Origin of the sequence: Streptomyces sp. NPDC001822 (assembly GCF_042892135.1) — a bacterium.
Classification (GTDB): Bacteria; Actinomycetota; Actinomycetes; order Streptomycetales; family Streptomycetaceae; genus Streptomyces.
In genome coordinates, this window is record NZ_JBIATW010000003.1 from 1 (window position 1) to 115,343 (window position 115,343).

The following is a 115,343-nucleotide window of genomic DNA, read 5'->3' on the forward strand; positions in this document are numbered from 1 at the left end:
AGCATCGCCGCGAAGATCTCATCCCCGTTGCGGAGCGGGACGACCTCGTTCCCTTCCGTCGCCGCGATCCCGATCAGGCGTTCCAGCCGGCGCCGCAGGCGCACGGTGCGCTCGGAGTGGAGCGCGTCGCCGTATCTGGAGGGGGTGGACGTCTCTTCTGTGTGGCTGGTCATCTCTCACCTCGTCGACGGGGGGCGGGCAGGGCGGTCGTGCTCCCGGGCCTTCCGTGCCCGGGAGCCGATCGCAGGGCCCGTTTCCGGTATCCGCTGGTCCGAGGACCGCCTGTCCGAGACCCTGCCGACGTCGGCACGGCTCGGTGACGGTCCACTCCAGCCACTGTCCCGAGCGCGGCCGGCCATGCGCGGTTCCGGGCGTGTACCGCGTCACTCCGGGCGGTGGTCGTGGGGCGGCACGCCCCGCGTGCGGCTGTCGCGGCCCCCGGTGCGTCGGGGCCGGCGGCCCGTGCTCCGGGCGCACCGGACGGTTCCTGAGCGCAGCCCGCGCTCCCGGACCGCTTCCGCAGCGGTCATCCGTGACTCAGCACATTGACCACACGGCCGTTGGGATCCCGTACGAAGAACCGGCGCACCCCCCAGGCCTCGTCCCGCAGCGGGTGGACGATCTCCGCACCCGCGGTCAGCACGGCCGCGTGGACAGCGTCGACGTCGTCCACCTCGACACTCATGTCGGGGACGACCGACGCGGTGGCGTCGCGTTCCATGAAGGTGACCTGTGCGGTGGGGTCGGTGGGCGAGGCGAGCGTCATTACCCAGCCGAGGTTCATGACCTCCTCGAACCCGAGGCGGCCGTAGAACTCCCGGTTCTCCTCCATCGTGGCCTCCGACGTGATGTCGGGTACGACCCTGCGGACGGACAAGGTGTCTCCTGCCGGTGGGGCGGGTCGGTCAGGCCGTCCAGTCCGCCCTGCGGCCCAGGTGGTCGAGCAGTGAGCTCGCCGCGTCGGCGCCGGGAGCCGGCTCGATCGCCGGGCCGAAGGCGAAACCCCGCAACGGCTCCGCCAGGGCGTCGGCCACCGGCCGCAGTGCCCGCGCGAGAGAGGGGGTCTTCAGGTGCCGGCCGTCCGCGGGAACTCCCGCGACGACGGCTCGGATCGCGTCGTCGGCCTCTTTGAGGATGTGCCCCTCGGTTCTGGTCATATCGGGACGTTATCCAAGGACGGGACGCCGGCCGCGTACTCCAGGGGCGTGGCGGCCGGAAAGGGCCCTTCGCGCCGTCGGCGGGGTCGGGGCGGCCCGGTGCGACCGAAGGCCTCGGCTCGCGCCGAAGGCCCCCGTCGCCGGGGGCCTTCGGCCGGTTCGCGGGGTCAGACCGCCGGAGCCGGGTAGGTCGGGTACTCCACACCGGAGACGTGCTGGACGACCCGGATGACCTGGGAGGAATAGCCGAACTCGTTGTCGTACCAGAGGTAGAGGATCGCGTTGTCGCCCTCCACCTTCGTCGCGCCCGCGTCGACGATCGAGGCGTGGCGCGAGCCGATGAAGTCGCTGGAGACCGCGTCGGGAGCGGTGATGAAGTCGATCTGCCGCCGGAGCGGCGAGGTCAGCGACACGTTGCGGAGGTAGTCGAGGACCTCCTGGCGGTCGGTGGCGCGGGCGAGCTGCAGGTTGAGGATCGCGATGGAGACGTCGGGCACCGGCACGCGGATCGAACTGCCCGTGATCCTGGCGTCGAGGTCGGGCAGCGCCTTGGTGACGGCCGATGCGGCACCCGTCTCGGTGATGACCATGTTCAGGGGCGCCGAGCGGCCACGGCGGTCGGAGTCGTGGTAATTGTCCAGCAGGTTCTGGTCGTTGGTGAACGAGTGGACGGTCTCCACGTGACCGCGCAGTACGCCGTACTTGTCCGCCATCGCCTTCAGCGGCGGGACGATCGCGTTGGTGGTGCACGAGGCGCAGGAGATGATCTGCTCGTCCGGCTTGATCGTCTCGTGGTTGACGCCGTGGACGATGTTGGGGACGTCCCCCTTGCCCGGCGCGGTCAGCACGACCTTCGCGATGCCGGGGACCAGGTGCTTGGACAGTCCCTCGCGGTCGCGCCAGCGGCCCGTGTTGTCGATGAGGATGGCGTCCTTGATCCCGTGCGCCGTGTAGTCCACGGTCGTCGGGTCGTCGGAGTAGATCACCTGGATCTCGTTGCCGTTGGCGATGATCCGGTCGTTCGCCTCGTCGACGGTGATGGTGCCCTGGAACTGCCCGTGGATCGAGTCGCGGCGCAGCAGGGAGGCGCGCTTGACGATGTCCTGCCCGGCCCCCCGGCGTACGACGATGGCGCGCAGTCGCAGGCCGTTGCCCGAGCCGGTCTTCTCGATGAGCAGGCGGGCCAGCAGGCGGCCGATGCGGCCGAAGCCGTACAGGACGACGTCACGCGACTCGCGGCGCTCGGTCTTGTTGGCGCCGGTGGCACCGGCCACGGCTTCTGCGGTGAAGTCCTCGACCGACAGACCGTGGTCGTCGCTCCGGTAGGTCGCGGCGAGCATTCCGAGGTCGATCTGGGACGGGCCGAGGTCGAGGGCGCTCAGTGCGCGCAGGAAGGGCAGCGTCTCGGTGACCGAGAGCTCCTCGCCGGCTATCTGCCGGGCGAAGCGGTGGGTCTTGAGAATGCTGACCACCGACTTGTTCACCAGGGAGCGGCTGTGGAGCAGGACTGTGACGTCCCGCTCCCGGTGCAGCTTCCCGATGATCGGGATCATCGACTCCGCGATCTCCTCACGGGTCTTCCAATTGGTGAACGAGTCCTCGGTGGCAGTCACAAGTCCATCTTTCGAGCTAGGCGGTGCTCATATGTTAACCACACACGAGAACGCTCGTTCACTCGGTTCCGTTCGCCGGGGCGCACCCCCTGGGGGCCTCTCATTCGCGGCCGGGAAGTGATCCCGACCCGCCGGGGGTGACGTCGGGGGCGGTGCCCGCCCTGTCCCGTTCGATGTGCGCGTGCACGCGGCGGAGCAGCAGGGAGAAGCGCTCGCGTTCGTCCGGGGTCAGCGGGGCCAGCAGCTCCGACTCGGCCGCCGAGATGTCGGCGTTGAGTGCGGTCAGGGCGCACCTGCCCGCCGGTGTCAGGGTGACCTCGATCCGGCGGCGGTCGGAGGGGTCGCGGGCGCACTCGACGTAACCGGCCCTGTCGAGGTCGGTGACCGTTCTGGTGAGGTCGCTCTGGTTCATGTCCAGCCGGGAGGCGAGGTCCCCCTTGGACACCCGGCCGGTCTCCTCCAGCATGGCCAGGATGGTGAGATGCCACAGGCGCAGCCCGTGGGCCGACAGCCGTTCGGCGAGTCTGCGGCGCGCGGCCTTGCCCGCGGCGTACATGAGGTAGGCGTTCAGGCCGAGCACGCTCGGGGGTGCCGTCGGGCCGGGCCTCCCCGGGCCCTGGGGGCTCGGTGTCTCGCGTTCCGTCCCGGGGGAGGCCGGCAGGTGCATGGTTCTTCCTCCTCGGATACCGCGATGCGGTTCGAATGCTTAGTTAAGCAAGCCTAACCTTAGTGTGTAATGCGGTTGCTGCCGAACGGAGTTGATGCCGCGTCATGGAGGAGAGCAGAACGCCCCCGGCCCCGCCGACAGGGTCGGCGGGGCCGGGGGCGGGGTGCGCGCGGGCGAGGAGGGTTCAGCCCGCCGCCCGCCGGCGGCCCTTCGCCGCCGCGACGAGTTCTGGAGTCGTCGCCAGTTTCAGCCTGGGGCGTCCGTCCCGGTCTCCCCGTGCCCGTTCGGCTCGCTCGATCCGCGCCAGGCCGCGGGCGTCCACGATCTCGCGGTTACGGCGCCGGGCGAGCCGCTGGAATGCCCTGGCCCCGTGATCCGGTGACGGCAGTGCGCCCCTGACGGCGTCCTCCAGCAGGGCGCCGACCGTCTCGGCGGCGCACGTCCTGTTGGCGCCGATGCCGCCCGACGGGCCCCGCTTGATCCACCCCACGACGTACGTCCCCGGCCGGCCCGCCACCCTTCCCGCCGCATGCGGAACGGTGCCGGTCGCCTCGTCGAACGGCAGTCCCTCGACCGCGACACCGCGCTGGCCGACGGCGCTCAGCAGCATGCCGGCCGGGATCTCGCGGGCTTCCGCGCCGCTCCCCGCCTCCGTGACCCGCACACCGGTGACGGCGCCGTCGCCGAGTGCCTCAAGCGGCGAGGAGTGGAAGCGGAACACGATGCGGCGCCCTGCGGACGGCGGGAGCGACCAGTCCACCCGCTCGCGCACGGTACCCGCCAGCAGCGCGGCCCGTTCGCCGGGGAGCGCGGCGTCGATCGCCGCGCCCACCCTCGGGTCGTGGTCGTCCACGACCAGGTCCACGCCCGGCAGATGCTTCAGCGCGAGCAGCTCCGACCTCGTGTACGCCGCGTCTCCGGGACCGCGGCGCCCGAGCACCACCACCTCGCGCACGGCGCGGGCCCGAAGGGCGTGGAGCGCGTGGCCCGCGATGTCACCGGCCGCCAGGTCGCCGGGTTCCGAGAGCAGGATCCTCGCCACGTCCAGGGCGACGTTTCCGTTGCCGGCCACCACGACCCGCTCCGCGGACAGGTCGACCGCGTCCGCGGCGACGTCCGGGTGGGCGTTGTACCAGGAGACGAAGGTCGATGCGCGGATGCTGCCGGGCAGGTCCTCACCCGGTATCCCGAGGCGGCGGCCCGCCGGGGCGCCGACCGCGTAGATCACCGCGTCGTGGTGCGACGCCAGTTCCCCGGGGGTGACGTGCCGGCCGACCTCCAGACCGAGGTGCATGCGCACCCTGGGGTGCGTGTGGAACCTCGCGAAGGTGTCGCCGGCCTTCCGGGTCGACATGTGGTCGGGCGCCACGCCGTAGCGGATCAGGCCGCCCGCGACGGGCAGCCGGTCGATCAGGGTCACCTCGGCGCCGGTGTGCAGCAGCAGGTCCTCGGCGGCGTACATGCCCGCAGGTCCCGTGCCGACCACGGCGACCCGGAGCGGACCGAAGTCCGACGGCAGGGTCCGCTCGAAGGACGGCCCGCCCCACACGTGGAAGTTCGGCCCGTCGGGCTCCGACGCCGGCTCCCGGTCCGCGAAGTAGGCCGCGTTGAGAGGGCCGTACTCACGCTGTGCGGCGGGCAGGCCGTCCAGCGGGAAGACCGCGTCCACCGGGCAGGCGTCGGCGCACGCGCCGCAGTCGATACAGGACTTCGGGTCGATGTACAGCATCTCCGTCCGGCCGAAGTCGGCCTCCTCGGGCGTCGGATGGATGCAGTTCACGGGGCACACCGAGACACAGGTGGCGTCGCTGCAGCACGTCTGGGTGATGGCGTAGGTCATGTCGTCCGCTCAGATCAGGTGGGCGCGCTTGTAGAACACCAGGGCGGGCTTGGTGAGCAGGCGGGCGGAGGCCAGGAAGTCCATGAGGCCCGAACAGCTGGAGCGCATCATCGACTTGTGGTGCTCGTTGGCCTTCGCCTCGCCGATGGCGCGCTCCGGGTCGAGCCCCGCGTTGGCGTAGACGCCCTTGTTGACCATGCTCGTGACGATGACGTACGAGGCTATGGCGATGACCAGCGCGTTGACGCGACGCCGGACCGGCCCGGCCCCGCCGAGGTGCCTGCGGGTCTCCGCGCGGGCGAACTTCATGTGCCGGGACTCCTCGACGACATGGATGTTGTTGATCGTGCGGACGAAGGGCACGACCCGCTCGTCCCGCATCCAGTCGCGCTGCATGACGTCGAGGACCTCCTCGGCGACGAGGATCGCCGCGTACGCCGCCTCGCCGAACGCGAGTGTCTTGAAGGCCCTGCCCAGCTCCACCGCGAGGCGGTGCGGGCGGTAGGCGGGGGCGCCCAGCTTCTGCGCCCCGCGGGCGAACATGATCGAGTGCCGGCACTCCTCGGCTATCTCGGTCAGGGCCCACTGGACGTCCGCGCTCGTCGGGTCCTTCGCGTAGACGTCACGGAGGATCATCTGCTGCAGGATCATCTCGAACCAGATGCCGGTGCTGGCGACCGACGCCGCCTCCTGGCGCGTGAGCTCCGTGCGCTGCTCCTCCGTCAGCTCCGCCCAGTAGGCGGTGCCGTACAGGGTGCTCCACTCCGGACTCGCTCCGTGGTACGCCTTGTCCAGCGGGGTGTCCCAGTCGACCTCGGTGGCGGGGTCGTAGGCGAGTGTCGCCGCGGATTCCAGCAGGCGGCGGGTGAGGTCGTCCTCGGGGGGCCGGTCCTGCGCGTCCGGCCGGACGGTGCTGCTTGCCATGGTGCGGCTCCTCGGTTCGTCGTGAAGTTCCTCGGCGCTGTCACAGCTGCTCAGGGGACGGGCCGTCATATGCCGTACCCGGCTGAAGGCATGGCGGCGGTATCGCGCGAGCGGCTGGGCGCGTGCCTCGCGCGGCCGCCTTCCGTCCCGCTTGTTAGACGCAAGGTATAGCAAGGACTCCTGGCGGGCCTACCCCCCAGTAGGAAATGTGAGCGCATCCTCGAAAGGTGCGCGCATCACCGCCGCATCCGGCGGCGCGGCGCACGCGGGCCGCTCACGCGAGCCCCGCACCCCGCGTCACGAGCAGCGCGACGTCCGCCGAGGCCACGGCGACGGTCCCGGCCAGCGCGGCCTTGCGCCAGGTCCCGTCGCGGCGGGGTCGGGCCCCCGTGGCGGTCACCACCGCCCCGCAGAGGGCGACGCTGGCCAGTGCGACCACGCCGGGCCCGCCGGGCCCGCCAGGAGGGCCGAACACCAGCACCGCGGTGGCCGCGACGAGCGGCAGGGGCAGCAGGAGCCTCGTGCGGGCCGGCCCCCAGCGCTGGGGCAGGCCGCGGACACCCGCCCTCAGGTCGTCCTCGATGTCGGGCAGCACGTCGCCCAGATGGGCCGCCACCCCCAGCAGGGCGCCCGCCGACACCACCCACCAGGCGGGCCCGGCGCCGCCGGGCAGGCTCAGGGCGACCAAGCACGGCAGGGCCGCGAAACCGATCGCGTAGGGGAGCCAGGACAGCGCCGTCGCCTTCAGTCTCAGGTTGTAGGCCCACGCCGCGCCAACCCCCGTCAGGTGCGCCGCACCCGCCGCCGCGCCGCACGCCAGCGACAGCGCCACGCACAGCAGGAGAGCGGCGGACGCCGCGCACCACACCGTTCCCCGGCTCACCGTGCCCCGGGCGACGGGCTTCCCCGGGCGGTGTGCGTCGGCGTCGCGCCGGGCGTCGAACGCGTCGTTGCTCCAGCCCACGGAGAGCTGCCCGGCGAGCACCGCCGAGGCGACGAGCGCGCAACGGGGGCCCTGCATACCGGAACTGACGGCCAGTACGGCGATCAGCGCGGTCACCGCACAGGACGGCCCCGGGTGGCAGGACAGTACGAGCCCCCGCAGCGCGTCCGGCAGTCGCACGGCGGACGCGGACGCCGATGACCCGCCTGTGGTGTCCACGCGGCGATCCTAGGCAGTCCGGAGCGCCGCGAACACGGCTGCCACGAACAGCATGTGCGCTGTTTTGCCCCGGTATGCAGTCAGGATATGGGCATGACCTTTCCGAAGAAGTGGCCAGGATGACCCGGATCGCGGCCGTTCACGGGGTCCTGCCGCCGTACCGCCACACCCAGCGGGCGGTCACCGACATGACGGCGCGCGCCTGTCTTCCCCCCGGGGCGGACAGGCGCCTGCTCGACCGTGTCCACGCGAACGCGGGAGTGCGCACCCGGCACACCGTGCTGCCCCTGGAGCGCTACGCCGCGCTGGACGGCTTCGGGGCGGCGAACGACGTGTTCATCGGCGCCGCCGTGGAACTGGGGGCAGAGGCCGTGCGGGGCGCGCTGCGCAAGGCGGGGCTGCGGCCCGCCGACGTGGACCTGCTCATGTTCACCTCGGTCACGGGAATCGCGGCACCCTCCGTCGACGCACGCCTCGTCGGGCGCCTCGGCCTGCGGCCCGACGTGAAGCGGCTCCCCGTCTTCGGGCTCGGCTGTGTCGCGGGGGCCGCGGGGATCGCCCGGCTGCACGACTACCTGCTCGGCCGGCCGGGGCAGGTGGCCGTGCTCCTCTCGGTCGAGCTCTGCTCCCTCACCTTCCAGCGGAACGACCCCACACCCGCCAACCTGGTCGCCACGGGACTGTTCGGGGACGGAGCGGCGGCCACTGTCCTCGTCGGCGGCGACCACCCGGCTCCCGCCGACGGCCCCGAGGTGCTCGACACCCGCAGCCGTCTCTACCCGGACACCGGGCACGTCATGGGATGGGACATCCGCGGCTCCGGCTTCACCGTGGTGCTCGACCCCGCGGTGCCCGACGTCGTACGCCGCTATCTCGCCGACGACGTCGGGGGCTTCCTGGAGCCGCACGGGCTGAAGCCGAAGGACATCGCCCGCTGGGTCTGCCACCCCGGCGGCCCCAAGGTCCTGGAAGCGGTCACCGAGGCGCTGACCCTGCCCGAGGATGCCCTGGACGTCACCCGGCGCGCGCTGGCGGAGACCGGCAACCTCTCGTCGTCATCGGTCCTGCACGTCCTGCGCGACACCATGGAACAGCGCAGGCCCGAACCCGGGTCGCCCGGGCTGCTGATGGCCATGGGCCCCGGCTTCTGCTGCGAACTGGTGCTGCTGCGCTGGTAGTCCGGAGGGACGCATGATCTGGTACACGGTCCTGGTGGCGGCCGTCGCGGCCGAACGCCTCGCCGAGCTGGGGCTCGCGCTGCGCAACGCCCGCTGGAGCCTCGCACGGGGCGGCACGGAGGCCGGCCGCGGCCACTACCCGGCGATGGTCGCCCTGCACACCGGGCTGCTCGCCGCCTGCCTCGCCGAGACCTGGCGGGCGGAGCGCGTCTTCGTCCCGTGGCTCGGCTGGACCATGGTGGCGGTGGTGGCCGCCGCGCAGGGACTGCGCTGGTGGTGCGTCCGCACGCTGGGCCGGCGCTGGAACACACGAGTCATCGTCGTCCCCGGCCTCCCCCTGGTGACCGGCGGGCCCTACCGCCTGCTCCGCCACCCCAACTACGCGGCGGTCGCGGCCGAAGGGGCGGCACTGCCGCTGGTGCACGGCGCCTGGGTGACCGCCGTCCTGTTCACCGTGCTCAACGCGGCCCTCATGGCCGTACGCATCCGGTGCGAGGACGGCGCCCTCGCCCGCCTCGGGGAAGCCGGGGGGCACGCGTGATCGACATCCTGGTCGCGGGCGGCGGGCCGGCCGGTCTCGCGGCCGCCGTCTGGGCGGCCTCGGCAGGCCTGGAAGCCGTCGTGGTGGAGCCCCGCGCCGCACCCGTGGACAAGGCGTGCGGCGAGGGCATCATGCCCAGCGGGGTGGCGGCCCTGAAAGCGCTGGGAGTCGCCCCGGCCGGCCGGGAGCTCCAGGGCATCCGGTACGTACAGGGTGCCCGCCGTGCCGAGGCGCGCTTCCGCGGCAGCCCCGGGCTCGGCGTACGGCGGACCGAGCTGTCCGCCGCGCTGCACCGGCGCGCGGCGGATCTCGGGGTGCGCTTCGTCGCCGGCCGGGTGGACGGGGTGCGCCAGGAGGAGGACCGGGTCACGGCGGCGGGGCTGACGGCCCGCTGGCTGATCGCCGCCGACGGTCTGCACTCGCCCACACGCCGCGCGCTCGGACTCGAACGCGCCGCCGCCCCGCCACGCCGGTACGGACTGCGCCGCCACTACCGGGTCCCACCCTGGACCGACTTCGTCGAGGTGCACTGGTCCCCGTACGGCGAGGCGTACGTGACCCCGGTCGGGGACGGACTGGTCGGGGTCGCCGTGCTCAGCGGTCACCGGCGCTCCCACGGGGAGCACCTGGACGCCTTCCCCGCCCTGGCCCGTGCGCTGCGCGGACGGGAGGACGGTGCCGTGCGCGGCGCCGGCCCCCTGCGGCGGACCGTCAGCACCCCGGGAGCGGGCCGCGTCCTGCTCGTCGGTGACGCGGCCGGTTACGTCGACGCGCTCACCGGTGAGGGCGTCGCCCTCGCGGCGGCGACCGCCACGGCGGCGGTCGACTGCCTCGTCGCGGGCAGGCCCGGCGCGTATCCCGCGCGCTGGGCGCGGCTGACCCGCCGTCATCGCCTGCTCACCCGGGCGCTGGTGGGGCTGGCGGGCCGCCCGGTCACCGCCCGGATGATCGTGCCGGCCGCCCAGTGCCTGCCCCCGCTCTTCGGCGCCGCCGTGCGCGTGCTGCAGTGAGGTGATCGCGGGGCGCGCCCTCCGGGACGTCGCCGCGGCGGCCGCGCGCACCGCGACGGCGCGTCCGCCCGTTCTGCCATGGTGGACGTGTGCCGCCCACCTTCCGTACCCCGCAGGCCGTCACCCCCGATCCGCCCGACCCGGCGATGAGACCTCTCATGACGCAGTCCTGGCTGGACCTCGCGTTCCTCCACTGGGCCGCGGACCCGGCCGACGTGGCGCCGCTGCTCCCCGCCGGGACCGAACCCGACACCCTGGACGGAGCCACCTACGTCGGACTGGTCGCCTTCCGCATGTACCGAGTCGGATGGCTGCGCCTGCCCGGTATCCCCTACCTCGGCACCTTCCCCGAGACCAACGTCCGGCTCTACTCGCGGGACGCGCACGGACGGCGCGGGGTGGTCTTCCGCTCGCTCGACGCCTCACGCCTGATCCCCGTGGGTGTCGCCCGCGCCGCGTTCCGGCTCCCGTACGTCTGGTCCCGCATGGCGATCCGGCGCGAGGGCGGCACACTCACCTACACCAGCAGGCGCCTGGCCCCCGGTCCCCGGGGCGCCCACAGCCGGATCGTCCTGCGCCCCGGCGAGCGCATCCGCACCCCCAGCGCGCTCGAACACTTCGTGACGGCCCGCTGGGGCATGCACAGCACCTTCCGCGGACGCACGATGTACCTCCCGAACGCCCATCCCCGCTGGCCCCTGCACCGTGCGCACCTCGTCGAGTGCGACGAGGACCTCGTCACGGCCGCCGGACTCCCCGCTCCCGCCGGGCCGCCCCAGAGCGTGCTGTACTCGCCCGGCGTCCCAGTGCGCTTCGGGCGGCCGGCCCGTCCCTGAGGGCTGTCCCCAGCGGCCGCCGATGGTCCGACCGTGGCCCGCGGGCTCCGTCCACGGCATGTCGCCGCTCCGCCCGCCCGGGCCCCTCCTACTCTCGCCGCCACGGCACCGGACGAAGGGGCGGGAACGGCATGCGGGAAGTGGCCCGGCTGTTGTGCGGACGCCGCACCAAGTGGCTCGTCGTGCTGTTCTGGATCATCGTCCTCGTCCTGGCGGCGCCGCTCGCCGGGAAGCTCACGGGAGCCCAGAACAACGACGCCGCGTCCTGGCTGCCCAGCAGCGCCGAGTCCACCCGGGTCTGGGAGGAGTCCAAGGAGTTCCAGCCCGAGGTCATCACGGCCGTCGTCGTGTACGCGCGTGAAGACGGCCTGACCGGCGCCGACCGGGCGAGGATCGCCGAGGACGCGCGGCAGCTCACGACCCTGCGCGCCCACGGTGTGCGGGGCGGTGAGGTCCGCGGGCCGCTCTACGACCGGAGGACCGCGCCCGCCGCCGCGCAGATCTTCGTACCGATCACGATGGACGAGAAGGGCTGGGAACGGATCGGCCCCGCCGTCGACTCCGTGCGGGATGTCGTGGGGAGCGGCGGGGAAGGGCTCGCCGTGCACATCTCCGGGCCCGGGGGAGTCGCCGCCGACTCGGCCGACGCGTTCTCCGGCATCGACTCGACCCTGCTCCTCGCCGCGCTCGGCGTCGTGATCGTCATGCTGCTGATCACCTACCGGAGCCCGTCGCTGCTCGTGCTGCCCGTGGTCTCGGTGGTCGCGGCCCTCCTCACCGCGCAGGCCCTGATCTACCTCCTCGCGGCGCACGCGGGTCTCACCGTCAACGGGCAGAGCGCCGGCATCCTGACCGTCCTCGTCTTCGGCGCGGGCACCGACTACGCCCTGCTCCTCGTCGCCCGTTACCGCGAGGAGCTGCGGCGCCACGAGGACCGGCACGAGGCCATGGCCCGCGCGCTGCACCGCGCGGGGCCCGCCGTGCTGGCGAGCAGCGGCACCGTGGTGCTGAGCATGCTCGTCCTGCTGGCCGCCGAGATGAACTCGACCCGCGGCCTCGGACCCGTGGCCGCCATCGGCGTGGCCGTCGCCCTCGTCGCCATGCTCTCGCTGCTGCCGGCCCTGCTGGTGATCTTCGGCCGGTGGGTCTTCTGGCCGGCCGTCCCGCACCAGGGCACGCCCGAACCCACCGAGCGCGGGTTCTGGGCGCGGACCGGCCGGCGGCTCGCCGCGCACCCGCGCAGGTTCTGGGCGGCCACGGCCGTGGTGCTCGCGGCGCTCTCCCTCGGTCTCCTGCAGTTGCGCGCGGCGGGGCTCAGCAACGCCGACTCCTTTCCCGGCAAGCCGGACTCGGTGTCCGGGCAGGAGGTCCAGAACCGGTACTTCCCGGCCGGGAGCGGCAGCCCGCTCGTCGTGATCGCGGCGGCGGACCGGAGCCGCGAGGTGCGGGCAGCCGTCCAGGGCTCCCGGGGCGTCGTGCCCGGGTCGCTCGTCGTCCCGCCCGGCGCCCGCCCGGTGCAGGACGGCCGCGCCATCTTCGAGGCCACCCTCACCGACGCCGCGGACAGCGACCGGGCCGAGCGGACCGTCGAACGGGTCAGGGCCGCCGTACACGGGATTCCGGGCGCGGACGCGCTGGTGGGCGGTGACACGGCGGCCGCGCTCGACATGGACGCCGCCACCCGCCACGACAACCTGCTGATCATCCCGCTGGTGCTGCTGGTCGTCCTGCTCATCCTGGCGCTGGTGCTCCGCGCCCTGCTGGCGCCCCTCCTCCTGGTCGCGACGGTGGTCCTCTCCTTCGCCGCCGCGCTCGGCATCAGCGCGCTCGCCTTCCGGTACGTCTTCGACTACGCGGGGGAGACGACGGACTTCCCGCTCTTCGTGTTCGTCTTCCTGGTGGCGCTCGGCATCGACTACAACATCTTCCTGACCACGCGGATCCGCGAGGAGGCACTGCACCGGGGCACCCGGGCCGGCGTCGTGACCGGGCTCGCCGCGACCGGTGCGGTGATCACCTCCGCCGGCCTCGTCCTGGCCGGCACGTTCGCCGCGCTCGGCACCCTTCCCGTGGTCGCCTTCGCGGAGATCGGCTTCACGGTGGCCCTGGGCGTACTCCTGGACACGTTCGTCGTACGGTCGGTCCTGGTCACCGCTCTCTTCCTGGACATCGGCCCACGCGTCTGGTGGCCGCACCGGATGGCCCGGGAGGAAGACGGGGCGGGGCGGGAGACGGCTCGCACGCCATGACGGCTTCCGGCCGCCGGGCCCGCCCGGCCCGTCGTGCACCGCTCGCCCGGCTTATGGCCAGGGTGTAGAAAGGGGGGCATGGCCGGACGCGACGGCCGCCCGCGTTCGTTTCTCGGCATGAGAAGCCTCGCCGGTCAGGTCTTTCTCCTCCAAGTGGCGATCGTGGTGTTGCTCGTCGCAGCCGCCGTGGCCGCACTCGTGCTGCAGTCCCGCGCGGACAGCGAGCGGGAGGCTCGCAACCGCTCGGTCGCCGTGGCCGAGACCTTCGCGAACTCCCCGGGCATGGAAGCCGCCCTGAAGAGCCCCGACCCCACCGCCGTGCTCCAGCCGAAGGCCGAAGCCGCGCGCAAGGCCTCCGGGGTCGACTTCATCGTCGTCCTGAACCGGGACGCCATCCGCTTCACCCACCCGCTGCCCGACCGGATCGGCAAGAAGTTCGTCGGCGAGGTGGGACCCGCACTCGACGGACGCGTCGTCACCGAGAGGCTCACGGGGACCATCGGACCGCTGATCCAGGCCGTCGTCCCCGTGACCGGAGCCGACGGCAGGGTGATCGGCCTGGTGTCCGCGGGGATCACCATCAAGAGCGTCAGCGGGGTGGCCGACAACCAGTTCCCCCTCCTGTTCGGTTCGGCCGCCGGGATCCTGCTGCTCACCATGGGGGGTACGGCGCTCGTCACCCGGCGCCTCCGCCGTCAGACCCACGGCCTCGGCCCGACCGAGATGACCCGGATGTACGAGCACCACGACGCCGTTCTGCACTCCGTGCGCGAGGGCGTGGTCATCGTCAGCGGCGACGGGCGCCTGCTGCTGGCGAACGACGAGGCACGGAGGCTTCTGGCGCTGCCCCCGGACGTCGACGGCACGCCCGTCACCGACCTCGGTCTCGACCAGGTCACCACCGGGCTGCTGGCCTCCGGGCGCAGCGCGACCGACGAGGTGCACTCCGTCGGCGACAGGCTCCTCGCCGTCAGCCAGCGTCCCACCGACAGGGACGGAGGCCCGCCGGGCAGCGTGACGACCCTGCGCGACACCACGGAACTGCAGGCGCTGACCGGCAAGGCCGCCATGGCCCGCGGCCGGCTCAAGCTGCTCTACGACGCGGGCACGGAGATCGGCACCGCGCTGGACGTCATCCGGACGTGCGAGGAACTGGCCGACTTCGCCACCGCCAGATTCGCCGACTACGCCACCGTCGACCTCGCCGAGGCCGTGCTGCGCGGCGAGGAGCCCACGTCGGCCGGCGCCACCTCCAGCGGGCTGAGGCGGTCCGCCTTCAGCGGACTGCGCGACGACACCGGACTCCACCCGCTGGGCTCGGTGGTCCACTTCCTGCCGGAGACGGAACTCGGCGCGGGTCTCCTCAGGGGCGAGGCGGTCCTCGTACCCGATCTGGCGCAGCACTCCGGCTGGCAGGAACCGGACCCGGAGCGCGGCGCGCGGATCGTCGAATGCGGCCTCCACTCACTGATCGCCGTCCCCATGCGGGCCAGGGGCGTGATCCTCGGAGTGGCGCTGTTCTGGCGGGCCGAGCGGCCCGAACCGTTCGAGGACGAGGACCTGTCGGTCGCGGAGGAACTGGTGGCCCGCGCCGCGGTGAGCATCGACAACGCGCGCCGCTACTCGCGCGAGCACAACGTCGCCGTCACCCTGCAGCGCAGCCTGCTGCCGCGCGGACTTCCCGACCAGACCGCCATCGAGGCGGCCTACCGCTACCTGCCCGCGCAGGCCGGGCTGGGCGGGCTCGGCGGTGTCGGCGGCGACTGGTTCGACATCATCCCGCTGCCCGGCGCCCGGGTCGCGCTCGTGGTCGGCGACGTCGTGGGGCACGGCCTGCACGCGGCCGCCACGATGGGGCGCCTGCGTACGGCGGTCCACAACTTCTCCACCCTGGACCTGCCGCCGGACGAGCTGCTGTGGCACCTGGACGAACTGGTCGCCCGGATCGACCAGGACGAGTCGGCCGACGGCTCCGAGGGCGGCGGTGTCACCGGCGCCACCTGCCTCTACGCGATCTACGACCCGGTGTCCGGGCGCTGCAGCATGGCGCGGGCGGGCCACCTCCAGCCCGTGGTCGTCAGCCCCGAGGGCGACGCGCGGTTCGCCGACGTGCCCGGCGGGCCCCCGCTGGGGCTGGGCGGCCTGCCCTTCGAGACCCTGGACGTGCAGCTCGCCGAGAACAGCCGGCTGGTGCTCTACACGGACGGGCTCGTCGAGGACCGGCACCGTGACATCGACGAGGGGCTGGAGATCCTGCGCTCCACGCTGGCCGGGCACCCCGAGCGGACCCCCGAGGAGACCTGCGAGGTCGTCCTGCGCACGCTCGTGCCGGCCCGCGCCCGCGACGACGTCGCGCTGCTCGTCGGCAGCACCCGCCGGATGGACCCCGAGAACGTTGCGGAGTGGGACGTACCCTCCGACCCCGCGGCGGTCGCCCAGGTACGCGCCGAGGTGTCCCGCAAGCTCGCCGAGTGGAATCTGGCCGAGGAGGCCTTCACGACCGAGCTGATCCTCAGCGAACTGGTCACGAACTCCATCCGCTACGCCACCGGCCCCATCGGCGTACGGCTCCTCCGCGACCGCACGCTGATCTGTGAGGTGTCCGACCGCAGCAGTACCTCCCCCCATCTGCGCCAGGCGGCCAGCACGGACGAAGGGGGCCGGGGGCTCTTCCTCGTCGCGCAGCTGGCGGAGCGCTGGGGCACCCGCTACACGGACGACGGGGGCAAGGTCATCTGGACGGAGCAGCTCCTGCAGCCGTAGGGGGCTCGTACCGGCCGTGCGATGGCTTGTACCGGCAGCGCGATGCCCGGCAGGTCGTCACACCGGCTCCCGCACGCAGTGGAGATGTCGTCACACCGGCTCCCGCACGCAGTCGAGATAGAGGTGCGGCTCGGGCACGGCTCCGGGATGGGCGGGCGTGAACACCGCGTCGTGCTCCTGCGTGACGGTGAGCCCGGCACCGGTCACCAGCGCCCGGCATCCGTCCGGGCCGAAGCTGGTCACGCGGACCTCCTGGCCCATGAAGACGGCGTCCACCCCCTCGACGTCCAGCGGGACCGTGGCCAGCACCAGCCGGCCGCCGGGCCGGAGCGCCCCGGCGAGCCGCCGGACCAGGGAACGCTGGTCGTCCCGTGACATCTGCAGGAGCGAGAAGTAGACGCACACCGCGTCGAATCCGGCCTCTTCCAGCGGTACCTCGCGGATGTCGGCGTGGCGGAACGTGGCGTCCGGGACCCGGCGCGACGCCAGGTCCACCATGACCGCGGACACGTCGACGCCCAGCACCTCGTGCCCGGCCGCGGCCAGTGTCCGGGCGGTCGGCCGGCCCGTGCCGCTGCCGACGTCCAGGATCCGGCTGTGCGGAGCCAGCTGCCCCAGCAGCCGCTCCAGGGAGGCGTGGTGGGCCCGCGAGCCGGCGAAGGCCGTCTCGTAGTCGGCGCCGATGGCGTCGAACGCCTCTGCTGCGGGATGGTGCCGGCCTTCGGTCATGGGACGTTCCTTCCGGACGGTTACGGGATACGGGCCACCGCGACGTACACGCCGCTCATCTCGGGGTCGGGGGCCGGCGTTCCGCGGAACCACTCGGGGGCCGTCACCAGCCCCGGCTCGACGACGTCCAGCCCCTCGAAGAACCGCTCGAACTCCTCGCGGGTGCGCAGGGCGAGCCGGATGCCGCCCTTGCCGTACTCCGCCCTGCCCTGCTCGCCCCGCTCGGGGTTCACGTCCGACGCACCCTGGGACAGGACCACGAAGCTGCCCGGGCTCAGCGACGCCGTCAGGGTGCGCACGATCCCCACGGGGTCGAGGTCGTCGGGCAGGAAGTGGAGAAGTCCCAGCAGCGAGAGGGCGATGGGCCGGTCGAAGTCGAGGACCTTCCGGGCCGCCTCGATGATGGTCGCTGGTTCGAGCACGTCCGCGTGGACGTAGTCCGTCGCACCCTCCGGGCTGCTGACCAGGAGGGCCTCCGCGTGCCGCAGCACGATCGGGTCGTTGTCGCAGTAGACGACCCGGGCGTCGGGCCTGATCTCCTGGGCGATCTGGTGCAGGTTCGGCGCGGTCGGGATGCCCGTGCCGATGTCGAGGAACTGGTCGACGCCCTCAGCGGCCAGCCAGGCCGTCGCGCGGTTCATGAAGGCACGGTTCTGGAACGCTCCGGCCTTCGCCTCGGGCGGCAGCTGTTCGGCCACCGCCTGGTCCACCGGGTAGTTGTCTTTGCCGCCCAGCAGTGAGTCGTAGACACGCGCCGAGTGGGGCCTGCTGGTGTCGATGGGGGGCTGAGGTATCCCGGTCGTCATGACGCGCTCCGTTGCAGATGGGTGAACCGCTCCACCTGCGAAGTCTGCCACAGCAACTCCGCTGCCAGCGGCACACATTGGCGCGGGACGGCAGGCCCCGGGGAGCGTTCCCGGAGCCTGCCGTCGGACGGTCAGTTGCCCCCGACCAGGCCGTGCGCGGGCACGGTCACCGTGCGCGCCCCGGGCCTGCCGCCCAGGACCACCTTGCGCAGTGCGCTGTTGTTGGCCAGGTTCGTCTCCTTGAGCCGCTTCTCGGGATTCGCCAGTACCTGGATGTAGTACGTGCCGTTCGCCAGGCCGGTGATGTCGAAGGACTGGCCGGGCAGGTCCTGGGTGTAGGTGTCACCGGACCCGATGTCGAGCACCTCCCGGACGGAGATGGAGTTCTCCTGGCCGCACGCGGTGGAGAGATCGGTGTTGCCCGGATGCCAGTTGGCGTTCTTCACCGTGTAGTCGACGGCGTCCGTGTTGGCCAGGCAGAAGGCCTCCTTGCCGCTGCGCACGGTCTCCTTCCTGTCCGCCTTCAGGAGCCGGTAGCTCGCGAAGTCGGTGAAGTGCCAGTGCATGTGGCCGGGCCGGGGGTCCCACTCCATGGTGCCGGTCGGCGCGTACCCGACCTGCTTGCCCTTGGCGTCGTAGAAGTACTGGTAGGCGTCCATCAGCTCCTTGCCCGGCTTGCGGAAGCCGTCGACCACGAGCTGGGCCGGGCCGGCGTTCCAGACGTTCGCGCTGAACGCCAGGTAGTCCCGGCCCGGGGCCGCGGGGTCACCTCCGCCGATGGTGATGCCGTAGGCGGGCAGCGAGCGGAGGTCGGGCTTGGGCACGTTCGGGACCGTCGCCCTGCCGGTCGGACGCGCGGCCTCGGGCCGTGCCGCGGGTGCCCGGCGGGAGCCGTCCGTGTGGCCCGGGCCGTCGCCGGCGGCGGCCCTGAGGCCCTGGCGCTTCACGGCCCAGGGCACGGCGGGGGGAGCGGGCGGGAAGGGGCCGTGGCCCACGTTGTACGAGGGGCCCGCCCCGGTGGTCGGGGCCACCGGGGCGGGTGTGCGTGCCGGGGCCGGGCCGGAGTGGCCGGTGTGGTCCATGTGCGCGGCGCCGTGTGCTCCGGCGGCGGGGGCGGTCGGGTTCTCCTCCTCGAAGCTGCGCTCACGGACGGTGAGACGTACCTTCTGCGGCTTGTCGGCGATCTTGAACAGATCGCGGTAGCGCTTGGTCACGGCCACCTCGGCGGTGTACGTCCCGGCCGGGATCAGGACGGGCTTCCCGTAGTAGCCGGCGTAGGTGTTGGCGGCCCAGCCGTCCTCGACGCCCCACACCGAGCCGAGCGTGAACGGGTTCGTGGGACAGCTCTCGGGGTACTTCGACCGCGCGGGCGCGTCCGGACGGATGCGGCCCGACGCGTTGTTCGGGCAGAACGACTCCGTGCGGGTCACGACGGTCTTGCCGGTGGCGTCCCGGACCGTGATCCGGATGAAGTCCGTGAGCCCGGTGAAGTCCTTCACCACACCCTTGGGCAGGACCTTCGTCCGGGTCTTGTTCCCCTCGTGGACGACTTGTGCGGCGACGACCGGATCGTTGTAGCCCTTGCGGGTGACCCGCAGTTCGAACGGGCCGCCCGCCGCGGTGAGATAGGTGCCGAGGTCCAGGTAGACGCCTGGCTCCTCCTTCCACGAGTCGAGCGTCACCGACGTCGAGGCGGCGACCAGGCCGAGCCGCGGCGCCGGACCGGCCTTCCTGCCGTCGGGGGCCGCGGCGACGACGCCGGCGGTCACCGTGATCGCGGCGGCGGCGGCGACCGCCGGACGCCACAGGCGGGTGCGGGGGGTTCTGATGCTCATCGTTCTCCGATGTCCGGGTGCCCCGTGGGGCCGATGGAATCGCTTTGCCGGTGAGAGACGGCATCCGCCGCCCCGGTTGTCCGAAGCCCCACAAAACGCGCATCATTGGCCGGAATCACACACTGAAGCCTGTAATGAGACATTTTCACGTCGTTCTGCCTGTGATCTCGTGATGCTGTGCTAACGACCGCGTCCCTCCCATGACCGTCGCCGGGCGCGAAACGGGCGGCGTTCCCGCCGAAGCGGACGTCCCCCGCCGACCCGGCGAGGGCCGTATACCGGGCCACCAGGGCCTGTCGGCCGCGCGGAACGGGCACGAACGGGCACAGCTCTCTTCGCGAAGAAGCTGGTCGAACAGCCGTTCCTGCTTGTACAAACAATGCGTGGGCCCGAACGGACTCCGGGCACACGCAGTTTCCGCACCGAGCGCAAGGATGGTGGCGTGGGCACCGAGGAACGCCGACGAGCAATTCTCGAGACGGCCCGGGAGGAGGGTGCGGTCGAGGTGAACCTGCTCGCCGAGCGGTTCCAGGTGGCCAGGGAGACCGTCAGGCGCGACCTGCACACCCTCGAGGAGCACGGCCTCGTACGCCGCACGCACGGCGGTGCCTACCCGGTGGAGAGCGCCGGTTTCGAGACCACGCTGGCCATGCGCACCACGCATCACGTGCCGCAGAAGTCCAGGATCGCGACGGCCGCCGCCGAACTGCTGGGCGACGCGGAGACGGTCTTCGTGGACGAGGGCTTCACTCCTCAGCTGATCGCCGAAGCCCTGCCGAAGGACCGGCAGTTGACCGTCATCACCGCCTCACTCGCCGTCGCGACGGTCCTCGCTGACACCGAGAAGACCGCCGTACTCCTCCTCGGCGGACGCGTGCGGGGCGGCACCATGGCGACCGTCGACCACTGGGCCACACGCATGCTCGCCGACTTCGTCATCGACCTCGCCTACGTCGGTGCGAACGGCATCTCCCGCCAGTACGGACTGACCACCCCGGACCCGGCCGTCAGCGAGGTCAAGGCGCAGGCCATGCGCAGTGCCCGCCGTCGCGTCTTCGCCGGGGTCCACACGAAGTTCGGGGCGGTCAGCTTCTGCCGCTTCGCGGGCGTCGGCGACTTCGAGGCCGTCATCACCGACACCGGCCTGCCGTCCGCCGAGGCCCAGCGCTACTCCCTCCTCGGCCCGAACGTCATCCGCGTCTGACAGCCGGCGGGGCGCGGCCCCGCCACCCGCACCGCACGATCGTCCCCGCCTTCGCCGGAAGGCCGGAGGGCTGTCCCGCCGTGCCCGGAACCGCCCGGGGCGACCGGGCGGCCACAGCCATCGATGTACGAGCCGCTACGACCGATCAGGAGAACTCATGCCCCATCAGCAACGGCGCCGTGGGGCCCGCGCGCGTGCGTTCGCGGGCACGGCAGCCATGGCACTCCTCGCCGCGGGGTGCGCCGGAGCGGGCGGCACCGCCTTCGGAGGGGGTGACGCACTGAACGTACTCATGGTGAACAACCCGCAGATGGTCCAGCTGCAGAAACTCACCGCGGAGCACTTCACCGAGGAGACCGGCATCAAGGTCCACTTCACCGTGCTCCCCGAGAACGACGTCCGCGACAAGATCAGCCAGGACTTCTCCAACCAGGCCGGCCAGTACGACGTGGGAACCATCAGCAACTTCGAGGTGCCCTTCTTCGCGAAGAACGACTGGCTGCACCCGCTCGACACCTACGCCGAGCGGGACACCGCCTTCGACCAGGACGACATCCTCGAACCGCTGCGGGACTCGCTCACCGCCGAGGGCAGGCTCTACGCCCAGCCCTTCTACGGAGAGTCGTCCTTCCTCATGTACCGCAAGGACGTCTTCGAGGCGAAGGGCCTGACGATGCCCCCCGACCCCACCTGGGAGCAGGTGGCCGGACTCGCCGCGCGGGCGGACGGCGCCGAGCGCGGGATGAAGGGCATCTGCCTGCGCGGGCTGCCCGGCTGGGGCGAGCTCGTCGCGCCGCTGACCACCGTCGTCAACACCATGGGCGGGACCTGGTTCACCGAGGACTGGGAACCACGGCTCACCTCACCGGAGTTCAAGAAGGCGACCCGCTTCTACGTGGACCTCGTGCGCAAGCACGGCGAGCGCGGCGCCTCCCAGTCCGGGTACGCCGAGTGCCTCAACAACATGACCCAGGGCAAGACCGCCATGTGGTACGACGCCACCGCGGGCGCCGGCTCGCTGGAGGCGGCGGACTCCCCGGTCAAGGGGAAGATCGGCTACGTGCCGGCGCCGGTCGAGCGCACCAGGAGCTCGGGATGGCTCTACACGTGGGCCTGGGGCATCCAGAAGGCGTCCAAGAAGTCGGACGACGCCTGGAAGTTCGTCTCCTGGGCCTCCGGCAAGGAGTACGAGGAGCTCGTCGGCGAGACCAGCGGATGGGCCGACGTACCCGCCGGCAAGCGGGCCTCCACCTACGAGAACCCCGCCTACCGCGAGGCCGCGGGCGCCTTCGCGGACGTCACGGAGCAGGCCATCTCCCGCGCCGATCCGAAGAACCCCGGCACTCAGCCACGGCCCGTTCCCGGCATCCAGTTCGTCGGCATCCCCGAGTTCACCGACCTCGGCACCCGGGTGGCACAGGAGATCAGCGCCGCCATCGCAGGCCGCCAGTCCGTCGACACGGCTCTGGCCACCTCCCAGAAGCTGGCCGAACAGGTCGCCAAGGAGTACCGATGACCACAGCAGTCGGCACCACACCGCAGTCACCACCCCGGCCACCCGTCCCCGCCCGCACCGGGCGGACCGGCGCGCGGGCCTGGGCCACCAGGGCCCCGCTGCTGCCCGCCCTGGTGTTCCTGATCGCCGTCACGCAACTGCCCTTCGTGGCGACCCTCGTGATCTCCCTCTTCGACTGGAACTCCCTCAGCCCCGACAAACGCGCCTTCAACGGGCTCGACAACTACGCGTCCGTCTTCACCGACGCCGCACTCCGCGAGTCCGTCCTCAACACCGTCCTGCTCACCGCGGGCGTCGTCATCGCCACCGTGGCGCTCGGGCTGGCGCTCGCCCTCCTGCTGGACCGCGCGTTCCTCGGCCGCGGCATCGTCAGGACCCTGCTCATCACACCGTTCCTGATCGTCCCGGTCTCCGCGGCGCTGCTGTGGAAGCACGCGCTGTACAACCCGGAGTACGGCCTCCTCAACGGCACCCTGAGCGGGATCGGCGAGCTCTTCGGCGACACCGACCCGGCCCGGCCGGACTGGATCGCCGACATGCCGATGCTCGCGGTCGTCGCCGCGCTCGTCTGGCAGTGGACGCCGTTCATGATGCTGATCCTCCTCGCCGGGCTGCAGAGCCGGCCCGCCGAGGTCGTCGAGGCCGCGCGCCTCGACGGGGCGGGCGCCTGGCAGACGTTCCGCTACCTGACGCTGCCCCACCTGCGCAGGTACCTCGAACTCGGCGTCCTGCTCGGCGCCGTGTACATCGTGCAGAACTTCGACGCGGTGTTCACGATCACCGCGGGCGGGCTCGGCACGGCCAACCTCCCGTACACGATCTACCAGACCTTCTACCAGGCCCACGAATACGGACTGGCGTCCGCGGCCGGAGTCGTCGTGGTGATCGGCACGATCATCATCGCCACCTTCGCGCTGCGGACCGTCTCGTCCCTCTTCAGTGAGGAGGCGAACCGCGCATGACCACTGCCACCCCTCCCGCCGTCCCGCCCGCACCACGCGCCGCGCGCCGGGCACGACGCCGCTCCACCGCGCTCGGTGTGCTCGCCTGGGCGGCGGGGCTCGCCTTCTGCCTGCCGGCGCTGTGGATGCTGCTCACCTCACTGCACGCCGAGCCCGATGCGGCGACCAACCCGCCGTCCCTCTTCGCACCGCTCACCCTCGACGGCTACCGGACCTTCTTCGGCGCCGACACCGGCGTCACCCCCTGGCCGCCCCTGCTCAACTCGCTCGGAGCCTCCTTCTTCTCCACGGTCCTGGTGCTCCTGCTGGCGCTCCCGGCGGCGTACGCGCTCTCCATCCGGCGCGTACGCAAGTGGACGGACGTGATGTTCTTCTTCCTCTCCACGAAGATGCTGCCCGTCGTCGCGGGGCTGCTCCCCGTCTACCTGTTCGCCAAGAACGCCGGGATGCTGGACAACATCTGGCTCCTCGTCCTGCTGTACACCTCGATGAACCTGCCGATCGCGGTCTGGATGATGCAGTCCTTCCTGGCGGACGTCCCCGTGTCGGTCATCGAGGCGGCGCAGGTGGACGGCGCGCGGCTGCCGACCGTGCTGGCCCGGGTGGTCGCCCCCATGGCCGCGCCCGGCATCGCGGCGACCGCTCTGATCTGTTTCATCTTCAGCTGGAACGAACTGCTCTTCGCGCGGGTGCTGACCGGTGTCGTCGCCCAGACCGCGCCCGTCTTCCTCACCGGATTCGTCACCAGCCAGGGCCTCTTCCTCGCCCAGCTGTGTGCCGCCTCCGTCGTCGTGTCCCTGCCGGTACTCGCCGCCGGCTACGCCGCCCAGGACAAACTCGTCCAGGGCCTGTCCCTCGGAGCAGTGAAATAATGCGGGCAGCGATCGTCGAAGCCCCCGGCAAGGTCACCGTCACCACCGTCCCGGACCCGGCGCCCGGACCGCGCGACGTCGTCGTGTCCGTCGCCTCGTGCGGTCTGTGCGGCACCGATCTCCACATCCTGCAGGGCGAGTTCGCGCCCACCCTGCCCATCGTCCCGGGCCACGAGTTCGCCGGGGAGGTCGTCGGTGTCGGACGCGACGTCACGGAACTCACCGTCGGGGACCGGGTCGCCGTCGACCCCTCCCTGCACTGCCACGAGTGCCGGTACTGCCGCAACGGACGCGGCAACCTCTGCGAACGCTGGGCGGCCATCGGCGTCACCGTGCCGGGGGGCGCCGCCGAGTACGCCGTGGCCCCCGTCGCCAACTGCGTCAGGCTGCCCGAGCACATCGACGTCAAGGACGCGGCCCTGATCGAACCGCTGTCCTGCGCCGTGCGCGGGTACGACGTGCTGAGCAGCACGCTCGGGGCCGAGGTGCTGATCTACGGCTCCGGGACCATGGGCCTGATGATGCTGGAGCTCGCCAAGCGCACCGGAGCGGCCGGGGTGGACGTCCTCGACGTCAACCCCGAGCGCCTCGCCACGGCCGGGCTCCTCGGCTGCAGCCGGTCGGCGGCCCGGGCCGACGAGCTGGACCGGCCCGCCGGCTGGGACGTCGTCATCGACGCCACCGGCAACGCCGCGGCCATCCAGGACGGCCTGGGCCGGGTGGCGAAGGGCGGGACCTTCCTCCAGTTCGGAGTCGCCGACTACGCGACCACGGCGGTCATCGAGCCGTACCGGATCTACAACCAGGAGATCACCATCACCGGGTCGATGGCAGTCCTGCACAGTTACGAACGCGCCGCCGCGCTCTTCGCCTCCGGTGTCCTGGACCCGTCGGTCTTCATCAGCGACCGCCTGCCGCTCGACCGCTACCCGCAGGCCCTCGACCGCTTCAAGGCGGGCATCGGCCGCAAGATCGTGGTCGAGCCGTGACGGGCGGACCCGACGCCGTCCTGGTGCTGGGGGAGGCGCTCATCGACCTCGTGCCCGTGGACGGCGACGGCGCGACGCGGGCCGCCCGCTTCGGCGGCGCCCCGGCGAACGTCGCCGTCGGGCTCGCCCGGCTGGGGACCCCGGCCGTCTTCGCGGGCGGCCTGGGCGGCGACGGCTTCGCCCGCACGATCGAGGCACGGCTGCGGGAAGCGGGAGCCGACGTCACGCTGTGCGCGCGCTCCGGGCTGCCCACGGCCCTGGCCGTGGCCGAGCCGGGGGCCGACGGCACGGGTTACCACTTCCACCTCCAGGACACGGCGACGTTCCGGCTGCCGGACCTGTCCGCGCGGGCCGGCTGCTTCGGCGCCGTCTACGCGGGCGGGCTCGCCGCGGTAGTGGAGCCCGCGGCGACAGCCGTACGCGCGACAGCGGCCGCCGCCGCCCTGCACTCCCTCCTGGTCGTGGACCCCAACGTCCGCCGGGACCGCACCCTGGGCACGGACGACGGCGCCGAGTCCCTGCGCGAGCTGTGCGCCCTCGCGCACGTGGTGAAGGCCAGCGACGAGGACCTGGAGCGGCTCTGGCCCGGCGTCGACCCGGCCGAGACCTGCCGCGGGCTGGCGGCCGGCGGCCGGCTGGTGGTCCTGACCAGGGGCGCCCGAGGAAGCACGGCCTACACCGCGACGGGGCCGCCCGTCTCGGTGGCGGCGACGCCCGTGGACGTCGTCGACACCATCGGGGCGGGCGACGCCTTCACGGCGGGCCTCCTCAGCAGGATGGGCGCCCACGGCCCCTTCACGGCGGACCCGGGACCGGAGCGGCTGCGGGACATGCTGTCCTACGCCTCGCTGGCAGCCGCGTCGGTGTGCGGGTCGGCGGGTACCGCGCCCACCGTGCCCGCGGCGGGCTGACCGGTACGCGCGGGCGTTGACATGCGCGCCCGCGCACGGATGCGCATGCTGGCTGTGTGACCTGGAGTCCCGATGACGGCGGAACGCCCGACGGCCTGCCGCTGGTGCTCGCCCGGGCCGTGGTGAGCGCCGTCGACGCGGTCGGGGGGTACGCGGGCGGCGTCTACCTGCGCTCCAGGACTCCCGGCCTCCTCCTGATGGCCGTCCTCGGAGGGCTGCCGGGCCCGCTGCTGCGGCCCTGGTGGCGCATGCACATCAACCGGCCCTTCCCGGTGGCGGAGGCCTACCGGACGGGCCGGCCCGTGTACATCGGTGACGCCGACGAGGCCATGCGCCGGTTCCCGCAGCTGATGGCGGGACTGCCCTTCCCCTTCGGATCGCTCTACGCTCCGTTCTCGATCGGCAGCACACCGGTGGGCGTTCTCGTCGTCCTGCGCTATGCCACCAGGGGCGTTCCCGTCGGCGGGGACGACCGCCGGCGTATGGAAAGCCTCGCGGCCGGGCTCGGCGCCGACCTCGCCGCGCTCGACGAGCCCGCCCGGTGGGACAGGCCGCCCCTGCTCGTACGACTTCCCGCGGGCAAGGCCCGGCCGCTGCGGGTCGGGCACTTCGACTGGGACTTCGGCAGCGGAGAGGTCACCGCGGACGCCGCAGCGCGAGAGCTGCTCGGCCACGCCCCGGCCGATCCGCCCGCCCGCACCATGGAGGCGCTGACGGCCCGGCTGCTGCCGGAGGACGTGCACGGGCTGTGGACGCTCGGCGCCGGGGCGGCGGAGCCGGCGGGGCCGCACGTGCGCCGGATGCGGCTCTGGTGCCCGGACGGACGGCCGCTGCTCGTCGAACTGTCCGGGCACGGGGCGGGCGACGGCCCGTCCGGCCGCCTCACCGGAGTCGTGCTCGACCCCGGTGCCTGCCATGTCGTCCCCGACGCGGCGGACCGCATCCCGCGCGGCATGCTCTGCCACGACCGGCTGGGGCGGATCACCTACGTCAACGCCCCCGCGGAGAGGATCCTCGGTCACGACCGGGCCGAGCTGGTCGGCCGGGATCTGCTCGCCGTGCTTCCCTGGCTGGCGGACCCCGCGTACGAGGACCACCACCGGGCCGCCCTCTTCTCCGACGACCCCGTCCACTTCCTCGCCCGGCGGACCCCGAGGCAGTGGCTGTCCGTGGCGATGTTCCCCGACCACGACGGGGTCACCGTCACCTTCGGTCCCTCGGGGAGCCCCGACCGAGTGCCCGAGCCGGCGGCCGGCCCGGCCCGGGACACGGAGCTCGGGTCGGCGGTGGACCACTCCGCCGTGCTCTACCGGCCGGTCGCGCTGGCCATCGCCCTCACCGAGGCCGTGACCGCCCGGCAGGTCTCGGCCGTGGTCACCGAGGAACTGCTGCCCGCCTTCGGCGGCAGGCAGCTCGCGATCTACCTCCAGCACGAAGGACGCCTCCACCTCGCCTCGGAGACGGGATTTCCCCAGGGCTTCCTCGACGAGTTCGACGGAGTCGGTCTCGACGCCCACCTCCCGGGCGTGGAGACACTCACCGGCGGCCGGCCCATGTTCTTCGAGTCCATGGAGCAGCTGGCCGAGGCCTATCCGGGCATACCCATGGACGCCGGCGTCGGGGCACGCGTCTTCCTGCCGCTCATCGCCTCCGGCCGCCCCGTCGGCTCGTGCATCCTCGGCTTCGACCAGCCCCGCGGTTTCAATCCGGAGGAGCGCACCGTCCTGACGGCGCTGGCCGGGCTCATCGCCCAGGCACTCCAGCGTGCGCAGCGCTACGACACGGAGGCCGCCCTCGCTCGCGGGCTCCAGGACGCGCTGCTGCCGCACCGCCTCCCGGTCGTCGACGGCGTGGACACGGTCGGGCGGTACCTCTCGGGCACCCAGGACATCGAGGTCGGCGGTGACTGGTACGACGTCATCGAGACCCGCGACGGGCTCGCCCTGGTCATCGGTGACGTCCAGGGCCACGGTGTCGCGGCGGCCGCGACCATGGGACAACTGCGCAGCGCCGTCAGGGCCTTCGCCCTCACCGGGCACGACCCGCAGGAGACGATGAGCGCCACCAACCACCTCCTCATCGGCCTCGACCCGGGCCAGTTCGCCAGCTGCTGCTACGTGCTGCTCGACCCCGCGAACGGTCTGGTGCGCGCCGTACGCGCCGGGCACCCCCAGCCGGTGGTGCGGCACGCCGACGGCAGGACCGAGGTCCTCGACCTCGCCGGCGGCGTGGTCCTCGGGGTCGACCCGGAGGCGTCGTACCCGGTCACGGAACTGACGCTCGGCGACGGTGCCGTCGTCGCGCTGTTCACGGACGGTCTCGTGGAGAGGGCGGGGGCGGACATCGACGAGGGCATCGGGCGGCTGCGCGGCACCCTGGCCGAAGCGGGTCACCTGCCGCTCACCGAAGCCGCGGACCTCGTCATCGCGCAGGCCCGGCAGGACGACGACCGCCCCGACGACATCGCGCTGCTCATGGCGGCGCGGCGCGCTTCTTCCCGCTGACGCCGGGCGGCGGACCGTCCGCCGTGACGCCCGTCATGCGGAACCCGCCCGGTGCCGAGTGCGCCCGCGGGGTACGGGTGAGGCATCCTCTGCTGGTCGGGCAGAACGGGTCCGCGGCGGAGCGTGTGCGCGCGTCGCGGTCTGTGACGGAGAAGGATGCGGAAGCAAGATGGCAGAGAACTCGGACCTGTTGGTCTTCGTGCGGGCGCGCCTCGCGGATGAGGAACGCATCGCGCGGGAAGCGGGCGGCGACGGCTGGCGTACACCGGCCGAGGCACCGGGCGAGGTGCACGACCGCACCAGCGGTATCGCGTTCGTCGTGCGGTCGCGCGGGTACGACCGTCACATCGCCTATCAGGACCCCGCGCACACCCTGCGCCGCATCGAGACGACCAGGGTCCTCCTGGACGAGTACGAGGAGATCGCGGCGATGGACACCGACCGTCCGGCCCAGGACTTCACCTCGGGCCGGGCCGTCGGTCTCGGTTTCGTCGTCCGGCAGATGGCCGCGGAGCACGCGGGGCACCCCGACTACCGGGTGAAGTGGCTGCCCCGGTTCTCCCACTGGGGTCCGTCCGCCGACCCGGAGTAGCCGGAGCGTCCGCGGGGAGTCGGAGCATCCGCGGGTAGCCGGAGCGCCCGCGGGTAGCCGGCCGGACCGCGCACCGCATCCGGCCGGCCGGCTGAGTAGCGGGGACGGGTGCGTCTGAGTACGTCACCCGATCCCGGCCGTTGCTCCCGCTGGTCGAATGGGGGCATGGCCCCCGCAGCGCCGACGCGCCCCCGCATCCGGACCCTCACCACAGCCGGCACGGCACTGGCCGTGACCCTGCTCCCGCTGGCCGCCGGCGTGCTCCTGGCCAGGTCCATGGCCCTGGATCCCCTGGCGCCCGTGAGCGCGCTGGTCGTCAACGGCGGACAGCGCGCCCGCCTCGCCCCGTCCCGCTGGGTTCTGAGGGCTCGAACGCGCGAACTCCTTTCCAGGCGGTAATGGAACCTTTGTCCAGGAAAGCGCTGTCGCTTTTGTTACACGCGACGGCCCTGAGCAGGCAAGGGCGCCCGGGGGAGCGGGCCGGGTGCGAACGGGGCGCCATGACCAGGTGATCGGCGTCCGGAACGGGTCGGTGCAGCGATCAACGGTTGACAGGTCTACGACCGGTGGAATCCGTGCCGAGTGCAGTCGTGTGTGACAGAAATGTCCGCACTTTGTCACACGAACCAGGGCACCTTTCGGCCACCGCGAAAGCCGGACAAAGTTTGCGTTCCCGGCACCGACGCCGGGGTCGGAAAACGCCCGGCACCTTCGTACCGGGCCTGCATGATGAGGGGTTTCCATGTCCCGTTCCGCACGACGGATCACCGCCACCGTTCTCGCCTCCGGTGCCCTGCTCGCCGCAGCGGCCCTGCCGGCCTCGGCCGATGGCCGGGACCACGGCCACCACCGGCCGGGGCAGCGCTCGGCGGTCGTCCTCGGAGCGATCCAGTACGACAGCCCCGGCCGCGACAACGGCTCCAACCGCAGCCTGAACGCCGAGTGGGTCACCGTCACGAACACCGGACGCCACTCCGTCAACCTCCGCGGCTGGACGCTGAGCGACGAGAGCAACCGCACGTACCGGTTCGACCTGCGGCTCCCGGGCCGTTCCTCCGTCCGGGTCCACACCGGAGTGGGGCGCGACACCGCTCGAGACGTCTACCAGGACCGTCGCAACTACGTGTGGGACAGCCGGGACACCGCGACGCTCCGCGACAACCGCGGCCGCAAGATCGACTCCGAGTCCTGGGGTCGTCACCACGGCGGCCACAACAACGGCCACGGCGGCAGCAACGGTCACCACGGCGGTAACAACAACGGCCACCAGGGCGGCCACAACAACGGCCACAACGGGGGCAACAACCACGGCGGCGGCCCCCGCGGCAACCGCTGACCGACACCCGTAGGGGGATGCGGCGTCTCCCCTGAATGACACCGATGCGGCGCACCACGGATCGAGCCCGTGGTGCGCCGCACTCGTGCGGGCCGCCCGCGCGCCCCGAGCCGCGTCGGGCGGGGTCTGTGCAACGGAGGGCCGCCGGTGATGTCAGGATGGACTCATGACCATCAAGGCGTATTTCGACATCACCATCAACGACGAGCCCGCCGGGCGGATCGTGTTCAACCTGTTCGACGACGTTGCACCCAAGACCGCGGAGAACTTCCGCGCGCTGGCCACCGGTGAGCACGGCTACGGCTACGCCGGTTCGCCCTTCCACCGTGTCATCCCGGACTTCATGCTCCAGGGCGGCGACTTCACCCGCGGCAACGGCACGGGTGGCAAGAGCATCTACGGCGAGAAGTTCGCCGACGAGAACTTCACCCTGAAGCACAACAAGCCGGGTCTGCTCTCGATGGCCAACGCCGGCCCGAACACCAACGGCTCGCAGTTCTTCATCACGACCGTCCTCACCCCGTGGCTGGACGGCAAGCACGTGGTGTTCGGCGAGGTCGCCGACGAGACCAGCATGGAGCTCGTCCGCAAGATCGAGTCCTACGGCACCCCGAACGGCACCACGAAGGCCGCGATCGCCGTCTCCGCGTCCGGCGTTCTCTGACGTACGCGACGGGGCCCCGGCCGGTTTCCCTCCGGCCGGGGCCCCGCGCGTCGGGCCCTCCCGGTGCGCCGTTCCGGCCTGCCGGGCGGGGCCGCCGGGACGCGGCGCGGCGCGGCGCCCACGCCGTGTCCTGCCGAACGTCCCCGTCCCGGAGTGCCAGGGTGGACACGACGTGGCCACCGCGGACACGGGACGAAGGGATCGCACCATGCGTATCGCTCTTGACGGCAGGACGGCGGTCGTGACCGGCTCCTCCCAGGGCATCGGGCTCGCCATCGCCACCGGGCTCGCCGCCGCCGGAGCGCGGGTCGTCCTGACCGGCCGCAGCGGGGAGCGGCTGGAGGCGGCAGCCGGGGTCCTGCGGAGCGGTGAGCCGGACGCCGATGTCCTCACGGTCGCCTGCGACCTCGCCTCCGAGCGCGGAGCGGCGGAACTCCTCGACGCGGTGCCCGCCACGGACGTCCTCGTCAACAACCTCGGCATCTTCGGCTCCCGGCCGCCGCTGGAGATCACCGACGAGGAATGGCGCACCTACTTCGACACGAACGTCCTGAGCGCCGTACGCCTGATCCGCCACTACCTGCCGGGCATGACCGGACGGGGGTGGGGCCGGGTGCAGAACATCGCGAGCGACTCCGCGATCGTCATTCCCGCCGAGATGATCCACTACGGGGTGTCGAAGACCGCGCTGCTCGCCGTCTCCCGCGGCTTCGCCAAGGAGGCCGCGGGCACGGGAGTGACCGTGAACTCGGTGATCGCCGGGCCCACGCACACCGGCGGGGTCGAGGACTTCGTCCACGAACTCGTGGGCGGGGATCTCCCGTGGGACGAGGCCCAGCGCGAGTTCATGCGCCTGTACCGCCCCCAGTCCCTGCTGCGGCGCCTCATCGAACCCGAGGAGATCGCGAACCTCGTCGTCTACCTCAGCTCGCCCCAGGCCTCGGCCACCACGGGCGCGGCGGTGCGGGTGGACGGCGGATACGTCGACTCGATCGTGCCCTGAGCCGCCGGGCTGGCATGATCAAGGGCATGGACGAGCGCATCATCGCCGCGTGTGACGGGGCATCGAAGGGCAATCCGGGACCTGCCGCCTGGGCATGGGTCGTGGCCGATGCCCAGGGCACCCCTCAGCGGTGGGAAGCGGGGCCGCTGGGCACCGCCACCAACAACGTCGCCGAGCTCACCGCCCTGCTGGAGCTGCTGAGATCGACCGATCCGGCGGTGCCCGTCGAGGTGCGCATGGACTCGCAGTACGCGATGAACGCGGTGACCAAGTGGTTGCCGGGGTGGAAGCGCAACGGCTGGAAGACGTCCGCCGGCAAGCCCGTGGCGAACCGCGAGCTGGTCGTCGGCATCGACGAACTGCTCGGCGGGCGCAGTGTGAGTTTCCGCTACGTCCCGGCGCACCAGGTGGACGGCGACCCGCTCAACGCGGTCGCCGACCAGGCCGCGAGCGAGGCCGCGGTGTCGCAGCAGGCAGCGGGAACGGCGTACGGCGCGGCCGGCCCTCCGGTGCCCGCTCCGGCCCGTTCGACGAAGGTCAGGGGTGGCGGGACGGCGTCCGCAGGCGGGGCCGCGGGCCGGTCACGCTCCGGCGGGTCGACGATCAGGGCCAGGTTCGCGGGCCGGTGCCACTGCGGAAAGCCGTACGCGGCCAAGGACATGATCGCGAAGAACCCCGGTGGCTGGGGTCACCCGGAGTGCCGGGTCGCGCCCGCCTGAACCGCCCGCGTGACAGGACGGCCGTGCGGCTGGGGTCCGGCGTCGTCCGGGGGCCGGCTCCACGTGGAGGTGTGCGTCAGAGGTCGGCCCAGACCAGCCGGCCGGAGAGACTGCTGCGGGTTCCCCAGCGTGTGGCCAGTGCGTCCACGAGCATGAGCCCCCGGCCGTCCTCCGCCACCGACGCGAGCTCGAAACCCCCGTCGGGCCCGCCGGTGCCGTCCGGGCCGGTGAAGGCCACCGGGCCCGGCCCCTCGACGGGGCCGACCACCGGACGGGGCCGGTCGCCCGCCACGCGGTGGGGCTCCGGGCGGCGCGGGACCGGGGCACGGGTCGCGTGGGAGATCCTGGCGGGGTTCCTGGGGTGCGGCAGGGCCGCGATGTGCCGCCGCCTCCGGTTCCACACGCAGATGCGGACTCCGCCGGGCGAGCGCAGCAGGCGGCATCGGACACGCCGCCCCGCGGTGTGCTGCACCGCGTTCGTGACCAGCTCGGTCACCACCAAGGCCGCCGTCTCGATGCGATCATCGGGTTCTCCCCAGTTCCGCATGGTCTTCTGCACGCGGTGCCTGGCCTCCGGGACGCCCCGGGGGAGACGGGGAATCCACCAGGTGTGTGCGCCACGTCTGCTCGTGTCCTCCGGAGTCAGCCGTGCGCACGTGACTATTTCCGACATGTTTGTACTCTCCGTGCAAAGTGCATGCTTTGCAAGCGACGGAATGTCTAAATAGTACGTAATCGGCGAAGAGTCTGTAGGGGGTCGGCCACGTCGCCGCGGCGGCGGTACCTGCCGCTGCGGCGCGAGCGCTGACCCCCGGTCGAGACCGCGTCGTGCCCGCGCGGCTCCGGGCCCGGGGCGTACGTCCTCGACGGCCCGGCCGGTGTCCCGGAGTGCCGCATCCGTCCGGACGGTGCCTGTGCTGCGGCCCCGTACCCAGGGGTTCCCCCGCCCGACGCACCCGGGGACGGCCTCGAACGCCTGAACCCCGCGGTTTTCCGGGTTTCGATCGCCTGAAGCCGGTCACGCGCACAGTACGGAACCACAGGAGCGACTCGGAAGTCGCCTCGAAGAGGAGTGGGAGAGATGGACAACTGGCGCATGCACGCGGCGTGCCGCGACGAGGACCCCGACCTTTTCTTCCCGATCGGCAGCAGTGGTCCCGCGCTCGTCCAGGCCGAGGAGGCCAAGGCGGTCTGCGGTACCTGCCCGGTGCGCGAACAGTGCCTGGACTGGGCCCTGGAATTCGCGCAGGACGCGGGCGTATGGGGAGGCATGGACGAGAACGAGCGGCGTGCGCTGAAGCGCCGTCGTGCCCGTCGCCACGCCAGGAGTGCCGGATGAGGCCTGCGGGCTCCGGCCCGCTCCGTGGGAGACGATGAGCCATGGACACCTCGGTCTGGTTCGTCGTCGGCGCGCTCGTCCTGCTCCTCGTGGCAGGGGTCGCCGCTGTGCTCCTGGTGCGTGTGATCAGGGCCAGGAGGCTGCTCATCGACGCGGGAATCCCCTTGCGCAACAAGGCTCTCGTCTGGGCCGCGGTGATCTACACCGTGTCGCCCGTCGATCTCCTGCCGGACCCCGTCTACCTCGACGACATCGGTTTCCTCCTGCTCGCCCTGCGCTCCCTCCACGCCGCGGCGCACGCGGTGGGTGCGGGGCGCGGGCGGACGGCGACGGAACCCGCGAAGCAGGGCGGCAGCCTCTGGGCCCCAGGCGGTAACTGAGGGAGAGTCAGTCATGGGCCGGAATTCCCCTCTTGTGGAACCTCCGGCCTGCTGAGGCGAGTTCAGCGTCCGCCGCGCCCGCCGCGTCCATGTGACCGCCCGGCGCCCGCGGCGAAGAAGTGCGGCCCGGGGTGCGATGGCCCCGGCGCCCCGGCGGCGGATACGACACATCCGTACATCGACGCGGTGAGAGGGTGCGGTCGTCCGGGCGGGAGGTCCTGGGCGGAGGCCCGGCCGGTCACCCGGAGAGGGCTGCGCGCCCTGCGGCCCGCGGTCCTTTCGAGCGCCGAGGGGGCGCCATGACCTGAGGATCCGCCCCGGTGGCACGGTGACGGACCTTGACCCGGACCCCGGTGAGCAGTCGTACGCCGCTCGGCTCGTGCCGCCACCCTGTGGTGGCCCGTGAGGGGGGAGTGATTTTTATATCGTTGAAAATTGTGTGTGCACGACCGTTGTCAGGTGTTTGAGGCTGTGGCTCAATGTTCGACTATGTGCAGTGCTTCGCGGTTCGGAGCACTCGGCTTCTTCGACGAGGACGACGCCTTGATACGACAACTAGCCCGCCCCCGCACGCTGTTCAGAACGCTCGCCTGTACGGCCGCCCTGCTCCTTCCCGCCGGGGCCGTCCTGGTACCCGCCGCAGCGACCGCCGCCCCCGCCGCCGGTCCGGCCGAAGGGGCGGCCACGGCCTCGGCGTTCGTGAAGGACGACCCGTCCACGGAGCCGCACGGACTCAAGGGCGAGTACTTCGCCATGTCCGCGCCCGGTGCCCGTGACTTCGCCGTACTCGGCGCGACCTCGCTCGACCCGGAGATCAACTTCCCCGGCCTGACCGGGGCGTTCGAGTCGGCCACCGGGAAGACCGAGCACACCACCGCCCGCTGGACGGGGCAGATCGCGGCTCCCGAGACCGGCGACTACACCTTCTCCGCCATCGGCGACAACGGCTTCCGGCTCTTCATCGACGACAAGCCCGTCATCGACCACTGGGTCGGGGACTGGGACAAGGAGCAGACGAGCGCGCCGGTCGCTCTCAAGGCCGGTGAGCAGCACACCTTCCGGCTGGAGATGTTCCAGGACGTCGGCGGGGCCAACATGTTCCTGCGCTGGTCGAGCGCGACGCTCGCCAAGCAGATCGTGCCCGAGTCCGCGTTCACCCCGCCGGCCGACTTCGAGGTGTACCCGGTCGCCCTGAGCGTCGCGGAGAACGGCCTCAAGGTGCAGGCGACCTTCGACCACGAGGTCAGCGGCATCAAGGACGTGAAGGACCACCTGACCGTCGAGGCGGACACGACGCCGATGCCCGTGAAGTCGGTCGCCAGGGCCTCCGGCAACCGCAACGCGCTGGTCGTCACGCTGGGCGCGGCCGTCCAGAAGGGCCAGCAGACCCGTATCGCGTACGACGGCGAGGGCGGCCTGAAGAACGGCGACGAGACCGTCCCGGAGATCAGCCGCAGGGCCAAGAACCTCTCCACGCACCGCCTCACCACCCCGTGGGGTGACAAGGTCGACCGCAAGAACCCGCTGCCCGAGTACCCCCGGCCCCAGCAGGTGCGCGACGACTGGAAGAACCTCAACGGCCAGTGGGAGTTCGCCGGAGCCACCGCCGGTGAGATGCCGGCCTTCGGCAAGTCGCTCGACGAGCGCATCACGGTGCCCTACCCCGTCGAGTCCCAGCTCTCCGGCCTCGAGCGTCACGAAGACCACATGTTCTACCGCAAGCTCGTCACCGTGCCCAAGAACTGGGCCGTCGGCAAGCACGGCGGCGACGAGCGACTGAAGCTCAACTTCGGTGCCGTCGACTACCAGGCGCGGGTCTGGGTCAACGGCAAGCAGGTGGCCGAGCACACCGGCGGCTACACCGCCTTCAGCGCGGACATCACCGACGCCCTCAAGGGCAGCGGCCCGCAGGAGATCGTGGTCGCGGTCACCGACACCACCGGGGCCGACCAGCCCACCGGCAAGCAGTCCGCGAACCCGAGCGGCATCTTCTACACCGCCTCCTCCGGCATCTGGCAGACCGTCTGGATGGAGCCCGTGGCCTCCGCGGCCGTCGACTCCCTGAAGACCACCCCCGACATCGACAAGGGCCGGCTCGCCCTCACGGTCAACTCCGCGAAGGCGTCGAAGTCCGCCCAGGTCACGGCCGTCGCCCGGGACAGGAAGGGCAAGGTCGTCGGCACCGTCACCGGCCCGGCCAACGGCGAGCTGAGCCTCCCGGTGGCCAAGCAGCACCTGTGGACGCCGGACGACCCGTACCTGTACGACCTGGAGGTCACCCTCAAGGACGGCCGATCCAAGGACACCGTCGACAGCTACTTCGGTATGCGCTCCTTCGGTGTCGCCGAGGTCGGCGGCTACCAGAAGCTGGTCCTGAACGGGAAGCCGTTCTTCTCCCTGGCCCAGCTCGACCAGGGCTTCTACCCCGACGGTCTGAACACCGCACCCAGCGACAAGGCCCTGGTCTTCGACCTGAAGGCGCAGAAGGACCTGGGCTTCAACTCCGTGCGCAAGCACATCAAGGTCGAGCCCGCCCGCTGGTACTACCACGCCGACCAGCTCGGTCTCCTGGTGTGGCAGGACTTCGTCTCCGGCAACATCACCGGCGAGAAGGGCCAGAAGGCCTTCCTCGACCAGGGTGCCGAGATGATGGAGCAGCTGCACAACTACCCCTCGATCGGCGCCTGGATCGTCTTCAACGAGGGCTGGGGCGAGTGGGACCGCACCGAGACCGGCAAGATCACCGAGAAGGTGCAGGCCGCCGACCCGTCGCGCGTCGTCAACGCCCACAGCGGAGTCAACTGCTGCAACTCCAAGGGTGACTCCGGCAAGGGCGACATCATCGACCACCACGACTACAACAACACCGATCCCGCGTTCCCGGACGAGAAGCGCGCCGCGATGGACGGCGAGCACGGCGGGTTCACCCTGAGGATGCCGGGCAACATGTGGCCGGGCGCCCCCACCGCGATCTACAGCGGCGTGGCCGACAAGGACGCCCTGACCGCCAAGTACGTCGACAACACCCGCACGTACTACCTGGACGCGGCCCGCGCGGAGCTCTCCGGTTCGATCTACACCCAGGTGACCGACCTGGAGAACGAGCTGAACGGGCTCTGGACGTACGACCGCCGCGAGATCAAGGTCGATGCCGCCAAGGTGCGGAAGATCAACGAGGAGGTCATCGCGGCCGGCGCCGCCGCGGGTGAGCGCGACGAGATCAAGGGCGGCGGCTCCTGGTCCCTCGACGAGAACACGGGCACGAAGGCCGCCGACAGCGGTCCGAACCACAAGGACCTCACCCTCTCCGAGGGCGCGTCCTGGACGCCGGGAGTGCACGGCTCGGCGCTGAAGTTCGACGGCAAGGGCCAGTACGCGCAGACGGCCGGCCCGGTCGTCGACACCACCGGCGACTACACGGTCTCCGCGTGGGCGTCGCTCGACGCGCTCCCCGGCAACTACGCCACCGTCGTCAGCCAGGACGGCCGGCGTCAGGAGAACCCGTTCTACCTGCAGTACGGACAGGGCGCGTTCGCCTTCTCCACGCCCGGCGCCCACCGCGCCCGGCTGGAGATCACGCCCGAACTCGGCCACTGGTACCACCTCGTCGGCGTCCGCAGCGGTGACGAGATCAAGCTCTACGTCGACGGCAGGCTCGCCTCCACGGCGGCAGCCGGAACCGCCGACGTGAGCACCGGGTCCCTGTCCGTGGGCCGCGCCAAGTGGTCGGGCGGCAACGTCGACTTCTGGAACGGTTCGGTCGACCAGGTGAAGGTGTACGACAAGGCGCTCACCGACCAGGAGGTGACCGCACTCCACGACGGCGAGCAGCCGTAGGGCCCACCGCCCCGCAGAGCCGCTCCCGGCAGTGTGCAGCGCACGCCGCACTGCCGGGAGCTCCGCGTGTGCGCGCCCTTCCGCCGGGAAGGGCGCGCACACGTCACACGGGGGTGGCGGCGCCGCCGGTGCTCTCCCTGACCAGCAGGCGGTGCGGGACCACGATCCGGCGGGCGGGCAGCGCGTCCAGCCGGCCGAGGACGCGCTCGCTCAGACACTGCACGGCGCGCTCGGCGATCTGCTCCGTGTCCGGGGAGACCGTGGTGAGGGAGGGAGCGGCGAACCTGCCGTCCTCGATGTCGTCGAACCCCATAAGGGCCAGGTCGTCGGGCACCCGTACCCCTTCCTCCGCCGCCACGCGCAGGGCGCCGAGGGCGAGTTCGTCACTGAAGCAGAAGACGGCGTCGGGGCGTTCGGGCAGCCGCAGCAGTTCACGCAGGGCCCGGGCCCCCTCCGCGCGGTGCAGGTCGGCGACCTCCACCTCGGCCACCGGCCGGAGACCGCCCGCCTCGCGCAGTCCCCGGCGGAAGCCCTCGGCGCGCAGTTCGGCCGTCCCGTGCCCCAGCCGCGACTGGAGGCCGATCGCGGCGACACGCCGGCGCCCGGTGGCGACCAGATGATGGGCGGCTTCGCGTGCGGCGGCCACGTTGTCCAGCGCCACGTGGTCGATGGACCCCTCCGGCTCCAGTTCTCCCAGGACCACCAGCGGCAGGCCGCCGGAGAGCGCGGCCAGCTCGGCCGGAGGCGTCGACCACGGGCTGATGATCATCCCGTCGACCTGGTGGCCCTCCGACCCGTCCAGCAGCCGCCGCTCCAGCGCCGCCTGTCCACCCGTCCGCTCCAGGAGCACGGTCCAGCCGCGCCGCTGGGCCGCGTCGATGAGCAGGCCGGTCAGCCTGCCGAAATACGGCGAGTGGATCTCCGGCACGGCGACTCCGACGAGGCCCGTGCGCCCCTGACGGAGATTGCGCGCGGCGAGGTTGGGGCGGTACCCCAGCTCCTCCACCGCGGCCATGACGCGGCTGCGGGTCGCCGGGGCGACGGCCGCGGCGTTGCTCACGACATTGGAGACGGTCCGCACGGACACGCCGGCCAGTGCCGCGACGTCCTTGAGTCTCGCTGCCACAGCCGGTGCGCTCCCGTCCTCGCGCGCGGGGTGGTCGGCCGACCGCTCCCTCCGCGCTGTGCACCGTAACAGCCGCGTGGCAGCCCGGTGCGCCGATACCCTTGCCACGTTGATTGCAACGTTGCAAAATGGGCTCAGGCAGGCAGGCCGGCGGGCGAGGGACTCCCCTCGTCGCGTGGCCTGTCGTCACCCCAGCCGACACGACGAAGGGACCGTCGCCATGCCCGGAAGCGCACCCACCGGAGCCCTCGCCCCGTATCTGGAGGCCGCCGTCCATGACCTGTACGGGGACGGCATCACGGCCCGCAGGGAGGCCTTCACCCCGCAGTGGGCCGACCTGATGCGTGAGGACGTGGAGGCCGCGTTCGCGGAAGCGCGCGGCCGTGAGGGCGGTGCGGTCGGCCGGGGCCCCCACAGGTACTACGTCGAGATCCACCCGGAGCAGCTGCGGGGCTTCGTCGAGCTGGTCGACCACCCGTGGGTCCGAGGAGTGTGCGAGGCCGTGCTCGGCCCCGACTACCGCATCGTGGAGCTGGGCTTCGACATACCGTTCGCGGGGGCCGTGAACCAGCCCTGGCACCGGGACTTCCCCATGCCGGACGCCACCCGCGGCGAACGCCGTCTGACCTCGCTCGCCTTCAACCTCACCGCCGTCGACACGCGTGAGGACATGGGCCCGTTCGAGATCGCACCGGGCACCCAGTGGGACGACGACCCCCGCTTCGGCCACGGGATGTTCCCGCCCCGCGACACCTACCCGCGCTACGAGGGGCTCGCCGAGCGCAAGTACCCGCAGCGGGGGGACATCTCGGCCCGGTCGGCCCTGACGATCCACCGGGGGACCGCCAACCGCTCGGCCGACGCCCGGCCGGTGCTGGTGCTGGGGGTCGACGCCCCGGGCGCCGGCAACGACGCACACCACGACATGGCGGTGACCGCCGCGTTCAGGGCCTCCCTGCCAGAACGCGTCCGGGCGCATCTGCACTGCCCGGTCGTGGACGAGCTGACCCCCATCGTCCAGAAGCACACCATCGAGGGCCTGGTGATGGGGGAGGCCTGACACTCCGGAGCCCGGCCCCGGCCCGAGAGGGGACCGGGGCCGGGCTCCGGACTCACCTCACGGCGCCCAGGGGGCGTCCACCGACCAGGTCGTGTCCTCGGTGAACGTGGCCGCGTTGTCCCAGGCGTGACCGCCGCCAGGGGTGGCCAGCCAGACCTCGGAGCCGATGTGGCGCAGATAGCTGCCCGGGAGGTTGACGCTGGAGAACCTCACGCCGCCCGTGCCCGAGAGCGCGCACCACGTGGCGTCGGCCTTGAAGAGGGCCGAGCCGTCGCTCGCGTCACGCCGCACCCGGAAGTCCCGGTGGCGCAGGTACTCGCCCGGGTAGTTGCGTGACTCGAAGGAGTAGCAGTTGCTGTTCGCCAGACCCGTGACGATCTTCCAGGTGGCGTCGCTCTTGAGCACGGCCGCGCTGCCGCCGTCCACCACCTCGGTGAAGGCCAGCGCGTCGTAGTGACGCAGGTACTTGTTCGTGTGCCCCGGAGTGGTGACCCGGAGCGACTTGTACTGCCCGGTGGGCAGGGTGACCGGCGGGGCGGGCGTCCTCGACGCCTGGATGAGGGCCTGGTTGGCGGCCTTCACCCGGGCGGTGTCGACCTTGACCACCTGGCGGTCGTAGGTGAGCAGCCCGTTCGCCTCGTTCTCGACGTCGGTGATCTCCGTGTAGACGGAGGCCGAGAGCCCGGCCGGGAGCTGCCCCACACGGATGCTGTCGAGAAGTCCCACGAAGCGGTTGTTCAGGGCGGCGACGCTCGCCTGGTCCTCGTAGCTGAAGCCGCCGCCCGGGTACCACTCGTGGCCCGGGACCTTCCAGCCCAGCCCGCCGAACTCGCCGAGGACGGCGGCCCGGGTCGCGGTGGGCGCCGTGTTGCCGGGGCCGACGTAGATGTGGTTGTCGACGACGTCGCCGTTGCCGCCGTCCACGGAGCCGCAGCAGTTGACCCCGCTCATGTTGTTGACCAGGCGGGACGGGTCGTACGCCTTGACCTCGTTCGCGATCCGCGCCTGGTCGTACTGGCCCCAGCCCTCGTTCTGGTTGACCCACATGACCAGGGACGGCGAGCTGCGGTGCTGGTCGATGACCGCGTGGTACTCCGCCTCCCACTGGGTGCGGGCCGCGCCGTCGGGGGTCTTGCCGGTGTCCATCGCGGGCATGTCCTGCCAGACGAGCAGGCCCAGCTTGTCCGCCCAGTAGAACCAGCGCTGCGGTTCGACCTTGATGTGCTTGCGGACCATGTTGAAGCCGAGGTCCTTGTGCGCCTGCAGATCGGACTTCAGCGCGGCGTCCGTGGGAGCGGTGTAGATCCCGTCCGGCCAGTAACCCTGGTCGAGCGTGCCGGTCTGGAAGACGAACTTCCCGTTGAGGACGGGGCGCAGGATGTTGTCGACCTTCGCGACGGCAATGGACCGCATGCCCGCGTAGCTGCCCACCGTGTCCACCACGGACGCGCCGTCGAGGAGTTCGGCGCGCACGTCGTAGAGGAACGGGTCGTCCGGGCTCCACAGCCGCGGGTTCGGCACGGAGACGGAGATCTCGGCGCCGGGTGCGCCGGTCGCCGTCCCCACGACGCTGCCACCGCTCGACACGGTGACGCGTGCGGTCCGGCCGCTCGCCGAGGCCGCCTGGACCTTGACCCTGAGGGTGCTGTTGGCGAGGTTCGGCGTCATGTCGAGGCGAGTGACGTGCGACGCGGCGACGGGCTCCAGCCACACGGTCTGCCAGATCCCGGAGGCGGCGGTGTAGAAGATGCCGCCGCCCGCGTGCGGGTTCACGTCGTTGATGCGCTGTTTGCCGACGGCCTGGCCGCCGGTCTGCGTCGGGTCGTAGACGGAGACGACGATCGTGTTCGAGCCGCCGTTCAGTTGGGGCGTGATGTCGTACGAGAACGAGTCGAACCCGCCCTTGTGCGCTCCGACCTGGGTGCCGTTGACCCATACCGTGCTCTGCCAGTCGGACGCGCCGAAGTTGAGCACGACACGGCGGCCGTTCCAGCTGGACGGAACGGTGAACGCGCGCTTGTACCAGAGTTTGTCGTTCTCGGTGATCTTGCGCTTGATGCCCGAGAGCGAGGACTCCGCGACGAACGGCACCCTGATCTGCTCGGAGAACGACGCCGGCTGTCCGGCGTCGCGGCCGGTCACCGCGAAGTCCCAGATGCCGTTGAGATTGGCCCAGTCGGGGCGCGTGAGCTGGGGGCGCGGGTATTCCGGGAGGGGATTGTCGACGGAGACCTGGTTGGTCCAGGGCGTCGTCATGGGCGCCGGCTTCGGCGTCCAGGCCGCCGGTGCGGCGGTGGCCGGGGAGGTTCCGGCTCCCACGAGCGCGGTGGCGAGCAGTGCCAGCAGGCCGGAGCCGGCGGTCAGCCGTCTCCATAAGGTGCGACGGCGTGGTGCGGGTGCGGACTTCATCCCAGGGGCTCCTCGGTAGGTGGGGACGATGGGCCGGGAACTCCCCGCGCCGGTCCGGCGCGGGGAGCGGTGCGGGTGCCCCGGACGGCTGCCCGTGGGGACGGCGGAGCGGGGCGGTCAGGGGGTTGTCAGATGAGCCGCCAGAGGTGGTCCGCGGTGCCGTTGTCGTCGAACTGGACGACGTGGGCGCTGTTGGCCGTGGACATGCCGTCCACGCCGAGCACCTTGTCCGAGTTGCGGTTGCGGATGCGGTACCAGCCGTCGCCGTCGGCCACGAGCTGCCAGAGGTGGTCGGCGGTGTCGTTGTCGTCGAACTGCACGACGTGGGCGCTGTTGGCCGTGGACATGAGGTCGACGCCCAGCACCTTGCCCGAGTGCTGGTTGCGGATGCGGTACCAGCCGTCGCCGTTGGCCACGAGCCGCCAGAGGTGGTCGGCCGTGCCGTTGTCGTCGAACTGCACGACGTGGGCGCTGTTGGCCGTGGACATGAGGTCGACGCCCAGCACCTTGCCGGAGTTCCGGTTGCCGATCCTGTACCAGCGGTCGGCGAGCCAGGGGGCCGCGTCCGGGCTCACGGTCGGGAACGACGTGATCCGCAGCCGTGCCGCGCCCATCGGGACGAGGGTGACGTCCTCGACCGGCTGGGTGCTGCCCGCGGGGCTCTCCTGGAGCGGCGCCACCACGTGCTCGCCGTCGGCGCCCCACTCCGGGATGCGGCGGGCGCGCGCCGTCATCGTGAGCGGCGTCCCGCCGAGGGTGAAGGGGTTCCCGTCGGCGGCGCGGCCGGTGGAGCGACGGCGCAGCGAGTAGGCGGGCAGCGTCCCGTCCAGGACGAGGCCGTAGTTCCACGGGGTCGTGGCGTGGACCGCGTACTCCGGGAACTGGTCGCTGCCGCCGATGCGCTCGTACGACTCCCCGATGCGCAGCGAGTAGGTCAGCGGCCCGTGGTCGACGCTGACGGAGCCGCGGTTGTCCGCCCAGGTGCGCACGGTGGTCCGCTGCGGGAACCGCAGGGTGACCTTGTCGCCGCCGGACCAGGTGCGCTCGATGCGGGTGAAGGCGGGGCCCGCCGGGGCGGTGACCCGGGTGCCGTTCACGCGGATGTCCGGCTCGGTGCACCAGGCGGGCACGCGCAGCACCAGGGGGAAGCGCAGGGGTTTCGGGGACCTGAGGGAGAGCGTGACGGTGTCCGTGAAGGGGTAGTCCGTCTCCTCGGTGAAGGTGACCTCCGTGCCGTCCGCGACCTTGGCGGTGACCTCGCTGGCCGCGTACATCGCGGCTGCCAGCCCGCCGTCCGGGGTGGTGAGCCAGAGCTCCTCGACGAAGTAGGGCCAGCCCATACCGTAGTTGTGCGGGCAGCAGCGGTACTGGTCGACGCCCGGCAGGTACGCCTGCATGGCGAAGCCGTTCTGGAACTGCCGGTCCCGCTTGGGCGCGTTGTCCAGGTCGACACTGTTGGCGCTGGTGACGTAGTGGACCGCCCTGCCCGACGGGTCGAGCGAGGCGGGCAGCGAGTTGAAGGCCAGCTCCTCGCAGCGGTCGGCCCAGAGCGGGTCGCCGGTGATCCGGGTCAGGAGCTGGTGGCTCGCCATGAACTCGACGATCCCGCAGGTCTCGAAGCCCTGGCGGGGGTCCCCGTGCCCCGGCCGGGCGTTCTCGTCCCCGGCGAAGCCGCCACCGGGGAACTGGCCGTACTCGTCCATGGCCTTGGCGTACGTCCCGTAGGTGTCCAGGGTGTCCTGCCGGGATCCGCTGCGCAGGGCGTACTGGGCGGGCTCGCGGAAGCCCTGGGCGATGTTGACGTTGTGCGGGTTGACCAGGTTGTCGCCCCAGTCGGCACCGTAGCGGTGGATCTTGTCGGCGAGGTCGAGCAGGAAGGTGTCACCTGTACGGTTGAACAGCCAGTAGACGCTGTCCAGCCCGTCGCCCCAGCGCAGCGCGATCCAGCTGGTGTTGAAGGCCCCGGGGCCCTGGGCGTTCATGTACCGGAAGAACCTGCTGAGGAAGGGGATGACCCGGTTGTCGCCGTTGTACTCCTGCCAGGAGCGCAGCGCCTGGACCAGGGGGAGGAAGGGCCAGAAGTCCGGGCCGCCGTTGAGTGAGGTCCGCAGGGCCTTCGGCCCGAAGAAGCCGTCGGACTGCTGGGTGGCGAGGATCGCGTCGATCCAGCGGCGGGCGCCGGCGAGCGCCGTCGCGTCCCCGGTGACGATGGCCAGGTCCGTGTACCCGCGCAGCCAGTAGGGGACCTCCTCCCAGCCGCCCCGGTCGGGCTTGACCCAGCCGGAGGTGCCGAAGTTGAGGAAGTGCGAGAACTTCTCGTACTGACCGCAGAGGCCGTCCAGTTGCATACGGAGCTGGCCGGCCAGCCAGCCCCGTGCGGTGACCCGGCCGGGGGGCAGCTTGAGGAACGCCGTCGGCCGCAGGGGAGCCGCGTTCGGAGAGTAGTGGCCCCCGCGCGCGGCCGCCGCCAGGCCCTCGGCGGCCGTCGCGGTCGTCGCCCAGCGGCCGGCCGAAGTGACGGCGGCAGCGGTGACCAGTGCGCCGGTCATGAGTTGTCTGCGGTTCAGGGGCATCGTGGGGACTCCACTTCCGCTGCGAAGAGGGCGGGTGACCGGCCCGGTCGGGGCCGGTGCATGGCTGGGGGAGCCGTCGCGTCCTGACCTGGCGGTGCGACAACTCGCTTGCAACGTTGGAAAATTGATGTCGGCGATATGACAGCACGCGGTCAAGTCGGTGTCCAGAGGGGGCGCAGTGCCCGTGCCGAACGGGCCCTCGCGTGAGCGGGGTGGCGGCCGTGCGCCGGGGCGACACATTTTGGAAACGCATCGACAACTCTCTTGCCGCCCGCGCCGCCTCGCCTATATAACGTTGTAAACCCGAGCCGCCGAGAGGCCGCACAGGCCCTCACGACCATCGTTCCCGCAGCTCGCAGCGGGGGTCGTGGGGAATGCAGCGCCATGTGCCACCGAGCGGCCGAAGCACCGTCCAGCCATGCCCGACCGCACGCCGAACGGTGTGCCGTCACCTCGCCAAGGAGCGTCCCGCGCATGATGATCCAGCGTCGATCCCGTACCCTCGCCGCGGCCTGCCTGCTCGCCGCCACCGCCACGCTGGCCGTGTCCGGCTGCTCGAAGTCGGAGACCTCGGACAACGCGGGCGGTGACAGCAGCCAGGGAGCCCAGGCGGCCAAGTCCCCCGAGGCCGCGTCCGGCCCCGGCTGCTCGCTGCAGACCTACGGCGCACCCAAGCTCGACCTCAAGGACGCGGTGGTCGGCTTCTCCCAGTCGGAGAAGGAGGCCAACCCCTTCCGCATCGCGGAGACCCAGTCCATCAAGGACGAGGCGGCCAAGGTCGGCGTCAAGAAGCTCCTCACCACGAACGCGCAGTCGCAGCTGTCCAAGCAGATCAGCGACATCCAGGACATGCTGTCGCAGGGCGCCCAGTTCCTCATCATCGCACCGCTGAACTCCGACGGTCTGGAGCCGGCGCTCAAGGCGGCGGCGGCGAAGAAGGTGCCCGTCCTCACCATCGACCGCAAGGTCAACTCCACGGCCTGCAAGGACTACGTGGCCTTCCTCGGCTCCGACTTCGTCGAGCAGGGCAAGCGCGCCGCGGACGCGATGATCAAGGCCACCGGCGGCAAGGGCAAGGTCGCCATCCTCCTCGGCGCCTCCGGCAACAACGTGACCACCGACCGGACCAAGGGATTCGTCGACCAGATCAAGGCCGAGGCCCCGGGTATCGAGATCGTCGCGCAGCAGACCGGTGAGTTCGCCCGGGACAAGGGCCAGCAGGTCATGGAGCAGCTCATCCAGTCCAAGCCCGACATCACCGCGGTCTACGCCGAGAACGACGAGATGGGCCTCGGTGCCGTCACCGCGCTGAAGGCCGCCGGCAAGAAGCCCGGCAAGGACGTCAAGGTCGTCTCGATCGACGGCACGCGCAACGCGGTGCAGGCCCTCGCCAACGGCGAGTACAACGCCGTCATCGAGTCCAACCCGCGCTTCGGACCGCTCGCCTTCGCGACCGCGAGCAAGTTCTACGGCGGCGAGGAGATCCCCGAGAACGTCATCATCACCGACCGCGCCTACGACGAGACCAACGCCAAGGAATCCCTCGGCGGGGCGTACTGATCCGCTCCTGAACCCAACGGCCCCGGCCGCCGTGGAACCCGCACCGGGCCACGGCGGCCGCCGGGCCCTCATCCTTGGACAGCGGAAGGCCAAGAAGACCCATGGCACCACCCGAAGCAGTACCTCAGGCACCGGAGGCGGACGTGTCCACGGCCTCCGTGGTGCTCGAAGCCCGCTCGGTGAGCAAGCGGTTCCCCGGCGTCGTCGCCCTCGACGACGTCACCTTCTCCCTGCGCGCGGGGGAGACGCACGCGCTCGTCGGGGAGAACGGCGCCGGCAAGTCCACCCTCATCAAGGTGCTGACCGGCGTCTACCGGCCCGACGGCGGCGACCTGCGCATGGCCGGCGAACCCGTCAGGTTCGCCCGGCCCTTCGACGCCCAGCAGGCCGGCATCTCCACGATCTACCAGGAGGTCAACCTCGTCCCGCTGATGAGCGTGGCGCGCAACATCTTCCTGGGCCGTGAGCCCAGGAACCGCTTCGGCCTCATCGACTTCGCCCGCATGCACCGCGAGACGGGCGAACTGCTCGACGGCTTCGGCGTCCGCGTCGACCCCCGGCGCCCGCTGCACACGCTCGGCATCGGTACGCAGCAGATGGTCGCCCTGGCCCGGGCCGTGTCCGTCAACGCCCAGGTCGTCATCATGGACGAGCCCACCTCCTCGCTCGAACCGCGCGAGGTGGAGACCCTCTTCCGGGTCATCGAACGCCTGCGCTCCCAGGGCATCGCCGTCCTCTACGTCAGCCACCGGATGGACGAGCTCTACCGGATCTGCGACCGCGTCACCGTCCTCCGCGACGGCCGGCACATCCACACCGGCGACCTCGCGGCGCTCGACCGGATGCAGCTCGTGTCCATGATGCTCGGCCGCGACCTCTCGGAGGTACGCCGCTCCGGCGTCACCAGCTTCGCCGCCGAGGGGCACGACGTGGCCCGCACCCCCGTGCTCACCGCGACCGGCCTCTCCAGCCGCCTCCAGCTCCACGACATATCCGTGTCCCTGTACGCGGGCGAGGTGCTCGGCCTCGGCGGCCTCCTCGGCTCCGGCCGCAGCGAGACCGCGAAGGCCCTGTCCGGCGCCCTGCCCCTGGACGCCGGTGAGATCACCGTCGACGGCACCTCCCTGAAACGACTCACCCCGGCCGCCGCGATCCGGGCCGGCATCAGCCTGCTGCCCGAGGACCGCAAGGCCGAGGGCATCGTCCCCGGCCTCTCGGTCCGGGAGAACATCGTGCTCGCCGCCATGCCGCGGCTCTCCCGGGCAGGCGTCGTCTCACGGGCCAAGCAGGACCGGATCGTCGACATCTTCATGAAGCGCCTGCGCATCAAGGCGTCGAGCCCCGAGCAGAAGGTCGGCGAACTCTCCGGAGGGAACCAGCAGAAGGTCCTGCTCGCCCGCTGGCTCTGCCTGGAACCCAAGGTGCTGCTCCTCGACGAACCCACCCGCGGCATCGACGTCGGTGCCAAGGCCGAGGTCCAGAGCCTCATCGACGACCTCGCCGGCGAAGGCCTGGCCGTCCTGCTCGTCTCCTCCGACATCGAGGAGCTCATCGAGGGCGCCGACCGCATCGTCGTGCTCCGCGGCGGCGCGGTCGCCGGTGAACTGCGGGGCGACGACGTGGCCGAGAGCCGGCTGCTCGAAGTGCTCGCCGACCACGCACCGCAGCCGGCGGACACGGCCCCGGCCGCTCAGGAGGACCCCCGATGACCCAGACCGCCGTCGTCCCGCCCGTGCAGGGCGACACGCCGCAGAAGTCCGTGAGCCCCCTGGCCCGGCTCCGGGATCCCGCCTGGTACCAGCGCTACGGCGTCTACGTGGCCGTCGGGGTGGTGCTGCTCTTCAACGCCCTGTTCACCGACCACTTCATGACCGCGGACAACTTCCGCACCCAGTTCGTCCAGGTCGCCCCCATCGTCATCGTCGCCCTGGGCATGGCCCTGGTCATCGGGACCGAGGGCGTCGACCTCTCCGTCGGCTCGACCATGGCACTCGCGGCCGCCTTCCTGCCCCTCTACCTCGGCTACGGGCTCGTGCCCGCGCTCGTCGTCGCCCTCCTGGCCGGCGCCGTCGTCGGGGCGGTCAACGGCACCCTGGTCTCCCTCATCGGGCTGCAGCCCATCGTGGCGACCCTGGCCCTGTTCGTCGGAGGCCGCGGACTCGCCCTCGTCATGGCCGACGGTCAGCTCAAGCAGATCGTCAACCCCGACCTGCTGTCCCTGGGCACCGGCTCCTTCCTCGGAATCCCGCTGGTCGTCCTGATCGCCGGAGTGCTGGCCGTCGCCGTCGCCTTCCTGGTGCAGCGCACCACCTTCGGCCGGCAGATCGTGGCCATCGGAGGCAACCGCTCCGCCGCCGCGCTCGCGGGACTGCCCGTCAAGCGGGTCCTCATCGGTGTGTACGTCCTCTGCGGCGTGCTCGCCGCCCTCGCCGGCGTCCTCGCGACGGCCAGGCTCACCGCGAGCGACCCCTCCTCGCTCGGCACCCTCATGGAACTCTCCGCCATCACGGCGGTCGTGGTCGGCGGCACCCCGCTGAACGGCGGCTCCGTCCGTGTGCTCGGCACCGTGGCCGGGGCGCTGCTGATGCAGCTCCTGCGCGCCACGCTCGTCAAACACGACCTGCCCGACTCCACCGCACAGATCGCCCAGGCGGCCATCATCGTCGCCGCCGTCTACGTCGCCCGGGAGCGTCGGTCCCGATGAACGAAACCACATCCGCCCCCGCCGCCCCGGCCCCGATGCCGCAGAAGAAGACGAAGCCCGCGCGCCCCGCCGCCGGGCCCGAGCGGTCGGGCAGAGCCCGCGCCGCCGAACTCCTCCAGCGTCAGGGCGTGCTCGCGGTCCTGCTCATGGTCGTGCTGGTCTCCTCCTTCATCTATCCGACGTTCGCCTCCCTGGACAACGCCCGCGGGGTGACCATCCAGGCGTCCTTCCTCGCCGTGGTCGCCCTCGGCATGACCATGGTCATCATCACCGGCGGCATCGACCTGTCCGTCGGATCCGTCTTCGCCCTCGGCGGGGTCCTCGCCGCCTGGGCCTCGCAGTACGGCTTCCTCGCCGCACTCCTCGTACCCCTCGTGGTCTGCGGCGGGATCGGGCTGCTCAACGGGCTCCTGATCGCCCGCGGCAACATGGCGCCGTTCATCATCACCCTCGCCACCCTGCTCGGAGCGCGCGGACTGCTGCTCGCCATCACCGACGAGGGCGCCACCACCTACCTGGTCCCCAAGGACTCGGCCTTCGGCGAGCTCGGCCAGGGCAGTGTCTGGGGCTTCGGCTACCCGATCCTGATCGCCGCGGTGCTCTTCGGCGCCGGCGGAATCGTCCTGCAGCGGACCTCGTTCGGGCAGACCCTCTTCGCCGTGGGCGGCAGCAGCGACGCGGCGACCCTGATGGGCCTCCCCGTAGCCCGTACGAAGATCCTCGTCTACACCCTCAGCGGCCTGCTGGCCGGACTCGCCGGGGCGCTCAACGCGGCCAGGCTGTCCTCCGGCGTCACCATCGTCGGCGTCGGCATGGAACTCGACGCGATCTCCGCCGTCGTCATCGGCGGCACCCTCCTCGTCGGCGGTGCCGGCTCGATCAGCGGAACCCTCTGGGGGGTCCTGCTCCTGGCGGTCATCCAGAACCTGATCAACCAGATCGGCTCGCTCAACTCCTCGTACCAGTCGGTGGTCAGCGGCGGTTTCCTTATCGTTGTCGTGGTGGCGCAGCGTTATCTCGCGCGCAGCCGCAGAAGCACCTGACGACAGTCCGCTTGCAGACAAGATCCATCGAGTCCAGCCGAACCAAGGAGTGCCGTGGGCGTCAGCCTCAAGGACGTTGCACAACGGGCGGGCGTGTCCATCAAGACCGTGTCGAACGTGGTGAACAACTATCAGCACGTCACACCCGCCATGCGCGCCAAGGTGCAACAGGCGATCGACGAGCTCGGCTACCGGCCGAACCTCACCGCCCGTCACCTGCGCAAGGGCCGCACCGGCATCATCGCGCTCGCCGTCCCCGAATTCGGCAACCCGTACTTCGCGGAACTCGCAGGTGCGGTGATCGACGCGGCCGCCCGGCACGACTACACCGTCCTGGTCGACCACACCGCCGGTCTGCGTGAGAAGGAACTTCTGGTCAGCCAGGGGTTCCGGTCCCACGTGATCGACGGTCTCATCCTCAGCCCCATCCATCTGGAGACCGAGGACCTGATGGCGCGCACGGAGACGGCGCCGCTGGTCCTGCTCGGCGAACGCGAGTACGAAGCCCCGTACGACCACATCGCCATCGACAACGTGGCGGCCGCCCGCGCCGCCGTCCGCCACCTCGTCGACCGGGGCCACCGGCGCATCGCCTTCCTCGGGTCACGCACCGGCCGGGAACGCCAGCCGGCGCACCTGCGGCTGCGGGGCTGGCGCGAGGAACTCGTCGCCTCCGGCATCACCCCGGACGAATCCCTCGTCGTCGTCACCGACGGCTACGGGCGCGAGGACGGCGCCGCGGGCATGACGGCCCTCCTGGACCGGGGCGACCGTCCCGACGCCGTGTTCGCCTACAACGACCTCATCGCCATCGGCGCGATGCGGGCCGTCACCGAACGCGGACTGCGGATCCCCGAGGACGTCGCCGTCGTCGGCTTCGACGACATCGAGGAGAGCCGCTACACCACCACCACTCTCACCACCATCGCGCCCGACAAGGAAGCCATCGCCCGCCTCGCCGTCGACAGCCTCGTCGAACGGCTCGCGGGGGAGCCGTTCACCGAACCCCGGCGACCGCGCCCCGGCTACCGCCTCGTCGTCCGCGAATCCACCACGCCCGGGTCCGACTCCGGCCACACCGAGGATCTCTGATGCCGCGCCCCACCGTGCACAGCACCCCGTTCGGCTCCGTCCACGGGACGCCGACCCATCTGTGGACCCTCGACAGCGGTACGGGAGTCCGGGCCGAGGTACTCACCTACGGAGCCTCCCTGCACCGCCTCATGGTGCCCGACACCGCGGGGACTCCCGCCTCCGTCGTCCGGTCGCTCCCGGCCCTCGACGACTACGCGGCGAAGCACCCGTACTTCGGCGCCGTCGTCGGCCGCTACGCCAACCGCATCGCCCACGGCCGCTTCACCCTCGACGGGGCCGAGCACCACGTCCCCGCCAACGACCGCGGCCACGCCCTGCACGGCGGACCCGACGGCTTCCACACCAAGGTGTGGGACGCGGCCCCGGACCACGGCGACGGCATCGCGTCCGTCCGGCTCTCCCTGCACAGCCCGGACGGCGACATGGGCTTTCCGGGGGCCCTGGACAGCACCGTCACCTACACCATCGACACGGAGGGAACCCTCGCCGTCGACTACACGTCGGTCACCGACCGGCCCACCGTCGTCAACCTGACCAACCACGCCTACTTCGACCTCGCCGGCGGCCCGGACGTCCTCGGCCACCTCCTGGAGGTCGACGCCGACACCTATCTCCCGGTGGACGACGACGGCATCCCGCTGGGGCGGCAGGCTCCGGTCGGCGGCACTCCGTTCGACCTCACCGAACCGCGCCTGATCGGGGAGCGCCTCGGCGCCGACGACGCTCAACTGCGGGCTGCGGGCGGCTTCGACCACTGCTGGGTGCTGAGAGAGGCCGGAGCGGGTCTGCGCCGCGCCGCCCGCCTCACCGCCCCCGGCTCCGTCCGCGTCCTGGAGGTCTGGACGACCGAGCCCGGCATCCAGGTGTACACCGCCAACCAGCTCGACGGCTCCTACACCGACGGCGCCGGCCGCCGCCACGAACGGCACGGCTCGGTGTGCCTGGAGACCCAGCACCTGCCCGATTCACCCAACAGGCCCGAATGGCCCAGCACCGTGCTCCGGCCGGGCGGCACCGGCCACAGCCGTACCGAGCTGCGGTTCCCGCACCTGCGCGGCTGAGCCCCGCCGGGCGGCCCCCATAATCCGTTGCCCCCGCCCCGGCGGGCTGCTTCAATTCCCGGCACCAGCCCACCGACCGGGGAGAAGATTCCATGCGCCGAGCTTCTGTGTCCACCCAGACAGGAATTCACACCTATCTCGAGGACCTGAAGCTCAGTGCACACATTGAACCTGGGAATCCTGGCGCACGTCGACGCCGGTAAGACGAGCCTGACCGAGCGGCTGCTCCACAACGCCGGGGTCATCGACACGGTCGGCAGCGTCGACGAGGGCAGTACCCTCACCGACTCGCTGGCACTGGAACGCCGCCGCGGCATCACCATCAAGTCCGCCGTGGTCTCCTTCCCCGTGGACGGGGTCACGGTCAACCTCATCGACACCCCGGGCCACCCCGACTTCATCGCCGAGGTGGAACGGGTGCTCGGCGTACTCGACGGCGCCGTGCTCGTCGTGTCCGCCGTGGAGGGCGTACAGGCGCAGACCCGGATCCTGATGCGGGCGCTGCGCCGCCTCGGGATCCCCACCCTGATGTTCGTGAACAAGACCGACCGCCGCGGCGCCCGCTGCGAGGGCGTCCTGAGCGAGATCTCCGGACGGCTGTCCCCCTCCGTCGTCGCGATGGGCCACGTCGACGGCGCGGGGACCCGCGAGGCCCGCACCCGGCAGTTCGCCGGTACGGACCGGGGCCACGCCACCGCGCTCACCGATCTCCTCACCCTGCACGACGACGACCTGCTCGCGGCATGTCTGGACGAGGCCGGAGGCGCTCCGTACGAACGGCTGCGCTCCGCGCTGGTGGCCGGTACCCGGCGGGCACAGGTGCACCCGGTGTTCTTCGGGTCGGCGGCCACCGGCGCGGGAGTCGCCGAACTGACCGCGGGCATCACCGAGTTCCTTCCGGCCCATGCCCAGGACACCGACGGCCAGGACACCGACGGACCTGCGACGGGCACGGTGTTCAAGGTCGAACGCGGTCCCGCCGGGGAGAAGATCGCGTACGCGCGCATGTTCTCCGGCAGGCTGCGCACCCGGGAGCGGATCCGGCTGCACGGTGACGGCGGGACGGACGTGAGGGCCGGCACGATCTCGGCCATCACCGTCTTCGAGAGTGGCACGGACGTCCGCCGCCCCACGCTCGCCGCCGGACGGATCGGCAGGCTGCGCGGACTCCACGCCGTCCGGATCGGGGACACGATCGGCGATCCCGCGCCGGCACCCGCGGTGACCCACTTCGCCCCGCCCACCCTGGAGACCGTCGTCACCCCGTGCCGCCGGGAGGACGGGGGAGCGCTGCACGTGGCCCTCGGTCACCTGTCCGAGCAGGACCCGCTCATCGGCCTGCGCCGTGACGACGTGCGCGGCGAGATCTCGCTCTCCCTCTACGGCGAGGTGCAGAAGGAGGTCATCCAGGCGACCCTCGCCGACGAGTACGGCATCGAGGTGGGCTTCCGGGAGACGACGACCATCTGCCTGGAGCGGCCCACGGGCACGGGCGCCGCGTTCGAGCTCATCGACACCGGACCCAACCCCTTCCTCGCCACGGTCGGACTGCGTGTGGAGCCCGCCGCGTTCGGGACCGGGGTGGAATTCCGCCGCGAGGTCGAGCTGGGTTCGATGCCGTACTCCCTGATGCGCGCGGTGGAGGACACGGTGCGGGAGACGCTCGCCCAGGGAATCCACGGATGGCGGGTCACCGACATCACGGTGACCATGACCCACTCCGGCTACTGGCCGCGGCAGAGTCACGCACACGCGGTCTTCGACAAGAGCATGTCGAGCACGGCGGGCGACTTCCGGGGCCTCACCCCGCTGGTGCTGATGGACGCGCTGAGGCAGGCCGGCACCGCGGTCTACGAGCCCATGCACCGCTTCCGCGCGGAGCTGCCGGCGGACGCCTACGGTCCGTTCGTCTCCGCACTCGCACGCCTGGGCGCGGTGCCGGGGCCACCCGTCACGCACGCAGGCGTCTGCACGGTGGAGGGCGTCGTGCCGGCCGCCCGTGTCCACGGACTGCAGACGCTGCTGCCGGAGATGACACGGGGCGAGGGAGTGCTGGAGTCCTTCTTCGAGGACTACAGACCGGTCACGGGGGCGGTTCCGAGCAGGCCGCGGACGGACCACGATCCGCTCCACCGCAAGGAGTACCTGCTGCGCACGCTGCGCAGGACCGGCGGGGGAGCGCACGAGCGGACGTGACGGACGCGCGGCGCACGCGTCCGTCACGCCGCGGGGTCACTTCAGGTAGGGTCCCGCCGCCCCGATCTTCCCCGGGGCGGCGTTCGCGCCCCCGAGGTCGAGGACGTACACCCGCAGGTTGCCCTTGCCCGGCGCCGGTACGGCGAGGGTGCCGCCCGTGACGACCTTGGTGTCACCGGTGACGGCGTAAGGGGGTGCGTGCCAGGGGAGTTGAGCCGCTGGGAGCACGACGTGCGTGCGGTGGCCGTCCGAGTCGCGATGATCGCCGGAATGGCGGGCCGGACGAGGGCGTTCGAGTGTTCATGACCTATTTCGTCGACGTCACGGTGCGCGGCTACGAGCTCGACACGCAGGGCCACCTCAACCAGGCCGTCTATCTCCAGTACGCGGAGCACGCCCGCTGGGAGCTGCTGAGAGCGGCGGGGCTGCCCCAGGAGAAGCTGCTCGCGAGCGGAGTCGGGCCGGTGCAGCTCGAAGTGACGGTCAAGTACCTCCGTGAACTGCGGGGCGGGGACCGCGTGCGGGTGAGCTGCGAGTTCACCTACGGGGCGCGGAAGACCTTCGAGGTGCGGCAGCAGATCCTCACGGAGGACGGCACGGTCGCGGCGGAGATCAGCGGCGTGGCCGGCCTGCTCGACCTTTCCGCCCGACGGCTGGTCGAGGACCCGGCCGGGCGCCTCGCCTCGCTGGCGGAGCAGCCCGGACTCCTGGGGATCAAGAGCTCCTGACGCCTTCGGGCGGGGTCACGCGCGGGGCGGCGGGGCCGTGCTGGCCCGGACGACCAGGCGCGTCGGGACCAGGGTGGTCCCGCGTTCCGTCGTCTCGCTGCGGATCTGCCGCAGGACGCCGTCCACGCAGAGCCGGCCGATTTCCGCGAAGTCCTGGTGCACGGTGGTCAGCGGCGGGAGGAACGACGCGGAGTCGGCGATGTCGTCGAACCCCACCACGCTCACGTCCTCGGGTACCCGCCTGCCCTGCTCCTGCAGGGCCCGGAGAACGCCGAGGGCCATCTGGTCGTTGGCCGCGAAGACCGCGGTGCAGGAGGGGTCGGCCGCCAGGGCGAGCCCGGCCTCGTACCCCGAGGCCGCGGACCAGTCGCCGTCCACCGGAACCGGGACCGGACGGCCGGACTCCTCCAGGGTCTGCCGCCAGGCGAGTGCGCGCCGCTGGGCCGCGAAGGACTCGGGCGGCCCGGCCACGTGCACCACGGTGCGGTGCCCCAGGTCGAGGAGGTGCCGTACGGCCGCCCTCGCGCCGCCGGACTGGTCGGTGTCCACCACGCTGTAGCGGTCTCCCGCGTCGGAGTCGGCCACCACCACGTGGGTGTGCGGCGGCAGCGAGATGGCGGCGTCCAGGAGCCGCACCTCCATGATCACGATGATGCCGTCCACGACCTGCTCGCCGAGCACGCTGACGGCGCCCCTGAGTCCCTGGCTCGTGGGCGTCGCCACGGGCAGCAGGGTGATGGCGTAGCCCTCGTCCGCGGCGGAGGCCGAAATGGCCTCCAGCGTGCGGACGTTGCCCGTGGTCGCCAGGGTGAACAGGATGACCCCGAGGGTGCGGAACCTTCCGCTCTTCAGGGCGCGGGCGGCGCTGTTGGGGCGGTAGTTCAGCTGCTTCATGGCGCTCATGACGCGCTCGCGGGTCTCCTCCGACACCACGGAGTGGCCGTTGGACACACGCGAGACGGTCTGCGAGGACACACCGGCGAGCCGTGCGACGTCCGCCATGGACGCCTCCTTGTGTGGAGGACGGTCCGTGGCTCGTTCCTGTCCCTGCACTGCGTCTGCCTCCGTCGTGTTCCTCCGTGAGCCTTTCGCCGTCGGGAGGCGTCGTCCGGTTACCGGCCGTCTTTCACCGTATGCCGTGCCGAGGGGGTGCCGATCAGTACGTGTCGCCGCCGCCGCGCGTCCGGCCCGTGCCGTGTGCGGGCGCAGGGATCCGGCCACCGGCATTTTTACCACTTCCGCACCGGTGCTGCCGACATGCGTTCCCCCGGGCACCAGCGCGCCGCCGCGCCGGACCGGGCGGAGCCGGACCGGGTTTCCGGAACGTGACGCTCCTCCACGGGAGTTCAGGTCTTGACCGTGGGTCGGAGGACGTGTAGACATCACCTCACCGAGAAATGTTTACGTAAACATCTCAGCTTGGTGTTTACGTGAACACCGACCCCCTCAAGCACAGCGCCTCCACGATGTCCGGTGTCTCCATCCGGCCGGGGCCATGCAACAACGCCGGACCAGTAGGAGTACCCATGACGGCCGTCACGCCGCTCACGACCGGACGCCGCCCACCAGCCCGGGGATCGCGCGGCCGGCGTGGTCAGACCGGCTGGATGTTCGTAGGGCCCTTCATGGCCGTCTTCGCGCTGGTGTTCCTCGCGCCCATCGCCTACTCGCTGTATCTGAGCTTCTTCCGGGACCAGTTGATCGGCGGGACGTCGTTCGTCGGCCTGGACAACTTCCGGCAGGCCTTCGGGGACGACCGGTTCTGGGCCGCCGTGGGCCGGGTCACCCTGTTCCTCGTCGTGCAGGTCCCCGTCATGCTCGGCCTCGCCCTGCTGGTTGCCCTCGCGCTGGACAGCGGCAGGCTCTACGGCAAGAGCTTCTTCCGGATAGTCGTCTTCCTGCCGTACGCGGTACCCGCCGTCGTCGCCGCCCTGATGTGGGGCTTCATCTACGGCAACCGGTTCGGCCTGGTCGCGAACATCAACGACGCGTTCGGCGTCACGCTCCCCGACCCGCTCTCCCCGTCCCTGGTGCTGGCGAGCATCGGCAACATCGTCACGTGGGAGTTCATCGGCTACAACATGCTGATCTTCTACTCGGCCCTGCGCGTCGTCCCCAAGTCCCTCTACGAGGCGGCCGAGATCGACGGTGCGGGCCCGTGGCGGATCGTCACCTCCGTCAAGATCCCGGCGATCCGGGGCGCCCTGGTGATCGCGACGATCTTCTCGGTGATCGGCAGCTTCCAGCTCTTCAACGAGCCCAGCATCCTGCAGAAGCTGGCGCCCAACGCGATCACGACCTACTTCACGCCCAACCTCTACACCTTCACGCTGTCCTTCTCCGGCCGGCAGCAGAACTACGCCGCCACGGTCTCGCTCGTCATGGGCGTCGTCACGATGATCATCGCCTACGCGGTCCAGCTGCGCGGCATGCGAAAGGAGGCGTGAGCATGAGCGCACCGTCCCACACCGCCCCGCGGACGCCCGGGCGAACCACCCACCGCGCCCAGGCACCCCGGCGTGCCGCGCGCCCGCACCGTCCCGCCGGCCGGCCCCGCCGCAGCGTCCTCCTCACGGCGCTCATGGGCCTCACGGCCCTCTACGCGCTCATGCCCCTGGCCTGGCTCGTCATCAACGCGACCAAGACGCAGAGGAGCCTCCTCGACTCCTTCGGCCTCTGGTTCAGCGGCGACTTCGTCCTCTGGGACAACATCACCCGGACACTCACCTACGACGACGGCATCTTCGTCCGCTGGCTCCTCAACACCCTGCTGTACGTGGTGGTGGGCGCCGGGGGCGCCACCTTCCTCGCGGTGCTCGGCGGCTACGGTCTGGCCAAGTTCGACTTCACCGGCAAGCGTGCCGTCTTCGCCACGGTCATCGGGGCGGTGGCCGTGCCGGCCACGGCACTGGCCGTCCCCACCTTCCTGATGTTCAGCAAGCTGGGTCTCACGGACACCCCCTGGGCGGTGATCATCCCGTCCCTGATCTCTCCGTTCGGGCTCTACCTCATGTGGGTCTTCGCGGCAGAGGCGATCCCCACCGAACTGCTCGAAGCGGCCAGGATGGACGGCGCCGGCGAACTGCGCACCTTCTTCCGCGTCGCGCTCCCGCTGCTGGGTCCGGGCATCGTGACCGTCCTGCTCTTCACCATGGTGCAGACCTGGAACAACTACTTCCTGCCCCTGGTCATGATCAAGAACCCGGACTGGTACCCGCTGACACTGGGCCTCGACGCCTGGAACGCCCAGGCGTCGACCGCCGGCGGCACCCCGGTCTTCGACCTGGTCATCACGGGGTCGCTGATGACCATCGTGCCCCTGATCATCGCCTTCCTGCTCCTGCAGCGGTACTGGCAGTCCGGACTGGCCGCAGGAAGCGTCAAGGGCTGAGCCGCCTCCGCACCGGCCACCCGCCCACACCCGCGCCCCGGGGCCGGCTCCCCCAGGCCCCCGTCCGCGCGGCGCACCACCCTCCCCGACTCCCGCACCACGGCGTGCGGGTCGCTCGACGGCTCGTGATCCACCCTCACCACAACGGAGTGAAGCGATATGAGAACCATGACCAGACGCGCCATGCGCGGTGTCGGCCTGCTGTGTGCGGCGGCGCTGAGCCTCACGGCGTGCGGGTCCTCCGACGACGCCGGTTCGGACACGACCGTCACGGGTGGTGATCTCAGGGCGGCCCTCAAGAAGGGAGGCTCGATCACGGTGTGGGCCTGGGAGCCGACACTGAAGCAGGTCGTCGCCGACTTCGAGAAGAAGTACCCCAAGGTCAAGGTGAAGCTGGTCAACGCCGGCACCGGCAACGACCAGTACACCGCCCTGCAGAACGCGGTACAGGCGGGCAAGGGCGTACCGGACGTCGCGCAGGTCGAGTACTACGCGCTCGGCCAGTTCGCCCTCGGCAAGTCCCTGGAGGACCTCAGCCGCTACGGCGCGGACGCCTACGAGAACGACTACTCGCCCGGACCGTGGAGCTCGGTCGCGGTCGACAAGGCCGTGTACGCCCTGCCCATGGACTCCGGCCCGATGGCGCTCTTCATCAACAAGAAGGTGCTCGACAAGCACCAGATAGCCACCCCCAAGACCTGGGACGAGTACCTCGACGCCGCGCGGAAGCTGCACTCCGCGGACCCCAAGGCCTACATCACCAACGACACCGGTGACGCCGGCTTCACGACCAGCATGATCTGGCAGGCCGGCGGCACCCCGTTCAAGTCCCGTGGCACCGACGTGACCGTCGACCTCACCGCGGACAAGGGCGTCACCGCCTTCACCAAGGTCTGGCAGAAGCTCATCGACGAGAAGCTCCTCGCCCCGATCAGCTCCTGGAGCGACGAGTGGTACAAGGGTCTGGCGGACGGCACCATCGCCACCCTCGCCACCGGTGCCTGGATGCCCGCCAACTTCGCCTCGGGCGTCGAGTCCGCCGCGGGTGACTGGCGCGCGGCGGCGCTCCCGCAGTGGGAGAAGGGGGCCGAGTCCAGCTCGGAGAACGGCGGCAGCTCCCTCGCCGTCATGAAGGCGGGCAAGAGCAAGGACCTGGCGTACGCCTTCAACGAGTACGCCAACCACTCGGACGGCGTCCAGGCCCGGATCAAGGCCGGCGCCTTCCCGGCGACCACCGCCGACCTGGCCTCCCCGTCGTTCCTGGACACCCCCTTCCCGTACTTCGGCGGCCAGAAGGCGAACGAGATCTTCGCCCGCTCCGCCAACGCGGTGCCCGAGAACTGGTCCTACCTCCCCTACCAGGTTTACGCGAACTCCATCTTCAACGACTCCGTCGGCAAGGCGTACGTCTCCGGCACCACGCTGGCCGAAGGCCTGAAGCAGTGGCAGAAGTCCGCCGTCGACTACGGCAAGGACCAGGGCTTCAGCGTCAACAAGTGACGTTCTCCGCCTGACTCCGGAACAGGGGCGGCCGCCCCGCGCACGGGCGGCCGCCCCGCGCCGTACCCGCACCTCCGCATCGAGAAGGATCATCATGACCCCCACCTCCGGGCGCCGTTGGCTGCGCCCGACCGCCGACGGCAGCCCCGCGCGACTCGCCTACGGGGCCGACTACAACCCGGAGCAGTGGCCGCGCGAGGTGTGGAAGGAGGACGTCCGGCTGATGCGCGAGGCCGGGGTGACCGTCGTCTCCGTCGCCATCTTCTCCTGGGCCCGGCTGCAGCCGGCCGAGGACCGCTGGGACTTCGACTGGCTGGACGAGGTGCTCGACCTGCTCCACGCGGGCGGGATCGCCGTCGACCTCGCCACGGCCACCGCCTCGCCGCCGCCCTGGCTCACCACGCTGCACCCGGAGATCCTGCCGGTGACCCGCACCGGTGAGATCCTGTCCCAGGGCGCGCGGCAGCACTGGCGGCCCACATCGCCGGTGTTCCGTGCGTACGCCCTCCGACTGGTGGAGGCCATGGCCGCCCGCTACGCCGACCACCCGGCACTGGTCGCCTGGCACATCTCCAACGAGCTCGGCTGCCACAACATCTACGACTACTCCGAGGACGCCGCCCGCGCCTTCCGCGACTGGCTGCGCACCCGCTACGGCACGCTCGACGGGCTCAACCACGCCTGGGCCACCTCCTTCTGGTCGCAGCAGTACGGCGACTGGGAGCAGATCCAGCCTCCGCGACTGGCCGCGAGCCACGCCAACCCCACCCAGCAGCTCGACTTCAAGCGCTTCTCGTCGGACGCGCTGAAGGACTACCTCCGCGCCGAGCGGGACGTCCTGCGCCGGATCACCCCCGACATCCCGGTCACCACCAACTTCATGGTGATGGGCGGGACCAAGGGCATGAACTACCCCGACTGGGCCGGCGAGATCGACTTCGTCTCCAACGACCACTACGCCCACCCGGGGCCGCAGCGGCTGGACGAGCTCTCCTTCTCCGCGGCGCTCACCCACTCCATCGCCGGGGGCAAGCCGTGGTTCCTGATGGAGCACTCGACCAGCGCCGTCAACTGGCAGCACGTGAACGTCGCCAAGAAGGACGGCGAGCTCGCGCGTGACTCCCTGGTCCACGTCGCCCACGGAGCCGACGCGGTCTGCTTCTTCCAGTGGCGCCAGTCCGCCGCCGGGGCCGAGAAGTACCACTCCGCGATGGTGCCCCACGCGGGCCCGGACAGCGAGGTGTTCCGCGGGGTGACCGCGCTCGGCCGCACGCTGGAGGAGCTCACCCCGATTCTCGGCTCGGAACGCGAGCCCGCCCGCGCGGCGATCGTGTTCGACTGGGAGTCCTGGTGGGCCGTCGAGCGCGACTCCCTGCCGACCTCCCTGCTGGACTACCGGCAGGAAGCGCTCGACTGGTACTCGGCGTTCCTCTCCCTGGGTGTCCGCGCCGATGTCGTCACCACCGCGGCCGACCTCACCGGCTACGAGTTCGTCGTCGCACCCGTCCTGCACATCGTGCCGGAGGACCTCGTGGGCCGGCTCGAGGCCTATGTGAACGGCGGAGGCCATCTGGCCACCACCTACTTCTCGGGCGTCGTGGACGAGAACGACCATGTCCACCTCGGCGGGTATCCGGGCGCGCTCCGTGAACTGCTGGGCATCCGCGTCGAGGAGTTCGGCCCGCTGGAGGAGGGTGCGGAGGTGCGGCTCGACAACGGTCTCACCGGCACCGTCTGGACAGACCGTATCGACGTGACCGACCCCGATGTCACGGTCCTCGCGCACTACGGGAGCGGCGACCAGGCCGGACGCCCCGCCATCACGAGGCGCACCCCGGCCGACGGGGGGTCCGCGGCCTACGTCTCCACCCGGCTGGGCGTCGACGGGCTGGCCGAGGTGCTGCGGCCGTTGCTGTCCGGCGCCGGCGTCGTCAGCGAACTGCCCGCCGGTGCGCGCGGGGCGGTGGAGCTCACCGTACGGACCGACGGCACCGACGCGTTCTGGTTCCTCGTCAACCGCACGGACGGTCCCGTCGAGTTCGACGAGGCGGCCGGGGAGATCCTGGCGGGCGAGGAGCGGGACGCCCGCGGTGTACTGGTCCTCGCCCCGCGCGGGGTCGCGGTGCTGCGGGTGGCGGCCGGGACGTCGCCGTTCGGCAGCTCCTCCTGAGCACCGGCGCGGTCCGGCGGTAGCGGGCGAGCCCGCACCACCGGCGCGGTGAGGGCCCCGGGGACGTACACGCGTCCCCGGGGCCCCGGCCCCGTATCCGTCAGGCGGATGCCGTGAACTGGTGCGTCCCCGAACCGACGGAGAAGACCGCGCACCCGTCGTCCAGCCGCAGGAAGGCCGCGGGCCCGCTGCCCGCGCTGCGCCGGTCACCACCCGGCACCCAGACCTCCGCGGTCGTGTTGGGCGGCAGCACCACCCTCAGGGCGAAGCCCTTGGCGTCCTTCTTCCAGCGGGTCGTCACGGGGCCGTACCGCGAGTCGAACCGGCCCTCGGCCTGATTCACCCCGCCGCCCGGACGCGGCCGTACGAGGATCTTCCGGAAGCCGGGTGCGCCGGGGGCGATGCCCGCGATGTTCGCGTACATCCACTCCCCGACCGAGCCGTAGGCATAGTGGTTGAAGGAGTTCATGCCCGCGTCCTGGAAGCTCCCGTCCGGCCGGATGGAGTCCCAGCGCTCCCACATCGTGGTGGCGCCCCGGTCGATCTGGTAGCCCCAGCTCGGGAAGGTCCGCTGCAGCAGCAGCCTGTACGCGACGTCCGTGTGGCCGGTGTCCGTGAGCACCGGCAGCAGCCTCGGGGTGCCGAGGAAGCCGGTCGACAGGTGCCAGTCCTTCGCCTCGATGAGGGCGACCAGGCGGTCGGCCGCCGGTGCGCGGTCTCCGGCCGCCAGCAGGTCCATGGACAGGGCCAGGACGTACGCCGTCTGGGTGTCGCCCTTCACCCGCCCGCCGGCGGACACGTACGCCGCGCGGAACGCGTCGCGCACCCGGCCGAACAGCGTCCTGTAAGGGGCCGGGTCCTTGCCGAGCACCTCGGCGATCCGTGACACCAGGTCGGCGCTGTGGGCGAAGTAGGCCGTGGCGATGACGTCCTTGGGCGTCTCGTCCTCGATGTTGAGCCAGTCCCCGAACCCGTCGGCCGGACGCAGCAGATTCGTGCTGTGCGCCTCCAGGTACTCCAGCCACCTGACCATCGAGGCCCAGGACTGTTCCAGCACCCGTACGTCCCCGTACGCCTGGTAGAGGGCCCAGGGGACGGTCACCCCCGCGTCGCCCCAGCCCGCGGCGCCGTCGCCGACGTTCGGCAGGTCGGGTGCGACGTGTGTGAAGGAGCCGTCGGCGGTCTGGGCGTCCCGCAGGTCGTACAGCCACTTGGTGAGGAAGCGCGCCGACTCCATCGTGTACGCGGCGGTGGGCGCGAACACGTTGATGTCACCGGTCCATCCGAGGCGTTCGTCGCGCGCCGGGGTGTCCGTCGGTATGGAGAGGAAGTTGCCGCGCTGCCCCCAGGTGATGTTGCTGTGCAACTGGTTCAGCATGGGCACGTCGGTCGTGAAGTCCATGGTGAACGGCGCCGAGGTGTGGATGACACGGCCCACGATCGCGTCCCGCCCGGGCGTGCCCGGATAGCCCGTCACCTCGACGTAGCGGAAGCCGTGGAAGGTGAAGCGGGGTTCGTAGGTCTCGCGGCCGCGCCCCTTGAGCGTGTACGTGTCCGTGGCGCGCGCCGTGCGCAGATTCGTCGTGTAGATGGTGCCGTCCGGGTTCAGCACCTCGGCGTGCCGCAGCCGCACGGTCGTTCCCGCCGGACCCGACACGGAGAGGCGGGCGGTGCCCACCATGTTCTGGCCGAGGTCGAACACGAACACCCCGGGCTTCGGCTCGGTGACCTCCCGGACCGTCAGCTCGCGCTCCACCCGGCAGGCGCCGTCCACCTCGGCGACGAGCGCCGCGGTGACCCCGCCGACCCGGCCGGCCGCGAGCCAGCCCGACGCGTCGAAGCCGGCGCGGTTCCAGCCGTCGGTCTCCAGCCGGGCGTCGTAGTCCTCGCCCGCCATGAGGTCCGCCGCCGTGACCGGGCCGGCCGCGGCCCGCCACGCGGAGTCCGTGACCACGCGCTCGGTCGTCCCGTCGGTGAAGGTCACCTCCAACTGGGCCAGCGCGGCAGGCTGTTCGCCGTACTGGTGCGGTCCGAACCAGGCGATGTTCCCGGCGTACCAGCCGGCCGCGAGTGTGATCCCCAGCGCGTTTCCGCCCGGTTCGAGCAGCCCCGTGACGTCGTACGTCTGGTACTGCACCCGCTTGTCGTAGTCGGTCCAGCCAGGAGCCAGCCGGTCCTCGCCCACGGTCCGGCCGTTGAGGGACACCTCGTACAGACCGAGGGCCGTCGAGTACAGCCGTGCCCGTGCGACCTTCTTGCGGCCCATCCGGAACTCGCGGCGCAGCTGGGTCGCGGGGGAGTGGGCGACCGACACCCTGCCCCAGGGGCCCGAACCCCAACGGGCGAGGACCTTGGCTTCGGGCCAGGCGGTGTCGTCGTAGGCGGCCGAGTGCCAGTCGCCCGAGGGCTCCTTGTCGGTGGCCCGCCAGCCGGCACCGGTGACGGCCGTGACGACACCGTCCGCGGTGGTCAGCTCCAGGGCCCCGAACATCCCGGCGGGCCCGGTTGTGGCGTTCGTCGCGTCGACCGCGATCACCTGGACGCCCGGGGTGAGGTGCTTCGTCACGTCGACGAGGACCGGGCGCTTCCAGTTCTCGGCGGGTCCGTCGGCCTCGGTGTGCGCGACCTGCACGCCGTTCACCCGCGCGGTGAACCCGTCGTCCGCGCTCATGACCAGCCGGGCGCGGGTGACCCCCTGGGGCACCTCGACCCGGCCGCGGAACCAGCGGGTGGCGGCGGGCGCCTCGACCGCGGGGTCGCCCTCGGGGAACCAGATCCACGACGCGTCGTCCAGGGCGGGCGTGGCCGTGAGCGCGGCCGGGGCTCCGATCCACCCCGCCGACCAGTCCGACTCCTCCAGGAGGCCGGTCTCCCACCAGGACGGCTCGCTCCAGCCGGAGGCCCGGCCGTCGGAGTCCCAGACGCGGACGGACCAGTGGTAGCGCGTGCGCGAGACGAGCGCCGGGCCGGTGTACGGCACGAGCACCGACGCGGAGGACACGACCTTGCCGCTGTCCCAGACGTCCGGCGTCCCGAGGCGGTCGGGGGAGGTCGCGACGCGCACCTGGTAGGCGCTCTGGCGCCGGTCGGTGCCGTCCGAGGCGACGGGCCAGCTCAGCCGCGGGCTCCGGGTGCCGAGGCCGAGCGGCTGGTGGACGTATTCGACGGTCGGGCGGGTGACGCGAGCCCGTCCGGCGGCCCGGGCCGCGCCTTCCGAGGCACCCGCGGTGGGGGCCGACACCGCGGCGAGCGCGGCCGCGGCGGCGGTGGTGCTGAGCAGTCGTCTTCTGCTGATCACGAGAGGGCTCTCCGTAACGACGCGACAATGAATCGTTTCAGGCATAGGAAGCTAGAGTCCTGGCCGGACCCTGTCAATAGATCTGTCGCGATGAGGGTCTTTCCGGGGCCTTGTTGGCAAGGATGCTGTGTGCGGCATTGACGGCCCCGCCGGGGCCGGTCTATCTTCGGTCGCGGCGCGAGGTTGAAACCTTTCATGAGCTGGGCCGAATGGGCCCACCCCGTACCGATCGTTGCGCTGTCCGGCTGACGTGGCTCAAGACCCGCCCGGGATGTGGACGAAAGGTCAGGTGTTCGCACGTCGCGGGCCCGACGCGGTCCGTGATCCGCCTCCACGTCAAAGGGAGACCGCATGCGCCTGCGCGCCCGCTGGGCACCTGCCGCCCTACTGCTGATCGCCCCCCTGATCGGCACCACCACGGCCACGGCCGACACCGGCGAGGCTCTGGTGCCGGTGCAGAAGTCGCCCCGGGCCGTGCCCGGGCAGTACATCGTCACCCTGTCCGCCGAACAGGCGCCGCAGGCCATGGCGGAGCAGCTCGGGGTCAGCACCCTCTTCACCTACAGCAAGGTGCTGCACGGGTTCGCGGCCTCGCTCACGCCCGCGCAGCTGGAGCAGGTGCGCGGCACGGCGGGTGTCTCGGCCGTCGAGGAGAACAGCGAGGCCTCGGTCTCGCCGCCCGACGCGGCGTCGTCGGCCGCCGGCCTGGTCGCGGCTTCCAGCTGGGGACAGGACCGCATCGACCAGCGGAAGCTGCCGCTTGACGGCACGTACACCGCGGCGGGCCGGGGTGAGGGTGTGACCGCCTACATCCTCGACACCGGAATCGAGTCCGGGAACACCGAGTTCGGTGCCCGGGTGGGCTCCGGGTACGACGCGGTGGGTGACGGCCGCAACGGTGAGGACTGCAACGGCCACGGCACGCATGTGGCCGGGACGGTGGCCGGTGCGACCTACGGCGTCGCCCCGGACGCCTCCCTCGTGCCCGTCCGGGTGCTCAACTGCGAGGGTTCGGGCTCCTGGGCCGGGATCATCGCGGGTCTCGACTGGATCGCGCAGAACGCCGAGCAGCCGGCCGTGGTCAACGCCTCCCTCGGGGGCCCGGCGTCGTCGGCGGTCGACGACGCGTTCGACGCACTGGCGGCCGAGGGCACCCTGCCCGTCGTCGCGGCGGGCAACGAGAACCAGGACGCCTGCGACGTCTCCCCGGCGCGCGCCGACGGTGTGCTCGCCGTGGGTGCCAGCGACAAGCAGGACCGGCAGGCGACGTTCAGCAACTGGGGCACCTGTGTGCAGACCTACGCCCCCGGGGTGAGCATCGTGTCCGCGAAGCTCGGCGGAGGGTCCACCACGCTGAGCGGCACGTCCATGGCGAGCCCCCATGTCGCCGGAGTCGCCGCCCTCTACAAGGAGCAGAACCCGGACGCCACCCCGCAGGCGGTGACCGACTGGCTCGCCGCCGAGGCCACCCCGGACGTCCTGACCGGCCTGGGCTCCGGCTCGCCCGACCGGCTGCTGTACACCGGCGGGCTCTGACCCCGTCGGACACCCTCACCGGAGCGGGGCCCGCGGCAGGCGGGCCCCGCTCTTCGTCGTGCCGTGGAACAGCGGCTTTCCGGCGCCTTGCAGGTCCATGCAAACGGCTTACGTAGCTTGCGAACCCTTTTCATGCCTCCCGGTCCGTCGATGCGGCCCGCAAGTAGGCTGGCTTTCACAGGGTTTGCTGCCGCATAGTCCCAGGCTTCTGTGTTCCGTTTTCTGTCCCAACGGTGGACGCTCTCGCAGTTCTCTGCAACTCTCTGACCGCTCTACGCAAAACAGAGCTGAGTAGATGCAGAAACAAGCGTCAATGAACCGCACAGACAGAGCCGCGCTCTCGGCGTGTCCCGCGCCGAGGCCGAAGATCGGGGACTTATGAGAGCCCAACGCTGGAGACTGCGGGCCCTTTCCGCCGTGGTCACGACCAGTCTTCTGATGATCGGATGGCCGGCGCTCACCGCGTCGGCCGCCGACGGACCCAACATCGCCTCGGGCCGCCCAGCGGCGGCGAGCAGCGCCGGGGAGTACGTCGCCCGGAACGTGACGGACGGCAACCAGGCGACGTACTGGGAGGGCACGGGCGGCGCGCTCCCGCAGTGGGTGCAGACCGACCTCGGCTCCACCGCCAGGGTCGACGAGGTGAGGCTGAAGCTCCCCGCGGGCTGGGAGAGCAGGCAGCAGACCCTGTCGCTGCAGGGAAGCGCCGACGGCACCAGCTTCTCGACGCTCAAGACGTCCGCCGCGTACACCTTCAGCCCCGGCGCCTCCAACGAGGTGCGGATCTCCTTCCCGGCCACGCAGACCCGGTTCGTGCGGGTGAACATCACGGCCAACACGGGCTGGCAGAACGCCCAGCTCTCCGAGCTCGAGGTCCGTGCCGCCGGGGAGTCGTCGGCCAACCTCGCCGCGGGCCGGACGCTCACCGCCAGCAGCTACACCGAGGTCTACGTCGCCTCCAACGGCAACGACGGCAACCGTGCCAGCTACTGGGAGAGCAGGAACAACGCGCTCCCGCAGTGGATCCAGGCGGACCTGGGCTCCTCGGTCCGGGTCGACCGCGTGGTGCTCCGGCTCCCCGACGGCTGGGGTGAGCGGACGCAGACGCTGAAGCTCCAGGGCAGCGCCAACGGCTCGGACTTCACCGACCTGACGGCGTCCAGGGCCTACGCCTTCAACGCGGCGGGCGGCCAGGCGGCGACCATCTCCTTCGACGCGACCACCACCCGGTATGTGCGGGTCCTCGTCACCGCCAACTCCGTCCAGCCCGCAGCGCAGCTCTCGGAACTGGAGATCTACGGCCCGGCGACCGGTGACACGCAGGCGCCCAGCGCCCCCGGGGGTCTGGCGTACACCGAGCCGGCCACCGGGCAGATCAGGCTGACCTGGCAGGCGTCCTCGGACGACACCGGGGTCACCGGTTACGACATCTACGCGGGCGGTGCCCTGCTGACCTCGGTGGCCGGCGGCGTCACCACCTACACCGACACCCGTCCCGCCGGCGAGAGCGTCTCGTACTACGTGCGGGCCCGGGACGCGGCGGGCAACGTGTCGGGCAACAGCAACACCGTGACCCGCACGGGCGACTCCGGTGACACGCAAGCGCCCACCGCACCGTCGGGCCTGGCCTTCACCGAGCCGGCCAGTGGCGAGATCAGGCTCACCTGGCAGGCGTCCACGGACAACAAGGCCGTCACCGGATACGACATCTACGCCAACAACGTGCTGCGCAAGAGCGTGGCGGGCGACGTCACCGCCTACACCGACACCCAGTCCGCGGCCACCACCGTGAGCTACGTGGTGAGGGCCAAGGACGCGGCGGGCAACATATCCGGCGCCAGCAACACCGTGACGCGCAACGGCTCCACCAGCGGCGCCTCCAACCTGGCCGTCTCCAAGCCGATCACGGCCTCCTCGGTGGTGCATACCTTCGTCGCGGCCAACGCCAACGACAACTCGCTCACCACCTACTGGGAAGGTGCCGGCGGCAGCTACCCGAACACCCTGACCGTCAAGCTGGGCGCCAACGCCGACACCGAGAGCGTCGTCGTCAAGCTCAACCCCGACAGCAGCTGGGGCGCGCGCACCCAGAACATCCAGGTGCTCGGGCGGGAGCAGGACGCCACGTCGTTCACCAGCCTGGCCGCCGCCAAGGACTACGCGTTCAGCCCCGCCACCGGCAACACGGTGACGATCCCGGTCACCGCCCGGGTGGCCGACGTCCAGCTGAAGTTCACCTCCAACACCGGATCAGGCGCGGGCCAGGTCGCCGAGTTCCAGGTGCTGGGCGCACCCGCTCCCAACCCGGACCTGCAGGTCACGGCGGTCAGCGCCTCGCCCTCGGCCCCCGTCGAGTCGGATGCCATCACCCTGTCTGCCACCGTCCGCAACGCGGGCGCGATCGCGTCCCCGGCCGGCAAGCTGGACTTCCAGCTCGGTGGCTCCAAGGTGGCCACCGCCTCGGTCGGCGCTCTCGCGGCCGGCGCCTCCGCCCAGGTCACCGCCTCCATCGGGGCGCGCGACGCGGGCAGTTACACGCTGGGCGCGGTCGTGGACCCGGCGGGCGAGATCATCGAGCAGAACGAGACCAACAACGCCTTCACCGCCGGTTCTCCGCTGGTCGTGAAGCCGGTCTCCAGCTCGGACCTCGTCGCGAGCGCGGTCACGACCTCGCCCTCGGCCCCGTCGAACGGCAACACGGTCACGTTCTCCGTCGCCGTGAAGAACCAGGGCTCGGTGGCGTCCGCGAGCGGCAGCCACGGCATCACCCTGACGCTGACCGACTCCAAGGGCGTCACGGTGAAGACACTCACCGGTGCGCACAACGGGGCCATCGCGGCAGGTGCGACGACGTCACCCGTCTCGCTCGGCACGTGGACGGCCGTCAACGGCTCCTACACGGTGAAGGTGGTGCTCGCCGACGACGCCAACGAACTCCCGGTGAAGCGGGCGAACAACACCAGCACGCAGTCGCTGTTCGTCGGACGCGGCGCCAACATGCCGTACGACATGTACGAGGCCGAGGACGGCGTCACGGGTGGCGGCGCCAAGGTGGTCGGCCCCAACAGGACCGTCGGCGACATCGCGGGCGAGGCGTCCGGCCGCAAGGCGGTGACCCTGAACAGCACCGGTGAGTACGTCGAGTTCACCACCAGGGCCACCACCAACACCCTGGTCACCCGTTTCTCCATCCCCGACTCGGCGGGCGGCGGCGGAACCGACTCGAAGCTGAACGTCTACGTCGACGGAACCTTCCTGAAGGCGATCGACCTGACCTCGAAGTACGCCTGGCTGTACGGGAACGAGACGGCCCCGGGCAACGACCCCGGCTCCGGCGCGCCCCGGCACATCTACGACGAGGCCAACGTGATGCTGGGCAAGACGGTCCCGGCGGGCAGCAGGATCCGCCTGCAGAAGGACGCGGCCAACACCAGCAGCTACGCGATCGACTTCGTCAGCCTGGAGCAGGTGTCCCAGGTCGCGAATCCGGACCCGGCGACCTACACGGTGCCGGCCGGCTTCACCCACCAGGACGTCCAGAACGCCCTGGACAAGGTCCGCATGGACACCACGGGGACCCTCGTGGGCGTCTACCTGCCGGCGGGTGACTACTCCACGGCCAGCAAGTTCCAGGTCTACGGCAAGGCCGTGAAGGTCGTCGGTGCCGGGCCCTGGTTCACCCGGTTCCGGGCCCCGTCCACGCAGGACAACACCGACATCGGGTTCCGTGCGGAGGCCAGTGCGAAGGGTTCGTCGTTCTCGAACTTCGCGTACTTCGGCAACTACACGTCCCGCATCGACGGTCCCGGCAAGGTGTTCGACTTCTCGAACGTCTCCGACATCGTGATCGACAACATCTGGAACGAGCACATGGTGTGCCTCTACTGGGGGGCCAACACCGACAACGTCACGATCAAGAACTCGCGGATCCGGAACATGTTCGCCGACGGCATCAACATGACCAACGGTTCCACGGACAACCACGTGACCAACAACGAGGCACGGGCCACGGGCGACGACAGCTTCGCGCTGTTCTCCGCGATCGACTCCGGCGGCTCGGACATGAAGAACAACGTCTACGAGAACCTCACGTCCATCCTCACCTGGCGGGCCGCGGGTGTGGCCGTGTACGGCGGCTACGACAACACCTTCCGCAACATCCTCATCGCCGACACCCTGGTGTACTCCGGGATCACGGTCAGCTCGCTGGACTTCGGCTACCCGATGAACGGATTCGGGACCGGGCCCACCGCGATCGAGAACGTGTCGGTCATCCGGTCCGGCGGCCACTTCTGGGGGTCGCAGACCTTCCCGGGGATCTGGCTGTTCTCGGCCTCCAAGGTCTTCCAGGGCATCAGGATCTCGCACGTGGACATCGTCGACCCGACGTACAGCGGGATCATGTTCCAGACCAACTACGTGGGAGGCCAGCCGCAGTTCCCCATCAAGGACACGGTGCTCACCGACATCTCCATCACGGGCGCGCGCAAGAGCGGCGACGCCTTCGACGCGAAGTCGGGCTTCGGGCTGTGGGCCAACGAGATGCCGGAGGCGGGCCAGGGGCCGGCCGTCGGTGAGGTCACGTTCAACGGGCTGAAGCTCAGCGGCAACGCCCAGGACGTGAAGAACACCACCCCCTCCTTCAAGATCAACATCAACCCGTAGGGGGACGCGCAGGCCGTGTGGGCGGGGTACTTCCGGGAGTGTCCGGAGGTGCCCCGTCCGCGTAACCGCCTTGCAGCTGGAAGTCCGTCTCTTGCGGCAGTGGGGCCCGCCATGCCCCCCGTGGAGGCCTCCGGCCGGCCCACGGGCGGGCCGGCCGCGTCCCGGCGGAGCGGCTGCCGGGCACCTGGCGATCCGCCCGCCCTGCGGTGTCCGACTGCTGTTCGGGGGTGCGCGTGCGTGGCCCTGGCCGGCCGTGTGCCGTGGTTCCGCGGCGGATCCGCCCCCTCGTTCCGGGGTGCTCCCGTGCGGGCCTCCGGCGGCCTCCTGGGGCCCTTCGGGCCGCCGTCGCCGCCGCCGTGACGGTCACTCCGAGGTCCTGTGCGGGCCCCCGTGCGACGTCATGGCGCCTCCACTCCGCCGTGCGCCGCATGCGGAGGGATGTCAAGCATTTACGAAATCTGCGCGAGATATTGCGTTCACATGTCGCCAGTGGTTGAGTGTGCCGCGCCCCCGCAGAGAGTCGGCCGGGGCCTACCGTGCTCATGCCCGAAGGGGACCACCGATGAGAAGTGCTGGGATTCGCCGTACCCGCCGTGCCTCCGCGGCCGCCGTCGTCACCGCGCTCGCCCTGACCGCCCTTGCCTCCTGCGGCACGAGCAGCAGCGGCGACGGGAACGACGACTCCGGCAGCGGTTCGTCCGACCCGTCGGCGCCGCTCGACCCGAAGGCCGAGGTCACGCTGTCGATCGACTGCATGCCGCCGGCCGCGAAGGCCGCCGAACTGCGCGAGTGGAACGAGGACGTCAAGACGTTCAACAAGAAGTACCCGAACGTCAAGATCGACGGGAAGTCGACGCCGGGCCAGTGCCTGGAGCCGCCGCGCTTCACGGCCATGCTCAAGGGCAAGTCGCAGCCCGACGTGTTCTACGCGTACTTCACCGACCTGCAGCAGGTGCTGGACAACGACGGCGCGGAGGACATCTCCGCCTACGTCAACGACACCTCGGTCCCGGCGCTGAAGGACATCCAGCCGCAGGTGCTCGACGTCGCCCGCAAGGACGGCAAGCTGTACGCGCTGCCCACCAGCAACTACACCATGGGTCTCATGATCAACCGGAAGCTGTTCACGCAGGCCGGTCTGAACCCCGACACCCCGCCGGCCACCTGGGAGGACGTCCGCGCCGCGAGCAAGAAGATCGCCGCCCTCGGCAAGGGCATCGCCGGCTTCGGCGAGTACAGCGCCGGCAACAACGGCGGCTGGCACTTCACGGCCACGCAGTACGGCCTGGGCGGGGAGGTCGTCGACGCGAGCGGCAAGAAGGCGGCGTTCAACGACGACAAGGGCAAGCAGGTCCTCCAGCAACTGCACGACATGCGCTGGAAGGACGACAGCATGGGCAGGACCCAGCTGCTGAAGTGGGGCGATCTGCAGAAGCAGATATCCACCGACAAGCTCGGCATGTTCCTCGCCGCACCCGACGACATCGCCTACATGGTGCAGCAACTCGGCGCGAAGTACGAGAACTTCGGGCTCGGCCCGATTCCCGGTGCCCAGGGGACGCTGTTCGGCGGCAACAACTACATGATCAAGAAGGGCTGCTCGCCCGACAAGATCAAGGCCGCCGTCGCCTGGCTGAACTTCAAGAACCTCACCCCCGGCAAGGGCCAGTTCGAGTGGGCCCGCACCAAGGCCGACGCGCTGCCCGTGGGACTTCCGCAGCCGAACTTCTTCACCGGTGAGAGCAAGACGAAGGACGACGCCGACCGCGCCGCCAACGCCACGATGCCCGTGCAGAACTTCAAGGCCTTCATGGACAACCCGGTCCCGGGCAAGGCCGAGCCGCCGAAGGCCCAGGAGATCTACAAGATCCTCGACAACGCGATGTCCGCGGTCCTGACCAACAAGGACGCCGACATCGACAAGCTGCTCGACACCGCGGAGCAGCAGGTCAACCAGGTTCTGGCGAACCAGTGACGGACGTGCGGAGGCCGGGCCGGGCGGGCCCGGCCCCGCACCGTCCGTCCGCGAGCGACTGCACCGGCACCGAGGAGAGACCATGTCGGCCCCCACCCTGTCCACCGGGAAGGCGAGCGCGCCGCCACCCGGGCACCACCAGCGCCCCACCGGGCCGGACTCCACCCGCGAGGAGTTCGTGCGCGCCGTGCGCCGCAACATCTCGGCACACGGCTTCCTGATCGGAGCGGTGCTCTGCTTTTCCTTCTTCTCCTGGTATCCGATGGTCAGGGAATTCGTTCTGGCCTTCCAGAAGACCGAGAACGGCAGAACCACCTGGGCCGGCTGGTCCAACCTGACCTACGTCTTCAACGACCCGGCGTTCTGGCAGGCATGGCGCAACACCCTGCTCTTCACGGTGCTGGCCCTCGTCCTGGGCTTCGCGGTCCCGTTCGTCGTCGCCGTGGTGCTCAACGAGTTCCGGCACGCACAGGGATATCTGCGCCTGCTCGTCTACCTGCCCGTGATGCTGCCCCCGGTCGCGTCGGTACTGCTCTTCAAGTACTTCTACGACCCGGGCTACGGGCTCTTCAACCGCATCCTGGAGTTCCTGCACCTGCCGGCCCTGCAATGGCTCCAGGACCCCGACACCTCCATGCTCTCCGTCGTCATCGCGTCGACCTGGATGAACATGGGCGGGGCCACGCTCATCTACCTCGCAGCCCTCCAGGGGATCCCCGGCGAGCTCTACGAGGCGGCCGAACTCGACGGCGCCGGACTGCTCCGCAAGATCTGGCACGTCACCATCCCGCAGACCAGGCTCATCCTGTCCCTGCTGCTGCTCATGCAGATCATCGCGACGATGCAGGTGTTCACCGAGCCGTTCCTGCTCACCAACGGCGCCGGCCCCGAGGGCTCGACCACCACCGTCGTCTACCTCATCTACCAGTACGCCTTCAACTTCAACAACTACGGCAGCGCGGCGGCCCTCGGACTCGTCCTGCTGATCGTGCTCGCGGGCTTCTCCGCGGTGTACGTACGCCTCAGCCGCAGCAGCGAAGACTAGGACGGGAGCACGACGATGGCATCGAACACGCTTGTCTCCCGGCGCGGGACCCGCGGAGCCGGGGCCGGCCGGCGCCGGGACATGGACCGGGGCCGCCAGCGGACCCTGATCTCACCCGCCCAGCTCGGCCGCCCCCGCGGAAGGGCCGTCTACTGGATCGTCTTCGCCCTGGTGGTCGCCGCCTTCACCCTGGTGTTCCTCGGCCCGCTCTACTGGATGGTCACCGGCGGCCTCAAGGCCACCCAGGAGGTCGTGCAGAGCCCGCCGACGGCCTTCCCGTCGTCGGTCCACACGGAGAACTACTCCCAGGCGTGGACCGTGATGGACCTGTCCAAGCTGCTCTTCAACACCCTGTACTACGCGTTCGGGGCGCTCGCCTTCCAGCTGGTCCTCGACGTGGCGGCCGCCTACTCGCTGTCCAAGCTGCGTCCGGTCTTCGGCAAGGTCATCCTGGGCATGATGCTCGCGACCCTGATGATCCCGGCGACCGTGCTCGTGGTCCCGCAGTACCTCACGGTCCTCGACGTGCCGATCTTCGAGCGCAACCTGCTCAACTCGCCCTGGGCGATCTGGCTTCCGTCGGTCACCAACGCCTTCAACATCTTCCTGCTGAAGCGGTTCTTCGACTCGATCCCGGGCGAACTCCTCGACGCCGCCGCCATCGACGGCGCCTCGCCGCTGCGCACCCTGCGCAGCATCGTGCTGCCGATCTCCCGGCCGATCCTCGGAGTCGTGTCCATCTTCGCGGTGGTCGGGGTCTGGAAGGACTTCCTCTGGCCCATGCTCACCCTCCCCGATCCGGCGAAGCAGACCCTCAACGTGGGCATCTACTCGCTGTCCAACGGAGTGCCGCTCAACGTCCTCATCGCCGCGCTCACCATCGCGTCGGTGCCGACGCTGCTCATCTTCCTGCTCTTCCAGCGCAACATCATGAGCGGCCTCACCGCGGGCGGCCTCAAGGGCTGACGCCCCCTCCGAACCACCGCCTCCCACCAGCACTCCGCCTCCGGCCCACCATCCGACGCCCCGTGTCCGGGCCGGGGGCGGAGTACCTCCTGCCCGAAAGGAACGTCACGTGGCAGCCATCCGTCCGACCGAGGCCACCGCACCGTGGTGGCGCGACGCCGCCATCTACCAGATCTACGTACGCAGCTTCGCCGACGGCGACGGAGACGGCACCGGCGACCTCGCGGGCGTCCGGGCGAAGCTTCCCTACCTCGTCGAACTGGGCGTGGACGCACTGTGGTTCACCCCCTGGTACCTCTCCCCGCTGGCCGACGGCGGATACGACGTGGCCGACTACCGCGCCATCGACCCCGCCTTCGGCAACCTCGCCGAGGCGGAGAAGCTCATCGCCGAAGCCCGTGACCTGGGCATCCGCACCATCATCGACATCGTCCCCAACCACGTCTCCGACCGGCACAGCTGGTTCCGCGCGGCTCTGGCCACCGCACCGGGGAGCCCCGAACGCGATCTGTTCCACTTCCGTGAGGGACGCGGCGAACACGGGGAGATCCCGCCCAACGACTGGGTCTCCGAGTTCGGCGGCACACCCTGGACCCGGCTCGACGACGGCCAGTGGTACCTGCACCTGTTCGCTCCCGGCCAGCCCGACGTCAACTGGGCGCACCCCGCGGTCCGTCAGGAACACGAGGACGTCCTCCGCTTCTGGTTCGAGCGGGGTGTCGCCGGCGTACGCATCGACTCCGCGGCCCTGCTCGCCAAGGACCCCGCACTGCCCGACTTCACCGAGGGCGTCGACCCGCACCCGTACATCGACCGCGACGAGCTCCACGACATCTACCGCTCCTGGCGCACCATCGCGGACGCCTACGGCGCCATCTTCGTCGGCGAGGTCTGGCTTCCGGACTCCGAGCGCTTCGCCCGCTACCTGCGCCCCGACGAACTGCACACGGCCTTCAACTTCACCTTCCTCTCCTGCCCGTGGGACGCCGGGCTCCTGCGCTCCTCGATCGACGACACGCTCGCCGAGCACGCCCCGGTCGGCGCCCCCGCCACCTGGGTGCTGTGCAACCACGACGTGACCCGCACCGTCACCCGTTACGGTCGCGAGGACACCGGCTTCGACTTCGCGGCCAAGGTCTTCGGCACGCCCACCGACCCGGAGCTCGGCACCCGGCGGGCGCGTGCCGCCGCCCTGCTCTCACTGGCGCTGCCGGGGGCCGTCTACCTCTACCAGGGGGAGGAGCTCGGCCTGCCCGAGGCCGACATCCCGCGCGAGCGGATCCAGGACCCGATGCACCTGCGCTCGGGCGGCGTCGACCCCGGCCGTGACGGCTGCCGCGTGCCCCTGCCGTGGTCCGCCGGCGAGCCCTACGCCGGCTTCGGCTCGACGGTGGAGCCGTGGCTTCCGCAGCCGGAGTCCTGGCCCTCGTACGCGGCCGACACGCAGAGCACCGACCCCGGGTCCATGCTCAGTCTCTACCGCAGGGCACTGGGGCTGAGACGCGCCGAACCGGGTTTCGCCGCCGCCCCCGGCGAGACGGCGGACGGCCGGCTGAACTGGCTGCCGTCGGAGCCGGGCGTCCTGGCGTTCGCGCGCACCCACGGCCTGATCTGCGTCGTCAACCTCTCGCACGACCCGGTGGCACTCCCCGACCACGACACGCTCCTGCTGACCAGCGCCCCGCTGGACGCCTCCGGGATGCTGCCGCCCGACACCGCGGCCTGGCTGCGCAAGGAGGGATAGCGGGGGAGCGGAGGCTGCGGCACAGTGGTCGTATGGACGATCTCAACGCTCTCGCCGACGAGCACCTGTCCGCGGCCCGGACCGCGGCGCACGGGCGCAGCGCGCACCTGCTGCTGCGCCAGGAGCCACTGCGGCAGACGGTGATCGCGCTGACCGAGGGCTCCGCCCTCGACGAGCACAACGCGCCGCCCGCCGCGTCGCTGCAGGTGCTGCGCGGCGCCGTGCGGATCACCGCCGCCTCCGGGGACGTGGAGCTGGCGGAGGGACGGCTCCACCCCATCCCCCAGGAGCGGCACGGGCTGCTGGCCCTGGAGGACGCGGTGGTGCTGCTCACGGCCGTCAACGTCTGAGCCGGCCTGGAGTACACCCGCGGGATCGAGGCATGAGAGAAAGGGAGAAGGCCGGGTCGTCGGACCATCCGTGACGACGCCCGGCCCTCCCGCTCCTCCGCTCCTCCTACGTCCCCCGGAGAATCCGCGTGCCCAGCAGGACCGACACCCCCCTCGCGGAACACCCGCCGCGCACGGGCGGGCGCACCGCGACGACGTGGCGATGGCGCACCGCTCTGCGCCGGACGCCCGTCTCGCTGTGGAACGACGACATCTCCGACTGGGCGGCGGCCCTCACCTACTACGCGATCCTCGCGCTGCTGCCCGCGCTCCTGGTCACGGTCTCCGTCATCGGCCTGGCGAACCCCGGAGCGACCAACGCGTTGATCGCCGACATCACGGCGATCGCACCGGCCGAGTCGGGCGCGGCGTTGCGCCGGCCCCTGGAGGCGGCCACCCAGGAGCGCACCGCGGTGTGGTTGCTCGTCGCCACGGGCAGTGTGAGCGCCGTCTGGTCGGCGTCCAGCTATCTGGCGGTCTTCCGGCGGGCGATGCACGCCATGCACCAGGTGAGGGACACCAGGCCCCCGCTGCGCCAGGCACACATCATCGTGGCCTCGGCCGTCGGACTGCTCGTCCTGCTGATGGCCAGCGCCTTCGCCCTCGTGCTCACCGGGCCCCTCGCCCGGTGGCTCGGCCGCCGGATCGGTCTCGCGCAGGCCGGTGAGACGCTCTGGGCCGCTCTCAAGTGGCCCGTGCTGCTCTGTCTGGTCGCCTGCCTCATCGTGGTCCTCTTCAACACCGGCCCGCGCTCCGCCCGGGGGGTGCGCCGGGGGCTGCCCGGCGGTGTGCTCGCGGCGGCCCTGTGGCTGGTCGCCTCGGCGGGCTTCGCCCTCTACGCGACCCACGTCGGGAGCTACAGCAGGCTCTACGGCTCCCTCGCGGGTCTGGTCGTCTTCCTGATCTGGATCTGGTTCGCGAACCTCTCCCTCCTGACCGGCGCCCAGTTCAACGTCGAGCTCGCCCGTACGGCCCGCCCCCGGGAGGGTGAGGCGTCCTGACAGGCCTCCGGGCCCTTGTGGGAGCGCTCCCAGGCAGGAAGGATGCGGCCCATGACCGAGGCAGCGCACATACGGTCCTACCGACCCGCTGACCGTGAGGCCCTGGCGGACATCTGCGTCCGTACGGCCGACAACGGCGGTGACTCCCGGCACCTCCACCCCGACCCCTGGCTGATGCCCGCGCTCTTCGCGGCGCCGTACGCCCACCTCGAACCCGAGCTGGCCTTCGTCCTCGACGACGGCTCGGGGCGGGCGGTCGGCTACGTCCTCGGGACGGCGGACACCCGGCGCTTCGCCGAGGAATTCCGCGAGATCTGGCTGCCCCGGGTGAGGGACCGCTTCCCGGAGCCCGGGGGTGAGCCGCACTCGCCCACGGAGGCCATGACGGCCCTCCTGTACCGCCCCGAACGCATGATTGTCCCCGAGCTCGACGCGTACCCCGCGCACCTGCACATCGACCTGCTGCCGCCGTGGCAGCGCAAGGGCTACGGCAGAGGACTGATGGAGACCTTCCTGTACGCCCTGCACGGCAGGGGAGTGCCCGCCGTCCACCTGTCGATGCTGACCGCCAACACCCCGGCCAGGGCCTTCTACGACTGCCTGGGTTTCCAGGTGATCGACGTCCCCGGCCCGGGGCCGCTCACCTATCTGGGGCGCTCCACCGAGGGTGTGGAACCGGCGGGCTGGGCAGGTAGTGGGTGGCGAGCCCCGGAGAGCGCCGAGGCCGCCCGTCCGGAGGGGTGAGACGGCATGGCCGAGCAGAGCGGGTGGAGCTTCGAGGACGACCGCGGACGGCTGGCGGTGGCGGACCGCCGTCCGTCCAGGGTGCTGGCGTACATACAGGCGGGCGCGACGCTGTGGGACCACGGTGTCCACCCGGAGGGGATCTTCGGCTCGGGACACGACGGTCCCGAGCCGGACCGCGCCAAGGCCGGCGGTCTCCCCCTGGACGCCGTCGACTACCGGGGCGCCGGTGACGACCTGGACGTCGACACGCTGTTACGCGGCCGTCCCGACCTCGTCGTCGCCGTCAGCTACGGCCACGGCCAGCTCTACGGTCTGGACCCCGACACCGCCAAGCACCTGGAGGAGAGCGTCCCGGTCGTCGTGATCGACGTCGGGCAGGCACGCACCCTGGACCGCGTCAGCGAGCGGTTCGCCGGTCTCGCGCGCTCGCTCGGCGGCTCGACGGACCCGGACGCCGCGAGCGGCCTGGAAGCGGCGCGCGAGCGGCTGCGCGCCGTGGCGCGTTCCCTTTCCCCCACCGGAGCCCGGGTGCTGGCCCTTTCGCCGGCCGGCCGGGAGCAGGCCTATGTCGCGCGCCCGCGGATGTGGCCGGAGCTGCGGGTGCTGGCGGAGCTGGGTGTGGGGCTGGTGTCCCCGCCCGAAGGCGCCGGTGTCAACTGGGCGACCGTCGCCTGGGCGGAGGCCGCGTCCCTGGAGCCCGACGTCGTCCTGGCGGACATCCGGTCCAACGCCGTGCCCCTCGCCGGGATCGACGCACCCGCGTGGCGGGCGGCCGCCCCGGACGTGCGGACCGTGCCGTGGAACCCGGAACCCCTCTGCAGCCCCCGCGCCCACGCGCGGTTCCTCGGGCTCGTCGCCGACGCCCTGGAGCAGACGGGCTGAGCCGGTGGCCCGACGGCCGGCCGCACGCTCCCTGCGCGGGCGGCCGGATGCTCCGTACGGACGCCCCGGATCGCGCCGCGCCCCGCCGTTCGGGAGGCTGGGCCGAGAGACCGGGACGCGAGATCCCCGTACCCCGAGGAGCAGGCATGCAGCAGGACAAGCACCCGTCGTACCGTCCCGTGGTCTTCCGCGACCGCTCCGCCGGGTACGCCTTCCTGACCCGGTCCACCGCGTCGAGCGACCGGACGATCGACTGGGACGACGGCAACACCTACCCGGTCATCGACGTCGAGATCTCCGCGGAGAGCCACCCGTTCTTCACCGGGAAGGCCAGGGTCGTCGACACCGAGGGCCAGGTCGCGAAGTTCGAGAAGCGGTACGGGGACGAGGGGCGCGGAGCCTCCTCCTGAGCGCCGGTCCCGGGTCGCCGGAGCGACCCCCTGGTCGGGCACGCTCCTGGGCACCGGGCAGAATCGGCGGCAGTCCGACCCCTGACCGCCGTTTCCCGCCGGGCACCGCCGCCCGCGTCCCCCCACAGGAGACCCGCCGCCCATGCCCGACAGTCCCGCCCTGCTGGTCATCGGCGAATGCGTCGCCGACATCGTCAGGACGCCGGGCGCGCCGGACCGCACCCACCCGGGCGGCAGCCCCGCGAACGTCGCGTACGGGCTGGCGCGACTGGGCCGTGACACCACACTGCTGACCCAGCTCGGCCCCGACGCCGACGGCCGCCTGATCAGGGACCACCTCGCGTCGGCCGGGGTGCGGGTCCTGACGGACGGGAGCGGGGCGCCCACCGCGGCGGCCACGGTCGAACTCGACGACGAGGGCCGGGCCGCCTACACCTTCGCCATCACCTGGACGCTGGGCCACGTGGACCGGCCGGGAGAGCCGCCCGAGCACGTGCACACCGGGTCCGTCGCCACCGGGCTCGAACCCGGCGCGGGCACCGTCCTGGACCTCGTGGAGGGCCTCCGGGCCACGGCGACCGTCAGCTACGACCCCAACGTGCGGCCCGCGCTGATGGGCGACCGCGCCCACGCGGTGCGCCGCGCCGAGCACTTCGTCGCGCTCAGCGACGTCGTCAAGGCCAGCGACGAGGACCTGCGCCGCCTGTACCCCGGCGAGACTCCCCAGCACGCCGCGGCCCGCTGGGCGCGTTCCGGACCGGCCGTCGTCCTGCTCACCATGGGCGCCGAGGGTGCGCTGGCGTTCCTGCCCGACACCGTGGTGCGCGTCGGTGCGCCGCCCGTCCGCATCGAGGACACCGTGGGTGCCGGTGACGCCTTCATGTCCGGCACGCTGCACGCCCTCGCCTCGCACGGGCTGCTCGGCGCGCGGGGGCGCGCACGGCTCCGGCCGCTGGATCCCGCGGTCCTCGGTGACGTGCTCCGCCACGCCGTGGCCTCCGCCGCCGTGACCGTCGGCCGGGCCGGTGCGCTGCCCCCCGACCGTGGGGAGCTGGCAGCCGCTCTGACCAGCGTGACTGCCCCCGGGTGACAGGGTGTCCTCCCCGTGGTCCGGTCGTTCAACTCGGTATGACCGCGACCCTTACCGACACCGCCCCGCCATCCACCGCCGAGCTGCTGACCGGCGTCCTCCTCGGTCCGGACTTCCGCCGTGAACACGGCTTCTGGCAGCGGCTGATCAGCACAGAACCGTTCCGCCGCCCCGCCGGGGGAACACCCGGCGAACGCCTGGAAGTCGCCTACGAGCGCCTGCGGATCCTCAACCGCTCACTCGACAACGGCGCGCGTCTCGCCGCCGACCTCCGGGCGCTCTCGGCCCTGCACGCCTGGCTCGGTCCCGTGGACCCCGCGCTCACCACCGTCGCGGGCATCCACTACAACCTCTTCCTCGGCAGCCTGCTCGACCACGACGCCGCAGGCCGCCGCGACCTCTCCGACCACCTCTCGATGCGGCGCATCGGCACCTTCCTCTGCACCGAGGTCGCGCACGGCAACAACGCCGCCGCGATGGAGACCACGGCCACCTACGACCGCGCGCGCGACGGGTTCGTCCTGCACACGCCGAACGCGGGCGCGCAGAAGTTCATGCCCAACACCAGCCCCGCGGGCGGCGCCAAGTCCGGGCTGGTCGCCGCGCGGCTGCTCGCCGACGGCTCCGACCACGGCGTACGCCTCTTCCTGGTGCGGCTCACCGACGACGTACGGGAACTGCCCGGCGTCCGGGTGCGGCGGCTGCCGGCCCGGATGGGCAGCCCGGTGGACCACTGCCTGACATCCTTCGACCGGCTGTTCGTGGCACGGGACGCACTGCTCGGGGACGACCAAGGAGACGGCCCCCGGGGTGAGTTCAGGACGGAGCCGGGGGACAGGCGGCGTCGCTTCCTGACCGCGATCGGACGGGTCACCCCGGGCCGGATCGCCCTGAGCGCCTGCGCGGCGGGCTCGGCCCGCGCGACCCTGGCGGTCGCCGTGCGCTACGGCGGCCACCGGCTCATCCCCGGCTCCCGGGGCACCCGGCCCGTGCCGGTCAACGCCCACCGGACCCACCACGGCCCGCTCGCCTCGGCCATGGCGACGGTCTTCGCCATGAGCCTGCTGCACCGCAGGGCGCACGACCGGTGGGAAGCCTGTACGGGCGAGGCGGACCGGGCCGAGGCCGTCCGGCTCGTCGACGTCTCCAAGGCCTGGATCACCTGGCGTGCCCGCGAGGTCATCGTGCAGAGCCGCGAACGCTGCGGCGCACAGGCACTGCTGGAGAACAACGGCATGACCGAGCTGGTCACCGGAGTGGAGGGAGCCATCACGGCGGAGGGCGACAACATCGCCCTGTACACGAAGGCCGCCGCCGACATGCTCTTCGCCACCGCCACCGCCACCGCCACCGCCACCGCCACCGCCACCGCCACCGCCTCCGGGGAGGACCGGTCCGAGGACGCGGAGTCCGGCGATCTGGACGACCCGCGCTTCCTCGGGCGGCTGCTGGCGGCCGTGGAGGACATCTGGTTCACCAGGGCGAGGGCACGCGCGCTGCGGGCCCCCGACGCGGACGCCCTCGGCCGGTGGAACGCGGCTGCGGGACCGGCCCTGCGCGGTGTGGACGCCTACGCGTACCGGGAGGCCGCCGAGGCGTACGCCGACGCGCGCCGCGCGCTGCCCGACGGTGAGGCCAGGGACCGCGTGGGAGAGCTGGAGCGGCTGTTCGCCGTGGAGTGGGTGGCCCGCAACAGCGGCGACCTGCTGGCCGCGGGATTCCTGAGCCCGGCTCAGGTCGAGTCCCTCGCGGAGACCACGGAGGAACTGATCGCGGCCGTCGCCGCGCACGCCCCGCAACTGGCGGACGCCTTCGCGCTGCCGGCCGAACTGCTGGCGGACTGGCCGATCGCGGGAGCGGACTACGCCGATGCGTACGACGACCCCGGGGCACCGTGGCACACCGGCCCGGCGGATGCCCGGTGAACGCCGTCCACGCGGCACGCGGACGGCTGGGCGAGAGCCTGGAGATCCTCGGTCTCCGCGCCGTGCTGCTGGCCTACTGGGGGACGGTCTCGGTGCTGTCGCGCCGGTGCGCGAAGCAGCCGGCCCACCGCGGCGAATCGGTTCGCCCGCGCCCTCGCCCCTGACCCGGGCGCCGGCGGGCGGAGGTGCCCGGTCCGCGCGGGCACGGCGAAGGGGCGGTCCCGTGAACCTCCCGGGCCCGCCCCTCGCTGCTGCCGCGCGGCCGGTCGCCGCTGTGTGAGGGGGTCAGCGACGACGTCCCTGGCCGAACTCGCCGCCCATGTCCTTGCCGCTGCCCATGTCGTCCTTGCCGTCCGCGTAGTCGATCTTCTCCTTGCGGATCTCGGCGGAGACTTCCTTCTGTTCGGTGACCTTGCTGGTCTCGAGACGGACCCGCTCCACAGGGACCGCCTCCTTGCGGACGGTGGCTCGCTCTGCGTGGAGGGTGACTTCGACGTCCTGTTCGCCGAGGTCCTTGGTGCCCGTCGTCTTCTCGCCCGGCCGCAGGGGCTCGCGTACGAGACGGACCTCCTCGTGCGACACGGGGACCGTCCTGGTGACGTTCTCCGTGACCACGTACTTGTGCAGGCGGGCCCTGCCGCTCTCGTACTCCTCCGTGCCGACCTGGAGCTGTTCCTCGGAGCGGATCATCTCCTCCCGGCCGCCGGCACCCGCGGCCGCGCGCTCGGCCCCGGCTCCCGCGAGCGGACGCGACGTCGAGGAGGTGTCCATGTCGCGGTGCCTGCCGCCGCCCGCGCCCATGCCGGCCGTGGTGCCGGAGGTCTTCGCCTGACCCGCCTTGGCGGTCCCGGCCGCACCAGCCGCCCCGGCAGCGCCCATGGCCGCCGTGCCGGTCCCGGACGTCGTGCGCGCGTCTCCGCCCGCGGCCACGCCCTTCCTGGTCAGCCCGTAGTGCCGGTAGAGCTCCTCCTCCTCGGCGACGGACAGGTGCGCGTCGGCGTCCACCCGAGGGGCTTCCTTGACGCGTTCCTTCGGATGCGAGATGTGCAGGTCGGAGCCCACGTGCCGGGCTCCGGCGAGCGGCACGAAGCTCTCCTTCATGCCGAACATGCCGGTCTTGACCGTGATCCAGTCCGGCTTTCCGGTGTCGTCGTCGACGTACACCCGCCCGACCGTGCCGACCTTCTCGCCGTCACTGTCGAAGACGGTCAGACCGTCGAGCTCTCCGGAATCCGTGAAACCGTCGGCGGCTCCCATGCCGATTCCTCCTCGCCCGGGCGCGTCCTGAAGGTGGGTCCAGCAGGGGAGGCGCGTCCGGATTCCATCGCGCCTCACCCGGTTGGACGCTGCAACCTCCCGGCCGGGCGGCGAGCGGCCCGGGCCATCCGGGGTGGGCGGTGGCCCCCCGATCGGGGCAGATATCGGACCCGCCACCCCCGTTACGCCATTCGGGTGAGCACTCTCCCGGGTGCGCCCGCTCCGGGGCGAGGGCCCGCCCGTATGATCGACACGCCGCTGCCGACCGTCGGCAGGCCGTACGCCGGGGGTGTACGAGCGGGCCTCTCCACCGGGGGTGCACCATCGGTTCCGCACGCGTCGACCTGCCCGGGCAGCGCGGCGAACTGCTGGCCCGCCACGAGGACGGCGCCGCCCTGCACCACCTCGTGTGGCGGCTCGGCCCCGGCTGGCGCGTGTGCAGCAGCGCGGTGCTCGGCGGTGGCCTCGGGCCGCGCGGCTGGATTCTCAACGCCCAGGTGCCCGGCGGTTACCCCCGGCTCGACCCCGACCGCCACCTTGCGGAGATCGCGGCGTCCGAGGCGCTGACGGGCCCCGGCGCCGGGCTCATGACGGCCGCGGACGTCACCGCGCACACCGTCGCGGAGGACGGCGGCGTGACCGCCACGGTCACCAGCGGCCTCGGCGTGCGGGGATGGGCCGCCGAGCCCGCCGCGGGCACCGACGGACCGCTGCCCGCCGGCACCGTGAACATCGTCGTCACCCTTCCGGCCGCCCTTTCCGACGCCGCCCTCGTCAACGCGGTGGCGACCGCCACCGAGGCGAAGGTCCAGGCGCTCGTGGACGCCGGACTCGACTGCTCCGGCACCCCGACGGACGCCGTGTGCGTCGCCGCCCCCGCGCCGGGGACCGGCCCCGGCGAACCGTTCGCGGGACCCCGCTCGCGCTGGGGCGCACGACTCGCCAGAGCCGTGCACCGTGCCGTGCTGGAGGGTGCGCTGCTGCATGCTCGTGGCGCACCGGCCCCTGACCGTCTCCGTACCGACGAGAGGAACCTCGCATGACCACCCCACCCCCCGCGGACGCAGCCCCCGGTACGCCGACCGTCGCCGTCCTCGGCACGGGGATCATGGGCTCCGGGATGGCCGTGAGCCTGCTCAGGGCCGGGCTGGACGTCCGGGTCTGGAACCGCACACGCGCCAGGGCGGAGCCACTGGCCTCCCACGGCGCCACCGTGACGGACACCGCACAGGAGGCGGTGAGCGGGGCGGACGTCGTCCTCACCGTGCTGAACGACGGCCGGGCCGTCGAGGAGACGCTCACCGCGGCGACGCCCGGCCTGCGTCCCGGACAGACCTGGCTGCAGTGCTCCACCGTCGGGCTCGACGCCACGACGGATCTCGTGCACCGCGCCGCCGGACTGGGCCTGGTCTACCTCGACGCCCCGGTGTCGGGTACGAAGCAGCCCGCGGAGCAGGGCGCCCTCACCGTCTTCGTCGCGGGCCCGTCCGAAGCCCGTGCGACGGTGCGGCCCGTGCTGGACGCGATCGGCCGGCGCACCGTGTGGGTCGGAGAGGAGCCCGGAGCCGCCACCCGGCTCAAGCTCGTGGCCAACACCTGGGTGATCAACATGGTCAACAGCGTGGCCGAATGCCTCAACCTCGCCGAGGGACTGGGACTCGACCCGCGGCTGTTCCTGGACGCGATGAAGGGCGGTCCGCTGGACACGCCCTATCTGCAGGGCAAGTCTGCGGCGGTGCTCTCCGGCGACCTCAGCCCGAGCTTCGCGCTGTCCACGGCGCTCAAGGACTCCCGGCTGATCCTCGAAGCCGCCGAGGCGTCCGGAGTGAGACTCGACCTGGTCGCCGCCTCCGCCGAGCGGTTCACCAGGGCGGAGGCGGCCGGGCACGGGGACCAGGACATGATCGCCACGTACTTCGCGGGCCGGGCCGAACAGTCCGGCGACGACGGGCTCTGAACCACGACGCCGCGTGGTGCGCGACCCGCTGACGCGATGTCAGGCGCCGTGCGGTGCGTCAGACGACGGTCACGGGGTGTCTCACCACCGCGTCGAAGAGATAACCCTGGGTGTTGTGGGCGGCCGTGACGGGCTGGGTGCGTCCCGACCGGTCCGTCGCGCGGGCGAGGAGCACGCCGGGCCCCGCCGTCCGCGGAACCCAGTCGGCGGTCCAGCGCACCCAGCTCCCCGCACGCGGCTCGTCGAGCAGCCGGGCCCGGCGCCACACGGTGCCGCCGTCCGTGCTGACCTCGACCCGGCGCACCGGAGCGCCGCCCGACCAGGACCGGCCGGTGAGAAGGTGCCTGCGGCGGGCGGCGAACGAGGCGCCGGGAGCGAGCTCGAAGGCGCTCTTGAGCGTCTGCCGGGTGAGCGGCGCGCTGCCCTCGGGCGGGTGGCCGGGGCCGAACAGCCGGTACAGGCCCGTGTTCCACGGGGTCAGCAGCGGTTCCGCGCTCACCTCGATGTCGCCGACCCACTTGATGTTGGCGATACCCACCCAGGACGGCACGATCAGCCGGACCGGGGCACCGTGATCGGGCGGCAGCGGTTCGCCGTTCATCTCGTACGCCAGGATCACGTCGTCCAGCGCCTTCGCCACCGGCAGAGGGCGGCGGACCCGGCCGAGGTTCGTGCCGTCACTCACGACCTCCGCGTCCAGGCCGCGCGGCAGCACGTCCACAGCGCTCCTCCCGATGCCTGCCGTGCGCAGCACCTCGGCGAGCCGCACCCCGCGCCAGCGGGCCGTCCCGATCGCGCCCAGGGTCCACGCCGTACCGCTGACCTGCTGTCCCTGCTGAGAGGTGAAGAAGCTCCGGCCGTTGCCCGCGCACTCGACGAACGCCGTGCGGCTGACCGACGGCAGGGCCCGCAGCGCTGCGTACGTGAAGTCCACCGGGCCGCCCTCCAGCCCGTCGCCCCACACCGTGAGCCGCCAGTCCGCAGCGTCGACGAGCGGGGTCGCCGTGTGGTTGCGGACGAAGAAGCGGTCGGCAGGAGTGAGCAGCCCGGTGTCGCGCAGCGCCGCGAAGTTCGTCTCGGCGTTGGTGCCGCGCACCGTGAACACCTCCGGCGGCAGGGGCTTCACGATGCCCGCCGGCACGACCCCCGCGCGGGCGGAGGCGGCTGCGGCCGGCACCAGCGGCGCCGCGAGCGAGGCGGCCGTGATCAGGCGCAGCAGATCACGACGATCGATACCGGCGCTTCTCGCGCGGCCTCGGGCCCACTGCCGGAGCCGCATCCGGTCGTACGCGGCTTCGGACGGCGGAAGGGAAGTCATGGGCGCTCCAGGGGAGAGGCGAGGCAGTGGGGGTCGGACGGAGTGGTGCGTCGACGTGGCCGGCGGTCCAGGGGCGGTTCCCGCGCGGCGAGGCGCACCTGCCCGGCCCCGACTGTGTCCGCGCGAGCGCGGTCGCGACGCGCCGGCGGCGTACTGTCAACGGACCGTAGAGGCCGTCGCGCCGGGGCGGAAGCCGGTCGTGCACCTGGCCACGAGGCTGCAACGCGGCTGCAACAGAAGGGCGTTGGCCTGTCCTGAACCATATCGCCGCCTTGCTGACGGGGACTCGGCGTGACCGCTCCGCCGGCTGCGCGACGGCGTGGGCGCGCGTGCGCCCGGACACAAGGAACCGCCCCACCGGTACGGGGGAGCCCGGTGGGGCGGCCGTAACCAGGGTGCCACAGTGAGCGGCCCGTTGGGGACGGATCGGCCTGCGCGGTACACGATTTACCGAACCCTCCACGGATCCGCCCCGTGCTTCACCTTCCCGGTCCGCGGTGCCCCGCCTCCGACCCCGGGGTGGACGCGGAACGGGTGGGTTCATGCGCGGAGCGGGCGCGTTCGTTGCGCTCACGTGAACAGTCCCGCGACCAGGGAATAGGTGCAGGGTGAATCGGCTTTTCCCCCGTGTCGCCGGCTGCCGATACCGACCGGAGTGAGAAGACCATGCCCGAGGCCCCACGCACCCCCGCCAGCCCGCCCGCGTCCGCGAGGCCGCCCGCCCCGGGGGGACCCGCCGGTGCCGGGCCGCCCCCGGCCGGCCCGTCCGCCGGCGCGAACCGCGTGGGGGCCCCGGAGCCCGCGCCCGCGGAGCATCCGCTGGACAACCCGGCCCGCTCCTCGCTGACCGGGCCCCACGCCCGCTTCGCCGAACGGCGTGGCCGAGTCCTGAGATACCGGCCCGACGTCACGCCCTGGCTCGCCCTGCCGGACGACCCGGGACCCCAGGACTGGGCCGATGTGGCCGCGCTCGCGGGTGCCGGTGCCTCCCTGACCCTCACCGCCTTCCGCGAGCCGCCACCGGCCGACTGGGAGATCGTCTTCCACGCCACGGGCGTGCAGATGGTGGACGACTCCGTGGCAGCCGAACCCGATCGTGAGGCGTCGCTCCTCGGCCCCGCCGACGTACCCGAGATGCTCGACCTGGTCGCCCGCACCCGTCCCGGCCCGTTCCTGCCCCGCACCGTGGAACTCGGCACCTACCTCGGGATCCGACGTGCCGGAGTCCTGGTCGCGATGGCGGGGGAGCGGCTGCACCCGTCCGGCTGGACGGAGATCAGCGCGGTCTGCACCGACGAGTCGGCGCGCGGGCAGGGACTCGCCGGCCGGCTCGTCCGGGCCGTCGCCCACGGCATCCGCGAGCGAGGCGAGACTCCCTTCCTGCACGCGGCCGCCTCGAACACGTCCGCCATCCGCCTGTACGAGAGTCTGGGCTTCACGCTGCGGCGTACGACGTCGTTCCTCAGCGCGATCGTTCCCCCGGACACCCCCGTGCCCGGCGACGTCAGGACCCCGGACCGGAGGGCGGGTAACTTGGAACAGGTGGGCCGATAACCGACGAACAGGCGGGAGGCGTGCCGTGGTCAGAGGGCTCGGGCGCCTGTCGGCGGCGCGCACACCACCACTGCCGGGGACCGATCCGGAGGAAGGGACGGCGGGTACCTCCCGGATCGGCAACCGGACGCTCGCCCTGTGGCTCGTCCTCCTGACCGCCGCGGTCGTACTGATCGACGCCTTCACCGGCCAGGAGCTCCCGCTCATTCCGCTGCTGGTGGTGCTGCCCGCGCTGGCCTCGGTCTTCTGCTCGGTCCGCCAGACGGCCTTCATCGCCGTCTGGGTCACGCTGGTGGTCGTCGGGTCCCGCATCACGTCGACCGGAGCCTTCTGGGACGTGGTGTTCCTCATCGGCTTCACCGCCCTGGCCAGCGGTCTGGGAGTGGTCGCCTGCGCCGCGCGCATCCGGCACGCCACCGAGATGGCGCGGCTGCGCTCGGCCACCGTCGCGCTCCAGCGCCAGATCCTGCGCCCCCTGCCGGTCACGACGGCACAGGTATGTGTCCACGGGCTCTACGAGCCGATCGAGGAGGACCGGTTCGTGGGCGGTGACATCTACGAGGTGGTGCACTCCTCGCACGGCACCCGGGTGATCATCGGTGACGTGCAGGGCAAGGGCCTCCCGGCGATCGGGGCGGGATTCGCCGCTCTCGGCGCCTTCCGGGAAGCCGCGGTACGGGAGCCCGAACTCACCGCCGTCGCGGACGCGGTCGAGGACGCGGTCGTGCGGCACAACGCCTACTCCGCCGAGACCGGCGAGACGGAACGCTTCGTCACGGCACTGCTGCTCGGATTCGACGACGGCGACAAGGTGCGGGTCGTCAACTGCGGCCACATGCTCCCACGGCTCCTGCGTGACGGAACGGCCTCCGTCGTCACTCTGGACCGGACGTCGGTGCCCCTGGGCATGGCGGAGCTCAGCAGCGAGGAGCGGACGGCCGAGTGGGTCGCGTTCCCGTCCGGTGCGACCCTGCTGGTTTTCACCGACGGCGTGACGGAGGCGAGGGACGCGACCGGCGCCTTCTATCCGTTCGACGAACGGCTCGGCGAGTGGGCCGGTCGGGAGCCCGCCGAGCTCCTGGAGGCGCTCCGGGCCGACCTGGAGGAGTTCTCCGGCGGTGTGCGCCGCGACGACGTCGCCGTGCTCGTGATGAGCAGGCCGCCGGGAGGCGGGCATCCGCCCGCGCGGCCGGGGCGGTCGGGCCGGCGGCCGACGGAGCGGGAGTCCGCGGCCTGACCGCCCGCATCCGGCACGCCGTCCGGTGCGGCGACCGGCGTCGCAAAACCCTTCGCGCGATCCGGACCCGCAGGGCTACGGTGGACGCCATGGGTTCGTACTACTTCTTTCTCTGATTCTCGGCCGGGACGCCGCCGGCCGCCGCCGCGTGCTCCGCACGGGGCGCGCCGCCGGCCGCACTCCCCTCCGCCGCCCGACAGCCCGCTCCCGCGGCGCGCGCCGTCCTCGACGGCCCCGCGTGCCCGCCGGGACATGTCACCTCAGGGAAGACACCCATGCATCCTCACCCCCGCCATGCCCAACTGGCCGTGCACGACGTGTTCAAGGCGTACGGCGACCGCCGCGTCCTCGACCAGGTGTCCTTCACGATCCGGCCGGGGGAGAGGGCCGGCGTCGTCGGTGAGAACGGATCCGGGAAGTCCACGCTGCTGCGGCTCCTCGCCGGAGCGGAGGCGCCGGACGCCGGCGACATCACCGCCCGCTTCCCCGGCGGCACCGGCCACGTCACCCAGACCCTCACACTCGATCCCCGGAGCACCGTGCAGGACGCCGTGGACGCGGCCCTCGTCGAACTCCGCACGCTGGAACGGCTGATCGCCGCAGCGGAGAAGGCGATGTCCGAGAGCGAGCCCTCCGGGGCGAGCCTCGCCGCGTACGGCGACCTGCTGTCGCGGTACGAGGAGCGCGGCGGCTACCAGGCGGACGCCAGGACCGACGCTGCCCTGCACGGGCTCGGCCTCGGCACCATCGCACGGGACCGTGAGCTGGGCACGCTGTCCGGTGGTGAACGGGCCCGCCTCGCCCTCGCCCGCGTACTCGCCGCGGCGCCCGAACTCCTCCTGCTCGACGAACCCACCAACCACCTCGACGACGACGCCGTCGGCTGGCTGGAGGATCACCTCCGGGCCCACACCGGCACCGTCGTTGCCGTCACCCACGACCGGGCGTTCCTGGAGCGGACCACCACCGTGATCCTGGAGGTCGACCGCGATCTGCGCACCGTCCGCCGGTACGGCGACGGGTGGGACGGCTACCGCGCCGCGAAGACCGCCGCCCGCCGCCGCTGGGCCCAGGAACACCAGGAGTGGCTGGCCGGAGTCGCACGCGCCGAGGAACTGGTGGGCTCGGCCGGGCAGCGCCTCGCCGGGAGCGGCAAGGACCCCGGGCAGGGATTCGGCAAGCACCGCAGGTCCCACGAGGCCAAACTGTCGGGGCGGGTCAGGGCTGCCAGGACCCGGCTGGAGACGCTGCGCCGCTTCCCGGTCCCCGCCCCTCCCCTCCCGCTGAGCTTCAGCGCCGAGCTCGCCGTCACCGCGGGCGAGGACCCGGCGGCCGGCCGTGACCGGGTACCCGGCCACGACCTCGTGGCGGAGCTGGAGTCCGTTGTCGTGACCGGCAGGCTCGACCTGCCCTCCCTGCGCCTCGGGCGCGGACAGCGCGTGCTGGTCACCGGGCCGAACGGTGCGGGCAAGAGCACGCTCCTGCGTGTCCTGGCCGGCGACCTCGCACCCGATGCCGGGACGGTCCGGCGGTGGGGCAGGACCGGCTACCTCGCGCAGGAGCTCCCCCCGCGCCCCACGCGCCGCACGCTGCTGGCCACCTACGCCGCGGGGCGGCCAGGCATCCCAAGCGAGTACGCCGACGAACTGCTGGCCCTCGGCCTGTTCCGCCCGGAGGACCTGCACGTCCCCGTCGCGGACCTCTCCGTCGGACAGCAGCGCAGGCTGGCCCTGGCCCGGCTGGTCGTCCGCCCGGCGGATCTCCTGGTCCTGGACGAGCCGACGAACCACCTCGCGCCCGACCTGGCAGAGGAACTGGAGACCGCGCTGGAGCGGTACACGGGGACGGTCGTCGTCGTCTCGCACGACCGCAGCCTCCGCAGCCGTTCCGCCGGCGACCACCTCGAACTCCGGGCGGGCCGCGTCGTGCCGGGGGCCTACGCCCGCTGAGCGGCCACGGGACAGCCCCTACGCCTCCGGGGGCTCCCCCGCGTCCCGGACGTGGTCACGCAGTCGTTCGACGAAGACCCGCTGCCCCGCGACCAGGCGCTCCGACGCCTCCTCCGGTGTGCACCAGGCGAACCGGTCCATCTCCGGGAACTCCCGCTGCACACCGGAGCCCTTCGGCCACTCCATGGTGAAGGTCCCGGGCACGGCCCGGGACGGGTCCAGCCACGCTTCCACGGCCCACACCGACACCAGCTTGCCGCCGGCCTGGAGGTTCTCGCCCAGCGCCACCCACGTCCCGTCCGGGAGCGGAAGCCCCACTTCCTCCTCGAACTCGCGGCGGGCCGCGGCCCGTAGCTCCTCGCCGGGTTCGGGTTCACCCTTGGGGACGGACCACGCGCCGGTCTCGCGGCGCGCCCAGAAGGGTCCGCCCATGTGGCCGATGAGCACCTCGGCGTCCCGGCCGCCGTCCTCACCGGTCACGACCCGGAAGAGGAGGACCCCGGCGCTGCGCCTGACTGTCGTCATGGTGTCAGTCTGCCCACACGGTGGGCCGGCTGAGCATCCGGACACCCTGCTGCCGTGTCCTCACCCCTTCGGCGCACTCCGTTTCTCCTGATGTCGCTGTTGCCCCCTGGTGCGCGCCGGTGTGTCCGGCCATGCTGTCGGCCGACAGCGCTTTCTGTGCGCAATCCGTTCCGTATCAGGAGGATTTGTGGGCCTTGCCACACTCCGCGGCGCCCTGCGGCCACTCGTGCTGCTGGCGACCGTGTCGGCGATGGCGGCGGGAGCGGTCGCACCCGCGGCAGCCGACTCCGGTCCCGACCCCCGCCCCCACACCGCCGCCGAGATCCTCAGACCCGTCGCGCCCCCGGCCGCCAGTGGTCCGGCGGGTGAGGCGACGTCCGTCGTCGACGGCGACGGGATCGAGACGGCCCGCGCGTCCCGGCCCGTCGCTCCGGGCGTCCGGCTGGACTCGTACGACCGTCTGGAGTCCGACAAGTGGCTGAGGGTCGACGCCCTCACGGTGGACCTCGACGCTGGGGTGCGGGCCGACTACCTCTCCACCGGCAGGGTCGCGGACCGGAACACGGTCTCCGCACTCGCGGCCGGGCACGATCCGGGGCGGGGGCGCCGTACGGTCGCGGCTCTCAACGCCGACTTCTTCGACATCAACCAGACCGGGGCCCCGCAGGGCCCGGGGATCAAGGACGGCCTGACGGTCCAGTCCCCGGCCCCGGGCAACCACCGGGCGGTGGGCATCGGGCCGGAGAACGCCGGCCGCGTCCTGGAGCTGTACTTCGAGGGCACGCTCACCCTGCCGTCGGGCCCGCGGCCGCTCGCCGCCTACAACGCGGCGAACGTACCCGCCGAGGGGGTGGGCGCCTACACGTCGGCCTGGGGCACGGCCGACCGGGCCCTGACCGTCGACGACGCGCGGCCGGTCACCGAAGTCGCCGTACGCGACGGCAAGGTCGCCTCCGTGTCCGGCACTCCCGGGGCGGGGCCCGTGCCCGAGGACACCGTCGTGCTCGTCGGCCGGGAGGCCGGGGCGGGCCTCCTCTCGGCCCTGGAGCCAGGTGATCCGGTGAGCATCGAGTACCGCGCCCGGACCGGCGGCGGCGCGGTCCCGCGCACGGCGGTGGGCGGCCGGGAACTGCTCGTCGCCGACGGGGTCGCGCAGAACCACGACGGTGAGGGGAACAACACCGCCGCGCCCCGGACGGCCGTGGGGTTCTCCAAGGACGGCCGGACCATGCAGGTGCTCACCGTGGACGGCCGCCAGACCGACAGCGGCGGCGTCACGCTCACCGAGCTCGGCGAGATGATGCGCCGGGCCGGTTCCCACAGCGCGCTGAACCTCGACGGCGGCGGCTCCTCCACCCTCGTCGCCCGAGAGCCGGGCAGCGACGCGCTCCAGGTGGAGAACAGTCCGTCCGACGGCAGCGAGCGCACCGTCCCCAACGGCCTCGCGCTGACGGCCCCGGAGGGCAGTGGCAGGCTCCACGGCTTCTGGCTGGAGACCCGTACACCGCCCGGCCCGGCACCGGGAAACGATCCCGTCGCCGGAGGGCACCCCGAGCGGGTCTTCCCCGGTCTGACGAGGCGGCTCACCGCAGCCGGATACGACGAGACGTACGGCCCGGCCGCCGGCACCCCGCACTGGCGCGTCATGAATCCGTCCGTCGGCACCGTCGACGGGGAGGGGACCTTCACCGCGCGCCGCAGCGGTTCCACCGACGTACGGGCCGAACGGGCCGGTGCCCACGGCGAGACCGGGCTCACGGTCCTCGACCGTCTGACCCGCGTCATGCCGACCACGACGCGGGTCGGGCTCGCGGACGCGCGGGCCACCGGCCGCTTCGGCGTCGTCGGACTCGACGCCCACGGCGCGAGCGCGCCCGTCGAGCCGGCCGACATCACCCTCGACTACGACCGCACGCTGTTCGAGATCGCCGACGACGGACGCGGATCCTTCACCGTGAGGTCCCGCACCGGTGCGGGAGCCGGACTGGTCAAGGCCACCGTGGGCGGCGTGCACACCACCCTCGCGGTGAGCGTCGGCCTCACCGAGCAGGCCGTCTCGGCCTTCGACGACGCCGGGGCCTGGAAGTTCAGCCAGGCACGCGCGGACGGCGCGCTCGCCGCCACACCCGAGGGACACACCGGCACGGGCCTCCGCCTCAGCTACGACTTCACCCGGTCGACGGCGACGCGCGCGGCCTACGCGGCGCCGCCGCAGCCCGTACCCGTACCGGGACAGCCCCAGTCGTACACACTCTGGATCAAGGGGGACGGAAACGGTGCCTGGCCCACGCTGCACCTGAAGGACGCCGCGGGTTCGGACCAGCTGCTCCGGGGGCCGTACATCACCTGGACCGGCTGGCGGCAGGTCACCTTCGCCGTACCGCCGGGGGTGGCGATGCCGCTGTCGGTGTCCCGTTTCTACCTCGCCGAGACCGCCGCCGCACGGCAGTACACGGGGGAGATCGTCATCGACGACCTGTCCGCCCAGGTGCCGCCGACGGTCGACGTACCCGAACAGGCCGTGGCCGCCGACCCGTTGATCGACACCGCTGCCGAGACCGGACGCCGGGACTGGCGCTTCGCGGTGATGTCGGACGCCCAGTTCGTCGCCCGGGACCCGGACAGCGCGATCGTCCGGCAGGCGCGGCGCACCCTCCGGGAGATCAGGGCGGCCCGCCCGGACTTCCTGGTGGTCAACGGGGACCTCGTCGACGAGGGGTCACCCGCCGACCTCGCCTTCGCACGGCAGATGCTGGAGGAGGAACTGGGCGACGCGCTGCCCTGGTACTACGTGCCTGGCAACCACGAGGTGATGGGCGGCGGGATCGGCCACTTCACCGACCAGTTCGGCCCGGCACAGCGGACCTTCGACCACGAGGGGACCCGGGTCATCACCCTCGACACCTCCAGCCTCACCCTGCGCGGCGGCGGCCTCGCCCAGATCAAGGAGTTCCGGGCCCAGCTGGACGCGGCGGCCGGGGACCGCTCCGTCGGCTCCGTGATGCTGATCGAGCACGTGCCGCCGCGCGATCCCACCGCACAGCAGGGCAGCCGGCTCACCGACCGCAAGGAGGCCGCCCTGGTCGAGCGGTGGCTCGCGGACTTCCGGCGTACGACCGGCAAGGGCGCGGCGATGATCGGCAGCCATGTCGGGGTGTTCCACGCGTCGCACGTCGACGGGGTTCCATACCTGGTCAACGGCAACTCGGGCAAGGCGCCGGCCGGCCCGGCGGACGAGGGCGGCTTCACGGGATGGTCCCTGATCGGAGCCGACCGCGTACCGCCGGGCGAACAGCGCCGGGCCCGTGAGCAGCCGTGGCGCGGCGGGCCCGACTGGGTGTCCGTCCAGACACGCGCCCACGTCGACGCGTTGTCCCTGAACGCGCCCGCGGAGCTCGTATCCGGGCAGCGGGCGCAGGTCACCGCGACCGTCGCCCAGGGGGCGCGCACCGTGCCGGCCGCCTTCCCCCTCAGCGCCGACTGGACCGGGTCGCCCGACGTCCACATCGGCGGAGCCGGAACCGCCGGACGGCGACACATCGCGGTGCTGGACCCGGGGACGGGCACCCTCACCGCGCTCCGGCCCGGTTCGGTCACGCTCGCCGTGACCGTCAACGGGACCACACGGCAGGCGCGGATCACCATCGTGGCCGGGGCGGTGACGCCCGCCGCCTGACGCGTCACCGCACCGGACGCCGCGCGCGGAACCGAGCAGGCCCCGCTCCGGCCGCCCCCTCCGATGGGGGACGGCCGGAGCAGGGCCTCAGGGTCCCCGCCGCCGGCTGCCGGCGCTCACGTCTTCCGGTAGCCGTAGGCGTCCGAGGCCGCGGTCTCCACGGCGTCGAGATCGCCCCCCGCGGAGGCCGTCACCAGTGCGGCCACCGCGCCCTCGACGAACGGGGCGTCCACCAGCCGCGCTCCAGGGGGCAGTTCATCGCCGTCGGCCAGCATCGACTTCACGGTCAGCACCGCGCTCCCGAGGTCCACCAGGAGCGCCACACCGGCGCCGCGGTCCACGCTCCGGGCTGCCTCGGCGATCAGTTCGGGACTCGTGCCGAGCCCCCCGGCGGAGGTGCCGCCCGCCGCCGCCACCGGAGCCGTCGCACCGCCGGCCGCCAGCCCTGAGGCCAGCTCGGCCACGGCCTGCGCCACCGGCCCGCTGTGCGAGACCAGCACGATCCCGACCTGCTTCTCCTCGCTCACTCGCCGCCCCCGTCGTCGTGAGCCGCGGCCTCCACGAGCGCCCCGACGAGGAGTGCGGCCGAGGTCGCCCCCGGATCCTGGTGCCCGATGCTGCGCTCGCCCAGATAGCTGGCCCTGCCCTTGCGGGCCTGCATCGGGACCGTGGCCGACGCGCCGGCCACGGCGGCGTCGTGGGCCCGCTCGAACGATTCGGCCAGGACCTCGACGGCGGGGAGCAGCGCGTCGAGCATCGTCTTGTCACCCGCCTGCGCCCCGCCGAGCTGCGCCACCGCCGCGACCCCCGCGCCGAAGGCCTCGGCCAGCTCGGCGGGCGACACCTCCCCGGCGTCGCCCAGAGCCTTCCCCGTGCGGCGCAGCAAGGTCCCGTACAGCGGTCCGGACGCCCCGCCCACCGTCGAGATCAGCTGCCTTCCCGCAAGCGCGAGCACGGCACCGGGCGTCGCGGGCGGGTCGCTCTCCAGCGCGTCGCGCACCGCGGTGAACCCGCGCCGCATGTTGCTCCCGTGATCGGCGTCCCCGATCGCGGCGTCGAGCTCGGTCAGCCGGTCCGCCTCGCGGTCCACGGCTGCCGCGGTGACCGTCATCCAGCGACGGAAGAAGTCGGTGTCGAGCACAAGGTCTCCTGTTCCTCACACGGACCGACGGAGTTTCGTTCACCGGCCCCAACGGAGCGCGGGCGTCTGGACCGGCGCGTCCCACAGCCGGACCAGCTCCTCGTCCGCCTGGCAGACGGTCACCGAACAGCCCGCCATGTCGAGCGACGTCACGTAGTTCCCCACCAGGGTACGAGCCACCGTCACACCCCGCTCGGACAGCACCCGCTGCACTTCGGCATTGAACCCGTACAGCTCCAGCAGGGGCGTCGAGCCGAGACCGTTGACCAGGACGAGCACGGGGCCGCTCGGCCGCAGGTCCTCCAGCACCGCGTCGACCGAGAAGTCGGCGATCTCACGGGCGGTCATCATCGCGCGCCGCTCGCGTCCGGGCTCGCCATGGATGCCGATGCCCAACTCCAGCTCGCCCGGAGGGAGATCGAACGTCGGTGTGCCCTTCGCCGGAGTGGTGACCGAGCTGAGCGCGACCCCGAAACTCCGGGAGGACTCGTTCACCCGGCGTGCCACCGCCTCCACCTGCTCCAGCGGTGCGCCCTCGTCCGCGAGCGCGCCGGCGATCTTCTCCACGAAGAGCGTCGCCCCGGTGCCGCGACGGCCCGCGGTGAAGGTGCTGTCGGCCACCGCGACGTCGTCGTCGACGAGGACCCGGGCCACCCGCACCCCCTCGTCCTCCGCGAGTTCGGCCGCCATGTCGAAGTTCAGCACGTCACCGGTGTAGTTCTTCACGATGAACAGCACGCCCGCACCGCTGTCGACCGCGGCTGCGGCCCGCACCATCTGGTCGGGCACGGGGGACGTGAACACCTCTCCCGGGCACGCCGCGGAGAGCATTCCGGGCCCGACGAAGCCCGCGTGCAGCGGCTCGTGTCCGGAGCCGCCGCCGGACACGAGCCCGACCTTTCCGGCCACGGGCGCGTCGCGCCGGACGACGAGACGCTTCTCGGCGTCCACGACCAGCTCCGGGTGAGCGGCGGCCATACCGCGAAGGCCGTCCGCGACGACTGTCTCCGGCACGTTGATGAGCATGCGCAACGGTTCCTCCAGGAGAGAGCGACGGCCAGGCCGCAGGTGCCGGCCGTCGGCGTGAATCCGATCCTCTTGTCTCAGGCACGTACGGCCCCCAGTATCGAAGAGACCCGTGTGATCGGGAAGCGACGCGTCGGAGGGACGCACATCCGAGCCGTCGGAGGGACGGCCACACGCCCGTCTGCGCGCGGACCACCCGCACGACGCCGGGCCCGCGCGAGCCCCACGGGGTCCTTACGGTCCCGTGACACGGGCGTGCCGCGCCGCCCCTCCGGTCCGTGGGCGGCCTAGCGTGGCGGCATGCGTGTACTGGTCACCGGCGGAGCCGGCTTCATCGGGTCGTACATCGTCCGCACCCTCGCCTCGGGCGGGCACGAGCCGGTCGTCCTCGACGCCCTGCTCCCCTCGGCGCACGGGCCGTCCGGGCGCGGTGCTCCCGCGACGGACCAACTGCCGCCGGGGGTCCGGACGATCGTCGCGGACGTACGGGACAGGGCAGCCGTGGCCGGTGCGCTGTCCGGGATCGACGCCGTGTGCCATCAGGCGGCGATGGTGGGCCTCGGCAAGGACTTCGCCGACGCGCCGGAATACGTCGGCTGCAACGACCTGGGCACGGCGGTGCTGCTCGCCGCGATGGCGGCGGCCGGGGTCCGCGACCTGGTGCTCGCGAGTTCCATGGTGGTCTACGGCGAGGGACGGTACGACTGCCCCCGGCACGGCTCGGTCAGGCCGGGCCCCAGGGAAGTGGACGACCTGGACGCCGGGCGCTTCGAGCCGCGCTGCCCCTCCTGCGGCTCGGAACTGCTGCCGGGGCCGGTCACCGAGGAAGCTCCCGCCGACCCCCGCAACGTCTACGCGGCGACCAAACTCGCGCAGGAGCACCTCGCCTCCGCGTGGACCCGCGCGACGGGCGGCCGGGCGGTCGCGCTGCGGTACCACAACGTGTACGGCCCGGGGATGCCGCGCGACACCCCGTACGCCGGCGTCGCGTCCTTCTTCCGGTCGGCCCTGGCCAGGGGAGAGGCACCCCAGGTGTTCGAGGACGGCGGCCAGCGGCGCGACTTCGTCCATGTACGGGACGTCGCGGCGGCCAACGCCGTGGCTCTCGCGGCTCTGGCCGAGCGGGCGCCGGGCGCCTTCGACGCCTACAACACGGGAAGCGGCACCCCGCACACCATCGGAGAGATGGCCCGGGCGCTGTCAGCGGCCCACGGCGGTCCGGACCCCGTCGTCACCGGCGAGTACCGGCTGGGGGACGTCCGCCATGTGACCGCCGATTCGCGGCGCCTGCGCGAGGAACTCGGCTGGAAGCCGGAGACGGACTTCGCCTCGGGGATGAGGGAGTTCGCCACGGCTCCCCTGCGAGCCGGAGCGGGACCGCGAACGTAGCTTCCGGGCGCGCCCCTCCGACGCGCGGTGGTCTCACCCCGGGGCGGCGGGGAGGACGACCTCGAAACAGCAGCCACCCGCCACGTTCCGGACGCCGGCCCGGCCGGAGTGCGCCTCGACGATTCCCCGCACGATCGCGAGCCCGAGGCCCGCCCCCGACGGAGGGGTGCGGGCCGGGCTGCCCCGCCACCCCGTGTCGAACACCCTCGCGAGGTCCTCCTCCGGGATCCCGCCGCACCCGTCGGTCACCGAGAGCACGAGACCCTCGGGTGAGCGCTGTGCCGTCACCGCGACCGTCCCGTCGGCCGGGGTGCGCCGGATCGCGTTGATCAGGAGGTTGCCCATGACCCGGCTCATCTCCTTGCCGTCGACCTCCACGGGCACCGCGTCGACCCGGTCGCCGACGAGGCGGACCCCGTGTTCGCGCGCCAGGGGATGGGCCCCGGCGAGGGCGTCGCCGACCAGGTCGCGTGCGGAGACCCTGGTGGGTGCCAGTGTGAGCGAACCGGCGTGGATCCGGGAGAGTTCGAAGAGATCACCGACCATGTCGTTCATCCGTTCCACCTCACGGCGTATCTGCCGCAGGTAGCGGCCCGAGTCCGGAGCCATGCCGTCCTCCAGAGCCTCGGACATCGCGCGCAGCCCGGTCAGCGGGGTCCTCAGGTCGTGCGAGATCCACGCGACGAGCTCCCGGCGCGATCTCTCCAGGGCCCGCTCACGCTCCCGGGAGTGTTCGAGCTTCGCGCTGGTGGCCGCCAGTTCACGTGTGAGCGTGGCGAGTTCCGCCGTCGCCTGCCCCCGCGGTGCGTCGAATGTGCCCCCGTCGCCGAACGAGCGTGCCGCCAGGGTCAGATCGCGGCTGCTCGCCGCCACCCAGCGGCCCAGCAGGACCGCGGTCGCAAGCGACACCGCGGCGGCCATGGCCACGACGGTCGTCACCACCGTCAGGTCGTGGGGCGACAGGAACATCGCCCAGGCCACGGTCAGGGTCCCGGCCAGCATCGCCGTCACCGCGACCGCCGCGACGACGGTCAGGGAGACCACCAGGGGGCGGTGCCGTAGCAGTCGCAGTGCCAGGGCGCCGAGCAGCCCGGCACCGGCGGCGCCGAGGAATGCGAGGAGGGCGATGAGGAGGATGTCGGCCACGCGCTCAGCCCCCCGAGGTGTCGTCGTCGGGCAGGTCCATGCGGTATCCCACACCCCACACCGTGTGGATCAGGCCGGGGCGGGCCGGGTCGGTCTCGACCTTTCCCCGCAGTCTCCGCACGTGGACGGTCACCGTAGACAGATCGCCGAAGTCCCAGCCCCAGACCTCCCGCATCAGCTCCTCGCGGGTGAAGGCCCGTCCCGGGTGGCTCAGGAAGAAGGCCAGCAGGTCGAACTCGCGGAGTGTGAGGCAGAGATCCCTGCCGTCGCGGGTCGCCAGGCGGGCCAGAGGGTCCAGGCCGATCCCGGCTCCGCCGAGCCGGGCGCGGGTGCCGGGGCCGGTACGCCGGTCCCGGCGCAGGACCGCCTCCACCCGCAGCACGAGTTCACGCGGACTGAAGGGCTTGGTCACGTAGTCGTCGGCACCGGTCTCCAGCCCCAGGATCCTGTCGTCCTCGTCCCCCCTCGCGGTGAGCATGATGACGGGCACGGGCCCTCGCGCACGCATCCGGCGGCACACCTCGAAGCCGTCCATGCCGGGCAGCATCAGGTCGAGCACCACCAGATCGGGCCGCTGCACCCCGTAACTGTCCAGTGCCGAGGGCCCGTCGCCGGCCCGTCCGACGTCGTAGCCCGCGCGTTCCAGGTACCCGGCGGCGACCTCCGCGACGGTCGGATCGTCGTCGACGACGAGCACACGGCCGCGCGACACGCCGCCGGAGTCCGGAGGGGAGGCGATGTTCTGCATGGCGCCACTCTGGCATCAGCGGCCGTCCCGGCGGCGGGCCTCCCCCCGCCACACGGTCGACGTCCACGTTTCGTAAGATCCCGAAGCCCGGAATGCCGCTTTTGGCTCCGTAGGGTGATCGCGTGACCGACTACTCACCGGCTGATCGCGCCGCCCCCCTCCGCGCCGACATCGTTCTGCCCTGCCTCGACGAGGCCGAGGCCCTGCCCCGGGTGCTGGCCCGTGTTCCGCAGGGCTGGCGTGCCATCGTCGTCGACAACGGGTCCACCGACGGGTCGGCGGACATCGCCCGCACGCTCGGTGCGACCGTGGTGCACGAACCGCGCCGCGGATTCGGCTCCGCCTGTCACGCGGGGCTGCTCGCGGCCGAGGCGGAGTACGTCTGCTTCTGCGATTGCGACGGCTCGCTCGACCCGGCGCTCCTCACCGGTCTCGTCCGGCGGATCGCAGAGGGCGAGACCGACCTGATCCTCGGCCGGCGCCGCCCCACGGCCCGCGGCGCGTGGCCCCTGCACGCGAGGGCGGGCAACGCCGCCCTGTCCAGGATGCTCCGCCGCCGTACCGGCCTGAGACTGCGCGACCTCGGGCCGATGCGGGCCGTGCGCAGGGAGACACTGCTGGCGCTCGGCCTGACGGACCGTCGCAGCGGCTATCCGCTCCAGATGGTGGTGCGGGCGTCGGACGCCGGGCTGCGCGTCGCAGAGACGGACGTGCCGTATCTGCCCCGCACCGGCAGGTCCAAGGTCACCGGAACCTGGCGGGGCACTTGGCACGCGGTCCGGGACATGCGTGCCGTGCTGCGGCAGCCCGCGTCGCAGACCTCGCCCGCCGCCTGTACGGAGGCGACCCGATGAGCACACCGATGACGCCGGTGGGCGGAGCGACGACACTGCTGGTCATCGCCAAGGAACCGCGCCCCGGGAGGGTCAAGACCCGGCTCACGCCGCCCTTCAGTCCGGAGGAGGCCGCCGAACTCGCCGCCGCCGCGCTGGAGGACACGCTGCGGACCGTGCTCACCCTGCCCGTCCGCCGGCGGCTCCTGGTCCTCGAAGGGCGCCCCGGACCCTGGGCACCACCGGGCTTCGACGTACTGCCGCAGTGCGCGGGCACCCTCGACGAACGCATCGCCGCGGCCTTCGCCGCGTGCGTGGGACCGGCGCTCCTCATCGGCATGGACACCCCGCAGATCACCCCCGCCCTGCTGGCCCCCGTGCTCTCCCCGGCCGGATGGGACGGCTGCGACGCCTGGTTCGGACCGGCCGAGGACGGCGGATTCTGGGCCCTCGGCCTTGCGGTCCCCGACCCCTGCCTCGTGCGGGGCGTTCCGATGTCCCGCCCCGACACGGGCCGACGCCAGCGGGCCCGCCTGACGGAGCTCGGTCTCACCGTGCGGGACCTGCCGCCGCTGCGCGACGTGGACACGGCCGAGGACGCGGCTCACGTCGCTGCCGCGGCGCCGCACGGACGCTTCGCCGAGACCCACGGGCGACTGAGCCGGGCGGCCGTCCGTTGAGCACGGTCCTGCCACCCGCCGACCGGGGCTCCGCCCCGTGGGCGACCGCCGATCCGTACGCGCGGGCACTGAGCCAGGGGCGCGGCCCCCTCTTCCTCCGGCGGAAGGACGGGTGGCTGCTGCCCCTCGACGTCGAACGCTGGTGCGCGGAAGCCGACGCTGCCGACCTGTCGGCACTGGGCCGCAGCGAGGGCACGGTCATCGACATCGGCTGCGGTCCCGGCCGGCTGGTCGCCGCTCTGGCCGCACGCGGCCACCGGGCGCTCGGCATCGACGTGAGCGAGGCCGCCATCGGACGCACCCAGCGGGTCGGCGGCTCGGCGCTCCGCCGCAGTGTGTTCGAGCCGCTGCCCGGCGAGGGACGCTGGGGAACGGCCCTGCTCATCGACGGCAACATCGGCATCGGCGGTGACCCCGAGGCCCTGCTGCGCCGAGTCGCCGCCGTGCTGGCCCCGGGCGGACTGCTCATCACCGAGGCCGATCCCCATGACGTGGACGAGCGGGTCCAGGTCCGGCTCGACGACGGCCGGGGCCAGGCGGGAGCCGGACCGCACTTCCCCTGGGCCCGCGTCGGCGTGTCCGCCCTGCTCGGGCATGCCCGGTCGGAGAACTGGAAGCCCGTCGATCAGTGGGAGGCAGGCGGCCGCCCGTTCCTCGCCCTGCGCCGCTCGCGCACGGTCCGCAGCACCAGCCAGAGTGCCGACACCGCGAACAGCGCGGCGGTGATCAGCAGCCAGTTCCCAAGAAACCTGTCGGGGGACAGCCCGCTCGCCGGTTCGTAGCGCACCGTGTGACGGGTAATCAGGGGAAACCACATCAGCAGGAGGAGTCCGGACAGGAGCAGTGGGACGCGTAGAAAGTTCACCAGTCCCGGACGCCGCGCGCAGGGGACCCGCAGGGCACGGTCGGCCGCGGAGTACAGCGGCACCAGCACCAGGTCGTGCACGAACGCGGCGCCCGCGAACCACACCAGGATCATGAAGGTGTCCCCGTTGAGCAGGCGTACCCCCGCGTATCCCGCGAGGGCGAGCGACGCGGCCATCAGCAGCAGGTGCAGCGGCCCCTCCCCGTACCAGCGGCGCAGCACGTTCATCACAGCTCTCCGAACGTCAGACGGTTCACCCATTTGGTGTTCATCACGCCGGGGGCGGCCGGCACGATGACCCGCGCCGGGTACCCGTGATCCGGCGACAGCACCTCACCGTTGACTCCCAGCGCGAGCAGCGACAGCGGGTCGCGCACCTGGTTCCCCCTGAGCGCCACCGTCCGGAACGGCCCGGTGCGCTGGAGGGACTCGACCAGAACCCCGGGCGGTTCGTCCGGGAAACCTGCCAGCGCCGCGAGGTCACGCAGCCGGACTCCGCGCCACCACTGGTCGGACGTCGACCAGCCCTCCACACACGCGATGGGCAGCGCCGCGCTGTGCTGCCCCATGGCCAGCAGTTCGGCCCGCGTCAGCCGGATCTCCCCGGCCGGTCCGACGACGGTGAGCCGCCAGCGTTCCCCCGTGTCGGCCGGTGTGATGCCCACCTTCGCAGCGGTCTTGTTGATCTGGAACCCGTTGGGACCCGGTCCCGGTTCGGCGCCGCCGCGCGGCGTCAGCAGGGCGGTGCGCCGCAGCCCGCCGTCGAAGCTCCGGCCCGCGGAGGTGACCAGCAGGAGCAGCGACCCCGCCCCCACGACGGCGAGGGCGCCGCGCCGCGAGACGGTTGCCGCGGCGGGACGCGGCGAGGCCAGTCCGTCCTTCTCCCCGGCGGGCAGTCCGGTGCGCAGGACCCGCAGCGCCCGGGGGAGCTTGAGGCACGTGTGGGCGAGGAACGCGGCGATGAAGACCCACGCACCGTAGAAGTGGAGCGGGTAGAAGGACCCCGGGAACAGATACTCCAACTGGATGTTCAGCAGCCCCGTGACGAATTCGAAGAGTGCCCCGCCCACGAGCAGCAGCAGCGACAGACGCTCCAGGGCGTGTCCGGCCGACCGTGCCGGCGGCAGCGCGAAGAGCCTCGGCACCACCGACCACAGCTTCGCCAGCAGGACGGGCACCAGGACGATGCCCAGCGTGACGTGGACCCCCTGCGTCATCCGGTACAGCCAGTGGGGCCCGGTGGGCCAGTCGAACAGGTAGAAGCCGAGCCACCCCTTGTCCGGTGTCTTGTCGTTCACGGCGGCGAGGTCCGGGTTGTACGCCGCGTACGACAGCAGTCCGGTCACGAACAACAGCGTGATCCCCGCGAGGAGCACCAGACCGAGTACGGCCGTGAACCGGACCCCGCGCACCGGACTGCGCCAGAACGCGGGCTCGGCCGGAAGCGGGAAGCGGGGGGAGGGGCGGTGTGCACGGGCCTGCCGGTGTCTGTCGCGCATGGTGCCGACGTTATGCCGGGTCACCGCACCCGGAGCCGTACGACTCCTGACGAAAGTCTGACGTCGGCCCGCGCCCCCGCGGCGGATCTGACGGATCTGTGACGTGGCGGCGTCGCACCGCCCTGCGGAGCCCGTCGATGCGTAGCGTGCGTGCGTGACGACCGAGGAACGCAGTGCCCCGACCCGTACCGCCGATCCCGCCGGGCCGACCGGACCCGCCGTGCCCACCGCCCCGGCCGCTCCCGCTGGGCGTCGCCGGGACCTGACCGCCGCCGCGGCGGGAGCTCTGCTGGTGGCCGTGGCCATAGGAGTCGGTTGGGTGATCCAGGAGGGTGACGGCAGCCTGCAGGTCCACTGGCCACCCCTGCTGGCGTCCTGGGACCCGCACATCGGCCCCGGCACCCCAGCCGCGCTGGCCGTCGCCGCCGCGGTCATCACCTGCGGCCCCCGGGTCGCCGCCCGCATGCCCTGGCGCGGCCTGCTCCTCGCCTGCTGGGCCGCTTCGGTGGGATGGATCCTCTCGCTCGCCCTCATCGAGGGCTGGTACCGCGGGGTCGAGCGACGGCTGACCACCAAGCACGAATACCTGCGCGTGATCGACCGGTTCGACGACATCGGCGCCGCGCTGCGCGGATTCACCGACCACATCGTGATCGGGCCCCCCGGCAACTGGCCCGCGCACGTCGCCGGACACCCGCCGGGCGCCACCCTCACCTTCGTCGGCCTGGACCGGGCCGGCCTCGGAGGCGGTGCCTGGGCGGGCATGTGGTGCATCGTGCTCGGAGGCTCCGCCGCGGTCGCCGTCATGGTCGCGCTGCGGGCACTGACGGGCGAGGACCTCGCACGGCGCGCCTCCCCGTTCCTCGTCCTGGCCCCCTTCGCCGTCTGGACGGGCACCTCGGCCGACGGCTACTTCGCCGCCGTCGCGGCCTGGTCCGTGGCACTGCTGGCCGTCGCGGCGACCCGCACGGCCCGGCACCCGGCAGCGGCCGCACTCGGCTCAGGACTGCTGTTCGGGCTGACCTGCTACCTGAGTTACGGCCTGACTCTCCTCGTGGCACTCCTGGCGGCGGTCCTCGTCCTCGCTCGTGCGGCCCGCCCTCTCGGCCCCCTGGTGCTCGGCGCGCTGGTCGCCCCCGTGGCCTTCACACTGGCGGGCTTCAACTGGTGGGAGGCCTACCACCTGCTGGTGGAGCGGTACTACCAGGGAGCCGGCGGAACCCGCCCCTACGGCTACTGGGTCTGGGCGAACCTCGCCTGCGCCACACTCGCGGCGGGACTCGCGACCGTCGCGGGCCTGCGCCGGGCCGTGGCGTCGGCCCCCGCAGCCGTACGCGGTCTGCGCTCCGGCACGGTGACACCCGCTCAGCGCCTGGCGTGTGTCGTCGTCGCCGCACTGCTCGCGCTCGCCGTCGCGGACCTCTCGGGGATGAGCAAGGCCGAGACGGAGCGCATCTGGCAGCCCTTCATGGTCTGGCTGATCCCGGCCGCCGCCCTGCTGCCGGCCCACGACCGGCGTGGCTGGCTGGCAGCCCAGGCCGCCGTCGCCCTGCTGATCAACCATCTGCTGTGGACCGGTTGGTGAGCGGCGGACGGGTGCCGCCGCGCGAGGTCACCCCTGCCGCCCACCGGTCCGGGCGAGCCACTCGTCGAAGGTCTCCGAGCCCCTCGGCCCGTCCTCCCGGGGCAGCTGGCCGTCGCCCCGCATCGAGGCGCCCACCGCGCCCGGCAGCCGCAGAGGCACCACCAGGCGGCGCTCCCGGCGGGCGGCGAGCAGCCGGTGCACCAGGTCCACGAGTTGCTCCACCCTCGGTCCGGCGAGTTCCGGCGCCATCCCCCGCGGGGGAGCGAGCGCCAGTTCCACCAGATGCCCGGCCACCTCCCGCGCCGCCACCGGCTGAGTGGTCATCCGCGGCACCACGGCGATCCGCCCGGGCATCTGCTGGAGGGTCTGGCCGACGAACTCGTGGAACTGCGTCGCCCGGAGCACGGTCCAGGGAACCCGGCCCTCCGCAACGACCTCCTCCTGGCGCAGCTTGCCCGCGTAGTAGCCGTGGCCGACGCGGTCGACGCCGACGATCGACAGCGCCACGTGGTGGCGCACCCCGGCACCCGCGGCCGCGTCCAGCAGGTTGCGGCCGGCCGAGTCGAAGAACGCGACCGCCCTGCGCCTGCTGAGCGTCGTCACGTTGCTCACGTCGACGACCACGTCCACGCCGGACAGGGCCCCGCCGAGTCCGGTGCCCCGGACGAGGTCCACGCCCCGAGAACGGGACAGGACGACCGGCTCGTGTCCCGACGCCGCGAGTTTCCCGACGACCAGTCGTCCCACCAGGCCGGTCCCGCCCGCCACAGCCACCCGCATGTCGTGCTCCCTCGATCACCGGTCCGGGCCGTCCGCCCCCTGCCGGGGGCGGTCCTCAGCGGCGTACGCAGAACTTCCGGTCCGTCAGCCACTGGCCGAACCAGTCGCTCAGCGGAATGCTGACGCACCACTCGTCCGCGTTGGTGTCCGGTACGGGAAGGGTCGGTGTGGGCTTGTCCGGCTTCGGCACGGCCGGAGTTCCGCTCGGGTCGGGCGCGGGCAGGGAGGGCTCGGCGTTCGGGAGGCCGCTCAGCTTCTCCCGGAACACCGCCGAGGACAGGGGGTTCTCCGAGCACTGCCACACCCCGTGCGGGCAGTAGTCGGTGATCGTCTGGTAGACCGGCTTGTGCAGATCCATCCACTCCAGCATGCGGCGCATGTACGCGGGATTGTCGCCGTTGCGGAACAGCCCCCACTCCGGGAAGGAGATCGGCTTGCCGTGCTCGGCCGCGAAGTCGACCTGCTTCTGGAGCCCGTAGGGTTCGCTGACCTGCTCGTCGAACGTACGGGCGGGCGGCTGGTCGTAGGAGTCCATGCCGATGATGTCCACGACGTCGTCACCCGGATAGCACTCGGTCCAGGGCACCGCGTCCCGTCCCCGGCTCGGCGCGAAGTCGAAACGGAACTTCTGGCCCGGCACGGACCGCATCGTGGTGACGATGCGCTTCCAGTACGCCTTCCACGCCACGGGGTCCGGGCCGCAGCGGTGCGTGTAGGTGGTGCCGTTCATCTCCCAGCCCAGGACGAGCACGGTGTCCGGGACGCCCAGCAGGACCAGGCGCTCGGCCAGCTTGCGGAAGTACTCGTCGTACGACCCGTTCACCCCGGCCCGCAGCAGGCGCCGCACCTCACTGTCGGAGACGCGGTCCTCGTTCCGCTCCATCATGGGCGTGTTGAGGACGAACATCCGGTCCGCGTCCGCGCGCCGCCACGCGGCCCAGTAGGCGAGGAAACCGGGCCGTCCCTCGATGTTCTGCCACACGTCGCCCGGCAGATAGCTGTGCCCGACCCGCAGTTCCGTGCCGCCGAGCCACCGCGACAGCTCCGCCATCCGCTGCACACCGCGGGGCCCGTAGTGCAGGTACGCCCCGATGGCGGTCGTTCCCGCCGGGTCAGCCGCGCTCCGCGCGGAGCCCTTGCCGGCCTCCGTGTCCGCGCCGTCGTGGTCGACGAGGACCGCGCCGCTCACGAGGAGGCCGAACGCGGTCGCACCGATGCCGAAATTGATGAGACGGCGCTGTGAGGGCACGGTTCCTCCTTGGATTACGGCCTGTATCCGACCATGACGACATTAAGGAGAAAGATTCAACAACGGCCTGCGGGACCACTCCGGAATAGCCCATTCGCGACGCGCGTCCGCTGCGATCGGACCGTTCGGGTGACACATCAGAAGGTGAAGGGAAGAGTGCCGACGCGATTGTCGAAATTCGAGTCGATCAGCCCCGGCTCGCCCACCGACCGTACGTCTCCGAGCCGTTCGAACATTTCGCGGAACAGCGCCTTCATCTCCAGTTTCGCCAGATGCGCACCCAGGCAGTGGTGGGGCCCGCCGCCCCCGTATCCCAGGTGCGGGTTCGGCGACCGGGTGATGTCGAAGGCGTCGGGATCCGCGAAGACCGACCCGTCCCGGTTCGCCGACGCGTAAAGGAGCATGGCCTTCTCCCCGGGCAGAAAGGTGCGCCCTCCCAGTTCGCACTCGGCGGCGACCGTGCGGCGGAACTGGATGATGGGCGTCGAGTGGCGGACGATCTCGTCGACGGCGCCGTCGGCGTACCGTTCGAAGTCGGACCGCAGGAGCGCTCGCTGCTCCGGGTGCTCCGTCAGCAGGACCAGCCCGTGGGCGATCGCGTTCCGTGTGGTCTCCACACCGGCCACGAGGAGCAGCGAGAAGAACGCGCCGAGCTCGCGGGAGGACAGTGCCCGCCCCTCGACGTCGGCGCGCACGAGCGCCGAGATCACGTCGTCCGCGGGGACCCGGCGCCGCTCCCGGGCGATGCCCGCCACCTCGAACTGCATACGGGCCAGGGAGCGCAGACCGCGCCCGGGCACGCGCAGCCGCGCCCGGCCGCGGCGCTGGACCCCCACGTACTCCGACGCGTGGTCGATCCGTTCGAGGATGCCGGTGCGGTGGCGGGCGGGGATGCCCATCAGGTCGCAGATGACCTCGAAGGGCATGCGGGAGGCCGCCGACCGCATGAAGTCCCCGGGACCTTCCGCCGCCATCTCGTCCACCAGGCGCGCGGCGACGGCGGAGATGTTGTCCTCGGCCGCGGCGAGCAGCCTCGGTGTGAAGGCGCGCGAGATGGTCCTGCGCAGCCCCGCGTGCCCGGCGCCGTCCATGTTCACCATGGAGTTGCCGAACAGGGCCTTGGCCCAGGGCGCCGGTTCGGGGGTGGTGGCTCCGGGGGCGCTCGCGAAGAGCTGCGGCTGCCGGCTGGCCGCCCGCACGTCGGCGTGCCTCACGAGGACGTGGAACGGGGTGCGCGACCCCGTGCCCGGTGTGAAGCGGACCGGGGTGCCGAGTTCCCGGAGCCGGGCGAACTCCGACAGCCGCCGGGACCGCGGAAGCCTCCAGAACGCCGGGTCGGCGAGGTCGGCTCCCGCCGCCCCTCGCACGTGGTCCGTGGGTGCCTGCGTCGGCGCGTTCATGTCCAACCTCCGGGAGTTCGGACGGCCATGCTGGCCCGGTGGCCCCCTCCGAGCGGCCGACACGGCCGGAGCAGCCGGACAATTCCCACGGTCGCGGTACGCGCGGAGGGCCGTCCGGCCGGGCACGCACCCGAGGCGAGTCGCGAGCCGGAGGCCCGCCCCGCGCAGGGTGTAATGGGACGTATCCGACAGCAGGCCGGGCGGCGGGCAGCGGCCCGTGGGCCCGTGAGGACCGGCCGGGCGCGTTCCGATCCACGAGAACCGTTCCCCGCGCGTCTCGTCGCCCATGTGTGCGCGGCACCTCGCGGAGGCGGACGAGAGGCAGGTACTCCCACCATGAACCCGAACACCCGCACGAGCGGGGAGCCGGCGGGGCCGGCCCGCCGCGCGGTCCTGCGGACCGCTTTCACCGCGGCCGTCCTCGCCGGCACCGGCGGGGCGCTCGCCCCCGTGCTCCTGCGGGAGGAGGGAGCCGGAGCGGGCAACCGGCGGGCCGCCGTGGGGCCCGAGCGCTTCTCCGAGCTGTACAAGGGGCGCGACATCCGTGGTGGGATCACTCCCGTGGTTCCCGCCGGGGCAGGGCCGCAGGCCGCCGCGGCGGGTGCGCCGACCGCGGCGGCCGAGGCCGACGTCAGCATCGACGGCCACCCCCTGCACGTGATGCGCCGCGCGGACGGCAGCTACCTCAGTGCCGTCACCCACTACGAGTCGTATCCCACGCTGCTCGAGACGGCTCGCGCGGCGGTCGACGAGATCGGTGCCGCCCAGCTGTCCGCGGCGCCCCCGCACGCCATCTGACCCCGGAGGACGGACGAGCCTGGTGTACAGCCGCAAGAATCAGCGCGACCTCACCCGCACGGAGAAGAAGCGTCTCGTGGACGCGATCCTGGAGCTCAAACGCTCGGGGCACTACGACGAATTCGTACGGACACACCGCGAGTTCTACGTGTCCGACGCCGAGGACAGGCCGCGTCCCGCCCACATGACCCCGTCCTTCTTCCCCTGGCACCGCAGATACCTCCTGGAGTTCGAGCAGGCGCTGCGGGGTGTGGACTCCCGCGTGTCGATCCCCTACTGGGACTGGACTCGCGACAACACGCCGAGCGCGTCCCTGTGGGGGGACGATCTCCTGGGAGGCAACGGCAGGCCGGGGGACCGCCAGGTCATGACGGGTCCCTTCGCCTACCGGCGGGGCAACTGGCGGATCAGCGCCGGGGTCACCGATGAACCCTTTCTGCGCCGGAACTTCGGCCGCCCGTCGTCTCCGGTCACCCTGCCCGGTGCGGCGGAGGTGGACCGGGCGCTGAAGGACCCCCTCTACGACGCCGAGCCCTGGAACAGCGTCAGCACCCGCGGTTTCCGCAACAGGATCGAGGGCTGGGGCATCAGGGGGTCACGCGATGTCGCCAACCACAACCGGGTCCACAACTGGATCGGCGGGTCCATGGCCGGCGCGGCGTCTCCCGACGACCCGGTCTTCTGGCTGCACCACGCCTTCATCGACCTGCTCTGGACGCGCTGGCAGAGGGCGCACCCCCGCTCGCGCTACCTGCCGGCCGGCGCACTGGCGGCCGACCACCCGGAGCAGGACAGGATCTTCCCGTACGACCGCCCGATGCCGCCCTGGGACGTGCCGCCCTCCCAGCTCATGGACCACTCCCGCCTCTACCGGTACGTGTGAGCGGCGGCCGGTCCCGCGCCTGACGCGGCCGGGCCCCCTCGCTCCGCACCGACGCGGAGGGAGGGGGCCCGGCAGGTCCCGTCAGTGAGATCAGTGGCCGTAGCCGTAGTCACCCTCGGCCTTGGCGTCGTCGTGGTGCTCGGCCTCGACCTCGTGGTGGTCCGAGACGTTGGCGCAGGTGTTGCCGAAGGCCGGGTTCAGCAGGGCGATCACGTTGACCGTGTTGCCGCAGACGTTGACCGGGACGTGCACGGGCACCTGGATGACGTTGCCCGAAAGGACACCGGGGGAGCCGGCGGCCACGGCGCCCGCGCCGGCGTCGGCGACGGCCATGCCGGCACCGCCGGCGACCAGGGCACCGGTACCTGCCACGACAGCGGCCACCTTCGAGATACGCGACATCAGTTCTCCTTGAGGATTCGAGACCGGCCGCGGGGGGTGCGGCCGGTATGCACTGACAACGCGGGAGTCGACAGACGGTAACGGATCGCCGCAAAAGTAATCATCTAGGATCAACTCCGGCTGACGAGGGCGAAGCCGGTCACCGGGAGCTCGCTCAGACGGGCGCGCCAGTCCCGGGCGGCCGGGAAGCGGGCCTTCACGGTCTCCGCCGCCAGGTCGCGCACCGCCAGCTGTCCCTCGCGCAGACGGAGCATCGGCTCCAGCGCCGAACGGGCGAGCAGCAGGCGCTGGTTGACGACGGCCACCGGAGCCCAGTTGTTCTTGTACTGCTCCGCGCCCCGCAGAAGGCTCAGCACGCCGCGCCCCGATCCCGACGCCTCGCGTGCGATCTCCCGCAGCAGCATCGACGAGACGTCCACCTTGCGTTCCCGCAGCCGGGGATCGACGCCGTACAGATAGGCGCCGGTGAGCTGCGCCGAGCCGAGGGACAGGTCTGCCGCCACCACCTCACCGTCGAGCACGAACTCCCTGACCGTGGCCTCCCCGTCACGCACCATCCGCCGTGCGGAGCGCACCAGGTGCGCTCCGAACCGGGGACGCAGGTGCTCCGGGTTGACCCCCCTGCCGAGCCACTGCAGCTCGTGCAGGTGCAGCAGGTTGCCGATCGCACCCGCCACCCGGTGGACCGATGCCTCGCGGCACTCGATGCCCAGCGAGTCGATCTTGCGGAGCTTCGCCCGGGACCGCTGGGCCCGCGAGCCGCCCATCCGCCCGATGAGGGCGTCGATCGGCTCGGCGGGCAGTTCCATGCAGGTCGAGTCGGTCAGCCTGCTCCGCACCCCGGCCCAGCCGTCGAACAGCAGTTGGGCCGACGCGTCGGGCCGTACCTCCCGCAGATCGACGACCGTGTGGGAGGCGGCGCGGTGGAGTCCCCGCTCCAGGGCCGTCACGGCCGCGGGGGTGTCCTCGCCGTCCACCAGAATGTCGAAGAAATCGGAGATCGCCCCGCCGACCGGCAT

General features: G+C 71.9%; 93 protein-coding genes and 1 pseudogene (1 of these 94 running past the window's edge). 62 read left to right on the forward strand and 32 right to left on the reverse strand.

Annotated features, from left to right (window positions below):
• The 8 genes and pseudogenes from ACFYY2_RS08055 to ACFYY2_RS08090 all read right to left on the reverse strand — a co-directional run.
• Positions 1-173 (reverse strand): annotated as a pseudogene (locus tag ACFYY2_RS08055) (cardiolipin synthase B); the annotation flags it as partial.
• A gap of 353 nt (positions 174-526) precedes the next feature.
• On the reverse strand, positions 527-877 hold the full coding sequence (locus tag ACFYY2_RS08060) for a VOC family protein (RefSeq protein ID WP_388738648.1): 351 nt from the start codon (positions 875-877) through the stop codon (positions 527-529).
• A 28-nt stretch (positions 878-905) separates the two neighbouring features.
• Complete coding sequence (locus ACFYY2_RS08065; RefSeq protein ID WP_388738651.1) at positions 906-1,157, reverse strand: hypothetical protein; 252 nt, start codon at positions 1,155-1,157, stop codon at positions 906-908.
• A 167-nt stretch (positions 1,158-1,324) separates the two neighbouring features.
• Positions 1,325-2,770, reverse strand: a complete 1,446-nt coding sequence (locus tag ACFYY2_RS08070) for a glyceraldehyde-3-phosphate dehydrogenase (protein ID WP_388738654.1) — start codon at positions 2,768-2,770, stop codon at positions 1,325-1,327.
• A gap of 100 nt (positions 2,771-2,870) precedes the next feature.
• Entirely contained in the window at positions 2,871-3,437 is a 567-nt protein-coding gene (locus ACFYY2_RS08075; protein ID WP_388738657.1) for a MarR family winged helix-turn-helix transcriptional regulator, read from the reverse strand.
• A gap of 184 nt (positions 3,438-3,621) precedes the next feature.
• The gene (locus tag ACFYY2_RS08080) at positions 3,622-5,277 is read right to left on the reverse strand and encodes an FAD-dependent oxidoreductase (RefSeq protein WP_388738659.1); all 1,656 of its coding nucleotides are present in this window, start codon (positions 5,275-5,277) and stop codon (positions 3,622-3,624) included.
• 9 nt (positions 5,278-5,286) lie between these two features.
• Positions 5,287-6,201, reverse strand: coding sequence for a diiron oxygenase (locus tag ACFYY2_RS08085; protein WP_388738662.1), 915 nt, complete (start codon positions 6,199-6,201; stop codon positions 5,287-5,289).
• Between the two features lie 274 nt (positions 6,202-6,475).
• Positions 6,476-7,363: a UbiA family prenyltransferase gene (locus ACFYY2_RS08090; protein WP_388738665.1), complete on the reverse strand. Its 888-nt coding sequence runs from the start codon at positions 7,361-7,363 to the stop codon at positions 6,476-6,478.
• 119 nt (positions 7,364-7,482) lie between these two features.
• On the opposite strand from ACFYY2_RS08090, the gene ACFYY2_RS08095 reads away from it, so the two are divergent.
• The 6 genes from ACFYY2_RS08095 to ACFYY2_RS08120 all read left to right on the forward strand — a co-directional run bounded on the left by ACFYY2_RS08095 (position 7,483) and on the right by ACFYY2_RS08120 (position 15,940).
• Positions 7,483-8,541: a type III polyketide synthase gene (locus ACFYY2_RS08095; protein WP_388738668.1), complete on the forward strand. Its 1,059-nt coding sequence runs from the start codon at positions 7,483-7,485 to the stop codon at positions 8,539-8,541.
• A gap of 13 nt (positions 8,542-8,554) precedes the next feature.
• Entirely contained in the window at positions 8,555-9,082 is a 528-nt protein-coding gene (locus tag ACFYY2_RS08100) for an isoprenylcysteine carboxyl methyltransferase family protein (RefSeq protein ID WP_388738671.1), read from the forward strand.
• Positions 9,079-10,092, forward strand: coding sequence for an NAD(P)/FAD-dependent oxidoreductase (locus ACFYY2_RS08105; protein WP_388738674.1), 1,014 nt, complete (start codon positions 9,079-9,081; stop codon positions 10,090-10,092). Before ACFYY2_RS08100 ends, ACFYY2_RS08105 begins: the two co-directional genes overlap by 4 nt.
• An 89-nt stretch (positions 10,093-10,181) precedes the next feature.
• Positions 10,182-10,928: a YqjF family protein gene (locus tag ACFYY2_RS08110; RefSeq protein ID WP_388738677.1), complete on the forward strand. Its 747-nt coding sequence runs from the start codon at positions 10,182-10,184 to the stop codon at positions 10,926-10,928.
• A 131-nt stretch (positions 10,929-11,059) separates the two neighbouring features.
• On the forward strand, positions 11,060-13,177 hold the full coding sequence (locus tag ACFYY2_RS08115; protein WP_388738680.1) for an MMPL family transporter: 2,118 nt from the start codon (positions 11,060-11,062) through the stop codon (positions 13,175-13,177).
• A gap of 78 nt (positions 13,178-13,255) precedes the next feature.
• The gene (locus ACFYY2_RS08120) at positions 13,256-15,940 is read left to right on the forward strand and encodes a SpoIIE family protein phosphatase (RefSeq protein WP_388738682.1); all 2,685 of its coding nucleotides are present in this window, start codon (positions 13,256-13,258) and stop codon (positions 15,938-15,940) included.
• Between the two features lie 90 nt (positions 15,941-16,030).
• On the opposite strand, the gene ACFYY2_RS08125 is transcribed toward ACFYY2_RS08120, so the two are convergent.
• The 3 genes from ACFYY2_RS08125 to ACFYY2_RS08135 form a co-directional block, all read right to left on the reverse strand.
• A complete protein-coding gene (locus tag ACFYY2_RS08125) occupies positions 16,031-16,669 on the reverse strand; it encodes a class I SAM-dependent methyltransferase (RefSeq protein WP_388738685.1) in 639 nt (212 codons plus the stop codon).
• 20 nt (positions 16,670-16,689) lie between these two features.
• Entirely contained in the window at positions 16,690-17,475 is a 786-nt protein-coding gene (locus tag ACFYY2_RS08130) for an SAM-dependent methyltransferase (protein ID WP_388738687.1), read from the reverse strand.
• Between the two features lie 131 nt (positions 17,476-17,606).
• Positions 17,607-19,310: a lysyl oxidase family protein gene (locus ACFYY2_RS08135; protein ID WP_388738689.1), complete on the reverse strand. Its 1,704-nt coding sequence runs from the start codon at positions 19,308-19,310 to the stop codon at positions 17,607-17,609.
• 442 nt (positions 19,311-19,752) lie between these two features.
• Between ACFYY2_RS08135 and ACFYY2_RS08140 the strand changes: the two genes are divergently transcribed.
• From ACFYY2_RS08140 to ACFYY2_RS08200, 13 genes are all read left to right on the forward strand, one after another.
• Complete coding sequence (locus tag ACFYY2_RS08140) at positions 19,753-20,514, forward strand: DeoR/GlpR family DNA-binding transcription regulator (protein ID WP_388738691.1); 762 nt, start codon at positions 19,753-19,755, stop codon at positions 20,512-20,514.
• A 157-nt stretch (positions 20,515-20,671) separates the two neighbouring features.
• Entirely contained in the window at positions 20,672-22,030 is a 1,359-nt protein-coding gene (locus tag ACFYY2_RS08145) for an ABC transporter substrate-binding protein (RefSeq protein ID WP_388738693.1), read from the forward strand.
• Complete coding sequence (locus ACFYY2_RS08150; protein WP_388738696.1) at positions 22,027-22,992, forward strand: carbohydrate ABC transporter permease; 966 nt, start codon at positions 22,027-22,029, stop codon at positions 22,990-22,992. The genes ACFYY2_RS08145 and ACFYY2_RS08150 overlap by 4 nt, the downstream gene beginning before the upstream one ends.
• Positions 22,989-23,864: a carbohydrate ABC transporter permease gene (locus ACFYY2_RS08155; protein WP_388738698.1), complete on the forward strand. Its 876-nt coding sequence runs from the start codon at positions 22,989-22,991 to the stop codon at positions 23,862-23,864. Before ACFYY2_RS08150 ends, ACFYY2_RS08155 begins: the two co-directional genes overlap by 4 nt.
• Positions 23,864-24,853, forward strand: coding sequence for a zinc-dependent alcohol dehydrogenase family protein (locus ACFYY2_RS08160; RefSeq protein WP_388738700.1), 990 nt, complete (start codon positions 23,864-23,866; stop codon positions 24,851-24,853). Before ACFYY2_RS08155 ends, ACFYY2_RS08160 begins: the two co-directional genes overlap by 1 nt.
• Entirely contained in the window at positions 24,850-25,764 is a 915-nt protein-coding gene (locus tag ACFYY2_RS08165; protein ID WP_388738703.1) for a PfkB family carbohydrate kinase, read from the forward strand. Before ACFYY2_RS08160 ends, ACFYY2_RS08165 begins: the two co-directional genes overlap by 4 nt.
• 122 nt (positions 25,765-25,886) lie before the next feature.
• Positions 25,887-28,268: a SpoIIE family protein phosphatase gene (locus tag ACFYY2_RS08170; protein ID WP_388740020.1), complete on the forward strand. Its 2,382-nt coding sequence runs from the start codon at positions 25,887-25,889 to the stop codon at positions 28,266-28,268.
• A 169-nt stretch (positions 28,269-28,437) separates the two neighbouring features.
• Positions 28,438-28,860 (forward strand): DUF6221 family protein, encoded by a 423-nt coding sequence (locus ACFYY2_RS08175; protein ID WP_388738705.1) that lies wholly within the window; start codon positions 28,438-28,440, stop codon positions 28,858-28,860.
• A 165-nt stretch (positions 28,861-29,025) separates the two neighbouring features.
• Positions 29,026-29,259, forward strand: a complete 234-nt coding sequence (locus ACFYY2_RS08180) for a hypothetical protein (RefSeq protein ID WP_388738707.1) — start codon at positions 29,026-29,028, stop codon at positions 29,257-29,259.
• Positions 29,260-29,602: 343 nt separating this feature from the next.
• Positions 29,603-30,196: a lamin tail domain-containing protein gene (locus tag ACFYY2_RS08185; RefSeq protein WP_388738709.1), complete on the forward strand. Its 594-nt coding sequence runs from the start codon at positions 29,603-29,605 to the stop codon at positions 30,194-30,196.
• A 166-nt stretch (positions 30,197-30,362) separates the two neighbouring features.
• Positions 30,363-30,860 (forward strand): peptidylprolyl isomerase, encoded by a 498-nt coding sequence (locus ACFYY2_RS08190; protein WP_388738712.1) that lies wholly within the window; start codon positions 30,363-30,365, stop codon positions 30,858-30,860.
• A 208-nt stretch (positions 30,861-31,068) separates the two neighbouring features.
• Complete coding sequence (locus tag ACFYY2_RS08195; protein WP_388738715.1) at positions 31,069-31,863, forward strand: SDR family NAD(P)-dependent oxidoreductase; 795 nt, start codon at positions 31,069-31,071, stop codon at positions 31,861-31,863.
• Positions 31,864-31,889: 26 nt separating this feature from the next.
• Complete coding sequence (locus ACFYY2_RS08200; protein WP_388738717.1) at positions 31,890-32,582, forward strand: RNase H family protein; 693 nt, start codon at positions 31,890-31,892, stop codon at positions 32,580-32,582.
• Between the two features lie 76 nt (positions 32,583-32,658).
• On the opposite strand, the gene ACFYY2_RS08205 is transcribed toward ACFYY2_RS08200, so the two are convergent.
• The gene (locus ACFYY2_RS08205) at positions 32,659-33,183 is read right to left on the reverse strand and encodes an ATP-binding protein (RefSeq protein WP_388740023.1); all 525 of its coding nucleotides are present in this window, start codon (positions 33,181-33,183) and stop codon (positions 32,659-32,661) included.
• A gap of 480 nt (positions 33,184-33,663) precedes the next feature.
• Here ACFYY2_RS08205 and ACFYY2_RS08210 point away from each other — a divergent pair, with 480 nt between their 5' ends.
• The 3 genes from ACFYY2_RS08210 (at position 33,664) to ACFYY2_RS08220 (ending at position 38,138) form a co-directional block, all read left to right on the forward strand.
• Positions 33,664-33,921, forward strand: coding sequence for a WhiB family transcriptional regulator (locus ACFYY2_RS08210; RefSeq protein WP_388738720.1), 258 nt, complete (start codon positions 33,664-33,666; stop codon positions 33,919-33,921).
• 41 nt (positions 33,922-33,962) lie between these two features.
• Entirely contained in the window at positions 33,963-34,301 is a 339-nt protein-coding gene (locus ACFYY2_RS08215; protein WP_388738722.1) for a YkvA family protein, read from the forward strand.
• 489 nt (positions 34,302-34,790) lie between these two features.
• Positions 34,791-38,138 (forward strand): LamG-like jellyroll fold domain-containing protein, encoded by a 3,348-nt coding sequence (locus ACFYY2_RS08220; RefSeq protein ID WP_388738725.1) that lies wholly within the window; start codon positions 34,791-34,793, stop codon positions 38,136-38,138.
• A 103-nt stretch (positions 38,139-38,241) separates the two neighbouring features.
• Here ACFYY2_RS08220 and ACFYY2_RS08225 read toward each other — a convergent pair whose 3' ends face one another.
• Complete coding sequence (locus ACFYY2_RS08225; protein WP_388738727.1) at positions 38,242-39,264, reverse strand: LacI family DNA-binding transcriptional regulator; 1,023 nt, start codon at positions 39,262-39,264, stop codon at positions 38,242-38,244.
• A 220-nt stretch (positions 39,265-39,484) separates the two neighbouring features.
• Here ACFYY2_RS08225 and ACFYY2_RS08230 point away from each other — a divergent pair, with 220 nt between their 5' ends.
• The gene (locus tag ACFYY2_RS08230) at positions 39,485-40,324 is read left to right on the forward strand and encodes a phytanoyl-CoA dioxygenase family protein (protein ID WP_388738730.1); all 840 of its coding nucleotides are present in this window, start codon (positions 39,485-39,487) and stop codon (positions 40,322-40,324) included.
• Positions 40,325-40,381: 57 nt separating this feature from the next.
• On the opposite strand, the gene ACFYY2_RS08235 is transcribed toward ACFYY2_RS08230, so the two are convergent.
• Together ACFYY2_RS08235 and ACFYY2_RS08240 are read right to left on the reverse strand one after the other, a co-directional pair.
• Positions 40,382-42,733 carry an AbfB domain-containing protein gene (locus ACFYY2_RS08235; protein WP_388738732.1) on the reverse strand — a complete coding sequence of 784 codons (2,352 nt, stop codon included), beginning with the start codon at positions 42,731-42,733 and terminating at the stop codon, positions 40,382-40,384.
• A 128-nt stretch (positions 42,734-42,861) separates the two neighbouring features.
• On the reverse strand, positions 42,862-45,306 hold the full coding sequence (locus ACFYY2_RS08240) for an RICIN domain-containing protein (RefSeq protein ID WP_388738734.1): 2,445 nt from the start codon (positions 45,304-45,306) through the stop codon (positions 42,862-42,864).
• 474 nt (positions 45,307-45,780) lie between these two features.
• Between ACFYY2_RS08240 and ACFYY2_RS08245 the strand changes: the two genes are divergently transcribed.
• The 7 genes from ACFYY2_RS08245 (at position 45,781) to ACFYY2_RS08275 (ending at position 54,965) form a co-directional block, all read left to right on the forward strand.
• Entirely contained in the window at positions 45,781-46,866 is a 1,086-nt protein-coding gene (locus tag ACFYY2_RS08245) for an ABC transporter substrate-binding protein (protein ID WP_388738737.1), read from the forward strand.
• A gap of 101 nt (positions 46,867-46,967) precedes the next feature.
• Positions 46,968-48,575 carry a sugar ABC transporter ATP-binding protein gene (locus tag ACFYY2_RS08250; RefSeq protein ID WP_388738740.1) on the forward strand — a complete coding sequence of 536 codons (1,608 nt, stop codon included), beginning with the start codon at positions 46,968-46,970 and terminating at the stop codon, positions 48,573-48,575.
• A complete protein-coding gene (locus ACFYY2_RS08255) occupies positions 48,572-49,570 on the forward strand; it encodes an ABC transporter permease (RefSeq protein ID WP_388738743.1) in 999 nt (332 codons plus the stop codon). Before ACFYY2_RS08250 ends, ACFYY2_RS08255 begins: the two co-directional genes overlap by 4 nt.
• On the forward strand, positions 49,567-50,613 hold the full coding sequence (locus ACFYY2_RS08260; protein ID WP_388738746.1) for an ABC transporter permease: 1,047 nt from the start codon (positions 49,567-49,569) through the stop codon (positions 50,611-50,613). Before ACFYY2_RS08255 ends, ACFYY2_RS08260 begins: the two co-directional genes overlap by 4 nt.
• A 54-nt stretch (positions 50,614-50,667) precedes the next feature.
• On the forward strand, positions 50,668-51,705 hold the full coding sequence (locus ACFYY2_RS08265) for a LacI family DNA-binding transcriptional regulator (RefSeq protein WP_388738749.1): 1,038 nt from the start codon (positions 50,668-50,670) through the stop codon (positions 51,703-51,705).
• Positions 51,705-52,769: an aldose epimerase family protein gene (locus tag ACFYY2_RS08270; RefSeq protein WP_388738756.1), complete on the forward strand. Its 1,065-nt coding sequence runs from the start codon at positions 51,705-51,707 to the stop codon at positions 52,767-52,769. Before ACFYY2_RS08265 ends, ACFYY2_RS08270 begins: the two co-directional genes overlap by 1 nt.
• A gap of 156 nt (positions 52,770-52,925) precedes the next feature.
• Positions 52,926-54,965, forward strand: a complete 2,040-nt coding sequence (locus tag ACFYY2_RS08275; RefSeq protein WP_388738759.1) for a GTP-binding protein — start codon at positions 52,926-52,928, stop codon at positions 54,963-54,965.
• A 36-nt stretch (positions 54,966-55,001) separates the two neighbouring features.
• Here ACFYY2_RS08275 and ACFYY2_RS08280 read toward each other — a convergent pair whose 3' ends face one another.
• Positions 55,002-55,193, reverse strand: coding sequence for a hypothetical protein (locus ACFYY2_RS08280; RefSeq protein WP_388740069.1), 192 nt, complete (start codon positions 55,191-55,193; stop codon positions 55,002-55,004).
• A 74-nt stretch (positions 55,194-55,267) separates the two neighbouring features.
• Between ACFYY2_RS08280 and ACFYY2_RS08285 the strand changes: the two genes are divergently transcribed.
• Positions 55,268-55,693: an acyl-CoA thioesterase gene (locus ACFYY2_RS08285; RefSeq protein WP_388738762.1), complete on the forward strand. Its 426-nt coding sequence runs from the start codon at positions 55,268-55,270 to the stop codon at positions 55,691-55,693.
• A 15-nt stretch (positions 55,694-55,708) separates the two neighbouring features.
• Here the strand turns inward: ACFYY2_RS08285 and ACFYY2_RS08290 are convergent, their stop codons facing one another.
• A complete protein-coding gene (locus ACFYY2_RS08290) occupies positions 55,709-56,695 on the reverse strand; it encodes a LacI family DNA-binding transcriptional regulator (RefSeq protein ID WP_388738766.1) in 987 nt (328 codons plus the stop codon).
• A 524-nt stretch (positions 56,696-57,219) separates the two neighbouring features.
• Here ACFYY2_RS08290 and ACFYY2_RS08295 point away from each other — a divergent pair.
• The 4 genes from ACFYY2_RS08295 (at position 57,220) to ACFYY2_RS08310 (ending at position 62,754) form a co-directional block, all read left to right on the forward strand.
• The gene (locus ACFYY2_RS08295; RefSeq protein ID WP_388738769.1) at positions 57,220-58,140 is read left to right on the forward strand and encodes a carbohydrate ABC transporter permease; all 921 of its coding nucleotides are present in this window, start codon (positions 57,220-57,222) and stop codon (positions 58,138-58,140) included.
• A gap of 2 nt (positions 58,141-58,142) precedes the next feature.
• Complete coding sequence (locus tag ACFYY2_RS08300) at positions 58,143-59,084, forward strand: carbohydrate ABC transporter permease (protein WP_388738772.1); 942 nt, start codon at positions 58,143-58,145, stop codon at positions 59,082-59,084.
• Between the two features lie 159 nt (positions 59,085-59,243).
• On the forward strand, positions 59,244-60,584 hold the full coding sequence (locus ACFYY2_RS08305; protein ID WP_388738775.1) for an ABC transporter substrate-binding protein: 1,341 nt from the start codon (positions 59,244-59,246) through the stop codon (positions 60,582-60,584).
• Positions 60,585-60,678: 94 nt separating this feature from the next.
• Positions 60,679-62,754 carry a beta-galactosidase gene (locus ACFYY2_RS08310; RefSeq protein WP_388738778.1) on the forward strand — a complete coding sequence of 692 codons (2,076 nt, stop codon included), beginning with the start codon at positions 60,679-60,681 and terminating at the stop codon, positions 62,752-62,754.
• A 100-nt stretch (positions 62,755-62,854) separates the two neighbouring features.
• Here the strand turns inward: ACFYY2_RS08310 and ACFYY2_RS08315 are convergent, their stop codons facing one another.
• Complete coding sequence (locus ACFYY2_RS08315) at positions 62,855-66,052, reverse strand: alpha-L-rhamnosidase (protein WP_388738781.1); 3,198 nt, start codon at positions 66,050-66,052, stop codon at positions 62,855-62,857.
• A 351-nt stretch (positions 66,053-66,403) separates the two neighbouring features.
• Between ACFYY2_RS08315 and ACFYY2_RS08320 the strand changes: the two genes are divergently transcribed.
• From ACFYY2_RS08320 to ACFYY2_RS08385, 14 genes are all read left to right on the forward strand, one after another.
• The gene (locus ACFYY2_RS08320) at positions 66,404-67,588 is read left to right on the forward strand and encodes a S8 family peptidase (protein ID WP_388738784.1); all 1,185 of its coding nucleotides are present in this window, start codon (positions 66,404-66,406) and stop codon (positions 67,586-67,588) included.
• 378 nt (positions 67,589-67,966) lie between these two features.
• A complete protein-coding gene (locus tag ACFYY2_RS08325) occupies positions 67,967-72,253 on the forward strand; it encodes a discoidin domain-containing protein (RefSeq protein ID WP_388738787.1) in 4,287 nt (1,428 codons plus the stop codon).
• Positions 72,254-72,815: 562 nt separating this feature from the next.
• Entirely contained in the window at positions 72,816-74,228 is a 1,413-nt protein-coding gene (locus ACFYY2_RS08330) for an extracellular solute-binding protein (RefSeq protein WP_388738790.1), read from the forward strand.
• Positions 74,229-74,310: 82 nt separating this feature from the next.
• The gene (locus tag ACFYY2_RS08335) at positions 74,311-75,273 is read left to right on the forward strand and encodes a carbohydrate ABC transporter permease (protein WP_388738793.1); all 963 of its coding nucleotides are present in this window, start codon (positions 74,311-74,313) and stop codon (positions 75,271-75,273) included.
• Positions 75,274-75,288: 15 nt separating this feature from the next.
• Positions 75,289-76,239, forward strand: a complete 951-nt coding sequence (locus ACFYY2_RS08340; protein WP_388738795.1) for a carbohydrate ABC transporter permease — start codon at positions 75,289-75,291, stop codon at positions 76,237-76,239.
• 109 nt (positions 76,240-76,348) lie between these two features.
• Positions 76,349-77,983 carry a glycoside hydrolase family 13 protein gene (locus ACFYY2_RS08345; protein WP_388738799.1) on the forward strand — a complete coding sequence of 545 codons (1,635 nt, stop codon included), beginning with the start codon at positions 76,349-76,351 and terminating at the stop codon, positions 77,981-77,983.
• Positions 77,984-78,015: 32 nt separating this feature from the next.
• Positions 78,016-78,333 (forward strand): cupin, encoded by a 318-nt coding sequence (locus ACFYY2_RS08350; protein ID WP_388738801.1) that lies wholly within the window; start codon positions 78,016-78,018, stop codon positions 78,331-78,333.
• A gap of 128 nt (positions 78,334-78,461) precedes the next feature.
• On the forward strand, positions 78,462-79,373 hold the full coding sequence (locus ACFYY2_RS08355; protein ID WP_388738804.1) for a YihY/virulence factor BrkB family protein: 912 nt from the start codon (positions 78,462-78,464) through the stop codon (positions 79,371-79,373).
• 51 nt (positions 79,374-79,424) lie between these two features.
• A complete protein-coding gene (locus ACFYY2_RS08360) occupies positions 79,425-80,117 on the forward strand; it encodes a GNAT family N-acetyltransferase (protein ID WP_388738806.1) in 693 nt (230 codons plus the stop codon).
• Positions 80,118-80,123: 6 nt separating this feature from the next.
• On the forward strand, positions 80,124-81,002 hold the full coding sequence (locus tag ACFYY2_RS08365; RefSeq protein ID WP_388738808.1) for an ABC transporter substrate-binding protein: 879 nt from the start codon (positions 80,124-80,126) through the stop codon (positions 81,000-81,002).
• A 146-nt stretch (positions 81,003-81,148) separates the two neighbouring features.
• On the forward strand, positions 81,149-81,412 hold the full coding sequence (locus ACFYY2_RS08370) for a type B 50S ribosomal protein L31 (protein WP_384059518.1): 264 nt from the start codon (positions 81,149-81,151) through the stop codon (positions 81,410-81,412).
• Between the two features lie 142 nt (positions 81,413-81,554).
• Entirely contained in the window at positions 81,555-82,502 is a 948-nt protein-coding gene (locus ACFYY2_RS08375; protein ID WP_388738811.1) for a carbohydrate kinase, read from the forward strand.
• Positions 82,503-82,540: 38 nt separating this feature from the next.
• Positions 82,541-84,427 carry an acyl-CoA dehydrogenase gene (locus ACFYY2_RS08380; protein WP_388738813.1) on the forward strand — a complete coding sequence of 629 codons (1,887 nt, stop codon included), beginning with the start codon at positions 82,541-82,543 and terminating at the stop codon, positions 84,425-84,427.
• Complete coding sequence (locus tag ACFYY2_RS08385; protein WP_388738815.1) at positions 84,424-84,591, forward strand: hypothetical protein; 168 nt, start codon at positions 84,424-84,426, stop codon at positions 84,589-84,591. The genes ACFYY2_RS08380 and ACFYY2_RS08385 overlap by 4 nt, the downstream gene beginning before the upstream one ends.
• Positions 84,592-84,712: 121 nt before the next feature.
• Here ACFYY2_RS08385 and ACFYY2_RS08390 read toward each other — a convergent pair whose 3' ends face one another.
• Entirely contained in the window at positions 84,713-85,684 is a 972-nt protein-coding gene (locus ACFYY2_RS08390) for a PRC and DUF2382 domain-containing protein (protein WP_388738817.1), read from the reverse strand.
• 407 nt (positions 85,685-86,091) lie between these two features.
• On the opposite strand from ACFYY2_RS08390, the gene ACFYY2_RS08395 reads away from it, so the two are divergent.
• Both ACFYY2_RS08395 and ACFYY2_RS08400 read left to right on the forward strand, forming a co-directional pair.
• Positions 86,092-86,727: an adenosylcobinamide amidohydrolase gene (locus tag ACFYY2_RS08395; RefSeq protein ID WP_388738820.1), complete on the forward strand. Its 636-nt coding sequence runs from the start codon at positions 86,092-86,094 to the stop codon at positions 86,725-86,727.
• A complete protein-coding gene (locus ACFYY2_RS08400) occupies positions 86,724-87,641 on the forward strand; it encodes an NAD(P)-dependent oxidoreductase (protein WP_388738822.1) in 918 nt (305 codons plus the stop codon). The genes ACFYY2_RS08395 and ACFYY2_RS08400 overlap by 4 nt, the downstream gene beginning before the upstream one ends.
• Before the next feature lie 58 nt (positions 87,642-87,699).
• On the opposite strand, the gene ACFYY2_RS08405 is transcribed toward ACFYY2_RS08400, so the two are convergent.
• Positions 87,700-88,959, reverse strand: a complete 1,260-nt coding sequence (locus ACFYY2_RS08405; protein WP_388738824.1) for a sulfite oxidase — start codon at positions 88,957-88,959, stop codon at positions 87,700-87,702.
• Between the two features lie 666 nt (positions 88,960-89,625).
• Here ACFYY2_RS08405 and ACFYY2_RS08410 point away from each other — a divergent pair.
• The 3 genes from ACFYY2_RS08410 to abc-f all read left to right on the forward strand — a co-directional run bounded on the left by ACFYY2_RS08410 (position 89,626) and on the right by abc-f (position 93,699).
• Complete coding sequence (locus tag ACFYY2_RS08410) at positions 89,626-90,513, forward strand: GNAT family N-acetyltransferase (RefSeq protein WP_388738827.1); 888 nt, start codon at positions 89,626-89,628, stop codon at positions 90,511-90,513.
• A 25-nt stretch (positions 90,514-90,538) separates the two neighbouring features.
• A complete protein-coding gene (locus ACFYY2_RS08415; RefSeq protein WP_388738830.1) occupies positions 90,539-91,750 on the forward strand; it encodes a PP2C family protein-serine/threonine phosphatase in 1,212 nt (403 codons plus the stop codon).
• Between the two features lie 275 nt (positions 91,751-92,025).
• Entirely contained in the window at positions 92,026-93,699 is a 1,674-nt protein-coding gene (abc-f, locus tag ACFYY2_RS08420; protein ID WP_388738833.1) for a ribosomal protection-like ABC-F family protein, read from the forward strand.
• Between the two features lie 18 nt (positions 93,700-93,717).
• Here abc-f and ACFYY2_RS08425 read toward each other — a convergent pair whose 3' ends face one another.
• Positions 93,718-94,224 carry an NUDIX domain-containing protein gene (locus ACFYY2_RS08425; RefSeq protein ID WP_388738835.1) on the reverse strand — a complete coding sequence of 169 codons (507 nt, stop codon included), beginning with the start codon at positions 94,222-94,224 and terminating at the stop codon, positions 93,718-93,720.
• A gap of 250 nt (positions 94,225-94,474) precedes the next feature.
• Here ACFYY2_RS08425 and ACFYY2_RS08430 point away from each other — a divergent pair, with 250 nt between their 5' ends.
• Positions 94,475-97,900 (forward strand): phosphodiester glycosidase family protein, encoded by a 3,426-nt coding sequence (locus ACFYY2_RS08430; protein ID WP_388740025.1) that lies wholly within the window; start codon positions 94,475-94,477, stop codon positions 97,898-97,900.
• Positions 97,901-98,016: 116 nt separating this feature from the next.
• Here ACFYY2_RS08430 and ACFYY2_RS08435 read toward each other — a convergent pair whose 3' ends face one another.
• Genes ACFYY2_RS08435 through dhaK form a run of 3 tightly spaced genes read right to left on the reverse strand, consistent with a single transcriptional unit; the run spans position 98,017 to position 100,073 of the window.
• Positions 98,017-98,427, reverse strand: coding sequence for a PTS-dependent dihydroxyacetone kinase phosphotransferase subunit DhaM (locus tag ACFYY2_RS08435; RefSeq protein WP_388738838.1), 411 nt, complete (start codon positions 98,425-98,427; stop codon positions 98,017-98,019).
• Positions 98,424-99,041 carry a dihydroxyacetone kinase subunit DhaL gene (gene dhaL, locus ACFYY2_RS08440; RefSeq protein WP_388738841.1) on the reverse strand — a complete coding sequence of 206 codons (618 nt, stop codon included), beginning with the start codon at positions 99,039-99,041 and terminating at the stop codon, positions 98,424-98,426. The genes ACFYY2_RS08435 and dhaL overlap by 4 nt, the downstream gene beginning before the upstream one ends.
• A gap of 39 nt (positions 99,042-99,080) precedes the next feature.
• Complete coding sequence (dhaK, locus tag ACFYY2_RS08445; RefSeq protein ID WP_388738844.1) at positions 99,081-100,073, reverse strand: dihydroxyacetone kinase subunit DhaK; 993 nt, start codon at positions 100,071-100,073, stop codon at positions 99,081-99,083.
• A 294-nt stretch (positions 100,074-100,367) separates the two neighbouring features.
• Between dhaK and ACFYY2_RS08450 the strand changes: the two genes are divergently transcribed.
• On the forward strand, positions 100,368-101,456 hold the full coding sequence (locus ACFYY2_RS08450) for an NAD-dependent epimerase/dehydratase family protein (protein WP_388738846.1): 1,089 nt from the start codon (positions 100,368-100,370) through the stop codon (positions 101,454-101,456).
• A 33-nt stretch (positions 101,457-101,489) separates the two neighbouring features.
• On the opposite strand, the gene ACFYY2_RS08455 is transcribed toward ACFYY2_RS08450, so the two are convergent.
• Both ACFYY2_RS08455 and ACFYY2_RS08460 read right to left on the reverse strand, forming a co-directional pair.
• Entirely contained in the window at positions 101,490-102,602 is a 1,113-nt protein-coding gene (locus ACFYY2_RS08455) for a sensor histidine kinase (RefSeq protein ID WP_388738848.1), read from the reverse strand.
• A gap of 4 nt (positions 102,603-102,606) precedes the next feature.
• On the reverse strand, positions 102,607-103,350 hold the full coding sequence (locus tag ACFYY2_RS08460; RefSeq protein ID WP_388738850.1) for a response regulator transcription factor: 744 nt from the start codon (positions 103,348-103,350) through the stop codon (positions 102,607-102,609).
• 122 nt (positions 103,351-103,472) lie between these two features.
• On the opposite strand from ACFYY2_RS08460, the gene ACFYY2_RS08465 reads away from it, so the two are divergent.
• The 3 genes from ACFYY2_RS08465 to ACFYY2_RS08475 are packed head-to-tail and all read left to right on the forward strand — an operon-like array spanning position 103,473 to position 105,645.
• A complete protein-coding gene (locus tag ACFYY2_RS08465) occupies positions 103,473-104,204 on the forward strand; it encodes a glycosyltransferase family 2 protein (RefSeq protein ID WP_388738853.1) in 732 nt (243 codons plus the stop codon).
• Positions 104,201-104,863: a DUF2064 domain-containing protein gene (locus tag ACFYY2_RS08470; RefSeq protein ID WP_388738856.1), complete on the forward strand. Its 663-nt coding sequence runs from the start codon at positions 104,201-104,203 to the stop codon at positions 104,861-104,863. The genes ACFYY2_RS08465 and ACFYY2_RS08470 overlap by 4 nt, the downstream gene beginning before the upstream one ends.
• The gene (locus tag ACFYY2_RS08475; protein WP_388738858.1) at positions 104,860-105,645 is read left to right on the forward strand and encodes a class I SAM-dependent methyltransferase; all 786 of its coding nucleotides are present in this window, start codon (positions 104,860-104,862) and stop codon (positions 105,643-105,645) included. Before ACFYY2_RS08470 ends, ACFYY2_RS08475 begins: the two co-directional genes overlap by 4 nt.
• 310 nt (positions 105,646-105,955) lie before the next feature.
• Here the strand turns inward: ACFYY2_RS08475 and ACFYY2_RS08480 are convergent, their stop codons facing one another.
• Positions 105,956-107,227, reverse strand: a complete 1,272-nt coding sequence (locus tag ACFYY2_RS08480) for a molybdopterin-dependent oxidoreductase (RefSeq protein ID WP_388738860.1) — start codon at positions 107,225-107,227, stop codon at positions 105,956-105,958.
• Between the two features lie 154 nt (positions 107,228-107,381).
• Here ACFYY2_RS08480 and ACFYY2_RS08485 point away from each other — a divergent pair, with 154 nt between their 5' ends.
• The gene (locus tag ACFYY2_RS08485; RefSeq protein ID WP_388738863.1) at positions 107,382-108,812 is read left to right on the forward strand and encodes a hypothetical protein; all 1,431 of its coding nucleotides are present in this window, start codon (positions 107,382-107,384) and stop codon (positions 108,810-108,812) included.
• 27 nt (positions 108,813-108,839) lie between these two features.
• Here the strand turns inward: ACFYY2_RS08485 and ACFYY2_RS08490 are convergent, their stop codons facing one another.
• The 3 genes from ACFYY2_RS08490 to ACFYY2_RS08500 all read right to left on the reverse strand — a co-directional run bounded on the left by ACFYY2_RS08490 (position 108,840) and on the right by ACFYY2_RS08500 (position 112,241).
• The gene (locus ACFYY2_RS08490; RefSeq protein WP_388738866.1) at positions 108,840-109,592 is read right to left on the reverse strand and encodes an SDR family oxidoreductase; all 753 of its coding nucleotides are present in this window, start codon (positions 109,590-109,592) and stop codon (positions 108,840-108,842) included.
• A 55-nt stretch (positions 109,593-109,647) separates the two neighbouring features.
• Complete coding sequence (locus tag ACFYY2_RS08495; RefSeq protein ID WP_388738868.1) at positions 109,648-110,841, reverse strand: glycoside hydrolase family 26 protein; 1,194 nt, start codon at positions 110,839-110,841, stop codon at positions 109,648-109,650.
• A gap of 137 nt (positions 110,842-110,978) precedes the next feature.
• Complete coding sequence (locus tag ACFYY2_RS08500; protein WP_388738871.1) at positions 110,979-112,241, reverse strand: cytochrome P450; 1,263 nt, start codon at positions 112,239-112,241, stop codon at positions 110,979-110,981.
• 336 nt (positions 112,242-112,577) lie between these two features.
• On the opposite strand from ACFYY2_RS08500, the gene ACFYY2_RS08505 reads away from it, so the two are divergent.
• Both ACFYY2_RS08505 and ACFYY2_RS08510 read left to right on the forward strand, forming a co-directional pair.
• Entirely contained in the window at positions 112,578-113,039 is a 462-nt protein-coding gene (locus ACFYY2_RS08505; RefSeq protein WP_388738874.1) for a tyrosinase family oxidase copper chaperone, read from the forward strand.
• Between the two features lie 22 nt (positions 113,040-113,061).
• Positions 113,062-113,922, forward strand: coding sequence for a tyrosinase family protein (locus tag ACFYY2_RS08510; protein ID WP_388738877.1), 861 nt, complete (start codon positions 113,062-113,064; stop codon positions 113,920-113,922).
• 90 nt (positions 113,923-114,012) lie between these two features.
• Here the strand turns inward: ACFYY2_RS08510 and ACFYY2_RS08515 are convergent, their stop codons facing one another.
• Positions 114,013-114,324, reverse strand: coding sequence for a chaplin (locus tag ACFYY2_RS08515; RefSeq protein WP_388738880.1), 312 nt, complete (start codon positions 114,322-114,324; stop codon positions 114,013-114,015).
• A 110-nt stretch (positions 114,325-114,434) separates the two neighbouring features.
• Positions 114,435-115,343, reverse strand: partial view of a GNAT family N-acetyltransferase gene (locus ACFYY2_RS08520; protein ID WP_388738883.1) — the 3' portion only. 255 nt of this gene lie beyond the right edge of the window; 909 of the gene's 1,164 nt are visible here — the last part of the coding sequence; its start codon lies beyond the right edge, outside the window; its stop codon occupies positions 114,435-114,437.

Excerpts from the sequence above, each read along its gene's own strand:
- ACFYY2_RS08335 (WP_388738793.1), top strand. The coding sequence starts at position 74,311 with ATGTCGGCCCCCACCCTGTCCACCGGGAAGGCGAGCGCGCCGCCACCC.
- ACFYY2_RS08370 (WP_384059518.1), top strand. The coding sequence starts at position 81,149 with ATGCAGCAGGACAAGCACCCGTCGTACCGTCCCGTGGTCTTCCGCGAC.
- ACFYY2_RS08245 (WP_388738737.1), top strand. The coding sequence starts at position 45,781 with ATGATGATCCAGCGTCGATCCCGTACCCTCGCCGCGGCCTGCCTGCTC.
- ACFYY2_RS08390 (WP_388738817.1), bottom strand. The coding sequence starts at position 85,684 with ATGGGAGCCGCCGACGGTTTCACGGATTCCGGAGAGCTCGACGGTCTG.
- ACFYY2_RS08095 (WP_388738668.1), top strand. The coding sequence starts at position 7,483 with ATGACCCGGATCGCGGCCGTTCACGGGGTCCTGCCGCCGTACCGCCAC.
- ACFYY2_RS08065 (WP_388738651.1), bottom strand. The coding sequence starts at position 1,157 with ATGACCAGAACCGAGGGGCACATCCTCAAAGAGGCCGACGACGCGATC.
- ACFYY2_RS08230 (WP_388738730.1), top strand. The coding sequence starts at position 39,485 with ATGCCCGGAAGCGCACCCACCGGAGCCCTCGCCCCGTATCTGGAGGCC.
- ACFYY2_RS08135 (WP_388738689.1), bottom strand. The coding sequence starts at position 19,310 with ATGAGCATCAGAACCCCCCGCACCCGCCTGTGGCGTCCGGCGGTCGCC.
- ACFYY2_RS08130 (WP_388738687.1), bottom strand. The coding sequence starts at position 17,475 with ATGACGACCGGGATACCTCAGCCCCCCATCGACACCAGCAGGCCCCAC.
- ACFYY2_RS08145 (WP_388738693.1), top strand. The coding sequence starts at position 20,672 with ATGCCCCATCAGCAACGGCGCCGTGGGGCCCGCGCGCGTGCGTTCGCG.
- ACFYY2_RS08260 (WP_388738746.1), top strand. The coding sequence starts at position 49,567 with ATGAACGAAACCACATCCGCCCCCGCCGCCCCGGCCCCGATGCCGCAG.
- ACFYY2_RS08410 (WP_388738827.1), top strand. The coding sequence starts at position 89,626 with ATGCCCGAGGCCCCACGCACCCCCGCCAGCCCGCCCGCGTCCGCGAGG.
- ACFYY2_RS08365 (WP_388738808.1), top strand. The coding sequence starts at position 80,124 with ATGGCCGAGCAGAGCGGGTGGAGCTTCGAGGACGACCGCGGACGGCTG.
- ACFYY2_RS08490 (WP_388738866.1), bottom strand. The coding sequence starts at position 109,592 with ATGCGGGTGGCTGTGGCGGGCGGGACCGGCCTGGTGGGACGACTGGTC.
- ACFYY2_RS08175 (WP_388738705.1), top strand. The coding sequence starts at position 28,438 with ATGGCAGAGAACTCGGACCTGTTGGTCTTCGTGCGGGCGCGCCTCGCG.
- ACFYY2_RS08360 (WP_388738806.1), top strand. The coding sequence starts at position 79,425 with ATGACCGAGGCAGCGCACATACGGTCCTACCGACCCGCTGACCGTGAG.
- ACFYY2_RS08425 (WP_388738835.1), bottom strand. The coding sequence starts at position 94,224 with ATGACGACAGTCAGGCGCAGCGCCGGGGTCCTCCTCTTCCGGGTCGTG.
- ACFYY2_RS08220 (WP_388738725.1), top strand. The coding sequence starts at position 34,791 with ATGTGCAGTGCTTCGCGGTTCGGAGCACTCGGCTTCTTCGACGAGGAC.
- ACFYY2_RS08295 (WP_388738769.1), top strand. The coding sequence starts at position 57,220 with ATGACGGCCGTCACGCCGCTCACGACCGGACGCCGCCCACCAGCCCGG.
- ACFYY2_RS08430 (WP_388740025.1), top strand. The coding sequence starts at position 94,475 with ATGGCGGCGGGAGCGGTCGCACCCGCGGCAGCCGACTCCGGTCCCGAC.
- ACFYY2_RS08195 (WP_388738715.1), top strand. The coding sequence starts at position 31,069 with ATGCGTATCGCTCTTGACGGCAGGACGGCGGTCGTGACCGGCTCCTCC.
- ACFYY2_RS08515 (WP_388738880.1), bottom strand. The coding sequence starts at position 114,324 with ATGTCGCGTATCTCGAAGGTGGCCGCTGTCGTGGCAGGTACCGGTGCC.
- ACFYY2_RS08290 (WP_388738766.1), bottom strand. The coding sequence starts at position 56,695 with ATGGCGGACGTCGCACGGCTCGCCGGTGTGTCCTCGCAGACCGTCTCG.
- ACFYY2_RS08185 (WP_388738709.1), top strand. The coding sequence starts at position 29,603 with ATGTCCCGTTCCGCACGACGGATCACCGCCACCGTTCTCGCCTCCGGT.
- ACFYY2_RS08375 (WP_388738811.1), top strand. The coding sequence starts at position 81,555 with ATGCCCGACAGTCCCGCCCTGCTGGTCATCGGCGAATGCGTCGCCGAC.
- ACFYY2_RS08400 (WP_388738822.1), top strand. The coding sequence starts at position 86,724 with ATGACCACCCCACCCCCCGCGGACGCAGCCCCCGGTACGCCGACCGTC.
- ACFYY2_RS08160 (WP_388738700.1), top strand. The coding sequence starts at position 23,864 with ATGCGGGCAGCGATCGTCGAAGCCCCCGGCAAGGTCACCGTCACCACC.
- ACFYY2_RS08405 (WP_388738824.1), bottom strand. The coding sequence starts at position 88,959 with ATGACTTCCCTTCCGCCGTCCGAAGCCGCGTACGACCGGATGCGGCTC.
- ACFYY2_RS08470 (WP_388738856.1), top strand. The coding sequence starts at position 104,201 with ATGAGCACACCGATGACGCCGGTGGGCGGAGCGACGACACTGCTGGTC.
- ACFYY2_RS08285 (WP_388738762.1), top strand. The coding sequence starts at position 55,268 with ATGACCTATTTCGTCGACGTCACGGTGCGCGGCTACGAGCTCGACACG.
- ACFYY2_RS08480 (WP_388738860.1), bottom strand. The coding sequence starts at position 107,227 with ATGCGCGACAGACACCGGCAGGCCCGTGCACACCGCCCCTCCCCCCGC.
- ACFYY2_RS08080 (WP_388738659.1), bottom strand. The coding sequence starts at position 5,277 with ATGACCTACGCCATCACCCAGACGTGCTGCAGCGACGCCACCTGTGTC.
- abc-f (WP_388738833.1), top strand. The coding sequence starts at position 92,026 with ATGCATCCTCACCCCCGCCATGCCCAACTGGCCGTGCACGACGTGTTC.
- ACFYY2_RS08380 (WP_388738813.1), top strand. The coding sequence starts at position 82,541 with ATGACCGCGACCCTTACCGACACCGCCCCGCCATCCACCGCCGAGCTG.
- ACFYY2_RS08300 (WP_388738772.1), top strand. The coding sequence starts at position 58,143 with ATGAGCGCACCGTCCCACACCGCCCCGCGGACGCCCGGGCGAACCACC.
- ACFYY2_RS08450 (WP_388738846.1), top strand. The coding sequence starts at position 100,368 with ATGCGTGTACTGGTCACCGGCGGAGCCGGCTTCATCGGGTCGTACATC.
- ACFYY2_RS08325 (WP_388738787.1), top strand. The coding sequence starts at position 67,967 with ATGAGAGCCCAACGCTGGAGACTGCGGGCCCTTTCCGCCGTGGTCACG.
- ACFYY2_RS08320 (WP_388738784.1), top strand. The coding sequence starts at position 66,404 with ATGCGCCTGCGCGCCCGCTGGGCACCTGCCGCCCTACTGCTGATCGCC.
- ACFYY2_RS08505 (WP_388738874.1), top strand. The coding sequence starts at position 112,578 with ATGAACCCGAACACCCGCACGAGCGGGGAGCCGGCGGGGCCGGCCCGC.
- ACFYY2_RS08200 (WP_388738717.1), top strand. The coding sequence starts at position 31,890 with ATGGACGAGCGCATCATCGCCGCGTGTGACGGGGCATCGAAGGGCAAT.
- ACFYY2_RS08255 (WP_388738743.1), top strand. The coding sequence starts at position 48,572 with ATGACCCAGACCGCCGTCGTCCCGCCCGTGCAGGGCGACACGCCGCAG.
- ACFYY2_RS08190 (WP_388738712.1), top strand. The coding sequence starts at position 30,363 with ATGACCATCAAGGCGTATTTCGACATCACCATCAACGACGAGCCCGCC.
- ACFYY2_RS08240 (WP_388738734.1), bottom strand. The coding sequence starts at position 45,306 with ATGCCCCTGAACCGCAGACAACTCATGACCGGCGCACTGGTCACCGCT.
- ACFYY2_RS08270 (WP_388738756.1), top strand. The coding sequence starts at position 51,705 with ATGCCGCGCCCCACCGTGCACAGCACCCCGTTCGGCTCCGTCCACGGG.
- ACFYY2_RS08210 (WP_388738720.1), top strand. The coding sequence starts at position 33,664 with ATGGACAACTGGCGCATGCACGCGGCGTGCCGCGACGAGGACCCCGAC.
- ACFYY2_RS08155 (WP_388738698.1), top strand. The coding sequence starts at position 22,989 with ATGACCACTGCCACCCCTCCCGCCGTCCCGCCCGCACCACGCGCCGCG.
- ACFYY2_RS08350 (WP_388738801.1), top strand. The coding sequence starts at position 78,016 with ATGGACGATCTCAACGCTCTCGCCGACGAGCACCTGTCCGCGGCCCGG.
- ACFYY2_RS08310 (WP_388738778.1), top strand. The coding sequence starts at position 60,679 with ATGACCCCCACCTCCGGGCGCCGTTGGCTGCGCCCGACCGCCGACGGC.
- ACFYY2_RS08085 (WP_388738662.1), bottom strand. The coding sequence starts at position 6,201 with ATGGCAAGCAGCACCGTCCGGCCGGACGCGCAGGACCGGCCCCCCGAG.
- ACFYY2_RS08460 (WP_388738850.1), bottom strand. The coding sequence starts at position 103,350 with ATGCAGAACATCGCCTCCCCTCCGGACTCCGGCGGCGTGTCGCGCGGC.
- ACFYY2_RS08180 (WP_388738707.1), top strand. The coding sequence starts at position 29,026 with ATGGCCCCCGCAGCGCCGACGCGCCCCCGCATCCGGACCCTCACCACA.
- ACFYY2_RS08305 (WP_388738775.1), top strand. The coding sequence starts at position 59,244 with ATGAGAACCATGACCAGACGCGCCATGCGCGGTGTCGGCCTGCTGTGT.
- ACFYY2_RS08500 (WP_388738871.1), bottom strand. The coding sequence starts at position 112,241 with ATGAACGCGCCGACGCAGGCACCCACGGACCACGTGCGAGGGGCGGCG.
- ACFYY2_RS08235 (WP_388738732.1), bottom strand. The coding sequence starts at position 42,733 with ATGAAGTCCGCACCCGCACCACGCCGTCGCACCTTATGGAGACGGCTG.
- ACFYY2_RS08100 (WP_388738671.1), top strand. The coding sequence starts at position 8,555 with ATGATCTGGTACACGGTCCTGGTGGCGGCCGTCGCGGCCGAACGCCTC.
- ACFYY2_RS08330 (WP_388738790.1), top strand. The coding sequence starts at position 72,816 with ATGAGAAGTGCTGGGATTCGCCGTACCCGCCGTGCCTCCGCGGCCGCC.
- ACFYY2_RS08250 (WP_388738740.1), top strand. The coding sequence starts at position 46,968 with ATGGCACCACCCGAAGCAGTACCTCAGGCACCGGAGGCGGACGTGTCC.
- ACFYY2_RS08120 (WP_388738682.1), top strand. The coding sequence starts at position 13,256 with ATGGCCGGACGCGACGGCCGCCCGCGTTCGTTTCTCGGCATGAGAAGC.
- ACFYY2_RS08075 (WP_388738657.1), bottom strand. The coding sequence starts at position 3,437 with ATGCACCTGCCGGCCTCCCCCGGGACGGAACGCGAGACACCGAGCCCC.
- ACFYY2_RS08125 (WP_388738685.1), bottom strand. The coding sequence starts at position 16,669 with ATGACCGAAGGCCGGCACCATCCCGCAGCAGAGGCGTTCGACGCCATC.
- ACFYY2_RS08340 (WP_388738795.1), top strand. The coding sequence starts at position 75,289 with ATGGCATCGAACACGCTTGTCTCCCGGCGCGGGACCCGCGGAGCCGGG.
- ACFYY2_RS08215 (WP_388738722.1), top strand. The coding sequence starts at position 33,963 with ATGGACACCTCGGTCTGGTTCGTCGTCGGCGCGCTCGTCCTGCTCCTC.
- ACFYY2_RS08150 (WP_388738696.1), top strand. The coding sequence starts at position 22,027 with ATGACCACAGCAGTCGGCACCACACCGCAGTCACCACCCCGGCCACCC.
- ACFYY2_RS08115 (WP_388738680.1), top strand. The coding sequence starts at position 11,060 with ATGCGGGAAGTGGCCCGGCTGTTGTGCGGACGCCGCACCAAGTGGCTC.